111 protein-coding genes and 2 tRNA genes (2 of these 113 only partly in view) are annotated in these 113825 nt (G+C 62.2%); 50 read left to right on the forward strand and 63 right to left on the reverse strand.

The window, feature by feature from the left end:
• Positions 1-90 carry the 5' portion of a GyrI-like domain-containing protein gene (locus AB8A38_RS18720; protein WP_439087019.1) on the reverse strand. The gene continues 657 nt to the left of window position 1, outside the view, so the window shows 90 of its 747 coding nt (coding positions 1-90); its start codon is at positions 88-90; its stop codon lies off the left edge, out of view.
• A 196-nt stretch (positions 91-286) separates the two neighbouring features.
• Here AB8A38_RS18720 and dapF point away from each other — a divergent pair, with 196 nt between their 5' ends.
• Complete coding sequence (gene dapF, locus AB8A38_RS18725; RefSeq protein ID WP_439087020.1) at positions 287-1159, forward strand: diaminopimelate epimerase; 873 nt, start codon at positions 287-289, stop codon at positions 1157-1159.
• 3 nt (positions 1160-1162) lie between these two features.
• Here the strand turns inward: dapF and AB8A38_RS18730 are convergent, their stop codons facing one another.
• Positions 1163-1798 (reverse strand): RluA family pseudouridine synthase, encoded by a 636-nt coding sequence (locus AB8A38_RS18730; RefSeq protein WP_439088557.1) that lies wholly within the window; start codon positions 1796-1798, stop codon positions 1163-1165.
• 163 nt (positions 1799-1961) lie between these two features.
• On the opposite strand from AB8A38_RS18730, the gene ftsY reads away from it, so the two are divergent.
• Positions 1962-2906 carry a signal recognition particle-docking protein FtsY gene (gene ftsY, locus AB8A38_RS18735; protein WP_439087021.1) on the forward strand — a complete coding sequence of 315 codons (945 nt, stop codon included), beginning with the start codon at positions 1962-1964 and terminating at the stop codon, positions 2904-2906.
• Positions 2906-3517 carry a septation protein A gene (locus tag AB8A38_RS18740; protein ID WP_315840032.1) on the forward strand — a complete coding sequence of 204 codons (612 nt, stop codon included), beginning with the start codon at positions 2906-2908 and terminating at the stop codon, positions 3515-3517. Before ftsY ends, AB8A38_RS18740 begins: the two co-directional genes overlap by 1 nt.
• 174 nt (positions 3518-3691) lie before the next feature.
• On the opposite strand, the gene AB8A38_RS18745 is transcribed toward AB8A38_RS18740, so the two are convergent.
• From AB8A38_RS18745 to rimP, 9 genes are all read right to left on the reverse strand, one after another.
• A complete protein-coding gene (locus AB8A38_RS18745; protein WP_315840031.1) occupies positions 3692-4447 on the reverse strand; it encodes a superoxide dismutase in 756 nt (251 codons plus the stop codon).
• Positions 4448-4705: 258 nt separating this feature from the next.
• On the reverse strand, positions 4706-6853 hold the full coding sequence (gene pnp / locus AB8A38_RS18750) for a polyribonucleotide nucleotidyltransferase (protein ID WP_439087022.1): 2148 nt from the start codon (positions 6851-6853) through the stop codon (positions 4706-4708).
• A 323-nt stretch (positions 6854-7176) separates the two neighbouring features.
• Positions 7177-7446 carry a 30S ribosomal protein S15 gene (gene rpsO, locus AB8A38_RS18755; protein ID WP_068734145.1) on the reverse strand — a complete coding sequence of 90 codons (270 nt, stop codon included), beginning with the start codon at positions 7444-7446 and terminating at the stop codon, positions 7177-7179.
• Positions 7447-7448: 2 nt separating this feature from the next.
• Positions 7449-8525 carry a tRNA pseudouridine(55) synthase TruB gene (truB, locus tag AB8A38_RS18760; RefSeq protein WP_439088558.1) on the reverse strand — a complete coding sequence of 359 codons (1077 nt, stop codon included), beginning with the start codon at positions 8523-8525 and terminating at the stop codon, positions 7449-7451.
• Positions 8526-8605: 80 nt separating this feature from the next.
• Complete coding sequence (gene rbfA / locus AB8A38_RS18765) at positions 8606-9022, reverse strand: 30S ribosome-binding factor RbfA (RefSeq protein WP_068734171.1); 417 nt, start codon at positions 9020-9022, stop codon at positions 8606-8608.
• A 168-nt stretch (positions 9023-9190) separates the two neighbouring features.
• Complete coding sequence (gene infB / locus AB8A38_RS18770) at positions 9191-11974, reverse strand: translation initiation factor IF-2 (protein ID WP_315840029.1); 2784 nt, start codon at positions 11972-11974, stop codon at positions 9191-9193.
• 9 nt (positions 11975-11983) lie between these two features.
• Positions 11984-12772, reverse strand: a complete 789-nt coding sequence (locus AB8A38_RS18775) for an RNA-binding protein (protein WP_315840028.1) — start codon at positions 12770-12772, stop codon at positions 11984-11986.
• A gap of 16 nt (positions 12773-12788) precedes the next feature.
• Entirely contained in the window at positions 12789-14393 is a 1605-nt protein-coding gene (nusA, locus tag AB8A38_RS18780; protein WP_315840027.1) for a transcription termination factor NusA, read from the reverse strand.
• Between the two features lie 3 nt (positions 14394-14396).
• The gene (rimP, locus tag AB8A38_RS18785) at positions 14397-15176 is read right to left on the reverse strand and encodes a ribosome maturation factor RimP (RefSeq protein WP_439087023.1); all 780 of its coding nucleotides are present in this window, start codon (positions 15174-15176) and stop codon (positions 14397-14399) included.
• 361 nt (positions 15177-15537) lie between these two features.
• On the opposite strand from rimP, the gene AB8A38_RS18790 reads away from it, so the two are divergent.
• Entirely contained in the window at positions 15538-16641 is a 1104-nt protein-coding gene (locus tag AB8A38_RS18790) for a DUF2336 domain-containing protein (protein ID WP_089266433.1), read from the forward strand.
• Here the strand turns inward: AB8A38_RS18790 and AB8A38_RS18795 are convergent.
• Positions 16618-17571: a LysR family transcriptional regulator gene (locus AB8A38_RS18795; RefSeq protein ID WP_439087024.1), complete on the reverse strand. Its 954-nt coding sequence runs from the start codon at positions 17569-17571 to the stop codon at positions 16618-16620. The genes AB8A38_RS18790 and AB8A38_RS18795 overlap by 24 nt on opposite strands.
• 118 nt (positions 17572-17689) lie before the next feature.
• On the opposite strand from AB8A38_RS18795, the gene AB8A38_RS18800 reads away from it, so the two are divergent.
• Positions 17690-18691: an aldo/keto reductase gene (locus tag AB8A38_RS18800; RefSeq protein WP_439087025.1), complete on the forward strand. Its 1002-nt coding sequence runs from the start codon at positions 17690-17692 to the stop codon at positions 18689-18691.
• Between the two features lie 79 nt (positions 18692-18770).
• Here the strand turns inward: AB8A38_RS18800 and AB8A38_RS18805 are convergent, their stop codons facing one another.
• A complete protein-coding gene (locus AB8A38_RS18805; RefSeq protein WP_439087026.1) occupies positions 18771-19571 on the reverse strand; it encodes a HesA/MoeB/ThiF family protein in 801 nt (266 codons plus the stop codon).
• A gap of 213 nt (positions 19572-19784) precedes the next feature.
• On the opposite strand from AB8A38_RS18805, the gene AB8A38_RS18810 reads away from it, so the two are divergent.
• Positions 19785-21146, forward strand: a complete 1362-nt coding sequence (locus tag AB8A38_RS18810) for a peptidoglycan-binding protein (RefSeq protein WP_439087027.1) — start codon at positions 19785-19787, stop codon at positions 21144-21146.
• 30 nt (positions 21147-21176) lie between these two features.
• Here the strand turns inward: AB8A38_RS18810 and AB8A38_RS18815 are convergent, their stop codons facing one another.
• Positions 21177-21854, reverse strand: a complete 678-nt coding sequence (locus AB8A38_RS18815; protein ID WP_439087028.1) for a PilZ domain-containing protein — start codon at positions 21852-21854, stop codon at positions 21177-21179.
• Between the two features lie 165 nt (positions 21855-22019).
• Positions 22020-22817, reverse strand: coding sequence for a class I SAM-dependent methyltransferase (locus AB8A38_RS18820; RefSeq protein ID WP_439087029.1), 798 nt, complete (start codon positions 22815-22817; stop codon positions 22020-22022).
• Between the two features lie 188 nt (positions 22818-23005).
• Here AB8A38_RS18820 and rutA point away from each other — a divergent pair, with 188 nt between their 5' ends.
• A complete protein-coding gene (gene rutA, locus AB8A38_RS18825) occupies positions 23006-24106 on the forward strand; it encodes a pyrimidine utilization protein A (RefSeq protein ID WP_439087030.1) in 1101 nt (366 codons plus the stop codon).
• A 49-nt stretch (positions 24107-24155) separates the two neighbouring features.
• Here rutA and mutM read toward each other — a convergent pair whose 3' ends face one another.
• Entirely contained in the window at positions 24156-25052 is an 897-nt protein-coding gene (gene mutM, locus AB8A38_RS18830; RefSeq protein WP_439087031.1) for a bifunctional DNA-formamidopyrimidine glycosylase/DNA-(apurinic or apyrimidinic site) lyase, read from the reverse strand.
• A 94-nt stretch (positions 25053-25146) separates the two neighbouring features.
• On the opposite strand from mutM, the gene ubiE reads away from it, so the two are divergent.
• From ubiE to trxA, 11 genes are all read left to right on the forward strand, one after another.
• Positions 25147-25908, forward strand: coding sequence for a bifunctional demethylmenaquinone methyltransferase/2-methoxy-6-polyprenyl-1,4-benzoquinol methylase UbiE (gene ubiE / locus AB8A38_RS18835; RefSeq protein WP_439088559.1), 762 nt, complete (start codon positions 25147-25149; stop codon positions 25906-25908).
• A complete protein-coding gene (gene ubiB, locus AB8A38_RS18840; protein WP_439087032.1) occupies positions 25905-27473 on the forward strand; it encodes a 2-polyprenylphenol 6-hydroxylase in 1569 nt (522 codons plus the stop codon). The genes ubiE and ubiB overlap by 4 nt, the downstream gene beginning before the upstream one ends.
• Positions 27474-27534: 61 nt before the next feature.
• Positions 27535-28980 (forward strand): bifunctional phosphopantothenoylcysteine decarboxylase/phosphopantothenate--cysteine ligase CoaBC, encoded by a 1446-nt coding sequence (gene coaBC, locus AB8A38_RS18845; RefSeq protein WP_439087033.1) that lies wholly within the window; start codon positions 27535-27537, stop codon positions 28978-28980.
• Positions 28977-29441 carry a dUTP diphosphatase gene (gene dut / locus AB8A38_RS18850; protein ID WP_439087034.1) on the forward strand — a complete coding sequence of 155 codons (465 nt, stop codon included), beginning with the start codon at positions 28977-28979 and terminating at the stop codon, positions 29439-29441. The genes coaBC and dut overlap by 4 nt, the downstream gene beginning before the upstream one ends.
• A 173-nt stretch (positions 29442-29614) precedes the next feature.
• On the forward strand, positions 29615-32137 hold the full coding sequence (locus AB8A38_RS18855; protein WP_439087035.1) for an ATP-binding protein: 2523 nt from the start codon (positions 29615-29617) through the stop codon (positions 32135-32137).
• Positions 32138-32148: 11 nt separating this feature from the next.
• The gene (gene tsaE / locus AB8A38_RS18860; RefSeq protein ID WP_439088560.1) at positions 32149-33672 is read left to right on the forward strand and encodes a tRNA (adenosine(37)-N6)-threonylcarbamoyltransferase complex ATPase subunit type 1 TsaE; all 1524 of its coding nucleotides are present in this window, start codon (positions 32149-32151) and stop codon (positions 33670-33672) included.
• A 157-nt stretch (positions 33673-33829) separates the two neighbouring features.
• Positions 33830-34147: a PilZ domain-containing protein gene (locus AB8A38_RS18865; protein ID WP_068734110.1), complete on the forward strand. Its 318-nt coding sequence runs from the start codon at positions 33830-33832 to the stop codon at positions 34145-34147.
• A gap of 177 nt (positions 34148-34324) precedes the next feature.
• A complete protein-coding gene (locus AB8A38_RS18870) occupies positions 34325-35047 on the forward strand; it encodes a nucleotidyltransferase family protein (RefSeq protein WP_439087036.1) in 723 nt (240 codons plus the stop codon).
• A gap of 68 nt (positions 35048-35115) precedes the next feature.
• Complete coding sequence (gene addB / locus AB8A38_RS18875; RefSeq protein WP_439087037.1) at positions 35116-38307, forward strand: double-strand break repair protein AddB; 3192 nt, start codon at positions 35116-35118, stop codon at positions 38305-38307.
• Entirely contained in the window at positions 38304-41798 is a 3495-nt protein-coding gene (gene addA, locus AB8A38_RS18880; RefSeq protein WP_439087038.1) for a double-strand break repair helicase AddA, read from the forward strand. Before addB ends, addA begins: the two co-directional genes overlap by 4 nt.
• Before the next feature lie 101 nt (positions 41799-41899).
• Positions 41900-42220, forward strand: coding sequence for a thioredoxin (gene trxA / locus AB8A38_RS18885; RefSeq protein WP_068734104.1), 321 nt, complete (start codon positions 41900-41902; stop codon positions 42218-42220).
• A gap of 236 nt (positions 42221-42456) precedes the next feature.
• Here trxA and AB8A38_RS18890 read toward each other — a convergent pair whose 3' ends face one another.
• The 12 genes from AB8A38_RS18890 to aroA form a co-directional block, all read right to left on the reverse strand.
• Entirely contained in the window at positions 42457-43197 is a 741-nt protein-coding gene (locus AB8A38_RS18890; protein WP_315840011.1) for a metallophosphoesterase family protein, read from the reverse strand.
• A 57-nt stretch (positions 43198-43254) separates the two neighbouring features.
• Entirely contained in the window at positions 43255-44586 is a 1332-nt protein-coding gene (locus AB8A38_RS18895; RefSeq protein ID WP_439087039.1) for a bifunctional folylpolyglutamate synthase/dihydrofolate synthase, read from the reverse strand.
• A complete protein-coding gene (accD, locus tag AB8A38_RS18900; protein ID WP_315840009.1) occupies positions 44583-45512 on the reverse strand; it encodes an acetyl-CoA carboxylase, carboxyltransferase subunit beta in 930 nt (309 codons plus the stop codon). The genes AB8A38_RS18895 and accD overlap by 4 nt, the downstream gene beginning before the upstream one ends.
• 105 nt (positions 45513-45617) lie before the next feature.
• Positions 45618-46454 (reverse strand): tryptophan synthase subunit alpha, encoded by an 837-nt coding sequence (gene trpA, locus AB8A38_RS18905; RefSeq protein WP_439087040.1) that lies wholly within the window; start codon positions 46452-46454, stop codon positions 45618-45620.
• Entirely contained in the window at positions 46451-47668 is a 1218-nt protein-coding gene (trpB, locus tag AB8A38_RS18910) for a tryptophan synthase subunit beta (protein WP_439087041.1), read from the reverse strand. Before trpB ends, trpA begins: the two co-directional genes overlap by 4 nt.
• Complete coding sequence (locus AB8A38_RS18915; RefSeq protein WP_439087042.1) at positions 47668-48324, reverse strand: phosphoribosylanthranilate isomerase; 657 nt, start codon at positions 48322-48324, stop codon at positions 47668-47670. The genes trpB and AB8A38_RS18915 overlap by 1 nt, the downstream gene beginning before the upstream one ends.
• Positions 48325-48381: 57 nt before the next feature.
• Positions 48382-48771 (reverse strand): LapA family protein, encoded by a 390-nt coding sequence (locus AB8A38_RS18920; protein WP_439087043.1) that lies wholly within the window; start codon positions 48769-48771, stop codon positions 48382-48384.
• Between the two features lie 87 nt (positions 48772-48858).
• On the reverse strand, positions 48859-49170 hold the full coding sequence (locus tag AB8A38_RS18925; RefSeq protein WP_116659536.1) for an integration host factor subunit beta: 312 nt from the start codon (positions 49168-49170) through the stop codon (positions 48859-48861).
• A gap of 161 nt (positions 49171-49331) precedes the next feature.
• A complete protein-coding gene (sppA, locus tag AB8A38_RS18930) occupies positions 49332-50312 on the reverse strand; it encodes a signal peptide peptidase SppA (RefSeq protein ID WP_439087044.1) in 981 nt (326 codons plus the stop codon).
• 202 nt (positions 50313-50514) lie between these two features.
• A complete protein-coding gene (rpsA, locus tag AB8A38_RS18935) occupies positions 50515-52218 on the reverse strand; it encodes a 30S ribosomal protein S1 (protein WP_068730324.1) in 1704 nt (567 codons plus the stop codon).
• Between the two features lie 262 nt (positions 52219-52480).
• Positions 52481-53119: a (d)CMP kinase gene (cmk, locus tag AB8A38_RS18940; protein ID WP_439087045.1), complete on the reverse strand. Its 639-nt coding sequence runs from the start codon at positions 53117-53119 to the stop codon at positions 52481-52483.
• A 111-nt stretch (positions 53120-53230) separates the two neighbouring features.
• Positions 53231-54580 carry a 3-phosphoshikimate 1-carboxyvinyltransferase gene (gene aroA, locus AB8A38_RS18945; protein ID WP_439087046.1) on the reverse strand — a complete coding sequence of 450 codons (1350 nt, stop codon included), beginning with the start codon at positions 54578-54580 and terminating at the stop codon, positions 53231-53233.
• Between the two features lie 146 nt (positions 54581-54726).
• Here aroA and AB8A38_RS18950 point away from each other — a divergent pair, with 146 nt between their 5' ends.
• The 3 genes from AB8A38_RS18950 to AB8A38_RS18960 all read left to right on the forward strand — a co-directional run bounded on the left by AB8A38_RS18950 (position 54727) and on the right by AB8A38_RS18960 (position 56288).
• A complete protein-coding gene (locus AB8A38_RS18950; RefSeq protein WP_439087047.1) occupies positions 54727-55140 on the forward strand; it encodes a TIGR02300 family protein in 414 nt (137 codons plus the stop codon).
• 81 nt (positions 55141-55221) lie between these two features.
• Positions 55222-55297, forward strand: a tRNA-Ala gene (locus AB8A38_RS18955).
• 178 nt (positions 55298-55475) lie between these two features.
• Positions 55476-56288 (forward strand): class I SAM-dependent methyltransferase, encoded by an 813-nt coding sequence (locus AB8A38_RS18960; RefSeq protein WP_439087048.1) that lies wholly within the window; start codon positions 55476-55478, stop codon positions 56286-56288.
• A 33-nt stretch (positions 56289-56321) separates the two neighbouring features.
• Here the strand turns inward: AB8A38_RS18960 and AB8A38_RS18965 are convergent, their stop codons facing one another.
• A complete protein-coding gene (locus AB8A38_RS18965; protein WP_439087049.1) occupies positions 56322-56780 on the reverse strand; it encodes a MarR family winged helix-turn-helix transcriptional regulator in 459 nt (152 codons plus the stop codon).
• Positions 56781-56940: 160 nt separating this feature from the next.
• Between AB8A38_RS18965 and AB8A38_RS18970 the strand changes: the two genes are divergently transcribed.
• The 10 genes from AB8A38_RS18970 (at position 56941) to AB8A38_RS19015 (ending at position 65682) form a co-directional block, all read left to right on the forward strand.
• On the forward strand, positions 56941-57366 hold the full coding sequence (locus tag AB8A38_RS18970) for an organic hydroperoxide resistance protein (protein ID WP_439087050.1): 426 nt from the start codon (positions 56941-56943) through the stop codon (positions 57364-57366).
• Positions 57367-57612: 246 nt separating this feature from the next.
• Entirely contained in the window at positions 57613-58821 is a 1209-nt protein-coding gene (locus AB8A38_RS18975; RefSeq protein WP_184512580.1) for a CaiB/BaiF CoA transferase family protein, read from the forward strand.
• A 167-nt stretch (positions 58822-58988) separates the two neighbouring features.
• Complete coding sequence (ugpB, locus tag AB8A38_RS18980; protein ID WP_439087051.1) at positions 58989-60302, forward strand: sn-glycerol-3-phosphate ABC transporter substrate-binding protein UgpB; 1314 nt, start codon at positions 58989-58991, stop codon at positions 60300-60302.
• Between the two features lie 106 nt (positions 60303-60408).
• On the forward strand, positions 60409-61290 hold the full coding sequence (gene ugpA / locus AB8A38_RS18985) for a sn-glycerol-3-phosphate ABC transporter permease UgpA (protein ID WP_439087052.1): 882 nt from the start codon (positions 60409-60411) through the stop codon (positions 61288-61290).
• Positions 61290-62138, forward strand: a complete 849-nt coding sequence (gene ugpE, locus AB8A38_RS18990; RefSeq protein WP_439087053.1) for a sn-glycerol-3-phosphate ABC transporter permease UgpE — start codon at positions 61290-61292, stop codon at positions 62136-62138. The genes ugpA and ugpE overlap by 1 nt, the downstream gene beginning before the upstream one ends.
• A 6-nt stretch (positions 62139-62144) precedes the next feature.
• Entirely contained in the window at positions 62145-63242 is a 1098-nt protein-coding gene (locus AB8A38_RS18995) for a sn-glycerol-3-phosphate import ATP-binding protein UgpC (protein WP_439087054.1), read from the forward strand.
• A 158-nt stretch (positions 63243-63400) separates the two neighbouring features.
• Entirely contained in the window at positions 63401-63826 is a 426-nt protein-coding gene (locus tag AB8A38_RS19000) for an Hsp20 family protein (RefSeq protein WP_068730313.1), read from the forward strand.
• Between the two features lie 92 nt (positions 63827-63918).
• Positions 63919-64185, forward strand: a complete 267-nt coding sequence (locus AB8A38_RS19005) for a DUF1150 domain-containing protein (protein ID WP_315839995.1) — start codon at positions 63919-63921, stop codon at positions 64183-64185.
• A 544-nt stretch (positions 64186-64729) separates the two neighbouring features.
• Positions 64730-65122, forward strand: coding sequence for a hypothetical protein (locus AB8A38_RS19010; protein WP_439087055.1), 393 nt, complete (start codon positions 64730-64732; stop codon positions 65120-65122).
• Between the two features lie 32 nt (positions 65123-65154).
• Complete coding sequence (locus tag AB8A38_RS19015; RefSeq protein WP_439087056.1) at positions 65155-65682, forward strand: hypothetical protein; 528 nt, start codon at positions 65155-65157, stop codon at positions 65680-65682.
• 110 nt (positions 65683-65792) lie between these two features.
• On the opposite strand, the gene ptsN is transcribed toward AB8A38_RS19015, so the two are convergent.
• The 7 genes from ptsN to AB8A38_RS19050 form a co-directional block, all read right to left on the reverse strand.
• Positions 65793-66254: a PTS IIA-like nitrogen regulatory protein PtsN gene (gene ptsN / locus AB8A38_RS19020; protein WP_089266376.1), complete on the reverse strand. Its 462-nt coding sequence runs from the start codon at positions 66252-66254 to the stop codon at positions 65793-65795.
• Positions 66255-66478: 224 nt separating this feature from the next.
• Complete coding sequence (hpf, locus tag AB8A38_RS19025) at positions 66479-67084, reverse strand: ribosome hibernation-promoting factor, HPF/YfiA family (RefSeq protein ID WP_089266375.1); 606 nt, start codon at positions 67082-67084, stop codon at positions 66479-66481.
• A gap of 59 nt (positions 67085-67143) precedes the next feature.
• The gene (gene rpoN, locus AB8A38_RS19030) at positions 67144-68820 is read right to left on the reverse strand and encodes an RNA polymerase factor sigma-54 (RefSeq protein WP_439087057.1); all 1677 of its coding nucleotides are present in this window, start codon (positions 68818-68820) and stop codon (positions 67144-67146) included.
• Positions 68821-68910: 90 nt separating this feature from the next.
• Positions 68911-69924, reverse strand: a complete 1014-nt coding sequence (gene lptB / locus AB8A38_RS19035; protein ID WP_439087058.1) for an LPS export ABC transporter ATP-binding protein — start codon at positions 69922-69924, stop codon at positions 68911-68913.
• A 197-nt stretch (positions 69925-70121) separates the two neighbouring features.
• A complete protein-coding gene (locus tag AB8A38_RS19040) occupies positions 70122-70796 on the reverse strand; it encodes an LptA/OstA family protein (protein ID WP_439087059.1) in 675 nt (224 codons plus the stop codon).
• Between the two features lie 5 nt (positions 70797-70801).
• On the reverse strand, positions 70802-71551 hold the full coding sequence (gene lptC / locus AB8A38_RS19045) for an LPS export ABC transporter periplasmic protein LptC (protein ID WP_439087060.1): 750 nt from the start codon (positions 71549-71551) through the stop codon (positions 70802-70804).
• A 176-nt stretch (positions 71552-71727) separates the two neighbouring features.
• The gene (locus AB8A38_RS19050; protein WP_315839987.1) at positions 71728-72342 is read right to left on the reverse strand and encodes a ribonuclease D; all 615 of its coding nucleotides are present in this window, start codon (positions 72340-72342) and stop codon (positions 71728-71730) included.
• A gap of 162 nt (positions 72343-72504) precedes the next feature.
• Between AB8A38_RS19050 and AB8A38_RS19055 the strand changes: the two genes are divergently transcribed.
• On the forward strand, positions 72505-73341 hold the full coding sequence (locus AB8A38_RS19055; protein WP_439087061.1) for an NYN domain-containing protein: 837 nt from the start codon (positions 72505-72507) through the stop codon (positions 73339-73341).
• Here the strand turns inward: AB8A38_RS19055 and AB8A38_RS19060 are convergent.
• Genes AB8A38_RS19060 through AB8A38_RS19070 form a run of 3 tightly spaced genes read right to left on the reverse strand, consistent with a single transcriptional unit; the run spans position 73323 to position 75809 of the window.
• Positions 73323-73703: a cupin gene (locus AB8A38_RS19060; RefSeq protein ID WP_439087062.1), complete on the reverse strand. Its 381-nt coding sequence runs from the start codon at positions 73701-73703 to the stop codon at positions 73323-73325. The two genes, AB8A38_RS19055 and AB8A38_RS19060, sit on opposite strands and share 19 nt — an antisense overlap.
• Before the next feature lie 24 nt (positions 73704-73727).
• Positions 73728-75227: a 4-hydroxyphenylacetate 3-hydroxylase family protein gene (locus tag AB8A38_RS19065; protein WP_439087063.1), complete on the reverse strand. Its 1500-nt coding sequence runs from the start codon at positions 75225-75227 to the stop codon at positions 73728-73730.
• A 51-nt stretch (positions 75228-75278) separates the two neighbouring features.
• Positions 75279-75809, reverse strand: coding sequence for a flavin reductase family protein (locus tag AB8A38_RS19070; RefSeq protein WP_231078599.1), 531 nt, complete (start codon positions 75807-75809; stop codon positions 75279-75281).
• 202 nt (positions 75810-76011) lie between these two features.
• On the opposite strand from AB8A38_RS19070, the gene AB8A38_RS19075 reads away from it, so the two are divergent.
• Positions 76012-76551, forward strand: a complete 540-nt coding sequence (locus tag AB8A38_RS19075; RefSeq protein ID WP_158596735.1) for a MarR family winged helix-turn-helix transcriptional regulator — start codon at positions 76012-76014, stop codon at positions 76549-76551.
• Positions 76552-76578: 27 nt separating this feature from the next.
• Here AB8A38_RS19075 and AB8A38_RS19080 read toward each other — a convergent pair whose 3' ends face one another.
• From AB8A38_RS19080 to AB8A38_RS19110, 7 genes are read right to left on the reverse strand one after another with little or no spacing between them, the layout of a single operon-like run.
• Entirely contained in the window at positions 76579-77268 is a 690-nt protein-coding gene (locus AB8A38_RS19080) for a response regulator (RefSeq protein WP_439087064.1), read from the reverse strand.
• Complete coding sequence (locus AB8A38_RS19085; RefSeq protein WP_439087065.1) at positions 77265-79985, reverse strand: DUF4118 domain-containing protein; 2721 nt, start codon at positions 79983-79985, stop codon at positions 77265-77267. Before AB8A38_RS19085 ends, AB8A38_RS19080 begins: the two co-directional genes overlap by 4 nt.
• Before the next feature lie 40 nt (positions 79986-80025).
• A complete protein-coding gene (locus AB8A38_RS19090) occupies positions 80026-80631 on the reverse strand; it encodes a K(+)-transporting ATPase subunit C (RefSeq protein WP_439087066.1) in 606 nt (201 codons plus the stop codon).
• 11 nt (positions 80632-80642) lie between these two features.
• Positions 80643-82766 carry a potassium-transporting ATPase subunit KdpB gene (gene kdpB / locus AB8A38_RS19095; RefSeq protein WP_439087067.1) on the reverse strand — a complete coding sequence of 708 codons (2124 nt, stop codon included), beginning with the start codon at positions 82764-82766 and terminating at the stop codon, positions 80643-80645.
• A gap of 21 nt (positions 82767-82787) precedes the next feature.
• Complete coding sequence (gene kdpA, locus AB8A38_RS19100; protein WP_315839979.1) at positions 82788-84491, reverse strand: potassium-transporting ATPase subunit KdpA; 1704 nt, start codon at positions 84489-84491, stop codon at positions 82788-82790.
• Between the two features lie 28 nt (positions 84492-84519).
• Entirely contained in the window at positions 84520-84609 is a 90-nt protein-coding gene (locus tag AB8A38_RS19105) for a K(+)-transporting ATPase subunit F (RefSeq protein WP_081421711.1), read from the reverse strand.
• Positions 84610-84619: 10 nt separating this feature from the next.
• Positions 84620-84778 (reverse strand): hypothetical protein, encoded by a 159-nt coding sequence (locus AB8A38_RS19110; protein WP_315839978.1) that lies wholly within the window; start codon positions 84776-84778, stop codon positions 84620-84622.
• 211 nt (positions 84779-84989) lie between these two features.
• On the opposite strand from AB8A38_RS19110, the gene AB8A38_RS19115 reads away from it, so the two are divergent.
• The 3 genes from AB8A38_RS19115 (at position 84990) to AB8A38_RS19125 (ending at position 87118) form a co-directional block, all read left to right on the forward strand.
• Entirely contained in the window at positions 84990-85448 is a 459-nt protein-coding gene (locus tag AB8A38_RS19115; RefSeq protein ID WP_410001756.1) for a hypothetical protein, read from the forward strand.
• 114 nt (positions 85449-85562) lie between these two features.
• The gene (locus tag AB8A38_RS19120) at positions 85563-86486 is read left to right on the forward strand and encodes a 2-dehydro-3-deoxygalactonokinase (RefSeq protein ID WP_439087068.1); all 924 of its coding nucleotides are present in this window, start codon (positions 85563-85565) and stop codon (positions 86484-86486) included.
• Entirely contained in the window at positions 86483-87118 is a 636-nt protein-coding gene (locus AB8A38_RS19125; RefSeq protein WP_439087069.1) for a 2-dehydro-3-deoxy-6-phosphogalactonate aldolase, read from the forward strand. Before AB8A38_RS19120 ends, AB8A38_RS19125 begins: the two co-directional genes overlap by 4 nt.
• Before the next feature lie 151 nt (positions 87119-87269).
• Here the strand turns inward: AB8A38_RS19125 and AB8A38_RS19130 are convergent.
• Positions 87270-87356 (reverse strand) — tRNA-Leu (locus tag AB8A38_RS19130).
• Positions 87357-87519: 163 nt separating this feature from the next.
• On the opposite strand from AB8A38_RS19130, the gene AB8A38_RS19135 reads away from it, so the two are divergent.
• Positions 87520-88488: a complex I NDUFA9 subunit family protein gene (locus AB8A38_RS19135; protein WP_439087070.1), complete on the forward strand. Its 969-nt coding sequence runs from the start codon at positions 87520-87522 to the stop codon at positions 88486-88488.
• Positions 88489-88533: 45 nt separating this feature from the next.
• Here AB8A38_RS19135 and AB8A38_RS19140 read toward each other — a convergent pair whose 3' ends face one another.
• A complete protein-coding gene (locus tag AB8A38_RS19140; protein WP_439087071.1) occupies positions 88534-89343 on the reverse strand; it encodes an undecaprenyl-diphosphate phosphatase in 810 nt (269 codons plus the stop codon).
• Between the two features lie 223 nt (positions 89344-89566).
• Between AB8A38_RS19140 and AB8A38_RS19145 the strand changes: the two genes are divergently transcribed.
• Positions 89567-90259, forward strand: coding sequence for a glutathione S-transferase family protein (locus tag AB8A38_RS19145; protein ID WP_068730287.1), 693 nt, complete (start codon positions 89567-89569; stop codon positions 90257-90259).
• Complete coding sequence (gene queG, locus AB8A38_RS19150; protein ID WP_439087072.1) at positions 90208-91443, forward strand: tRNA epoxyqueuosine(34) reductase QueG; 1236 nt, start codon at positions 90208-90210, stop codon at positions 91441-91443. Before AB8A38_RS19145 ends, queG begins: the two co-directional genes overlap by 52 nt.
• Here queG and AB8A38_RS19155 read toward each other — a convergent pair.
• Both AB8A38_RS19155 and AB8A38_RS19160 read right to left on the reverse strand, forming a co-directional pair.
• Positions 91403-91873 carry a nuclear transport factor 2 family protein gene (locus tag AB8A38_RS19155; RefSeq protein ID WP_439087073.1) on the reverse strand — a complete coding sequence of 157 codons (471 nt, stop codon included), beginning with the start codon at positions 91871-91873 and terminating at the stop codon, positions 91403-91405. The genes queG and AB8A38_RS19155 overlap by 41 nt on opposite strands.
• A 66-nt stretch (positions 91874-91939) precedes the next feature.
• A complete protein-coding gene (locus AB8A38_RS19160; RefSeq protein ID WP_439087074.1) occupies positions 91940-92722 on the reverse strand; it encodes an alpha/beta hydrolase in 783 nt (260 codons plus the stop codon).
• Between the two features lie 323 nt (positions 92723-93045).
• Between AB8A38_RS19160 and infC the strand changes: the two genes are divergently transcribed.
• The gene (infC, locus tag AB8A38_RS19165) at positions 93046-93585 is read left to right on the forward strand and encodes a translation initiation factor IF-3 (protein ID WP_086936983.1); all 540 of its coding nucleotides are present in this window, start codon (positions 93046-93048) and stop codon (positions 93583-93585) included.
• Positions 93586-93699: 114 nt separating this feature from the next.
• Here the strand turns inward: infC and AB8A38_RS19170 are convergent, their stop codons facing one another.
• Positions 93700-93846: a hypothetical protein gene (locus tag AB8A38_RS19170; protein WP_439087075.1), complete on the reverse strand. Its 147-nt coding sequence runs from the start codon at positions 93844-93846 to the stop codon at positions 93700-93702.
• Between the two features lie 293 nt (positions 93847-94139).
• Between AB8A38_RS19170 and rpmI the strand changes: the two genes are divergently transcribed.
• From rpmI to AB8A38_RS19200, 6 genes are all read left to right on the forward strand, one after another.
• The gene (rpmI, locus tag AB8A38_RS19175; protein ID WP_068730283.1) at positions 94140-94340 is read left to right on the forward strand and encodes a 50S ribosomal protein L35; all 201 of its coding nucleotides are present in this window, start codon (positions 94140-94142) and stop codon (positions 94338-94340) included.
• A gap of 68 nt (positions 94341-94408) precedes the next feature.
• The gene (gene rplT / locus AB8A38_RS19180; RefSeq protein ID WP_068730282.1) at positions 94409-94768 is read left to right on the forward strand and encodes a 50S ribosomal protein L20; all 360 of its coding nucleotides are present in this window, start codon (positions 94409-94411) and stop codon (positions 94766-94768) included.
• Between the two features lie 209 nt (positions 94769-94977).
• Positions 94978-96060, forward strand: a complete 1083-nt coding sequence (gene pheS, locus AB8A38_RS19185; RefSeq protein ID WP_439087076.1) for a phenylalanine--tRNA ligase subunit alpha — start codon at positions 94978-94980, stop codon at positions 96058-96060.
• On the forward strand, positions 96057-98462 hold the full coding sequence (pheT, locus tag AB8A38_RS19190) for a phenylalanine--tRNA ligase subunit beta (RefSeq protein ID WP_439087077.1): 2406 nt from the start codon (positions 96057-96059) through the stop codon (positions 98460-98462). Before pheS ends, pheT begins: the two co-directional genes overlap by 4 nt.
• Positions 98459-99226, forward strand: coding sequence for a sulfite exporter TauE/SafE family protein (locus AB8A38_RS19195; RefSeq protein ID WP_439087078.1), 768 nt, complete (start codon positions 98459-98461; stop codon positions 99224-99226). The genes pheT and AB8A38_RS19195 overlap by 4 nt, the downstream gene beginning before the upstream one ends.
• Before the next feature lie 73 nt (positions 99227-99299).
• Positions 99300-100247, forward strand: a complete 948-nt coding sequence (locus AB8A38_RS19200; RefSeq protein WP_439087079.1) for an MBL fold metallo-hydrolase — start codon at positions 99300-99302, stop codon at positions 100245-100247.
• A 25-nt stretch (positions 100248-100272) separates the two neighbouring features.
• Here AB8A38_RS19200 and AB8A38_RS19205 read toward each other — a convergent pair whose 3' ends face one another.
• Positions 100273-101673, reverse strand: coding sequence for a flavin monoamine oxidase family protein (locus tag AB8A38_RS19205; RefSeq protein WP_439087080.1), 1401 nt, complete (start codon positions 101671-101673; stop codon positions 100273-100275).
• A 194-nt stretch (positions 101674-101867) separates the two neighbouring features.
• On the opposite strand from AB8A38_RS19205, the gene AB8A38_RS19210 reads away from it, so the two are divergent.
• On the forward strand, positions 101868-102755 hold the full coding sequence (locus tag AB8A38_RS19210) for a YiiX/YebB-like N1pC/P60 family cysteine hydrolase (RefSeq protein ID WP_439087081.1): 888 nt from the start codon (positions 101868-101870) through the stop codon (positions 102753-102755).
• A gap of 9 nt (positions 102756-102764) precedes the next feature.
• Here AB8A38_RS19210 and AB8A38_RS19215 read toward each other — a convergent pair whose 3' ends face one another.
• From AB8A38_RS19215 to AB8A38_RS19225, 3 genes are read right to left on the reverse strand one after another with little or no spacing between them, the layout of a single operon-like run.
• Positions 102765-103616 carry a carbohydrate ABC transporter permease gene (locus AB8A38_RS19215; protein ID WP_068730277.1) on the reverse strand — a complete coding sequence of 284 codons (852 nt, stop codon included), beginning with the start codon at positions 103614-103616 and terminating at the stop codon, positions 102765-102767.
• Between the two features lie 13 nt (positions 103617-103629).
• Complete coding sequence (locus AB8A38_RS19220) at positions 103630-104508, reverse strand: carbohydrate ABC transporter permease (RefSeq protein ID WP_439087082.1); 879 nt, start codon at positions 104506-104508, stop codon at positions 103630-103632.
• Positions 104509-104561: 53 nt separating this feature from the next.
• Positions 104562-105944, reverse strand: coding sequence for an ABC transporter substrate-binding protein (locus AB8A38_RS19225; RefSeq protein WP_439087083.1), 1383 nt, complete (start codon positions 105942-105944; stop codon positions 104562-104564).
• Between the two features lie 140 nt (positions 105945-106084).
• Between AB8A38_RS19225 and AB8A38_RS19230 the strand changes: the two genes are divergently transcribed.
• Entirely contained in the window at positions 106085-106837 is a 753-nt protein-coding gene (locus AB8A38_RS19230) for a sulfate transporter family protein (protein WP_439087084.1), read from the forward strand.
• Here the strand turns inward: AB8A38_RS19230 and nth are convergent.
• Positions 106834-107610, reverse strand: coding sequence for an endonuclease III (gene nth / locus AB8A38_RS19235; RefSeq protein ID WP_439087085.1), 777 nt, complete (start codon positions 107608-107610; stop codon positions 106834-106836). The genes AB8A38_RS19230 and nth overlap by 4 nt on opposite strands.
• Before the next feature lie 22 nt (positions 107611-107632).
• On the opposite strand from nth, the gene AB8A38_RS19240 reads away from it, so the two are divergent.
• The gene (locus tag AB8A38_RS19240) at positions 107633-108151 is read left to right on the forward strand and encodes a DUF2244 domain-containing protein (RefSeq protein ID WP_439087086.1); all 519 of its coding nucleotides are present in this window, start codon (positions 107633-107635) and stop codon (positions 108149-108151) included.
• 81 nt (positions 108152-108232) lie between these two features.
• On the forward strand, positions 108233-109114 hold the full coding sequence (locus AB8A38_RS19245) for a methylated-DNA--[protein]-cysteine S-methyltransferase (RefSeq protein ID WP_439087087.1): 882 nt from the start codon (positions 108233-108235) through the stop codon (positions 109112-109114).
• Positions 109115-109256: 142 nt separating this feature from the next.
• Here the strand turns inward: AB8A38_RS19245 and AB8A38_RS19250 are convergent, their stop codons facing one another.
• From AB8A38_RS19250 to dnaJ, 7 genes are all read right to left on the reverse strand, one after another.
• Positions 109257-109880 carry a 2,3-bisphosphoglycerate-dependent phosphoglycerate mutase gene (locus AB8A38_RS19250; protein ID WP_439087088.1) on the reverse strand — a complete coding sequence of 208 codons (624 nt, stop codon included), beginning with the start codon at positions 109878-109880 and terminating at the stop codon, positions 109257-109259.
• A 22-nt stretch (positions 109881-109902) separates the two neighbouring features.
• Complete coding sequence (gene dapB / locus AB8A38_RS19255) at positions 109903-110718, reverse strand: 4-hydroxy-tetrahydrodipicolinate reductase (RefSeq protein WP_089263057.1); 816 nt, start codon at positions 110716-110718, stop codon at positions 109903-109905.
• A 120-nt stretch (positions 110719-110838) separates the two neighbouring features.
• Positions 110839-111141, reverse strand: a complete 303-nt coding sequence (locus AB8A38_RS19260) for a DUF1330 domain-containing protein (RefSeq protein ID WP_315839962.1) — start codon at positions 111139-111141, stop codon at positions 110839-110841.
• Positions 111142-111163: 22 nt separating this feature from the next.
• Complete coding sequence (pyrF, locus tag AB8A38_RS19265; RefSeq protein ID WP_439087089.1) at positions 111164-111880, reverse strand: orotidine-5'-phosphate decarboxylase; 717 nt, start codon at positions 111878-111880, stop codon at positions 111164-111166.
• Positions 111881-111886: 6 nt separating this feature from the next.
• Positions 111887-112465: an NADPH-dependent FMN reductase gene (locus AB8A38_RS19270; protein WP_315839960.1), complete on the reverse strand. Its 579-nt coding sequence runs from the start codon at positions 112463-112465 to the stop codon at positions 111887-111889.
• Between the two features lie 45 nt (positions 112466-112510).
• Complete coding sequence (locus tag AB8A38_RS19275) at positions 112511-113113, reverse strand: class I SAM-dependent methyltransferase (protein ID WP_315839959.1); 603 nt, start codon at positions 113111-113113, stop codon at positions 112511-112513.
• A gap of 91 nt (positions 113114-113204) precedes the next feature.
• Positions 113205-113825, reverse strand: the 3' portion of a protein-coding gene (dnaJ, locus tag AB8A38_RS19280; protein WP_439087090.1) for a molecular chaperone DnaJ. 522 nt of this gene lie beyond the right edge of the window; the window shows 621 of its 1143 coding nt (coding positions 523-1143); its start codon lies off the right edge, out of view — the gene reads right to left on this strand; the stop codon is at positions 113205-113207.

Below are 113825 nucleotides of genomic sequence, written 5' to 3' on the forward strand. Positions count from 1 at the left end.
AGATTGCGCCCAGGCCGCGGCGTTCAGCGTCAGCGCGGCTGCCGGGATCAGCGCCGCAGTGGCGAGGCGGGACAGGCGAGAACGGGTCATTCGAAGGGTCTCCAGTGACATCCTGCAGCGCAGTGTCCGGCAACATGCGCGATACGGCACCATGGTAACACGCAGCCGCGGCTTTCGTCCCCTCCCCAAAATTGCGCAGGGCCATTCAAAACAGCCGACACAGAATCGCCGTACTGGCCAATCCGCCCGGCCTCGCCATATAAGGCTGAGATCAACGGGACCGAGCATGAGCGCACTGGCCAACCATTCCTTCGCTAAGATGAACGGCATCGGCAACGAGATCGTCGTGATCGACCTGCGCGATACGGCATCCGGTATTACGCCTGCCGACGCCCGCGCCGTGGCCACCCCCGAAGGCGTACCCTATGACCAGTTGATGGTGCTGCAGAAGCCCCGGCTGGCCGGCACCGACGCCTTCGTCTCAATCTACAACAATGACGGCTCCGAAGCCGGCGCCTGCGGCAACGGCATGCGTTGCGTGGCGCGCCAGATTTTTGCCGGCGGCGACAAGACGGCGCTCACATTCGAGACCAGGGCTGGCCTGATCAATTGCTGGCAAGGCCCCGCGCCGGACCTTTACACGGTGGACATGGGCACACCGAAGTTCGGCTGGCAGGACATTCCGCTGGCCGAGGAATTCCGTGACACCCGCGGCATCGAGTTGCAGATCGGCCCGATCGACGCGCCGATCCTGCACACCCCGTCAGTCGTCTCGATGGGCAACCCTCATGCGATCTTCTGGGTGGACAACATCCAGGCCTATGATCTCGAAAAGTTCGGCCCGCTGCTGGAAAACCACCCGATCTTCCCGGACCGCGCCAATATCACGCTGGCCCATATCGTCGATCGCGATCACATCGTGATGCGTACCTGGGAGCGCGGCGCCGGCCTGACCAAGGCTTGTGGCTCCGCGGCTTGCGCAACCGCTGTTGCCGCCGCTCGCCTGCGCCGGACCAATCGAACTGTGCATATGACGCTGCCCGGCGGTGAACTCACCATCGAATGGCGCGAGAGCGACGACCACGTGCTGATGACGGGGCCGGCCGCGTTTGAATATGAAGGCACGTTCGATCCGAAGCTGTTCGCTTCGGTCGCGTAAGCCCTACTCCCCGTTCCAGCCGCACGCTTTGAGCCGCTCATGCAGATGCGGCGGGGCCGGCGCGACGACACGGATCGGGTCCTTGTTACGCGAGATCGGAATCACGATCTCGCGGGCATGCAGATGCAGCGTCGGCTCGCCGAATCTGGGCCCGTTGCCATAGATATTATCGCCGACAATCGGAAATCCCGATGATGCACAATGCACACGGAGCTGATGCGTGCGCCCCGTCACCGGCTCCAGCGCCAGCCAGCTTATGCCGCCGCCGCGGCCGAGCACGGTGAAATTCGAAACGGCCTTGAGTCCCTCGGGATCCGGCTTCATCCACCAGCCCCGATCGGCATTGAGCCGCCCGAGCGGCATGTCGATCACGCCGGAATCTTCGGCAGGCCCGCCCTCGACGACCGCCCAATAGGTCTTTCGGATACGGCCGTGCTTGAACAGCAGACCGAGCGACGCGGTCGCCTTGCGATGCCGCCCCAGCACCAGGCAGCCCGACGTGTCGCGGTCCAGCCGATGCGCCAGAACGGGTGCGCGCGGCAGGCCATAGCGCAAGAATTCGAACGAGGTTTCCAGATTGGCGCCGCCCTTGGGGCCGCGATGCACCGGCAGGCCGGCCGGCTTGTCGATCACCAGCATCAACCCGTCACGGTGCAGCACCCGCGCCAGAATCTCGGCCTCGGTCAGCTCCACTGCATCGGTGCGGGGTTCCAGCCGGGGCTCGGCCTCCAGGCTTACGTCTTCGTCACTTTCACTGGTCATACTTTGAATCATGGCGCGAAACGGCTAACACACCCCCGACATGAGCGACACTCCCGAAACGCCAAAACTGAGCTGGTGGCGACGGCTCTCCGGCGGGCTGAAGCGCACCTCGAGCGCCCTTGGCACCGCGGTCGCCGACCTCGTGACCAAGCGCAAGCTCGACCGCGCCATGCTCGAGGATATCGAGGATGTGCTGCTGCGCGCCGACCTGGGTACCGAAGTGGCAGCGCGGATTTCCGCCGCCGTCGGCCATGGCCGCTACGACAAGGCGATCTCGGCCGACGAGGTCAAAACCGTCGTAGCCACGGAGGTCGAAAAGGTGCTCTCGGCGGTGGCGAAGCCGCTGGTGATCGACACCGCCCACAAGCCGTTCGTGATCCTCGTGGTCGGCGTCAACGGTTCCGGCAAGACCACCACCATCGGCAAGCTGGCGTCCACTTTCTCTGCCGAAGGCCGCAAGGTGATGCTGGCCGCCGGCGATACGTTTCGCGCGGCAGCCATCGAGCAGCTGAAAGTCTGGGGCGAACGCAACAAGGTGCCAGTCATCGCCGGCGCGCAGGGTTCGGATTCCGCGAGCCTCGCCTTCACCGCCGTCACCGCGGCGCGCGACGACAATCGCGACGTGCTGCTGATCGACACCGCCGGCCGGCTGCAGAACAAGACCGAGCTGATGGTCGAACTCGAAAAGGTTGTGCGCGTGATCAAGAAGGTCGATGCCACCGCGCCGCATGCGGTGCTGCTGGTCCTCGATGCCACAGTGGGACAAAACGCGCTGTCGCAAGTCGAAGCGTTTCATCGTACGGCTGGCGTCACCGGCCTTGTGATGACCAAGCTCGATGGCACCGCGCGCGGCGGCATCCTCGTGGCACTGTCGGAAAGGTATAAACTGCCGGTGCATTTCATCGGCGTTGGCGAAGGCATCGACGATCTCGCGCCGTTCACCGCCAAGGACTTCGCGCAAGCGATTGCAGGAATTGAAAGCTGATGACTGACGTACTTGCCAAAAACCAGCCGCATCCGCTGTTCAAGCTCGCCACCGAACTCGGCCCGCTGATCGTATTCTTCGTCGCCAATGCAAAATTCAACCTGTTCGTCGCCACCGGCGCCTTCATGGTGGCGATCGTCGCGGCGATGATCGCGTCTTACGTCGTGGTCAAGCATGTGCCGATCATGGCGCTGGTCACCGCTGTCATCGTGCTGGTGTTCGGTACGCTGACGCTGGTGCTGCATGACGAGACCTTCATCAAGGTCAAGCCGACCATCATCTATGGCCTGTTCGCAGCGATCCTCGGCGGCGGCCTGTTGTTCGGCCGCTCCTTCATCGCCATCATGTTCGACCAGATGTTCAATCTCACGCACGAAGGCTGGCGCGCGCTGACGAAGCGCTGGGCGCTGTTCTTCTTCGCGATGGCGCTTCTGAACGAAGCGATCTGGCGCACCCAGAGCACCGATTTCTGGGTGGCCTTCAAGGCGTTCGGCGTCATCCCGCTGACCATGGTCTTCGCGGTGGCGCAGATGCCGCTGATCAAGCGTTACAGCATCGAGCCGGCGACCCTCGCGGAGAGCGCTGCGGACGAAGGCGATGTGAGGAAGTAACTTCTAACCTCTCCCCGCCTGCGGGGAGAGGTCGACTGGAACGCGCACAGCGCGTGGAAGTCGGGTGAGGGGCACTCTCCATTTATTCCGAACTCGCGGAGACTCCCCCTCATCCGTCTCGAACGCGCTTTGCGCGTTCGAGACACCTTCTCCCCGCAAGCGGGGAGAAGGAAACTACACCGCCAGCGTGCCGGCCTTTGCCGCCGCATAGCGCTCGCCGACCTTGGTCCAATTGACCGTATTCCACCACGCCTTGAGATAATCAGCGCGACGGTTCTGGTAGGTCAGATAATAAGCGTGCTCCCAGACGTCGTTGCCCATCAGCGCGCGCTTGCCGTCCATGATCGGATTGTCCTGATTCGGGCGCGTCTCGATCGACAGCTTGCCGTCCTTGTCGACGATCACGAACACCCAGCCAGAGCCGAACTGACGGCCGCCGGCGGCATTGAAATCGGTCTGGAATTTCTCGAGGCCGCCGAGGTCGCGATCGATCGCCGCGAGCACATCGCCTTCCGGCTTGCCGCCGTTCGGGCCCATGATCTGCCAGAACATGGTGTGGTTGGCATGGCCGCCGAGATTGTTGCGCACGCCGGTGCGGATCGCATCAGGCACGCTGTTGAGATTGCCAAGTACCTCGACCAGCGGCTTCTCGCCGATCACGGGGGTGTCCTTGGCAAAATTGTTCATGTTGGCAACATAGGCGGCGTGATGCTTGTCGTGATGGATCTCCATCGTCTTGGCATCGATATGCGGCTCAAATGCCGTGACCGGATAGGTCAGCGGCGGCAGGATGAAGGGCGCATTGCCGGCAGCGGGGGTGGCCGGCGCAGCCGCTTGGGCGAAAGCAAGACGGGGCGCGACAACCGCGGCAGCGATGCCGGTCGCAGCGAGCATGAGATGGCGTCGAGACATCGATGCGGAGGTCGTCATGGGGCTTCTCCCTGAGGAATTTGCGGGTTCGTTCGGACAGATACGCAACGCATCACTGCCAGTTTCATATGCGGGCATTGTGACGCAGCGGGGCATAGCACATCACGTGTCGGAGAGACGTGTTCCTCTTTCCCCCCAAGCGCAACAAACCCACACGCAGTGGGGAGGGATACGTTGGCGTCCTCGCAAAACATCGCCACAAACAAAAAGGGCGGCCTTTCGGCCGCCCTTTCGCAACTCATTTCGCGTGAGCGAAAATTACTCCGCTGCAGTCGCGCCTTCGGCGGCCTTCTGCTTGGCTTCGAGATCTTCGCCGGTCTCCTGATCGACAGCCTTCATCGACAGACGCGTCTTGCCGCGATCGTCGAAGCCGAGCAGCTTGACCTTGACCTTGTCGCCTTCCTTGACGACATCGGAGGTCTTCTGCACGCGGCCGCCGGCCAGCTGGCTGATGTGAACCAGACCGTCCTTGGCGCCGAAGAAGTTCACGAATGCACCGAACTCCATGACCTTGACCACGGTGCCTTCATAGATCGCGTTGAGCTCCGGATCCGAAGCGATCGACTTGATCCACTTGATCGCAGCCTTGATCGACTCACCATCGCTTGAGGCCACCTTCACGGTGCCGTCGTCTTCGATGTTGACCTTGGCGCCGGTCTTTTCGACGATCTCACGGATCACCTTGCCGCCGGTGCCGATCACTTCACGGATCTTGTCGGTGGCGATCTTGAAGGTCTCGATACGCGGCGCGTATTCGCCGAGCTCGGCACGGGCGTTGTTGAGCGCCTTCGACATCTCACCGAGAATGTGAATGCGGCCTTCCTTGGCCTGGCCCAGAGCGACCTTCATGATCTCTTCGGTGATACCGGCGATCTTGATGTCCATCTGCAGCGAGGTGATGCCGGTATCGGTACCAGCCACCTTGAAGTCCATGTCGCCGAGGTGATCTTCATCACCCAGGATGTCCGACAGAACCGCGTAGCGTGCGCCTTCGAGGATCAGGCCCATGGCGATACCCGCCGTCGGACGCTTCATCGGAACGCCCGCATCCATCAGTGCCAGCGAAGCACCGCAAACCGATGCCATCGACGACGAGCCGTTGGACTCGGTGATTTCCGACACCACGCGGACGGTGTACGGGAATTCGTGGTGACCCGGCAGAACCGGATGGATCGCGCGCCAGGCGAGCTTGCCGTGGCCGATTTCGCGACGCTTGGTGCCGCCCATACGACCGGTCTCGCCGACCGAGTAGGGAGGGAAGTTGTAGTGCAGCAGGAACGTTTCTTTGTACGTTCCCGACAGCGAGTCGATGTACTGCTCGTCTTCGCCGGTGCCGAGCGTGGTCACGACCAGCGCCTGGGTTTCGCCGCGGGTGAACAGCGCCGAACCGTGGGCGCGCGGCAGCACGCCGACTTCGGCGACGATCGGACGAACCGTCGTCAGGTCGCGGCCGTCGATACGCTTCTTGGTGTCGAGGATGTTCCAGCGAACGATCTTCGATTCCAGTTCCTTGAACACGCCGGCGATGCGGAGCTTGTCGTATTTCGGCTCCTGACCTTCCGGGAAGTAATGCGCCATCGCCTTCGCCTTGACGACGCCGACGGCCGCGTAGCGGTCCTGCTTCACAGGGATCGCATAGGCAGCGCGCAGCTCGGTTTCGACGAGACCGAGCATTTCCTTCTCGATTTCGCTGTCATCGATGGTCTTGACCTCGCGCGGCTCCTTGGCGGCCTTCTCGGCGAGTTCGATGATCGCCTTGATGACCGGCTGGAAGTGGCGGTGACCGAACATCACGGCGCCGAGCATCACGTCTTCGTTGAGCTCCTTGGCTTCCGATTCCACCATCAGCACGGCATCGCCGGTGCCGGCGACGACGAGGTCGAGATTGGTGTCGGCCATCTCGTCGAGGGTCGGGTTGAGGACGTATTCATCGTTGATAAAGCCGACGCGGGCTGCACCGATCGGGCCCTGGAACGGGGCGCCGGAAATCGTCAGGGCAGCCGAGGTGGCGACCAGCGCGAGAATGTCCGGATCGTTTTCCATGTCGTGCGACAGCACGGTGACGACGATCTGGGTTTCGTTGCGCCAGCCATCGACGAACAGCGGGCGGATCGGACGATCGATCAGGCGGGAGACCAGCGTCTCCTTCTCGGTCGGACGACCTTCGCGCTTGAAGTAGCCGCCGGGAATGCGGCCGGCTGCGTAGGTCTTCTCGATGTAATCGACGGTCAGCGGCAGGAAGTCGATGCCATCCTTGGCAGTCTTCGCGGCGACGACGGTGGCGATAACGACGGTCTCGCCATAGGTGGCGATGACGGCGCCGTCAGCCTGACGGGCAACCTTGCCGGTTTCCAGCTTGAGCGGACGACCGCCCCAATCGATCTCGACGGAGTGAACATTAAACATCTTAGGTTTCTTTCATGGGTTCACGGAGGACGTGACGGCCAAAAACACTGAAGTCCAAAACACAAAAGCCATGCGCAAGACGGCAAGAGGCTGACCGCGTTACAGCGAAATCAGCGTCCGGCGATCCTGCCATGGCTCTGGTATTCTGAATGGCGTCCATCCTTCCGATGGTCGCGGGGATCTTTGGAGGATCGCGCCGCGCGACGGGCACCTTGCCCGTCATCGTCCAGTTGCCGGATTGCTTCTGAACGTTATCGCGAAAGCCGCACATGGCTTCCGCTACAAAAAACGCGCGCAAAGGGTTTTTGCGCGCGTGATTTCGCTTAGCGGCGAATGTTGTGCTTCTCGAGCAGCGCCTTGTAGCGCGCCTCGTCCTTGCGCTTGATGTAGTCAAGCAGCGAACGACGCGTGGAGACAAGCTTCAAAAGACCACGGCGGGAATGGTTGTCCTTGGTGTGGGTCTTGAAGTGTCCGGTCAGGTTGGCAATGCGCTCGGAGAGGATCGCAACCTGGACTTCCGGCGAACCAGTGTCGCCGGTCTTGTTGGCATTGGTCTTGATGACTTCCGCTTTGCGTTCTGCGGTAATCGACATCGTCAGTTACTTTCTTTGCGGGCCGAACTGGCGGTCAGTCCGGTCAGGTTAAACACGCGCTTGGGGATGAGTTCGCCATTGCCAACTTCAGCGAGGGCCAATAACCGCCCTGCCACCGTGACATAAACTGTGCCGCTACAATCGGGCGCATCCCGTCCGCGCAACAAAACGGCCTGGCCCCGATGGAGCCTTGCCGCATCCGCCCGTGTGACGGCCAGTGCCGGGATGTCGTCCAGCGCGGTCTCAACGGGCAGTAGCGCGTCGGCGAGGCTACCCTCGCCAGACGCGGCTCTATCGCACAAAGCCTCCAACTGTTCCAGCGGAATCATGTCGGCCTCGGCGAAAGGTCCGACCAGGGTACGCCGCAGCGCACTGATATGGCCGTAGCAGCCGAGCAAACGGCCGATATCGCGGGCCAGTGCGCGCACGTACGTGCCCTTGCCGCACTCGGCCTCGAACACGGCGTGGTCGCTATCTGGCTGTTCTGTCAGGACTAATTCGTGAATCACAACCGGTCGGGGAACCAGCGGCACCACCTCGCCGTCGCGGGCGAGATCATAGGCGCGTTCACCCTGGATCTTGATTGCCGAGTATTGCGGCGGGGTCTGTTCGATATTGCCGGTAAATTGCGGCAGCAGCGCCCGGATCTGGTCGGCCGTTGGCCTATTCGGGCTGGTGAAGGTCGCGCGGCCCTCGGTGTCGTCGGTATCGCGTTCCTCGCCCCAGGCGACCGTGAAGCGATAGCGCTTGCGGCCGTCCATCACGAACGGAACCGTCTTGGTGGCTTCGCCGAGCGCGATCGGCAGACCGCCGGACGCCAACGGATCGAGGGTACCAGCATGGCCGGCGCGCTTGGCCTGGAACAGGCGCTTGGCGATCGCGACCGCCTGGGTCGAGGTCATGCCGATCGGCTTGTCGAGGATCACCCAGCCATGAACGTCGCGCTTGTCGCGCCGGACCTGGCCCTGCTGACGCTGCTTGCCGCCCTGATGGCGGGGATCGTTATTGCCGCGATGGCCCTGATGCTGACGCTGGTCATTGCCGCCGCGGTCACCTTGCTGACCGTGGTCGCCGTGCAGCACGGCCGGAGACAGGGTGGACTCGCCATTGCCTGCTTCGTCGAGGCGTGAATCGAGGGCGGCGGCTGGGGTCGTCACAGTCATTCGTTTTCGTCCGAGTCTGGTTTGAGGTCGCGCGCAACGGCAGGCGTGCGCAGGAGTTTGTCGATGCGCTCGGCTTCGTCGAAGCGCTCATCGATGCGGAAGCGAAGATCGGGGGCGTATTTGAGGTTCACGCGATACGCGACCTCGGTTCGCAGGAAGCTCTTGTTCGCCGCGAGCGCCTTCAGCACCGGTTCGGTGTTCTGGCCGCCGAGCGGCATCACATAGACGGTGGCGAGCTTCAGATCGGGCGACATCTTCACCTCGGGCACGGTGATGATGGTGGTCTGCAGAACGGGATCGTGGACCCCACCCTGCGACAGGATATCGGCAATCGCGTGGCGCATCAGCTCGCCAACGCGCAATTGACGCTGCGAACCGCCCGGCGCCGCGGACTTCTGGTGATGCTTGGGCATCGGTTTCCCTACGAAAACAAAATTCGTCATGGCCGGGTTTGTCCCGGCCATCCACGACTGCTCTTTTGAAATTCAAAGACGTGGATGCCCGGCCATCTAGCGAAGCTCGCTTCGCGCAGGCCGGGCATGACGTCTCGTTTAAATCCGGTCTCTCTGTAAGATTTGGACTTACAGCGAGCGCTGGATGGTCTCCACGCGGTAACACTCGATCACGTCGCCGGCGCGCATATCGCCGTAGTTCTCGAACGCCATGCCGCATTCCTGGCCTGACGCCACTTCCTTCACTTCGTCCTTGAAGCGCTTCAGTGTCGACAGCTTGCCTTCGTGCACCACGACGTTGTCGCGGATCAGGCGCACATTCGCGCCGCGTTCCACGGTTCCGTCGGTGACGCGGCAACCCGCAACCTTGCCGACCTTCGAGATGTTGAACACTTCGAGGATCTGCGCATTGCCCAGCATGGTTTCGCGCAGTGTGGGCGCGAGCAGACCGGACATGGCTTTCTTCACGTCATCCACGAGATCGTAGATGATGTTGTAGTAGCGGATTTCGATGCCGTTGCGCTTGGCAGCAGCGGCGGCTTCCTTGTTGGCACGAACCGAGAAGCCGATGATGGCGGCGTTGAAGCCTTCCGCCAGCGTGACGTCCGATTCCGAAATGCCGCCGACACCCGCATGCAGGATGCGCGCTGCGACTTCATCGGTGCCGAGCTTCTCGAGCGAGCCGAGAATGGCTTCGAGCGAACCCTGCACGTCGGCCTTGATGATCAGCGGGAAGTCCTTGCGACCCGAGGTCTTCAGCTGGCTCATCATCTGCTCGAGCGAACCGCGCATGCCGTTGGTGGAGGCAGCGGACTTCTCGCGCTTCTGATGGGCACGGTAGCCGGTGATTTCACGGGCGCGGGCTTCGTTCTCGACCACGGCCATACGATCGCCAGCTTCCGGCGGACCGTTGAAACCGAGCACTTCGACCGGCACCGACGGACCTGCCGCGGTCAACGTCTCACCCTGATCGGAGATCAGCGCGCGGACACGGCCCATTTCGGCACCGGCCACGATGATGTCGCCAACCTTCAGGGTGCCGCGCTGAACCAGCACGGTCGCCACCGGACCACGACCACGATCGAGCTTGGCTTCGATCACGGTACCTTCCGCCGGACGCTCCGAATTGGTCTTCAGGTCGAGAATATCGGCCTGCAGCGCGATCATTTCCAGGAGCTTGTCGAGGTTGGTCTTGTTCTTCGCCGACACTTCGACGTCGACCACGTCGCCGCCAAAGGATTCGACCTGCACGTCATGCTGCAGCAGTTCGGTGCGCACGCGCTCCGCCTTGGCATCGGGCTTGTCGATCTTGTTAATCGCCACGATCATCGGCACGCCGGCTGCCTTGGCGTGGTTGATGGCTTCGATGGTCTGCGGCATGACGCCGTCATCGGCCGCCACCACAAGGATGACGATATCCGTGACCTTGGCGCCGCGGGCACGCATCGCGGTGAACGCAGCGTGGCCTGGCGTATCGATGAAGGTGATCTTCTTGCCGCTCTCGGGCGACGTGACCTGATAAGCGCCGATATGCTGGGTAATGCCACCAGCTTCGCCGGACACCACATTGGCATGGCGCAGCGCGTCGAGCAGCGAGGTCTTGCCGTGGTCGACGTGGCCCATGACGGTCACGACCGGCGAACGCGGCTCGGTATCGGTGGAATCGTCGACCTTGTCGAACAGACCTTCTTCAACGTCCGACTCGGCAACACGCTTGACGGTGTGGCCCATTTCTTCGGCCACCAGCTGCGCGGTGTCGGCGTCGATGACGTCGTTGATCTTGTGGATCGCGCCCTGCTTCATCAGCAGGCGAATCACGTCCACGGCACGCTCAGCCATACGGTTGGCGAGTTCCTGAATCGTGATCGCTTCCGGGATCGTGACTTCACGAACCAGCTTTTCCTTCGGCTCGTTCGACTGATGACCCTTCAGACGCTGGGTGCGGCGACGGAACGAGGCGATCGAACGCTCGCGCACGTCGCCGGCCGACAGCGCGGTGACGACGGTGAGACGGCCGCGCTCCTTCTGCGGACCGGGCTTGGCAGTGGGCTTCGGCGCGATCACGGGGCGCGCGGCGCCGCCGGGACCACGGCGAATGACGCGTGGACCTTCATCCTCGTCGGTGCCGTCGGCGGCGACGCCGGGCGCACGCGCAGGCGTCGTTGATGTGGCGCCGGGACGGGCCGTCGTCGTGGCCGGCTTGGCGGCCTTCGCATCGGCTTCAGCCTGACGGCGCTTGGCCTCGACTTCAGCGCGGCGCTTGGTTTCTTCTTCCTGGCGGTGACGCTCTTCCTCGGCCTTGCGACGGGCTTCGGCAGCTTCACGCTCTTCCTGTTCCTTGAATTCCTTGGTGTTGCGGCGAGCTGCCTCGATCTCGGCGAGGCGACGCTCTTCCTGCTCGCGCACGCGGGCATCGGCCAGCGCGCTGGCGCGGGCATTGCGCTCTTCTTCGGTCAGGGTGCGGAGCACGACGCCCGAACCCGAACGGGCCGGAGGCTGCGGGCGCTGCGGCGCGCGCGACGGCGGCGCTGCGGGAGGCGGAGCAGAGCTGCGTCCTGCCGGAGAAGGCGCCGCAGTGCGGGAAGCCGGTGCGGCCGGTGCAGGCGCAGCAGCGCGCGCAACCGGCGCCGCGGGCGCAGCAGTTGCAGCGGGAGCAGCTGGCGCAGCAGCAACGGGAGCCGGTGCAGCAGTCTCGACAGGTGCGGGAGCAGCAGTTGCCGGCGCGGCGGAGGGCGCAGCAGCCGGCGCATCGCCGGGCATGCGGCGCTTGCCGCGCTTCTCAACGACCACCTGCTTGGTGCGGCCATGGCTGAAGCTCTGGCGCACAGTGCCCTGCTCGACGCGCGGCTTGAGCGTCAAGGTCTTGCTGGGAACGCTCAGAGTCTTGTCACCAGGCGTTTTCGTATCAACCATTCAGCAGTCCTAATCTTGTTGCGTTGTGCGCGGTCGCACAGTCGTCGAAGTTTCGATCAGCGAGATCGTTGGCGTCAGCGGCTCCGTCTCCGGCGCAGCAGTTGTCAGCGAAGCTTTGGCGCTTGCGTTGATGTCGTCGTCAGCCAGCCGGTATTGGACCAGAGTCTGGCTGCGCGACAGGAACGTTTTGCCCGCCGGGCCCGTAAGCACGGCAGCATGTATCACATTTGACCGCCCCAATGCCAAATCCAATTCATCGGAGCTCAAAACCGTAATGATCGGCAATTTCGGCGCGTTGTCGCCGGATTCCGCGTCAAATTCCACGCGTTGCCGGGCAACGCTGTCCAGTTTGCGGATTCCGTCGGGGGCGCCGTTGGAGGCGTGGAGCAGAACACCGACCGTTCCGCGGCGCAGGGCATCCTCAACCTTGGTGAAGCCGGAAACCACCTGACCCGCCTTGGCGGTCATGGCCAGCGCCTCGATGACACCGCGCACCATGAGCTTGTCGGTGTCGTCGGCCAGGGTCGGCGACGCCTTGACCGCTTTCTTGAAGCCCTTGGCAAAAAGATTGCGCTTTGCCGCCTCGGCCACCGCCTTGCGGGAGGCCGTGACCCAGAGGCCGCGGCCTGGAAGCTTGCGCTTCAGGTCCGGAATCGCCTCGCCCGTGGGCGCGACGACGAACCGGATCAGATCATCGATCGGGCGCACGCTCCGCGTGACCACGCACATCCGCTCGGTCCCGGGCTTGGTGCTCCGGGGGCCGTTGTCCAGATCTGCTTGGTCAGCAATGGCGAGCATGCGCGTGGCATTGTCCTTACGCTTCTTCGGTGGCGTCGAGCGGCGCACCCTTGTCGAGATCGGCCTGGGTGATCCAGCCGGCCACGACGCGGGCCTGCATGATCAGATGCTCGGCGTCTTCGCGCGAAACTTCGCTGGCATCGAGAATGCCCGGGTGCTTGGTCGGCTCGGAGCCTTCCTTGCGTTCGGTCCAGCCCACCAGATCGTCAGTGGCGCAGCCGGCAAGATCCTCGACGGTCTTGATGTCGTTTTCGCCGAACTTGACCATCATCTTGAGGGTCACGCCCGGAACGTCCTTCAAAGCGTCTTCCACACCCAGTTCCTTACGTTTGCCTTCGAGTTCAGCTTCGAGCTGCTCGAGGTATTCACGTGCACGGCTCTGCAATTCGGCCGCTGTTTCGTCGTCGAAGCCCTCGATGCCCGACAGTTCCTTGGCATCGACCATCGAAAGTTCTTCTACCGAGGTGAAACCTTCCGACGCGAGCAGCTGACCGACCACTTCGTCGACGTTCAGCGCTTCCATGAAGACGCGTGTGGAATTTTCGAAATCGGCCTGGCGACGTTCGGATTCTTCCTGCTCGGTCAGGATGTCGATATCCCAGCCGGTCAGCTGCGAAGCCAGGCGCACATTCTGGCCGCGACGACCGATCGCAAGGGATAGCTGGTTATTCGTGTCGGGAACGACAACCTCGATGCGCTCACGATCTTCATCGATCACGACTTTCGAGACTTCTGCCGGGGCCAGCGCGTTCACCACGAAAGTGGCGATATCCGGCGACCACGGAATGATGTCGATCTTTTCGCCCTGCAGCTCGTTGACCACGGCCTGCACGCGGGAACCACGCATACCGACGCAGGCGCCGACCGGATCCACCGACGAGTCGCGCGAGATCACGCCGATCTTGGCACGCGAACCAGGATCGCGGGCCACGGCCTTGATCTCGACGATACCGTCATAGATTTCAGGCACTTCTTGCGCGAACAGCTTGGCCATGAACTGCGGATGGGTGCGCGACAGGAAGATCTGCGGACCGCGGGTCTCGCGGCGCACGTCGAACACATAGGCGCGAACGCGGTCGCCGTTGCGGAACACTTCGCGCGGCAGCATCTCGTCGCGGCGCACGATGGCTTCGCTGCGGCCAAGATCGACGATCACCGAACCGTATTCGACGCGCTTGACGATGCCGTTGACGATCTCGCCGATGCGATCCTTGAATTCCTGGTACTGCCGGTCACGCTCGGCTTCGCGCACCTTCTGCACGATGACCTGCTTGGCGGACTGCGCGGCGATACGGCCGTATTCCAGCGGCGGCAGCGTGTCGGCGATGGTGTCGCCGATCTGCGCACCCGGATTGGCGCGCTGCGCGTCAAACAGCGAGGTCTGGAAAGACGAATTCTCGACGTCCTCGACCACCAGCATGTGGCGGGTCAGAGAGAGCTGGCCGGTCTTGGGATGAATCTCGGCATGCACGTCGGTTTCGGAGCCGTAACGGGCACGGGCCGCTTTCGCGATCGCCTCTTCCATCGCCTGGATGACGATGTTGCGGTCGATCGATTTCTCGCGCGCGACGGCGTCGGCGATCTGCAGCAGTTCGAGTTTATTGGCGCTGACAGCGGCCATAGCTCATTCTCCTTCGATGGGATCGATTTCGCCTCGGCGCGCACGGTCGGCGGCCAGACGATGTTCTTTGGTATTCTTCGGCAAAGGCTTCTTGGTAGCTTTCGCGACCTTGAGTTTCGGCTTCGGCGCAAAGCTCTTCTTGGGATCGCTGCGCTTGGCATGCGGTGCCGGCGGCGGCGCGAGACCGAGCTCCCGCTTGAGATCAAGCTCGGCGTGCTTGCCGCGGCGCATGGACTCGGCGATCAGCTCGTCGGTCAGTACCAGACTGGCATTGGAGATGTCTTCCAGCGGCAACCGCGTGATGGGGTCCTCGCCGTCGCGGGCGCCTTCGCGGTCAATGAGTACGACGTCGCCTTCGATGGCGCCGAGCAGACCGCGGAAACGTTTGCGGCCGCCGACGGCGACAGCCGTCTCGATCTTAACCAGATAGCCATGATAGCGCTCGAAATCGGAGCGTCGGACCAGTGGACGATCGATGCCGGGCGAGGAAATTTCGAGGCGATAGGCGCGCTGGATCGGATCGGCGACGTCCATCACCGGCGACAGCGCGTGTGAGATCGCCTCGCAGTCCTCGACCAGCATGGTGCCATCCGGCCGCTCGGCCATGATCTGCACGGTGCAGCCGAGCTCGCCGGAAATTTTGATCCGCACCAGCCGGTAACCGAGGTTTTCAAGCACGGGCGTGGCGACGGCCGATACCCGCGCCGCAGCACCCGGCTCGATCACCAGGCGCGGCTCGGAAAGCAGCTCGGTATCAACGGCTTCTGGGTCTTGGTCGGTCATGTCCAGGATCGAAGTATTCCGGTTGGAGGATGTCTGAATGCGCGTGCAGCCTGCAGAAGTGTATCGCGTCGGGCTTTCGGCCCTTTTGGACCCGGCGAGCCCCGCCGGATTATCGGCCAAGGTCCGTTCAGGTAATAAAAAAGAGCGGGTCCCGAGGGGCCCACTCTCAAACGCGATCGTATGAGAACCTAATAAGTTGTGGGCGATATAGCCCTTTTCCGGCGCCCCGGCAAGGCCACAGTGGCTGCCCCGCAATATTTCTGCAACCCGCGGTAGCCCAATCCTGCGGACTAACCGTTCCTTCATCAACCCCATCTAGGGTGCCCCAGCCTTTCCGTATGGTGGTGTTGAGTATTTTTTGATGGCTGAGGCGAAATCGCTCATTCCCGGGCTGGAGAACATCGTCAGAGATGGCGATCCCAAGCGGCGCGGCGAGGCGGTGCGTAAGATTTCCGAGCTTTTCCTGAGGGGCGCATCCCGTTTTCAACCGGCCCATGTCGATCTGTTCGACGGCGTTCTGACGAGTCTGGTTCCGCAGACCGAGGTCGAAGCACGCACCGAACTGGCCGAACGGCTGTCCGATCTCGTCAACGCACCGCCGCAACTGGTGGCCTTGCTCGTCCGCGATGACGAAATCCTGATCGCCGGACCGCTGTTGCGCCGCTCGCCCTTGATCGACGAACCGACACTGGTCGACATCGCCAAGGCCCAGGGCCAGTCGCATCTGCTGGCGATCTCCGATCGCTCGACGCTGACACCGCGCATTACCGACGTGATCGTGCGCCGTGGCGACCGCGACGTGATCCGCCGCGTGGCCGGCAATGCCGGCGCCGCTTTCTCGCAGCTCGGTTATACCGGCCTCATTCGCCGCGCCAGCGATGATGGCGCCCTCGCCGTCACGGTCGGGCAGCGCGACGATCTCGCGCCGGAACAGCTCAAACACCTGCTGGCGCAGTCGGTCGAGGTGGTTCGCCGTCGGCTGTTCGACGCCGCCGCCCCCCAACTGCGCAACGCGATCAACCGCGCGATGCAGGACATCACCGGTACACCGACGCATCTGGCCGTCACCCGCGACTTCGCCACCGCGCAGCGTGCCATTCGCAAGCTCCACCAGGCCGACGAGCTGGACGAAGGCGCTTTGTTGCGTTTTGCCCGCGCCCATCAATATGAGGAAACCGCCGCCGCCCTCGCCGCTCTGTCGGGCGTGCGGATCGGGACCATCGACCAGCTCCTCAAAGGTGACCGCGACGATCCGATGCTGATCCTCGGCAAATCGATCGGAATTTCCTGGGCCACCGTCCGCGCCCTGATGACGCTGCGTCTCGGCCCCGGCCGTTCGCCTGCCGCCGCCGATGTCGAGGAAGCCCGGCAGAATTTCGAACGCCTGGTGCCCGCCACGGCACAGCGCGTGCTGACCTTCTGGCAGACCCGCGAGACCGCCTCAGCGATCCCCCTGCCGCTCTGATCCGCGGGGGTTCTCCGGGGCCGCAGCCCGCCGCTCCCGTTTGCGCCACTCCGCCACAAAACTTACGAAGGCCGCCAAAGCCGGCGGCGGCTGCCGGCGGCTTGGATAATACAGGAACGGCCCCGGGAATGGAGGCAGCCAGTCCTCCAGCACGCTGACCAACCTCCCGGTCGCGAGGTCGTCCCGCACATAGCCCTCAAACACCGCGTAAAAGCCAAGTCCGTCCCGGGCCGCTTCCAGCCCGAGCCGGGAATAACTCGCCAGCAGCGGCCCCCGCGGCGGGATCCTGACCACCTGGCCGTCCTTTTCGAACTCCCATTCCGGGATAGAACCGTTGTCGAAACGCGTTCTGATGCAGCAATGCTGCAGCAATTGCTGCGGTGCAGTAGGTCGTCCATGCTGCGCAATATATTGCGAAGAAGCCACCATCACGAAGCGTTGCGGCGGCCCCAGTGAGACTGCGATCATGTCCTGCGCCAGATCCTCGCCATAGCGAATTCCGGCGTCGAAGCCCTTGGCGACGATGTCGATCAATGACGTCTCGGCAACGATCTCAAGCTCAACCTGCGGGTATTGCTGCAGAAATGGCGTGACCATCGGCGCCACGACGATATCGATGGCTGGTGCCGGACCGTTGATCCTGAGGCGGCCAGACGGCACATCACCGAAATCGCGAACTTGCTGCAGCGCAGCATGGACATCGCCCATAGCCGGAACGATTTTGCGCTGCAGCAATTCTCCGGCTTCGGTGAGCGCAACACTGCGCGTTGTGCGATGCAGCAAACGAACGCCAAGCCGCTCTTCCATATCGCGCAGCCGCTGGCTCAGGCTGGACACCGAGACATGGGTCTCTACCGCAGCCCGCCGAAAATTCCGGGTCCTGGCCACGGCCAGAAAGGCCGCCAGATCGCGCAGATCGAGATCGCTCATTGTTCGACAGAGTGAACAAGCCTTTCGGGATTGTCCAGCTTATCGGATCAATGGAGCGGGCTCATATCGGGGCGGCAGCGGCAAAGGATCGGTCCGGCCGCCTTCTGGGAGAACCACCATGAACCACCTTCAACTCGGAAAGACTGGCCCCACAGTGGGCGCGCTCGGCCTCGGCTGCATGGGCATGTCGGATGTCTACGGCCCGGCCGACCGAGGCGAAAGCATTGCCACCATCCACGCCGCGCTGGAGGCCGGCGTCACCCTGATCGACACCGGTGACTTCTACGCCATGGGCCACAACGAACTCCTGATCGCCGAAGCCTTGCGCGGCCGCAACCGCGACAACCTGCAGCTTTCGGTCAAATTCGGCGGCATGCGCGATCCCGCCGGTGCCTTCATGGGCTTCGACAACCGCCCGATAGCGATCAAGAATTTCGTGGCCTATTCGCTGGTGCGGCTCGGCGTCGAGGTCATCGACATCTACCGCCCCGCGCGGCTGGACCCCAATGTGCCCATCGAGGACACCGTCGGCGCCATCGCCGACCTGATCAAGGCCGGCTATGTCAAACATATCGGCCTGTCCGAAGTCGGCTCCGAGACCATCCGCCGTGCCAACAAGGTGCATCCCATCACCGACCTGCAGATCGAATATTCACTGATCTCACGCGGTATCGAGGATGACATCCTGCCGACCTGCCGCGAACTTGGCATCGGCATCACGGCTTACGGTGTGCTGTCGCGCGGCCTGATCGGCGGCCATTTCGCCAAAGACAGCATGAACGCGAAGGACTATCGCAGCCACAGCCCACGCTTCAGCGCCGCGAATATCGATCAGAATCTGGCTCTGGTTGAAAAAATCCGCGCTGTCGCCGACGACATCGGTGCCTCGGTCGCACAGGTCGCGATCGCCTGGGTCGCCGCGCAGGGCCAGGATATCCTGCCCGTGGTCGGTGCCCGCCGACGGGATCGGCTCACTGAAGCGCTGGGTGCACTGCATGTGAAACTCACGCCCGCACATCTCAAGGCGCTGGCGGAGGCGATCCCGGCCGATGCGGCAGCCGGCGGCCGTTATCCGGACGAGCATCTGGCGCATATGGACAGTGAAAAGAAGCGGGCGTGAGTGCCGAGGGCATGATGCGCTGAGCAGCCAACGGTTTCCCTCCCCCAAGCGAAGCGCGGTGGGGAGGGAGAAGATCAGCTCACAGATACGCGCTCAAATCCCTGATGCTCGGCGCATCCCCGTTCAGCGGATTCGCCGGATCGCGCCCGTAACGCAGCGTCTCGAAGCGCATGTTGCGGGCGTCGATCATCAGCAGACGCCCGACCAGCCCTTCACCAAAGCCCACGATCTCGCGGATCGCTTCCAGCGCCATCATCGAGCCAACCATACCGGCCAGCGCGCCCATGACGCCGGCTTCCTGACAGCTCGGCACAGTGCCCGGCGGCGGCGCTTCGGGAAACAGGCAGCGATAGGTCGGGTTCAACACACCTGCGGCATTAGTCTCATGCGCGCGGATCGTGGTCAGCGACGCATCGAAAGTGCCGAGCGCCGCGGAGATCAACGGCTTCTTTGCGAGATAGCAGGCATCCGACAGCAGATAGCGCGTGGTGAAATTGTCGGAACCATCGAGCACGATGTCGTAGCCCGACAACAGCGCCATCGCATTCGCTGCATCGAGCCTGACGGCATGGCAGATAAATCTGACATGCGGATTGAGCGCATGGATCTTTGCCGCGGCGCTGTCGGTCTTCAACGCGCCGATATCCGGCGTTGCGTGAATGACCTGCCGCTGCAGGTTCGACAGCGACACCGTGTCGTCATCGACCACACCGAGCGTGCCGATGCCCGCGGCCGCCAGATACATCAGCGCCGGTGCGCCGAGCCCGCCGGCGCCGATCACAAGCACTTTCGCGCCCTGCAGCGCGGTCTGGCCGGGACCGCCGACCTCGCGCAACACGATGTGACGCGCATAGCGCTCGAGCTCGTCGGCATTCAGCATTGTTTCGTTACGTCCCTGTTCATCGACGCCCTCCCCCCGTCATTGCGAGGAGCGAAGCGACGCCGCAATCCAGAAGCCACAAGCGGAGACTGGATTGCTTCGCTCCGCTCGCAATGACGTGGAGGCGCCTGAACCTTGCTCCCGCTGTCACCGACCCACGAGATGTGCTTAATTCCACCGAAATCAATCACCAGCTTCAAGACCGGACATGTCATGAGATCGATGCTTTCAGCAACATTGATGATCGTGACGGCCTCAGCGGCTCACGCACAGGTGCAGGCAACGCCTCCCGCGGTGCAGGGCGTCAAACCCAAACCCGTCACCACGACGCCGATCCGTCCGGCGCTGCAGACCCCCGCCGACACCGCCAATGCCATGGCGCAGGCCGAGCGGCTGGGGATCCAGTCGGATCTGGCATGGACCGGGCAATATAACGGCGCCATCACTGGCGAGGTCTCGGATCGCATGGTCAATGCGATCAAGACGTTCCAGAAGGACAATGGCGCCAAGCAAACCGGCGTGCTGAACCCGCAGGAGCGCGATGTGCTGCGCGCGGCAGCAAAGAAACTTCAGGACAATGTCGGCTGGAAAATGGTCACCGACATGGTGACCGGCGCGCGGCTCGGCATTCCCGGCAAGCTGGTGCCGCAGCAGGTCTCCGACGTGAACGGCAGCAAGTGGTCGTCCTCCACCGGCACGATCCAGATCACGCTGGCGCGCCGCAAGGAAGACGCACCGTCCACTGCAAAGCTCGCCGAAGCCGAACGCAAGGAGCCAGGCCGCAAGATCGACTATCAGGTCGTCAAGCCGGATTTCTTCGTACTGTCCGGCCTGCAGAACCAGAAGAAATTCTACATCCGCGGCCAGTTCAAGGATTCCGAAGTCCGCATTCTCTCGATCTTCTACGATCAGGCCACCGAAGGCACGATGGAGCCGGTGGTGATTGCGATGTCGTCAGCCTTCAATGCATTCCCGGCCGGCGCACAGGCGATGGGCCCGCCGCCGCGCAAGAAGGTTGAATATGCGTCGGGGATCGTGGTGAGCGACGACGGCGCCATCGTCACCGACCGTCAGGCGATCGATGGCTGCATGTCCATTGTCGTCGCCGGTTATGGCAACGCCGACAAAATCGCCGAAGATAAAGTGCGCGATCTCGCTCTGCTGCGCATCTATGGCGCGCGCGAGCTGAAGCCGCTGTCGCTCGGCGCAGGCGCAGCGAAACCCAATCTCGATCTCGTGGGGATTGCCGATCCGCAAAACCAGGGCGGCGGCGCGGCCGTCACCAGCGTGAAGGCAACCACCACAGCGGTCGGCACCGGAAGCGAACTGGCGCTGTCACCCGCACCGGGGCTCGGCTTCTCCGGCGCGGCCGCCATCGACAGCGACGGCAAATTCGCGGGCCTTGCGCAGTTGAAGCCACTGCTCGTAGCCGGCCCGCCGAATGCAGCGCCACAGGCGGCTCTGGTGCCCGCGGAACTCGTACTGAATTTCGTGAAAGCGAATGGGGTGAGCGCGAATAGCAGCTCGACCGATGCCAGGGCGGCGATGGTGCGCGTGATCTGCGTGCGGAAGTAGCTGTCGAGCTCCGAAGCGCGCCGACGTTCGTTAGTCCACTTCCTCGTACATCGAATCCATCTGCGCCGCGAACGGCGTTGCGCGCGGTGGCGGTGCCGCCGGTGCGCGGATAATCCGGCGTTCGAGCTGTTCGCGGTTCTGCTGCTCGACGAATTTCACTGCGAATCCGCCCTGGAGATGGCGCACTACCCGGCCGACGCAGGCGCCGACGGCGAGCGGCGTTCCGACCTCCGGCTGCACGTCGGCGGAGACTGCAGCGCCGGACACCGACATGTCGATGACGAAGCAGCTTTTCATGCTGCCGTCGGCGAAGGTCAGCATGGAATGCGGGCTCGCGGGAATGAGGCGCGCCTGCTTGCGCTCTTCGCGCACCGTGGGGTCTTTCTGGAATTTCTCCAGCCAGGTCAGCTTGTCCGAGAGCTTCTGACGCATCGGCGGCGTCATGTTGAGTTCGAGCAGGAAGCTGCCGGAGATGGTGTCGCTGATGCGGCCTTCGAGATGGCCGAAATCGCCGAAATAGGGCGTGATGCGATCGCCAATACGACCGACCACCGGCACATCGACAATCATCCGGAACGGCGAGACGCGGCTGGTCCGGCAGGCAAAGCTGCGCGGATTGCCTGCGGAATCCAGCCAGTTCGACAGCGTATATTGCCCGCTGACGACAACGTTGACGGCCCGCTGCTTGAGGAATTTTTCGACGGACACAGGTTCATCCTCTACGGTACATTTCCACCACCATAGAAAACCCAACCACGCCAGCATTTGCGCCCGCCTTGGTTATTGCGTTACTTATATACCCTTTCAAGTTGAGGAAATATTACCGGCAAAATCCCAGCGATTGGCGCTATGGAGGCCAGAGGATGCTCTGCCTCAGCCCGGCACCCGCCCCTTGATGGCATTGGCGCGGGCACTGCAGGTGATACGGCCGGTTGCATCCTCCGAAAGTCCCGTCCGGACGCGCGATTTGAGCTGCACAATCTCCTCCGGCGTCATCACCGTCAGAGCTGCCTTCACCGATGGCCCTGCGGACGAGGCCGACCAGAAGTCGTCGAAATCGGTGAATTCCCTGGTGACATCGATCACGCGGGTTTCGACGTCCACCAAACCGGCAGAGGTCCACAGCGACTGCATCACGTCGAGGCGCGATGCGTCCACGCTCGGCGGAAGCGACGGCATCTGGCCCATCTTCAGCAATTCACCAAGGATCGGCTGCAGCGGAAAGCCGCCGCCATCCATATCCCAGGCATAGGCGGCGACCGTGCCGCCGGGTGACACGACACGCACCATCTCCGCCACGCCCTTCGACGGCTCCGGCACGAAGAAGATCACAAGCGCCATGACGGCGACATCGAAGCTTCGATCAGGAAACGGCAGCGCCATCGCATCGCCCAGATGAAACGCCGCCATCGCGGCGCCCGGCCGCGTCCGCGCATAGGCAAGCTGCGGCTCCGAGGGATCGATACCATCGATCACCGACGGCGCATGGCGCTCGGCGATCAGCTGCGTGAAGGCGCCGTTGCCGCAGCCGACATCGACCCAGGCAAGACCCGGCTTTGGCGCCACCCAATCCAGAAAGACCTCGCCGGCGCTGCGGCTCCAGACGCCCATCATCCGCTCATAGGACGCGCCATCATTGAAGCGGATGGAGGGAGACGATGCGTCGGTCATGGGGAGTCCTCAATAGGGTGTTGGCGGCAGACCATGGCCGGAAATGCATCGCCTGCAACCTCTACCCTTCATGGTGAGATCGTGTGGTCGACGCAAGAGCGCGTATCGGCACGGTTGTTGCTTTGTTCAACGCAAGCAGAATGGTTCGCGATACCCCGAGGGGGCACGCGATTGCGGAGGAGAGCGAGATGAAGGTCGGCGTATTCATTCCAATCGGGAACAATGGCTGGTTGCTCTCTGAAAATGCCCCGCAATACATGCCGACTTTCGACCTCAACAAGGAGGTGACGCTAAAGGCCGAACATTACGGCCTCGATTTTGTGCTCTCGATGATCAAATTGCGTGGCTTCGGCGGGAAGACCGAATTCTGGGATCACAATCTGGAATCCTTCACCCTGATGGCCGGATTGGCCGCGGTGACCAAGCGAATAAAATTGTTTGCCACGGCAGCGACGCTTGTGGTGCCTCCCGCGATTGCTGCACGCATGGCGGTGACCATCGATTCGATTTCACACGGCCGCTTCGGCCTCAATCTCATCACCGGGTGGCAACGTCCCGAATATTCGCAGATGGGGCTTTGGCCGGGCGACGAATACTTCGCGCGCCGCTACGAATATCTTTCGGAATATGTCGAGATCCTCCGCGAGCTTTGGCAAACCGGCGCCTCGGATCGCAAAGGCGAATTCTTCCAGATGGAGGACTGCCGCGTCAGCCCGCGGCCGCAGGCGGACATGAAGATCATTTGCGCCGGCCAGAGCGGCGCCGGAATGGCCTTCTCCGCAAAATACGCCGACTACAATTTCTGCTTCGGCAAGGGCGTCAACACCCCGACCGATTTTGCGCCCGCCGCCGAACGGCTGCTCGAGGCTACGCATGACACCGGCCGGCACGTGACGACCTATGTGCTGTTCATGGTGATCGCGGCGGAAACCGACGAAGCCGCGTTCGCAAAGTGGGAGCACTACAAAGCCGGCGTGGATCACGAAGCGGTCGCCTGGCTGGGCGTACAGGGTGCGGCCGACACGAAGTCAGGTAAGGACACCAACATCCGCCAGATGGCGGACCCCACATCAGCGGTCAACATCAATATGGGGACCTTCGTCGGCTCATTCGCCAACGTCGCCCGCATGCTCGACGAGGTTGCCACCGTGCCGGGCACCGAGGGCGTGTTGCTCACCTTCGACGACTTCGTCCAAGGCGTTGAAGACTTCGGCCAGCGCATTCAACCCTTGATGACATCGCGTAAGGGAGCTGCAGAGGCCGCAGCCGCTGCGTTGAAAGACATGTGATGGTTGATATCCAGCGACGATGCGCTGGCAAGGCCAAGCGGACGCGGCGTCACCTCTGACACTTCGGGCACCAAAACGTCGACCGCCCGTTCTGCACGAAGCGCTTCACGATGCCTGAGCAGCCATCGGTCTGGCACGGCTCGCCTTCGCGGTCATAGACCTGAAACGAGTGCTGGAAGTAACCGAGTTCGCCATCGGTCTGGCGGTGATCGCGCAGCGACGAGCCGCCGGCCTTGATGGCCTGGTTCAGCACCTCGTGGATCGCCGAGACCAGTCGTTTCGAATGATCGGTCGGCTCACCCTTCTTGGTCGCCAGCGTCGCCGCCAGCCGCCGCGGCGACAAATGCGAGCGAAACAGCGCCTCGCAGACATAGATGTTGCCGAGGCCTGCGACGACGCGCTGATCGAGCAGCGCGGCCTTGAGGCTGGTCTTCTTGCCTGCGGTGGCGCCGGCCAGCATCGCCGCATCGAATTCGTTGCCCAGCGGCTCGGGGCCGATATCCTTCAGGAACGGCTCGTTCTCGATCTCGCTACGCGCAAAGATCTTCATGAAGCCGAAGCGGCGGGGATCGTTGTAGATCACCGACGGCCCCGATGACATGTGGAAGACCACATGGTCGTGCGCGCGCTCGTCGCTGCGCGGATGATGGAAGGCGCCGGGCATCACGTTATTTTCATCACCAGCGGCAGCATCGGAGACCACCCGGAACGAGCCGGACATGCCCAGATGCATCAGCAACACATCGCCGGAATCCAGATCCGCCAGCAGATATTTGGCGCGGCGGCCAAGGCTGGCGACGGTCCGGCCCTGCAACCTGCCGGCAAAATCCGGCTGAAACGGAAACCGCAGGTCTTTTCGCCGCAGCTCCAGACGGGTGATCTTCGACCCCTCCATGGCGGGCTGCAGGCCGCGGCGGACGGTCTCGACTTCGGGCAATTCAGGCATGATTCACGTCATTCACCTTGAGAGGCTGACGTGATAGCCCCATTGCCGTAGGCGCGCTATGGTCCGCCGCGATGAGGCTTTTGAGATGAAAACGATGGATCAGCCGGGCGAAACCACCCATTTCGGCTTCAGGGACGTCCCCGTGGGCGACAAGCAGACGCTGGTGAACGACGTGTTCCACAGTGTGGCCCGGCGCTACGACCTGATGAATGATCTGATGTCCGGCGGCATGCATCGCGTCTGGAAGGACGTGATGATTAACCAGCTCAACCCGCCACGCTCCGACGCGCCGTTTGCCCTGCTCGACGTCGCCGGCGGCACCGGCGACATTTCCTTCCGCGCCGCCAAGGCGTCCGGCCTCGGCTTCTCGGCGACGGTCTGCGACATCAACACCGGCATGCTCGATGTCGGCCGTGAGCGCGCCATTACCCACCATCTCGAACATCAGGTCTCCTTCGTCGAGGGCAACGCAGAAGAGTTGCCATTCGCCGACAAGAGCTATGACGCCTATACGATCGCCTTCGGCATCCGCAACGTGCCGCGCATCGACCGCGCGCTCGCTGAGGCCTATCGCGTGTTGAAGCCGGGCAGCCGTTTTCTCTGTCTCGAATTCTCGACCGTCGACGTACCGGGCCTCGACAAGATCTATGACATGTTTTCGTTCAAGGTGATCCCGCCGCTCGGCAAGGCGGTCACCGGCGACTCTGAGTCGTATCAGTATCTCGTCGAATCGATCCGCAAATTTCCGAAACCGCCAATCTTTGCCGACATGATCCGCGAGGCCGGCTTCTCCCGCGTGAAGTACGAACTCCTCTCGGGCGGCATCGTCGCGCTGCATTCGGGCTGGCGTTTGTGATCTCGGCACTCAATCATATGGCGCGGCTGGCCCGCGCCGGCTTCGTGTTTGCGCGCGAAGGCGTGTTCGGCGTCGTCGATCCCTCGCTGGTGCCGCCGCCGGGACAGCTCGCGCTGCGCATGGCGCGGCTCATTGAGCGACCCGGTGCGAAATCCGGCGCACGGCTGTCGCGCGCGCTGACCCGGCTGGGACCTGCCTATCTCAAGCTCGGCCAGTTTCTCGCGACACGGCCCGACGTGGTCGGCGTCGCCATGGCGCGCGATCTCGAAAGCCTGCAGGACCGGCTTCCGCCGTTCTCCCTGACCGAAGCCGAAGGCGTCGTCGCCGCTTCGCTGGAACGCCCTGTGGCGCAGCTCTATGCGAGCTTCAGCCCGCCGGTCGCCGCGGCCTCGATCGCGCAAGTGCATCGCGCCGAGATAGACAAGAACGGCGTCCGCAAGACATACGCCGTGAAAGTGCTGCGCCCGAATGTCGCCGCACAATTCCGCCGCGACCTCGGCGATTTCGCTTACGTCGCCCACAAGGCCGAAGAGCATTTTTCCGAGGCGCGGCGCCTTCGCCTGATCGAGATCATCACCACCATGTCGCGCTCGGTGGCGATGGAGATGGATCTTCGGCTCGAAGCCGCAGCACTCTCCGAGATGGCGGAGAACACCCGCAACGATTCGGATTTCCGCGTGCCGGAAGTGGATTGGGATCGTACCTCGCACAATGTCCTGACGATGGAGTGGATCGACGGTATCGCACTGAACGATCACAAGGGTCTGGAAGAATCCAACGTCGATCTGCCGGACCTTGGCCGCAAGGTGATCCAGAGCTTCCTGCGCCACGCGCTGCGTGACGGCTTCTTCCATGCCGATATGCATCCGGGCAATCTGTTCCTCGATCCCGATGGCCGCCTCGTCGCCGTCGACTTCGGCATCATGGGCCGGCTCGGTCTGAAGGAGCGCCGCTTCCTCGCCGAGATTCTGCTGGGCTTCATCACCCGCAACTATCGCCGCGTCGCCGAAGTCCACTTCGAGGCCGGCTATGTGCCAGGCCACCATTCAGTAGAGAATTTCGCGCAGGCGATCCGCGCGATTGGCGAACCGATTCACAATCGCACGGCCGAAGAAATCTCGATGGCCAAGCTGCTGACGCTGCTGCTTGAGGTCACCGGTCTTTTCGACATGCGTACGCGGCCAGAATTGATCCTGCTGCAGAAGACCATGGTTGTGGTCGAAGGTGTCGCACGAAGCTTCGATCCTAAGCTCGACATCTGGAAGGTCGCCGATCCCGTTGTCCGCGAATGGATCGAGCGCAATCTCGGCCCATTGGGCAAGATTCAGGGTGCGCTCGCCGGCGCCGGCGAACTCGGCAAGGTCGCCGGCAGTCTGCCGGCCCTGGCGACGCGCGCGCTGACCGTGCTTGAGCAGTTGGAGACCATGACCCGCGACGGCGTCAGGCTCGACGACGCGACCATTGCCGCCATCGCGCGGGCACGGGCCAAGCAGCTCCGCTGGCGCACGGTTGGCGTCTGGGTGATCGCCCTGTCGTTTCTGGGACTGCTGCTCTCGATTCGCTAGGACTGATTGCAATGCTAGCATTTTGTGCTAGCACTGCAATCAGAATAGCGCGAGACGCCTCATGGCCAGCCTGACGATCCGCAAGCTCGACGACGCCATTCGCGATGAATTGCGACTGCGTGCCGCCCGCAACGGACGGTCGGTTGAGGACGAGGTGCGGGTCATTTTGCGCGAGGCGTCGCAAGACGGCCTCAAGACTGACGCAAGACTTCCGCAAGACGCGCCCAACCCGGAAAACCCGCCCAAGTCATTGAAAAATATCGGCGATCAGCTCCACGTCACGCTGATCATCGGCGGCGGCATCGCCGCCTATAAAGCGCTCGATCTGATCCGCCGCTTGAAGGAACGCGGCATCCACGTCCGCGTGGTGCTGACCCGGGCCGCGCAGCAATTCGTCACCCCGCTGGCCGCCAGCGCCCTGTCCAACGAGCGGGCCTATACCGACCTGTTCGATCCGCAGAGCGAATTCGATGCCGGGCATATCCGTCTTGCGCGCGAATGCGATTTGATCGTGGTCGCACCCGCGACCGCGGACTTGATGGCGAAGATGGCCAATGGTCACGCGGATGATCTGGCCTCCGCGATTCTGCTCGCCGCCGACAAACCGATCCTGATCGCGCCGGCGATGAATCCGCTGATGTGGAATAACGCCGCGACGCGCCGCAATGTCGCGCAATTGCAGCGTGACGGCGTGAGGATGATCGGGCCGAATGCCGGCGAGATGGCCGAACGCAACGAATCCGGTGTCGGTCGCATGGCGGAGCCGACCGAGATCGCGATCGCGGCTCACACCTTCCTGCAGCCACCCACGCCGAAGCCACTGGCCGGCAAGCGCGTACTGATCACCGCGGGCCCGACCCATGAGCCGATCGATCCCGTGCGCTACATCGCCAATCGCTCGTCCGGCAAGCAAGGCTATGCGATTGCTGCCGCCGCGCGGGCCGCCGGCGCAGAGGTCATTCTCGTCTCGGGCCCGGTCGATCTCGACGAGGTGCCGGGCGTGACGATGACGCATGTCGAATCCGCGCGTGACATGCTCGCGGCGGTCCAGTCCGCGTTGCCGGTCGATATCGCGATTTTCGCGGCGGCTGTGGCCGACTGGCGGGTCGTCAATGAAGGCGCGCAGAAACTGAAGAAGACCGCCGGCAACGCGATGCCGCAGCTCGAGCTCACGGAAAATCCCGACATCCTCGCGACGATCTCGAAACTCCCCGAGCATCGGCCACCCCTGGTGATCGGTTTTGCCGCCGAGACCGAACACCTGATCGACAATGCCAAAGCCAAGATCGCGCGCAAGGGCTGCGACTGGATCGTCGCCAATGACGTATCGCCCGCGACCGGCATCATGGGCGGCGACGATAATACCGTGCATCTGCTGACGCGCAGCAAGGACAGCGCGGATATCGCCGTTGATTCGTGGGCACCGATGAGCAAGGAACAGGTCGCGACGACCCTAGTCGCGCGAATCGCCGACACCGTAACGCCATCCACGAAAGACACATCATGAGCGCTGCCATCCCCGTTCAGGTCGACGTCCAGCAGCTCCCGCATGGCGCTGGCCTCGCGCTGCCGGCCTATCAGACCACACATGCCGCCGGCCTCGATCTGCTCGCTGCGGTTCCCGAGGACCAGCCGATGATTCTCGCCAGCGGCAAATATGCGCTGGTGCCGACGGCGCTGACCATCGCGCTACCGCCGGGCTTTGAGGCGCAGGTGCGCCCGCGCTCGGGCCTTGCCGCCAAGCACGGCATCACCGTGCTGAACTCACCGGGCACCATCGACGCCGATTACCGCGGCGAGATCGGCGTGCTGCTGATCAATCACGGCCCGGCGGATTTCACGATCAAACGCGGCGAGCGAATCGCCCAGATGGTGATCGCGCCGGTCACACATGCGGAACTCGTCGTGGTCGCGGCGCTCAGCGAAACCGAACGCGGCAGCGGCGGCTTCGGATCTACCGGCCGCTAGCGCGCATTTCGTCACATCGCGCGGTATTTGAATCAAAGGCGCCTGCATTTTTTAACCGGGGACTCTGCGTTCACGGTCTGGACTCTTACCCGGCGACTCCCGAAGCGGATATTGTCGAACGATTCGCGATCGGTGAGGGGCTGGTCGGGAAGACGTGCGGTTTGGGGCGAATGATGTCAGGCGTGATCGCGGCGATGCGTCGGACCTTGCTGTCGTGCACTTCTATGGTGCGCGACGGGCTTGTCGGCATCAGTGCGTCTGCACTTCTGGCCACCTCCTCTGCGTCGGCCGCCGACGAACCCTTCATTACCCAGACGCTCGCCAATCTGCTCGATCTCGACCGCCAGGAAATCGCCGCGCTGACGACAGCCACAGCGGTGCTCGGCTTCTCCGTCGTTTCCGCCATCCTGTTGATGCACAATCGCATTCGCTCGGCCAAGACCGAGGCGAAGCTGCGCGCCGAGCTGCATACGCTGCAGGTTGAGTCCGACCGCTTCCGTGCCTTGCTGTTCACCGAGCCGCAGGTGCTGATCGCCTGGGCTGCGGGCGAAACCCGTCCCGATATCTCCGGCGACACCGCATTGGTGATGTCGCAGGACCCGCAACAGCATCAGCCGCAGCGCATTCTCGCATTCGGAACTTGGCTGCCGCCGGAACCCGCGCTGCGGATGGATCACGCCGTCGATGCACTGCTCGATGCCGGCGAAGGCTTTGTCCTGAATCTGACGACCTCGAGCGGCCGCGCCATCGAGGCGATGGGCCGCGCCATCGGTGGCCAGGCCATTGTCCGGATTCGCGAATTGAGCGGTTTGCGCCGCGAGCTCGCCGAAGTCTCGCTGCGCCACAAGGAACTTGCGGAAGAAGCCGAAATTCTCCGCGGCTTCGCCAATGCCGCGCCATGGCCGATCTGGGCCAAACAGGCCGATGGCCGATTGAGCTTCGTCAATGCCGCCTATGCCCGTGCGACTGAAGCGACTGATACGGGCGATGCGGTCGGTCGCAATCTGGAACTGCTGGACAGCGACGACCGCAGCAATCTGGCGCGCGCGCTGAACGACAACCTGCCCTTTGCCGCACGCGTGCCGATCGTGATTTCCGGCGAACGCCGCATCTTCGACGTCCATGCCGCGAAGGTCGCCGGCGGGAGCGCCGGCATGGCGATCGACGCCAGCGAGGCCGCCGCGCTCAGCGCTGCCTTGGTGCGGATGGCCGAGGCGCATCGCCGCACGCTCGATCAGCTGTCGTCGGGCGTTGCCGTATTCGACGGCCAGCGCCGCCTCGCCTTCTACAACGACTCTTATCGTCGGCTGTGGGATCTCGACCGCACCTTCCTCGACGGTAATCCCGACGACTCCAGTGTGCTCGACCGTCTCCGTGCCGCGCGCAAACTGCCGGAGCAGCCCGACTTCCGCGCCTGGAAGGCCAAGCTGCACGAAGCCTATCGTGCCGTCGAAGCCCATAAGGATGTCTGGTATCTGCCGGATGGCCGCGCGCTCTCGATCGTCACCACGCCGAATCCCGAAGGCGGCGTCACCTATCTGTTCGACGATGTCACCGAGAGCCTCGAACTGGCACGGCGCTTCGACGGCCTGATCCGCGTTCAGCGCGAAACGCTCGACAATCTCGCCGAAGCCGTCGCCGTGTTTGGCAGCAACGGCCGCGCGCAACTGTTCAATCCGGCTTTCGCCAAGATGTGGAAGCTGTCGGACGAAGCGCTGGAACAACGCCCGCATATCGAAATGGTCGAAACCTGGTGCCGGCCATTGTTCGACGACACTCCGACATGGCAGGCGATCCGCAGCGCCATTACCGGGATCGACAATCGCAAGTCTGTTCCGCTCAAGCTCGAGCGTAAGGACGGCAGCGTGCTGGCCTGTATGACCATGCCGCTGCCCGATGGCGCGACCATGCTGACCTTCCAGGACATTTCGGACGCCGAGAATGTCGAGCGCGCGCTACGGGAGCGCAACGAGGCGCTGGAGACCGCCGACCAGATGAAGGTCGACTTCGTCCACCACGTCTCCTACGAGCTGCGCTCGCCGCTGACCACGATCATCGGTTTCGCGCATCTGCTCAGCGATCCCGTGACCGGCCCATTGATGCCGAAGCAGGCCGAATATCTCGACTACATCACCACCTCGACCGGCGCGCTGCTGGCGATCATCAACAATATCCTGGATCTTGCCACGATCGATGCCGGCGCGATGACGCTGAATCTCGGCCCGATCGATATCCGCAAGACCATCTCGGCGGCGGCCGAAGGCATTCAGGATCGACTGGCGAAGGATCACATCGCGCTGCAGATCGACGTCGATCCGGCCATCGGCAGCTTCACCGGCGACGAAAGCCGCGTGGTGCAGGTACTATATAATCTGCTCGCCAACGCGGTCGGCTTCGCACCGCAGAATTCGGCGATCACGCTGACAGCGCGCCGCTCGGAGCACACGGTCACATTCGCAGTGACCGATCGCGGGCCCGGCATTCCACCCGAGGTAAAGGACAAGGTGTTCGACTGGTTCGAGAGCCACGCCAATGGCTCGCGCCACCGCGGCGCCGGGCTCGGCCTGTCGCTGGTGCGTTCCTTCGTCGAATTGCATGGCGGCAAGGTCCGCGTCGATTCCGCGGTCGGCAAGGGCACCACGGTCAGCTGCGACTTCCCCGTCGACCAGACCGCGCATCGCAACGCTGCCGAATGACCGAACCCATCATAAACGAGCCCTGCACATTTTCGCTGGCGCTCGCAAATGAGACCGCCACTGCGCAATTGATGGCCGACCTCGCGCTGCTGATCGGCCCGGGCGACGTCATCACCCTGTCGGGCGATCTCGGCGCCGGCAAGACGGCCGCCGCGCGCGCGATGATTCGCTATCTCGCCAGCGATTCCGAACTCGAAGTGCCGAGCCCGACCTTCACGCTGGCGCAGAGCTACGACCTGCCGTCGTTTCCCCTCATCCACGCCGATCTCTATCGCATCAACGACGCCAGCGAACTCGAGGAGATCGGCCTGTCGCCGCTGCCGGACGGCGTGATCGCGCTGATCGAGTGGCCGGAGCGCGCCGATGGTACACTGCCGCCGGATCGTATCGATATTGCGCTCAGCCATCGTCCGGCACTGGGCTCCGTGGCGCGTGCGGCGGAGATCACCGGTCACGGCAAGGCCGCATCGATCGTTCTGCGCCTGAAAGCACTGCGCGAATTCCTCGAAGAAGCGCGCTATCTCGATGCTATCAGACAGCGCATGGCCGGCGATGCGTCGACGCGCTCCTATGCGCGGCTGATCCGCGGTGATGACGTCTTCATCCTGATGAATGCGCCGAAGCGGCCGGATGGTGCGCCAGTCTATGACGGCAAGTCCTACAGCGCGGCGGTGCATCTGGCGGAGGACGTCAGACCCTTCGTCGCCATTGCGAACGGTTTGCGCGCGCAGGGGATCTCCGCGCCGGCGATCCATCACGCCGACCTCGATGCGGGCTTCCTCATTACCGAGGATTTCGGCACAGCGCCGGTGACCGAAGGCGAGCCGCCGGCACCGATCGCCGAGCGCTATCAGGTCGCGACCGACATGCTGGCCCTGCTGCACAGCAAGCCGCTGCCGGAAACGCTGCCGCTGTCGCCGCATGTCGACTATACCATTCCTGTCTTCGACACCGACGCATTGCTGGTCGAGATCGGCCTGATGCCGGAATGGTATCTGCCGGACCGCGACGCGCCACTCTCCGATGACGCTCGCACTGAATTTGTCACGATGTGGCGCGAGCTGCTGGCGAAGCCTGCTGCGGCACCGAAGACTTGGGTACTACGCGACTTCCATTCACCGAATATCATCTGGCTCGACACCCGCGAGGGCATCAACAAGGTCGGCGTGATCGACTTTCAGGACACGGTCCTCGGCCCCGCCGCCTATGATCTCGTCTCGCTGCTGCAGGACGCGCGTATCGACGTGCCTGAGCAGTTGGAGCTGACCATGCTGACGCGCTACATCAAGGCGCGGCGCGCAGCCGATCCCGCTTTCGATGCCGCGGCTTTTGCCGAGCTCTATGCGATCATGTCGGCACAGCGAAACACGCGACTACTTGGTACATTCGCGCGGCTCAACCGCCGTGACGGCAAGCCGCATTATCTCAAGCACCAGCCGCGGATCTGGACCTATCTCAACCGTTCGCTAGCGCATCCGACGCTGGCGTCGTTCCAGCAGTGGTATGCGGCGCATGTGCCACCGCCGCGGGCCTAGAGGCTTTTGTATTGACGCGTTTTCTCGACGCGGACCGGTATCCGCTTCGCTCGAAAACGCTCTAACACTTCCTTAACCACTTATTAGTCGCACACACTCTATCCTGCGCTTGAGCCCTGCACGTGCGGGGCTTGGCGTACTGGACAAGGGACGTGTCATGACGGAGCGGCGTGCCGGAGATCGGGTCGTTTTCGAGCGCGGTTTTCCTGCGCACATGATGGGCATCGACGGCACCTGGCGTCGCTCCTGCATCATGGAAGATATTTCCGAGACCGGCGCCAAACTCACCGTCGACGGTTCTGTCGAAGGCCTGAACCTGAAAGAGTTCTTCCTTCTTCTCTCATCCACAGGCCTCGCCTATCGCCGCTGCGAACTCGGCTGGGTCAATGGCGACCAGATTGGTGTGAACTTTCTCAAACCCAACGACAAAAAGAAAAAGACGAAACGTTCCGAGACGCAGGAGGCAGAAACGTGACTGTGCAGGCGGGTGCAATTGTCGCATCCGCGTCATCTCGGCCCATTATGGCTCGATAGGTTCATGCATGCGACACGCCGCTGTGCTACCATTATTTCAGCTCAAAAATTCAAGAACGATTCCATCAAGGCCCATCATTCTACCAAGGCCCGTCCTTCTATTAAGGCCAATGTCGCCATGTCCGTAAAAGCCACCAAAGCAATGGTTCTCGCCGCCGGTCTCGGCCTGCGTATGCGACCGCTCACCGACAATCTGCCGAAGCCACTGGTCCCTGTCGCAGGGCAGCCGCTGCTGGATCACGTGCTCGACAAGCTCGCCGCTGCAGGCGTGACCCAAGCCGTGGTCAATGTACATTACCTGCCCGACCAGATCATCGATCATGTCGCGACGCGCACCGAACCAAAGATCATCATTTCCGACGAGCGCGATCAGGTGCTCGGCACCGGCGGCGCCGTCGTGAAAGCGCTGCCGCTGCTTGGCACCGAGCCGTTCTATCATCTCAATGCCGACACGATGTGGATTGACGGCGTGCAGCCGAATCTCGCGCGTCTTGCGGAGGCCTTCGATCCCGCGCGCATGGACATCCTGCTCTTGATGGCACCGACCGCCAACAGCATCGGCTATGCCGGCTGCGGCGATTACGCGATGCTCACCGACGGCGCGCTGCGTCGCCGCAAGGAGAATCAGGTCGTACCGTTCGTCTATGCCGGCGTCGCGATCCTGTCGCCGGCGCTGTTCAAGGATGCGCCATCCGGCGAATTCTCGCTGACCAAACTATTCGACAAGGCCAACGAGCAAGAGCGCCTGTTCGGGCTGCGCATGGAAGGCGTCTGGATGCATGTCGGCACACCCGACGCCGTGCGCGCCGCGGAAGACGCGTTCCTCGCCAGCGTCGCCTGAATTTTCTGCGACTCCCGTAGCCTTTCCAGCCATGCCATGATGCACCCTGATCGCGAATCAGGGTGTACATGCGCGTCTTCAACATTCCATCCTCGGCGCCGTTCCTGCGCACGCTGATCACCGCGCTCGTCGACGGTGATCTCGTCGAGGGATTCTCTGCGCGCGGCGAACCTTCGAGGCTGGCTGAAGTCACCCTGTATCTGCCGACACGCCGAGCCGGACGCATGGCGCAGGAGATCTTCCTCGACGTGCTCGGAACCGACGCCGTACTGCTGCCCCGTATCGTTCCGCTCGGGGATGTCGATGAGGAGGAACTGGCCTTTGCGCAGGCGGCATCGCCCGACGCACTCGAACGGTTGGATGCACCGCCCGCGCTTGACGGATTGCAACGCCGGCTTCTGCTGGCGCAACTGATTGCCGCATGGGCGAAGCAACTGGCACCCGGCGATCCCGGACAGACGCCTCTCGTGGTGGGTGGTCCGGCCTCGACGCTCGCGCTAGCAGACGATCTGGCGCGACTGATGGACGACATGGCGACGCGCAAGGTCGACTGGAGCGCGCTGGACGGGCTAGTGCCCGATGCGCTCGATCAGTATTGGCAACTCACGCTGCAGTTTCTGAGTATCGCCAGAAATGTGTGGCCGGACATCCTCGCGGCTCACAATGCGATCGAGCCTGCGGTGCGCCGCGATCTCTTGATCGACGCGGAAGCAGCGCGCCTGAAAGCGCACAAAGGAGGCCCCATCATCGCCGCCGGCTCGACCGGCTCGATGCCGACCACGGCGAAGTTCCTGCGCGAAGTCGCAAAGCTGCCTGATGGCGCTGTCGTGCTGCCCGGCCTCGATACCGACCTCGACGACATCGCATGGAATCTCATCGGCGGCACCAAGGATGCATTCGGCCGAACCGAATCCTCGGCATCGAACCATCCGCAATTCGCGCTGCACGCACTGCTGGAACGCTTCGGCATCACGCGCCGCGATGTGATGACGCTCGGCACGCCGTCACCGCAGGGCCGCGAATTGCTGGCCTCGGAGGCGATGCGCCCGTCCAATGCCACGGCGCAATGGCATACGCGACTGGCGCAGCCCGCCGTGGAGCAGAAGATTGCGGCCGGCATGCAGAATCTCGCCGTGATTGCCGCCACCAATCCGGAAATGGAAGCGCTGGCCATCGCGATTGCGATGCGTGAGGCTCATGAGCTGAAGAAATCCGCAGCCCTCGTGACGCCCGACCGCGCACTGGCGCGCCGGGTAATGGCCGCGCTCGGCCGCTGGAATCTGATTTTCGACGACTCCGGCGGCGACGCGCTGACGGAGACATCGGCCGGCATCTTTGCACGCCTCATTGCCGAGGCCGCGGCGGAGCAGCTCGAACCGGCGACATTGCTGGCGCTGTTGAAACATCCGCTGTTTCGCCTTGGCGCCGCACCGAACGCCTGGAAAGACGCGATCGAGACGCTCGAACTTGCACTGCTGCGCGGCACGCGGCCGACGCCGGGCACGGCGGGACTGGCGCAGGATTTCGCGCGGTTCCGCGACGAGCTCCGCAAGCTGCGCCGCCGCGAAGCCTCGATGCTGCATGGCGCGGAGCCCCGCGCAAAACTCGACGACAACCGTCTCGACCGCGCGGAAGAATTGATCGTGGGATTGCGCGCGGCGCTGGCGCCGCTGGAGAGCATCCACCCGATCCGACCGATCGATTTCGCCGAGGTCGCGCTGCGGCATCGCGAAGCGATCAGGCTGCTATCGCGCGACGACAGGAACAACGACGTCGCGCTTGTGGGGCGCGAAGGCACGGCGCTGACCAAGGCATTCGACGATCTCGTCGTCATGGAGACCGTCGCGACCGAGAGCGGCGACGAAGAGCGACTACGCCCCAGCGGGCTGATGATGCAGCTCCGCGATTATCCCGATGTGTTTCACACCGCCTTCGCCGACCGCATCGTGCGCCGGCCGGAAGTCGCCAATGCGACTTTGCGCATCTACGGCCAGCTCGAAGCACGCCTGACGCAATCGGATCGTGTGATTCTCGGCGGTCTCGTCGAAGGCATCTGGCCGCCGTCGCCGCGCATCGATCCCTGGCTCAGCCGCCCGATGCGGCATCAACTTGGTCTCGATCTCCCGGAGCGCCGCATCGGCCTCACCGCGCATGACTTCGTGCAGCTGCTCGGCACGGAAGACGTTATCCTGAGCCACGCGGCAAAAGTCGGCGGCGCACCGGCCGTGGCCTCGCGTTTCCTGCACCGGCTCGAAGCCGTCGCCGGCGAGACCCGCTGGGACGCGGCGCTGGCCGCGGGCGAGCATTATGTTCGCTATGCCGAAGAGCTCGATAAACCCGAGACCGTCACGCCGATTGCCCAGCCGGAGCCGCGGCCGCCACGTGCTGCACGTCCGCTCAGGCTGTCGGTCACCGCGATCGAGGACTGGCTGCGCGATCCCTATACGATCTATGCCAAATATATTCTGGGCCTGGCGCCGCTCGATCCCGTCGACATGCCGCTCTCGGCAGCCGACCGGGGATCGGCGATTCACGCGTCGCTCGGCGACTTCACGATGGAATACAGCAAGGCGCTGCCCGATGACCCCGCGCGCGAGCTGCGCAGGATCGGCGACAGGCATTTTGCGCCGCTGATGGCGCAGCCTGAGGCGCGCGCATTATGGTGGCCGCGTTTCCTGCGCATCGCATCGTGGTTTGGCGCCTGGGAAATCGACCGCCGCATCAATGTCGCCAGCATCGATGCGGAAGTGCGCGGCGAGATCAAGATCCCGCTCGATCACGGCCGCGTCTTCCATCTCTCGGCGCGGGCCGACCGCATCGAACATCGCAGCGACCGCACCTTCGCGCTCTTGGACTACAAGACCGGCCAGCCGCCGACCGGCAAGCAGGTGCGCATGGGCCTGTCGCCGCAGCTGACGCTGGAAGCCGCGATCCTGCGCGAGGGTGGCTTCAAGGGCATTGCCGCGGGCTCATCCGTCAGCGAGCTGGTCTATGTCCGACTCAGCGGCAACAACCCGCCCGGCGAGGAGCGGTCGCTCGAACTGAAGATCGAGCGCAAGGACGAGCCGCAGGATCCCGACGATGCCGCGATCGAAGCGCGCGCCAAACTGGAAGCGCTGATCCGCAGCTTCGAGGACGAAGCCACCGCCTATACGTCGCTCAGCCTGTCCATGTGGTCGAACCGCTATGGCAGCTATGACGATCTGGCGCGGATCAAGGAATGGTCGGCCAATGGTGGCTCTGGGGGAGGCGAGTCATGAGCGGCCCGCGCAATATCCCGCCCGCGGCGAGCGCCAAGCAACAGCTCGCATCGGATCCCGCTTCCTCCGTATTCGTCTCGGCCAATGCCGGCTCCGGCAAGACCTATGTGCTGGTCAACCGCGTCATCCGACTGCTGCTCGACGGCGTGCCGCCCGAGAAGATTCTCTGCGTCACCTTCACCAAAGCCGCAGCGGCCAACATGGCGGAGCGCGTGTTCACGCGGCTCGGTCACTGGGTCACGCTGGATGACACCGCACTTGATGCCGAAATCAGAAATGCCGGCGTTCCCGCATCGAACAGCAGACTGCGCTCGCGCGCGCGAGAATTATTCGCCAGCGCACTGGAGACGCCGGGTGGTCTGAAAGTCCAGACTATCCACGCGCTGTGCACGCGCCTGCTGCAACAATTTCCGTTCGAGGCCAATGTGCCGGCGCGGTTCAGCGTGCTCGACGACCGCGACCAGAACGAGATGATGGAGCGCGCCAGCCTGCAGGTGCTGCTGCACGCGGCGGCGGCGCCTGACAGCGCAGAAGGCCGCGCGTTGACAACGGCCATGACTTCGGCCGCCGACGTGACGTTCCGCGACGTGGTGCGCGAGGCGAGTCTGTCCCGCGATCAGTTCCTGGCCTGGATCGAGCGCGCCGGCTCGACAGATGCCGCGATGGCGCAGCTGTCGGCAACCCTGGGCGTCACGCCCGGCGATACCAAAGAAAGCGTCGAGCTGGAGATCATCGACGGACCGCATCTGCCGCGCGAACGCTGGATACCCGCCGCGGAAATCTTCGAGACCGGCAGCAAGACCGATAACGATCAGGCAGCACGGCTGCGCGAAGCTCTGGCGCTATCGGGCACCGAGCAGGTCGAGAAATATCTCGAACTGTTTCTGACCAAGGACCAGAGCTTACGCAAATCGCTTGCGACCAAGAAGATCGCGGACAGCCGGCCGGATCTGCTGGCGGCTTTGCAACGCGAAGGCGACCGCGTGATCCCGCTGCTGGAGCGTCGACGCGCCGTCGCGATGCGCGAGCGTACCCAGTCACTGCTGGTGATCGCCAGCCAGGTCGCGGAGAACTATCGCCGGGAGAAGAACGAACGCGGCTTGCTGGACTATGACGACCTGATCGCGCGCACGCTGGAGATGCTCGACAGGGTGTCGTCGAGCTGGGTGCATTTCAAGCTCGACCGCGGCGTCGATCACGTGCTGATCGACGAGGCGCAGGATACGAGCCCGCGGCAATGGGACATCATCACCCATCTGATCTCGGAATTCACCTCCGGTGAAGGCGCGCGCGACGGCCTCAAGCGCACGATCTTCGCGGTGGGCGACGAGAAGCAGTCGATCTTTTCGTTCCAGGGTGCCGCACCGCGCGAATTTGACCTGCGGCGCAAGGCGCTGCAGAACCGCTTCAAGGACGCCGGGATGAAATTCGATCCCATCGCGTTCAGTCATTCGTTCCGCTCGGGCTCGGCCATTCTGCAATCGGTCGATCACGTGTTTCGTGAAGAGGCGATCTTTCGCAGCATCCATGCCGTGGAGAACGGCTATCCGATTCATGAAACGCTGGATGATGCCGGCCCAAGCCTGATCGATCTGTGGGAGCTGGAACAGCCCGACGACCGGCCGAGCATCGAAGGCTGGCAGGCACCGTTCGACAAGCGCTCCGAGACAAGCCCCGAAGTGAAGCTCGCGCGCCGTGTCCAGACCGAGATCAAGGACCTGATTGCGGCGAAGACGGAGACCGGCCCGATCGGCAAACGCCGCGCGTTGCGCTATGGCGACATGCTGGTGCTGGTGCGCCGCCGCGGCAAGGCCTTCGATGCCATCATCCAGGCGCTGAAACATGCGGGCATTCCCGTCGCCGGCGCCGACCGGCTCAAGCTCACCGAGCACATCGCCATCATCGACCTGATGAACCTGGCCGACGCGCTGCTGCTTCCGCAGGACGACCTGGCACTGGCGACCGTGTTGAAGAGCCCGCTATTCGGCCTCGATGACGATGACCTGTTCAAGCTGGCCTGGGAGCGCACGGGATCGCTCCGCGACGCGCTCCGCGAACAGGCGGCCGGCGACGACAAGCTTGCCGGCGCGCTGAAGCGGCTCATTGCCTGCGAGAAGCGGTTTGCCAGCGAGACGCCTTTCGCGTTCTACGCCTGGCTGCTCGGCGGTGATCATGGCCGCGCGCGTATCCTGCGCCGGCTCGGCCATGAGGCCAATGACGCGCTCGACGAATTTCTCGAACTGGCACTGGGCTATGAGCGCAAGGCGCCGGCCTCGCTGCAGGGCTTCGTCGCCTGGCTGCGCGCGGCCGACACCGAAGTGAAGCGCGACATGGAGATCACGCGCGACGAAGTCCGCGTGATGACCGTGCACGGCGCCAAAGGTCTGGAAGCGCCTGTCGTGTTCCTGGTCGATACCACATCGTCGCCGGCGGATTCGCAGCGGCTCAATTTGATCCATCTCCCGCAAGGCAACGCCGCACCGAACAGCCCGGGCGTCGTGGTCTGGGCTGGCAAGAAGGCGGACGATCCGCTAGCAGTCGCGGCGGCGCGCGCCGACATGATCCGCGACACCGAAGACGAGTATCGCCGGCTGCTTTACGTCGCGATGACGCGCGCGGCCGATCGCCTGATCGTTGGCGGCTGCATGCCCGGCAATCGCAACGAAGTGCGGCCGCTGTCCTGGTACGACCTGATTCAGAAGGGCCTGGAAAATTCCGGGCTGCAGATGCAGAGCGTTCCGCCGCCGGACGGCGTGGTGAAACGCTATACGCGCGTGGAAGACGTGACACCGGCGCTTGGTGCGACGGCACCTGTCGCAGCGGGTGCGCCGATCGTGCTGCCGGCCTGGATGCGCGGCAAGGTCGGCGACCAGCCGCGCCGCGAAAGCCTGTTGCGCCCATCGGATGCCGACGACGATGACGACGGCCGCGGACAGCGCTCGGGCGAATCCGAACGGCTGCGCCAACTGGCCTTGCAGCGCGGCAACCTCGTGCATCGCCTGTTGCAATCGCTGCCCGACATCGCCGCCGAAAAGCGTCGCGACACCGCGCTGAATTTCCTGTCACGCAATGCGGCTGACTGGACGGGGGTGGAACGCGAGGCCCTGGCCGCACAGGTGCTGTCGTTGATCGGCGATCAACGCCTCGCCGAGCTGTTTGCCCCCGGCAGTCGCGCCGAAGTGGCCGTGGCCGGACGACTGACGCGAAAGGACGGCTCGCCCGTGTTGGTGTCGGGGCAGATCGACCGGCTGGTCCTGACCAAGACCGAGATCCGGATCGTCGATTACAAGACCAACCACAACCCGCCGCGCAAACTGATCGAGGCGCCGAAGGCCTATATCCGGCAGCTGGCGCTGTATCGCGGCGTGCTCGCCAAGTTATACCCAGACCGGCCGATTCGGGCTGCCCTGCTCTGGACGGAAACGCTTGAAATGATGGAGATTTCCGGTGCTGCGCTGGACGCGGAGCTGGCCGCCATCATCTCACTGTGACCAACCTTGACCCGGCAAGGGGGCGTTCATAGGTTGGATGCATCATTCCAGCGCGCGAATCTTCCAGCGCGCCCTTCATTGAACAGGACGAGGATACGACGATGGCCGTTGGCAAGGTGACAGACGCCGATTTCGAAGCGGAAGTGCTCAAGGCGACCGGCCCGGTCGTGATCGATTTCTGGGCCGAATGGTGCGGTCCTTGCCGCATGATCGCGCCGGCGCTCGACGAAATCTCTGCTGCCATGGGCGAAAAGGTCACCATCCTGAAGCTCAATGTCGATGAGAACCCGAAGACCGCGTCGAAGTATGGCGTGATGTCGATCCCGACGCTGATGATCTTCAAGGGCGGCGAAATGGCCTCGCGCCAGGTCGGCGCCGCGCCGAAGGCGAAGCTGCAGCAGTGGATCAGCGCTGCGGTCTGATCGGCGCCGCCGCTATATCTGAGAATTCGAACGGCCGGTGATTTTTTCACCGGCCTTTTTTTTGTGTGATGGAGCGAGATCTTCTCAGATGTCGTCCCCGCGAAGGCGGGGACCCATAACCACGATCAGTGTGTTTGAAACGGCAGAGCCGTGACTACAGCATTTCAACTATACTCTCGGCGTGTATGGATCCCCGCCTTCGCGGGGATGACAGTCGAGAGGGTGTACCGTCTCGTCTACCTGATCCACCCCGTCGCCAGCGCGCTGGCCCATTCGGGTCGCTCGTTCTGCAGCGCCAACTCCGCCATCGCCTGATGATCGTAAGGCACCTGACGAAACGTCACCTGCCAGCGGCCTGAGCTCGAATCCAGAATCGCGTAGCAGGCATCCGGTGTGCCGACTTCCAGCGTGTGCGGATAGGGCGTGACGTCGCGATAGCCGGGACCGCCGACACTGCCGGGATTGACGATCATGCGGCCGTCGCGGAGCCGCACCGACCGCGCGATGTGGGTGTGAGCGCAGAGAATCAGCGATTGGGCGATGCCCTTGGCCTTCTCCTCGATGGTTTCGATCGCGGCCATATGCACGATGCCCTCGGGGGTCACCGCTTCCATCCAGTAGGTGTTGTCGTCATCGGGCGTCGCGTGAACGAGATAGACTTCTTCGCGATAGATCGTGCTGAAGGGCAGCGCGCGCAGCCAGTCCATCTGCTCTGGTTCTAGCTGGCTGTGTGCCAGCCGATCGGACGGCCACATGTCGTCAAGCTTGTAGTCGGTGATGTAACGATCATGATTGCCGCGGACATTGGTGGCATTGAGGCCCATCATGATGTCCACCGCACGGCGCGCATCGAGCGCACCGCTGGCCATATCACCAAGATTGACGATGTCGGTGATGCCTTGAGTACGGATATCGGCGACAACCGCCTCAAGGGCAAAGTGATTGCCGTGAACGTCGGCAATGGCAGCGAAGCGCATCGAACCTCCCTAAAATCAAGCAAAGATCAATCAGAGATCACTTGTATCGATGCGATTCTATGCAGGTAGCGTGCCGTTCTCGGCAAGCACATGGCCGGCCAGATAAAGCGAACCCGTGATCAGGATGCGTGGAGGCACTTCGTAGGCGAGCCGGGTGAGGGATTGCAGCGCATCGGCGACGCTCGGCGCCGTCTCGACGCGCATGCCGAGACTGCGCGCGGCATCGGCCAGCGCATCCGGCGCCATGACGCCGTCGCGGCCAGGGATTTTCACGGCGATGATATGGCGCGTCTGACCGGCAAAATTCGCCAGAAAGCCCGTCGCGTCCTTGTTGGCCATCATGCCGGCGATGACCACCAGCGGCCGCGGCACGCGCTCTTCGAGATCGCCGAGCGCCGCCGCGATCACGCGCCCGCCATCGGCATTGTGACCGCCGTCGAGCCAGATTTCGGATTCGGCCGGCGCCGCCGCGACAAGCTTGCCCGACGTCAGCCGCTGCATCCGCGCCGGCCATTCCGCGCGCGCCACACCCGTCTCATAGGCGGCGGGATCGATCTTGAAGATATCCAGCGCGCGCAATGTCGCAATCGCCAGACCCGCATTGCCGAACTGATGGCGCCCGAACAGCCGCGGCGCGGCAATATCCATCAACCCGCGATCGTCCTGATACACCAGACGGCCACGCTCGATATTGACGTGCCATTCCTGCCCGGCGCTCACAAGCGGCGCATGCATCTTGCGCGCCTGCTGTTCGATCACGTCGATGGCTTCAGGCGATTGCTCGGCCGTAACGACCGGCACGCGGCGCTTGATGATGCCGGCTTTCTCGGCAGCGATTTTCGCGAGCGTATCGCCCAGAAAATCCGTGTGATCGATTGCGATGGGCGTCAGCACGCAGGCGGCGGGCGTTTCGATCACATTGGTCGCATCGAGGCGGCCACCGAGACCGACTTCGAGCAGTACGACATCGGCGGGATGCTTCGCGAACAGATCGAACGCGACGGCGGTCTCGGCCTCGAACAGCGTAATCGGTGCGCCGGCATTGATCGTCTCGACATGCGCGAACGCGTCACGCAATGCGTCGTCACTCACCAGGGTGCCGGCGAGACGGATGCACTCATTCATGCGGACAAGATGCGGCGAGGTGTAGACGTGAACGCGCAGACCTGCGGCCTCGCAGATCGCGCGCAGATAGGCGATGGTCGAGCCCTTGCCGTTGGTGCCGGCAACGTGAAACACCGGGGGCAGCTTGCGCTCGGGATTGCCGAGCTGCGCCATCAGCCGCTGCATGCGGTCCAGCGACAGATCAATGGTTTTCGGATGCAGCTTCGACAGCCGCGCCAGAATCTCGCCGAAGTCGGGTGACGATGGCGGCGCGGAGGTGCTCACGCGTGCGCGGCCGGCACCGCGTCAGGAGCCACGAGGATCTCGGCCGGAATGCTCTCGGCGCGCGGCGGGCTCGCAATGGCCGGAGACTTCGTCAGCAGACGGCACAGCCGCGCCAGCGTCGGCTTCAGATCGTGGCGATGCACCACCATGTCGATCATGCCGTGGTCACGCAGATATTCGGCACGCTGGAAACCTTCCGGCAGTTTCTCGCGGATGGTCTGTTCGATCACGCGCGCACCGGCAAAGCCGATCAGCGCGCCGGGCTCGGCGATCTGCACATCGCCCAGCATCGCATAGGACGCGGTGACGCCGCCGGTGGTCGGATTGGTCAGCACGACGATGTAAGGCAGCTTGGCCTCGCGCAGCATCTGCACGCCGACAGTCGTGCGCGGCAGCTGCATCAGCGAGAGAATGCCTTCCTGCATCCGCGCGCCGCCGGAGGCCGCGAACACGATGAAGGGCGACTTCTTCTCGACCGCGAGTTCGAGCCCGCGCACCAGGGCTTCACCGGCAGCCATGCCGAGCGAACCGCCCATGAAATCGAAATCCTGTACGGCGACAACGACGCCGGAGCCTTCCATCTTGCCGTAACCGACCTTGACCGAGTCGTTCATGCCGGTCTTGGTGCGGGCATCCTTGATGCGGTCGACATATTTGCGCTCGTCGCGAAACTTCAGCGGATCGGCGATGACTTCGGGCAGCGCGACGTCGTACCAGGTCTCATTGTCGAAGATCGACTTCATGCGCGCAGTGGCGCCCATGCGCATGTGATAGTTCGAGCCGGGAATGACGAACTGGTTGCTCTCGACGTCCTTGTAGAACACGAGCTGCCCTGTATCCGGGCACTTGATCCAGAGGTTCTCGGGCGTATCGCGCTTGAGGATGCTGCGGATCTTCGGCCGGACGACGTTGGTGAGCCAGTTCATATGTGTCTCCGCGTCGCTGAGATGATGCGTCGCTCTGATATCTATATGGCGGCCGGGACGGAGCCCGGCAACCGTTGTTCCCGGTTGATGGAGGCCAATTGTGGCTTATTCTGCAGCCTGTTTGGCCCCATGAACGCCCTGGGCGAGGGCTGCGGCCAGATCGGCGACCGCGCTGACGGTCCTGGCCGTGGCCTTGCCATCGGCGTCCAGCGACGCTTTCAGGGCATCGACCAGTGCAGTGCCGACCACGGCGCCATTGGCATGCTGCGCAATATCATGGGCAGCTTCCGGCGTCCGGATGCCGAAGCCGACGCAGACCGGCAGTCTGGTATGACGCTTGATGCGATCGACGGCGGCCCCCACCGCAGAGGTGTCCGCGCTGGCACTGCCGGTGATGCCCGTGACCGAGACGTAATAGACGAAGCCCGAGGTGTTCGCGAGCACCGCCGGGAGGCGCTTGTCATCGGTGGTCGGCGTGGCCAGACGGATGAAGTTCAATCCGGCTTTGATTGCCGGCAGGCAGAGCTCAGCGTCTTCTTCCGGCGGCAAATCGACGATGATCAGACCATCCACGCCGGCCGCCTTGGCATCGGGCAAAAACTTGTCGACGCCGTAAATATAGATCGGATTGTAGTAGCCCATCAGCACGATCGGCGTCTTGTTGTCGGAGCTGCGGAAGTCGCGCACGAGCTGCAACGTCTTCTTCAGCGTCATGCCGGCCTGCAGCGCGCGCAGGCCTGCGGCCTGGATCGACGGGCCGTCGGCCATCGGATCGGTGAAGGGCATACCGATCTCGATAATGTCGGCGCCGGCCTTCGGCAGCGCCTTGACGATTTCGAGCGCGGTGGCGGGATCTGGATCGCCGGCCATCACGAAAGTCACGAAAGCCGCGCGGCCTTCGGCCTTGAGTTCGGCGAAACGGGTATCGATGCGGGTGGTCACAACTGCCTGCCCTTCAGGATATCGCCGACCTGCGGGACATCCTTGTCGCCGCGGCCGGAGAGGTTGACGACCATCAGGTGATCCTTCGGCAGTGTTGGCGCGAGTTCGCTCACCTTGGCGAGGGCATGGGCCGGCTCCAGCGCCGGGATGATGCCTTCGAGTTTCGACAGCAACTGGAATGCAGCCAGCGCTTCCTCGTCCGTCGCAGACAAATACTTCACGCGACCGATCGTATGCAGCCAGGAATGTTCCGGGCCGATGCCAGGATAATCGAGACCGGCAGAGATCGAATGGCCTTCCTGGATCTGGCCGTCTTCATCCATCAGGAGATAGGTGCGGTTGCCATGCAGCACGCCGGGACGGCCGCCAGCGATTGATGCGGCATGCAGGTTAGTGAGCCCGTGGCCCGCCGCCTCGACGCCGTAGATATCGACCGATGGATCGTCGAGGAACGGATGGAAGAGCCCCATAGCATTGGAGCCGCCGCCGATGCAGGCGATCAGCGAATCCGGCAAACGACCTTCGATCTCCTGCATCTGCACACGGGTTTCCTCGCCGATGATCGACTGGAAGTCGCGCACCATCATCGGATACGGATGCGGGCCGGCGACGGTGCCGATGCAATAGAACGTGTTGTGCACATTGGTGACCCAGTCGCGCAGCGCCTCGTTCATAGCATCCTTAAGCGTGCGCGCACCGACCTGCACAGGTACCACCTTGGCGCCGAGCATTTCCATGCGAATCACGTTGGGCTGCTGACGCGCGACGTCCACTGCACCCATATAGACGATGCATTCGAGGCCGAAGCGCGCGCAGAGCGTCGCCGTCGCCACGCCATGCTGGCCGGCGCCAGTCTCGGCGATGATGCGCTTCTTGCCCATGCGGCGCGCGACCATGATCTGGCCGAGCACGTTGTTCACCTTGTGCGAGCCGGTGTGATTCAGCTCCTCGCGCTTCAGATAGATTTTTGCGCCACCGAGATGTTCGGTGAGACGTTCCGCGAAATAGAGCGGCGACGGGCGACCGACATAGGCCTTGAGATAACCGTCCATCTCCTTGCGGAAGTCGGGATCGGCTTTGGCGTCCTCATAGGCCTTCTGCAGGTCCAGGATCAGCGGCATCAGCGTCTCGGCGACGAAGCGGCCGCCGAAAATGCCGAAGTGACCGGTGTCGTCGGGACCGGACCGATAGGAATTGGGAATGGCTTGAGTCATCAGGTCGTCAACTCTTCCGTTGCGCGCGCGGCGCGGATGAAAGCGCGAATCATGTCGGGATCCTTGATGCCCGGCGCGCTTTCCACGCCGGACGAAATATCGACACCGCCGGCCCGCGTGATGCGCAGGGCCTCGGCGACATTGGCGGCAGTGAGGCCGCCCGATACCATGAAGGGCAGCTTCAGATCGAGGCCTTCGAGCAGATGCCAGTCGAAGACCGCGCCGAGACCACCCGGACGTGTCGCATCCTTCGGCGGTTTGGCATCGAACAGGATGCGATCGCAGACCGCGGCATAGCCGGGCAATGCAGCGAGATCGGCCCTGGTCTCGACGGCGAGCGCCTTCATCACCGGAAGGCTGAACTTCTGTTTGATATCGCGCACCCGCGCCACGCTCTCCTTGCCATGGAGCTGCAGGATATCGGGCTTCAAGGCATCGATGCTGTTTTCGAGATCGGCGTCATCGGCATCCACCGACAGCGCGACCTTCGCGGCACGGCCCTTCGCCTGCTTGCCCAAAGCCCGCGCAACGTCGAGCGTGACGTGACGCGGCGATGGCGGAAAGAACACGAAGCCGACCATATCTGCGCCGCCGACCAGAGCCGCATCGAGCGTCTCCGGAGTGGACAGGCCGCAAATTTTGACGATCAGAGACATGCTTCAAATGGCCGCTGGCAATACCGGGAATGGCAGGAAAAGCCTGTGCGCGGGGTTCTACAACGTCGCGCCGAACTTGTCTCGCTCACCGGCCATATAGGAGGAACCCGGCGCCGGGAGCCGCTGCGTACCATTCCGCGAGGCGGTCGCAGTGTGGGCGCGCAGATCGGCCAATTCAGCACGGACCCGCCGCACATCGACCTCGTGCTGACGTGCTGCACGGCGCCAGTGGCCCTGCCTGAACCAGGTGGCCATGCCGCCTGCGATGACACCCAGGATGGCCGACAGGATGATCACCACAAATAGCGGCATCGTGGCACCGACCGCGGGATCGCTGCTGTTGAACGGATCGAAGGAGACCGTGACCATATGACGGTTGGCGACGGCGAACACGATGAAGACGATCGCGAGGGGGATGATCACCAGGGCTGAGAAGAATTTGCGCATCAACGTCTCTCGCGAAGGCGATGCGGGCGCGCATTCCGCTAATTGGCTCAGACCTGTCGGCCCGAATGCGCGCTACCTCAAAGTTCTTTATGGCGCTGCGCTTGCTTCCGGCGCAGCATTGTCGCGATTCAGGCGCTCGCGCATTTCCTTGCCGGTCTTGAAGAACGGAACGCTCTTCTGGTCCACCGGCACATGCTCGCCAGTCCGCGGGTTACGGCCCGCACGGGCCGGGCGATGCTTCACCGAGAATGCACCGAAGCCGCGGAGTTCGACACGGTCACCGCGTGCCAGCGCAGCCACGATCTCATCGAGAATCGCATTCACGATGTTCTCAACATCCCGCTGGTAGAGATGCGGGTTATGCTCAGCGATGCGTTGAACGAGTTCGGATTTGATCATCGAGACGTTGGACTCTGAACAGGAGGATGCATTTCCGTGAAAATGCCTTGAACTGTCAAGACGCTAAATGAATTCGGGCACCTTCGAAAATGCGTGACAAATGCCCGAAACCGTTGTTGCAGCCTTCCTTGCAGTGCGGAAAGAACAGGACGAGCAGTTCCCTAGTTGGTGGTGGCCGGCCGCCACAGCGCCAGCATGCCATCGAGACCGAAGCCATCCATGGCCTGCGCTAGGCCCGCCTGCTCGACCTGCCGCGCGATCGCACCAAGACCTACAGCGTCGAGCGTGATCGTCGCAGCAGCGCGCAGGAAGGTGAAATCGCTGAATTTAGGCGTCAGCTTGAAGTCGCGAACCGGCAGGTCGCTCTTGATCTTCTTCTCGGATACCAGCCACGCCACCGCGGCTTTCTCGTCGCCAAGCTGATCGATCAGCTTGAGGTCCACGGCCTGGCGCCCCGTGAAAACACGGCCATCGGCGACTTTCTGTAGTTGCACGTCATCCATGGCGCGGCGGCTCTGCACGAGCCCGCGGAACCAGCCGTAGGAGTCCTTCACCAGCGATTCCAGCGCTGCCCGCGCCTCCGGGCTGGTCGGCTCGAAACCATTAGGCGCCGCCTTCAGCGGCGAGGATTTGACCTGCTCAACCTCGACACCGACGGTCTTCATCAACCCCGTGAAATTGGGAAACTGGAACAGAACACCGATGGAGCCGACCAGCGAGCTCTGCTGCGCAACGATATGGTCGGATGCGAGTGCCGCGATATAGCCGCCCGATGCGGCCAGGCCCTCGACGACAACGACCATCGGCTTCTTGGCCTTGAGGCGCATCAGCGCGTCATAGAGCTGCTCGGAGCCAGCCGTAGTGCCGCCCGGCGAATTGATGTGTACCACCACCGCCGCCGCCGATGACTTCTCCAGCCGCTCCAGCGCCTCGACGCGATCATTGTTGCTCTGGATCAGGCCCTCGATCTTGATGCGCGCGATCGCCCCCGACGACGACAGCGCCTCGGACCCCGACCGTGTCACGACGACGCCGACGACGACCACCGCAGCGACCGCGACCAGCACCGCCGCCACGCGCCAGAACGTCAGCTTGCGACGTATCCTGCGGCGATCGACGATCACATCGGAATCAAGCGACATCGGAAATCTCCTGGAAGCCCTCGGGAGAGCTTGCGTCTGGCGGATGCTGCATCTGTCGTCCGGGCAGCGTTTACTTGAGGTATCTCAAATACATCAATTGCGAGGCAATATGAAGAAAACATGGTCGAAACAGCAAAAAGGGCCCCGGTGAAACCGGGGCCCCAATTGGTAGCAACAAGTGAGTCGAAACTTACCTGCGCGCTTACTTGTCGGTGCTCTGCTTGAGCGCCTTGCCGAGAATGTCGCCGAGGGTCGCGCCCGAATCCGAAGATCCGTACTGCGCGATGGCTTCCTTCTCTTCTGCCACTTCGAGAGCCTTGATCGACACCTGGACCTTGCGGGCCTTCTTGTCGAACTGGATCACGCGGGCATCGACCTTCTCGCCGACGGCGAAACGCTCAGCGCGCTGATCCGAGCGCTCACGCGCCAGTTCCGAACGCTTGATGAAGGTCGTGAAGTCGGTGCCGGCGATCTGAACGTCGATGCCGGATTCCTTCACTTCGATCACTTCGCAAGTCACGACAGCGCCCTTCTTGACGTCGCCCGGCTCTGCGAAGGGGTCGCCTTCGAGCTGCTTGACGCCGAGCGAGATGCGCTCCTTCTCGACATCCACATCGAGGACGATGGCCTTGACCATGTCGCCCTTCTTGAAGTTGTCGATGACCTGCTCGCCCGGCTGCTTCCAGTCGAGGTCGGAGAGATGGACCATGCCGTCCACATCGCCTTCGAGACCCAGGAACAGACCGAACTCGGTCTTGTTCTTGACTTCGCCTTCGACGGTCGAACCGACCGGGAACTTCTCGACGAACACTTCCCACGGATTGCGCATGGTCTGCTTGAGACCGAGCGAAATGCGGCGCTTGACGCTGTCGACTTCGAGAACCTGCACTTCGACTTCCTGCGAGGTCGAAACGATCTTGCCGGGGTGCATGTTCTTCTTGGTCCACGACATCTCCGACACGTGGATCAGGCCTTCGATGCCCGGCTCCAGTTCGACGAATGCGCCGTAGTCGGTGATGTTGGTGACGCGACCCGAGAAGCGTGCATTCAGCGGGTACTTCGCCTCGATGCCCTGCCACGGATCGTCGAGCAGCTGCTTCATGCCGAGCGAGATACGGTGGGTCTCGTGGTTGATCTTGATGATCTTGACCTTGACCGTCTGACCGATGGTGAGCACTTCGGTCGGGTGGTTGACGCGGCGCCACGCGATATCGGTGACGTGCAGCAGGCCGTCGATACCGCCGAGGTCAACGAACGCACCGTAATCGGTGATGTTCTTGACGACACCGTCGATGACCTGACCTTCTTCAAGGTTCTGGACCAGTTCCTGACGCTGTTCAGCGCGGGTCTCTTCGAGAACCGTACGACGCGACACGACGATATTGCCGCGGCGGCGATCCATCTTGAGGATCTGGAACGGCTGCGAGTTGTTCATCAGCGGAGCGACGTCGCGGATCGGACGAATGTCCACCTGCGAACGCGGCAGGAAGGCCACTGCGCCGTCGAGATCGACGGTGAAGCCACCCTTGACCTGGTTGAAGATGACGCCGTGAACCTTCTCATTGTTGTTGAAGGCCTTCTCGAGCTTGCCCCAGCTCTCTTCGCGGCGGGCCTTGTCGCGCGACAGAACGGCTTCGCCGAGTGCGTTTTCGATCCGGTCGAGGAACACTTCGACTTCGTCGCCGACCTTGAGTTCGCTGTCACGGCCGGGACCGGCGAATTCGCGCAGTGCCACACGGCCTTCAGTCTTCAGGCCGACGTCGATGACGGCCATGTCCTTTTCAATCGCAACCACGATGCCCTTGATGACAGAGCTTTCCTGAAGGTTGCCGCCCGCGAAGGACTCGTCGAGCATTGCCGCGAAATCATCGCGGGAAGGATTATACGAAGAAGCAGTCGAAGCCATTTGTTCTCCAGATGCGGGTATCGCCGGCCGTTCGGGTTAATGGGCGTCTCAAATGTGAAGTGTCAGGGGTCCGCAACCTCTAACGACCGCCTTGCAGGAGGATGCAAGAACGGGCCGGCAGCATGCCTTCACGATCGAAACGTGGGTAGGGTCTTGATGGTGTCCGGAGCCTTAAGCGCGTATCGCAGCTCGAGATCGGGAGCGGGCTTTCCTCCAATGACGGCAACGGTTTTGTCTGAGGTCTTTCGGAAAGAAAGAAAAATCAGACCCGCTGCCGGCCCGCTCGGACGGCCTCGACAATGTCGATGGCGGCCCGGACGCCGCCTTCTATATCCAAATTGGAGTTATCCAGCAAGTATGCATCCGTAGCCGGCTTCAGAGGCGCAGTCGGGCGGTTCTGGTCGCGTTCGTCGCGCCTGATGATATCCGCCAGCACGGCGGCCTCATCGGCCACCTCGCCCCGTCCAAGAGCCTCCAGGGTGCGCCGGCGGGCGCGGACCCTGGCATCGGCCACGACGAAGATCTTCACGTCCGCATGGGGGCAGATCACGGTTCCAATGTCGCGGCCGTCGAGCACCGCTCCCGGCGGATCCTCGGCAAAACGCCGTTGGAAGTTCAAAAGGACCTCCCGCACCCGCGGGATGGCCGAGACTACAGAGGCCGCATCACCGACTTCCTGGGTCTTCAGCGCCGGATTGCCGAATTTCTCGGGATCGAGCTCACTGGCGACAGCCACGGCCTGCGCCTCATCGGTCAGGTCCGCGCCGAGATCGAGCATCGCCTTGGCGACCGCGCGATAGATCACACCGGTATCGAGGTGCCGGTAACCGTAATGGTGCGCAAGCCGTTTGCCCAGCGTGCCTTTTCCGGATGCGGCGGGTCCGTCGATAGCAATGATCATGCGTTGTGCGTGCCCGTCTTGTCACGATGAATGGCGGTGGATCGGGAGCCAGGCTCGCGCGACCTGCGCGGGCTTAACATCCGTCTCCAGAAATATCCACGCCGACTAGACTCAGGAAAAATCAGCACCCAGCCGACGCATCATCGGGATGAAATCGGGGAAACTGGTCGCGATAAATGTCGTGTCGTCGATGGTCACCGGCTTGTCGGAAGCGAGGCCCATGGCCAGCGCCGACATGGCGATACGGTGATCCATATGGGTAGCAACGAGACCGCCGCCGGCAACACGGCCGTTGCCATGCACGATGAGGTCGTCGCCAACGATCTCGACATTGACGCCGTTGACCCGCAGCATCGCCGCAGTGGCTTCCAGACGGTCGGATTCCTTCACGCGCAGCTCCTGCAGCCCGCGCATGATAGTCGTGCCCTCGGCAAACGCCGCAGCCACCGCCAGCACCAGATATTCATCGATCATCGACGGCGCGCGCTCCGGCGGCACTTCGACGCCGTGCAGCTTCGAGGCTGTGATGCGGAACTGTGCCATCGGCTCGCCGGCATCGCCGCGGATATCGCTTTCCTCGATAGAAGCGCCCATCTCGCGCAACGTCGTGAACAGACCTGTACGCAGCGGGTTGGTCATCACATCGGTGAGCACGAGCTCGGAGCCCGGAACTATCAATGCCGCGACCATCGGGAATGCTGCGGAGGACGGATCTGCCGGTACCACGACATCGGCGCCCTTCAATTCGGGCTGGCCGGTGAGGGTGATCTTGCGACCGTGCGCGCCTTCCTTTTCGGAGACGATCTCGGCGCCGAAATGCTTGAGCATCAGCTCGGTGTGGTCCCGGCTGGCCTCGGTCTCGATCACCGTGGTGGTGCCAGGGGCCGACAGGCCGGCCAGCAGTACGGCTGACTTGATCTGGGCGGAGGCGACCGGGGTGCGATAGACGATCGGCAGCGGATCACGCGCGCCTTTGAGCGTCAGCGGCAGACGCCCGCCGTCCTGGCTCGCGGTGACCTTGGCGCCCATCAATTCCAAGGGATCAACGATCCGGCGCATCGGCCGGCTGCGCAGCGAGGCATCGCCATCGAACGTCACCTCAATCGGGCAGCCCGCGACGGCGCCCATCACCAGCCGGCATCCGGTACCGGAATTACCGAAATCCAGCGGCGCCTTGGGTGCGGCGAAGCCGGCAACACCGACGCCGTTGACCTTCCACGCGAAATCGCCGGTGCGTTCGACCCTGGCGCCCAGCGCCTGCATCGATTTGGCGGTATTCAGGACGTCCTCGCCCTCCAGCAGCCCCGTGATCCGGGTCTCGCCGACCGCCAGCGCGCCCAGAATGAGGGCCCGGTGCGAGATCGACTTGTCGCCGGGCACGCGCGCGCTGCCGCGCAGGGCGCCGGATTTTCGCGCTGTCAGCGGTGTCGGCTGGGCGGCGGCTGTGTCTGATTGGGTCAAGATTGTGTTCCTTCGCGCAGGCGGCTCGTAGCATATGAGCCACGCTGCGTCACGCGGCGGTCATTCTCACGCAAACCGCTATTGACAGGGGCGCGTCAACTAGCCAAGTGAAGCACCGTTTTTCAAAAATCCCCAGGACCCTTCACGTGGCCAAATCCGATCTCGGAACCAAACGCATTTGCCCCACGACGGGCAAGAAGTTCTACGACCTCAACAAGAGCCCGGTGATTTCGCCGTATACCGGCGAGGTCGTGCCGATTGCGCCGATTGCGCCGCCGCGGACCCGCGCGGATGCAGCCGCACGCGCAGCTGCAGCATCTGCCGCCGCGGAGGCTCCGGAAGCCGCCGAGAGCGAAGAATTGGTCTCGCTGGAGGAAGCTGACGCCGAGGAGAATACCGGCAAGAAGGCTGCGGTGCTGGAATCCGAGGACGATATCGAAGTCGATGACACCATCGATGACGATGAAGACGACGATTCGACCTTTATTGCCGACGAAGAAGAAGGCGATGAGGACGTGACCGACATCATCGGCGACGTCTCGGGCGACGAAGAAAGTTAAGCTCAGAAGAGACTTGAGATCACTCCTGATATGTGATCTTGGTTTGCCGCGCGACGCCCCACCCAGTGCGTCGCGGGTATTGGGGCCATAGCTCAGCTGGGAGAGCGCTTGCATGGCATGCAAGAGGTCGGCGGTTCGATCCCGCCTGGCTCCACCATCCTTCGCTGCCGATGACTTGAGGCAGGACGATATTGCGGTAGCGCGTTTACCCGTTCTCTGAACCACTCGTTGACGTGACGAAAAGCCTTCCGGCCCGTACAATCCCTTGGCCGCTTCGGATATCTATCCTGGACGTGTGACGCTTCTCCTTCTGTAGACAATGCGGGGGTTGAACAATGACGTCAGCTTTCAAGGCCTTCGAACACGATGCCTGGCAGAACGCCGTTGACGAATATGACGCTGCATTCGCCCGCCTCACTGAACAGGCCATCCCTTCGATCCTGATCGTTCTGGGGGTCAAGTCCGGAACCGCCTTGCTCGATATCGCATGCGGGCCGGGTTATCTCGCCGCCGCCGGGCAGCAATCTGGCGCCAGAGCCGTGGGAACCGACTTTTCCGCACGCATGGTCGCACGAGCACGAAAGCTCTATCCCTCAATTCAGTTCGATGAGGGCGATGCAGAAACGCTCGAAAACTATCCCGACAACAGCTTCGATGTCGCGGCCATGAATTTCGGCATGCTTCATTTCGATCAGCCTGAAAAGGCACTGCGGGCCGCTCATCGAGTCCTGAAACCGGCCGGCCGGATGGCGTTCACAGTCTGGAGCACGCCCGCCAGGGTGGCCGGATTTTCGATTGCTCTCAAAGCCATCGAGGCTTTTGGAGATCCTTCCGTGCGGTTGCCTGCCGGGCCACCGTTCTTTCATTTCAGCGAACCAGACAATTGCATCGACGCTTTCCGACGATGTGGCTTTACCGATGTCGCGACGAAGACGGTCGACCAGACATGGGAGCTCAACTCACCGGAGGACTATTTCGAGGCGCTCTTGAAGGGAACGGCGCGGACTGGTGGAACGCTGAAAAGACAGCCGCCTGCAAATCTGGCAGCTATTCGCGACAATATCGTCCGGGCCGCGAACGACTATCTCGATGCGGGAAAAATCAGGCTGCCGATGCCTGCTCATCTGGCCTGGGCCACCAAGCCATGACTGCATTGTACCTGAGGAGATCGAGGGGCGGCGCTAGTCTCCGATCGCAGCATTGAGCCTGTCGCGGAGTGCCACGAGATCATTTTTCATCGCGGCCATTTCGCCGACCGTGCAGGCTGACGCCGCGAGGATTCCCTGCGGCACGGCCTTGGCTTTCTCGCGCAGCGCCTGACCTTGCGCCGTCAATGCGATCAGCATCTGCCGCTCGTCCTCAACGCTACGAGTGCGTTTGATCAGGCCAGCGGCTTCCAGACGCTTCAGCAGCGGCGTCAGCGTGCCGGAATCGAGAAACAGCCGCTCGCCGATGTCCTTCACAGGCACATTGTCCTGCTCCCACAGCACCAGCATCGCCAGATATTGCGGATAGGTTAGCTTCAATCGGTCCAGCAACGGCTTGTAGACGCGGTTGAACGCATGGCCGGTCGAATAGACGGCAAAGCAGAGCTGGTTATCGAGCTGCAACAGCGGAACGGGTGCGGGTTTCTTGGCCATGATGATCTCCGGAGCTTATTTGGCCACAGGTAATCCCAGACCCAAACCCCTTCACAATGAGTTGAGCACAATTCGATTGCGCCGTCCATTTTATGTATTGTGCACAATCTAATTGTTCGCAATTATAATCGGGCAAGACGCAAACAACGAGGAGACGACAATGTCTGTGAATGTGCTCTACAAGACCAGCGCCAAGGCAACCGGCGGCCGCGATGGCCACGCCGCAACCCTCGATGGCGCGCTCGACGTCAAGCTCACCACGCCGAAGGAACTCGGCGGCGCAGGCGGCGCCGGCAACAATCCCGAGCAGCTGTTCGCGGCCGGCTATGCTGCCTGTTTCATCGGCGCGATGAAATTCGTGGGCTCGCAGGGTGGCCCGAAGGTACCGGCCGACGTGTCGGTCACCTCCACCGTCGGTATCGGCCCGCGCTCGGCCGGCGGTTTCGGCCTTGATGTCGAACTCGCAGTCTCGCTGCCGGGCCTGCCGCGTGCGGAAGCTGAAGCGCTGGTCGAGAAGGCGCACCAGATCTGCCCGTATTCCAACGCCACCCGCGGCAATATCGACGTCCGCACCATCGTGGTGTGATCGATCGCGCTGATTGATCTCGTGGTCCCGCGGATATTCCGCCGGGCGACGCAAATCCAAAAGGGCTCGGCCATTGGCCGGGCCCTTTTCGGTTCGCCTGACGGCACCCTCACACCTGCCCATAGCGGCCATCCCGCGGTTGGGCATTGCCGCTACGGCGGAAGCCAGCTAGCTCTGACAGCCTCCGACATGCCCTTCGCGATGCATTGGGCATATCCGCAATACACGTGAGAGAAGGCTGACTTGATGAGCTTGCCGATAGCTCCCGGCGCAATTGCCGGTCTGCGCGTGATCGATCTGTCACGCGTGCTTGGTGGACCCTACTGCACCCAGATCCTGGCCGACCACGGCGCCGATGTCGTCAAGGTCGAACCGCCCGCCGGCGACGAGACTCGCGACTGGGGCCCCCCCTTCCACGACGACGACGCGGCTTATTTCATCGGTACCAACCGTAACAAGCGTTCGATCGGTCTCGACCTCGCCTCCGAGGGCGGCCGCACGGTGCTGATGCGGATGCTCGAAAATGCCGACGTGATGATCGAGAACTTCAAGCCCGGCACGCTCGACAAATGGGGCATCGGCAACGATTTCCTGCGCGAGAAATTCCCACAGCTGATCCATTGCCGCATCTCCGGCTTCGGCGGCGATGGCCCGCATGGCGGCCACCCCGGCTATGACGCGATCATCCAGTCGATGGTCGGCCTGATGGCATCGACCGGCTCACAGGAAAGCGGCCCGACCCGCATCGGCGTCGCGCTCGTCGACATGGCGACCGGTCTCTATGCCTGCGTCGGCATCCTGATGGCGCTCGCCGAGCGTGCCAAATCGGGGCTCGGTCAATTCGTCGAGGCGACGCTGTACGAAACCGGTCTCGCGATCATGCATCCGCATACCGCGAACTATTTCTACAATGGCGGTAAGCCGCCGGCGCTGACCGGCAACGAGCATCCGAACCTGGTGCCCTATGCCGTGTTCGCTGCCCGCGACGGCAACATCTTCATGGGCGTCGGCAATGACGGCACCTTCCGCAAGCTGTGCCGCGAACTCGGCAAGCCGGAACTCGGCACGGACGTGCGCTTCGCACGCAACCGTGACCGCGTGCAGAATCGCGATGCGTTGCGGGCCGAACTGGAAGCGATCCTGAAGGATCACGACAGCGCGCCGCTGTGCGAGCGCCTGCTTGGCGCCGGCCTCCCCGCCGGCCCGGTGCAGTCGATCGACAAGGCGCTCGCCAATGCGCACACGAAGCATCGCGGCGATATCATCGAGAAGGACTGGTACAAGGGCGTTGCCTCGCCGGTCCGCTTCGATCGCACCAAAGCGAGCCTGCGCCACGTGCCGCCGAAGTTCAACGAGCACTTCAACGAGATCCTCACCGAGTTCGGCTACTCCGGCGATGAGATCAAGGAGCTGGTCGCCAAAGGAACCGTGAGCGGCTCCGAGCGCAAGCGATAAGAACAACAAGGGGCTGCGCGATCCGCAGCCCCGCTCGTCTTCGACTTTTTGCCGCTTCCCAACGCCGCCATTTCCCGCCTAGCATCCGCGCTGTCAAAATGTCGCATGCACGTCATCCGGCGCAGCTTTGTTGCAACGAGACGATGACGGCTAACGGGAGAAACTGGATGATCCGCCGCAAATTCGCACTTGCCACTTTGTTCGCATCCACGCTGGCACTCGCTTCGCCCGCGCATGCGGTGACCGAGATCCAGTGGTGGCACGCGATGACCGGCGGTAACAACGACATCGTCAACAAGCTCGCGGCTGACTTCAATGCCAGCCAGTCGGACTACAAGGTGGTCCCGACCTTCAAGGGCAGCTATCCCGACACCATGAATGCCGGCATCGCAGCATTCCGCGCCGGCACCGCACCGCACATCCTGCAGGTCTTCGAGGTCGGTACCGCGACCATGATGAGCGCCAAGGGCGCCGTCAAACCTGTCTACCAGTTGATGAAGGATGCGGGCGAGCCGTTCGATCCGAACAACTACCTGCCCGCGATCACCGGCTACTACTCGACATCGAAGGGCGAGATGCTGTCGTTTCCCTTCAACTCGTCGTCGATGGTGATGTGGGTCAATCTGGATGCGCTGAAAAAGGCTAACATTGCCGAGATTCCCAAGACCTGGCCCGAAGTGTTCGAGGGCGCCAAGAAGCTCAAGGCGGCCGGCTATGCGACCTGCGGCTTCTCCAATGCCTGGGCGACCTGGGCGAATATCGAGCAGTTCTCGGCATGGCACAACGTGCCGATCGGTACCAAGGCGAATGGACTCGACGGCTTCGACACTGAGCTGAAATTCAATTCGCCGCTGCATGTCAAACATCTGCAGACGCTGATCGAATTGCAGAAGGACAAGACCTACGATTATTCCGGTCGCGCCAATGCCAGCGAGAGCCGCTTCGGCTCCGGCGAATGCCCGCTGTTCATGACCTCCTCGGGCTATTACGCGACGGCGAAGGGCACCGCTAAATTCGCCTTCACCTCGGCGCCGATGCCTTACTACCCCGAAGCTACCGGCGCGCCGCAGAATTCGATCATCGGCGGCGCTTCGCTATGGGTGATGGGCGGCAAGAAGCCCGACGAATACAAGGGCATCGCGAAATTCTTCAGCTTCCTGTCTGACACAGATCGTCAGGCCAAGCTGCATCAGGAGTCAGGCTATCTGCCGATCACCAAGGCCGCCTATGAAAAGACCAAGGCCGACGGTTTCTATGACAAGAACCCGATCCTGCAGACCCCACTGAAGGAGCTGACCAACAAGGAGCCTACCGAAAATTCGCGCGGCCTGCGATTCGGCAACATGGTGCAACTGCGAGATATCTGGTCCGAAGAGATCGAGGCTGCGCTGGGCGGCCAGAAAACGGCACAACAGGCACTCGACACCGCCGTGAGCCGCGGCAACGCCATGTTGCGGACCTTCGAAAAGACTGCGAAGTAGTCTTCAAGCGGACGCTGTCGTTGCCCGGCCTCGCGCGCAACTGCGTGCTTGGACCGGGCGATGACATGAGCAGAATGAGGCTGCTTTCTGGGGCACGACGAACTGCATGGAAAAGTCCGCGGTCTTCAAGGGTAAGCTGCTGCCATATTTGTTGCTCGTGCCGCAGCTGATCATCACCCTGGTGTTTTTCTACTGGCCGGCCAGCCAGGCCGTCTGGCAATCGTTCCTGCGCGAGGACGCGTTCGGCCTGAACTCGGAGTTCATCGGGCTGGAGAACTATCAGACGCCGCTGGCCCAGCCGGAATACTACAAGGCAATGGCAACGACCGTGGTGTTCTCGTCGCTCGTCGCCGCGCTGTCGCTGTCGATCGCGCTGCTGTTCGCCACCCAGGCCGACAAGAATCTGAAAGCCGCACCGACCTTCAAGGTCATGATGATCTGGCCCTATGCGGTGGCTCCCGCGGTCGCCGGCGTGCTGTGGCTGTTCATCTTCCACCCGACGCTCGGCACTATGGCACGGCCGCTGCGCCTGATGGGCTTCAACTGGAATCCAATGTTGAACGGCAACCACGCTATGGCGCTCGTCGTCATGGCCGCGGTGTGGAAGCAGATCGCCTATAATTTCCTGTTCTTTCTGGCCGGTCTGCAGGCGATCCCGCGCAGCGTACTGGAGGCCGGGGCGATTGACGGTGCCGGACCATATCGACGGTTCTGGACGATCACCTTCCCGCTGCTGTCGCCGACCACGTTCTTCCTGCTGGTCGTCAATGTCGTCTATGTGTTTTTCGACACCTTCGGCATCATCGACGCCGTCACGGGTGGTGGGCCGGCCGGGGCGACGACCACCATGGTCTACAAGGTCTATGCCGACGGCAGGCTCGGCGGCGACCTCGGTGGATCGGCAGCGCAATCGGTGATCCTGATGGTGATCGTGATCGCGCTCACGGCCATCCAGTTTCGTTATGTCGAGCGCAAGGTGCAGTACTGATGGTCGAGCACCGCCGCTGGAACGACATCCTCGCTTACGCGATCCTGACGCTCGGCGTATTCATCGTCGTGTTCCCGGTCTATGTCGCGCTGATCGCCTCGACCCATGACGCAGCAACGGTGGTCAACGGCAACATGCCGATGCTGCCGGGCAGTCATACGCTGGAAAACTACTACCGCGCGATTTTCGTCGGCGGATCGCGCGCCAGCCGCGAGCCGGTCGGCCACATGCTGATGAATTCGTTCGTCATGGCAATGGGTATCGCGCTCGGCAAGATCGTGATCTCGATCCTCTCCGCCTATGCGGTGGTGTATTTCCGTTTTCCGTTCCGCCAGACGGCGTTCTGGATCATCTTCGTGACGCTGATGCTGCCGGTCGAGGTCCGTATCTATCCGACCTACAAGGTGATCGCCGATCTGAAGATGCTCGACACCTATGCCGGGCTGATCCTGCCGCTGATCGCATCAGCCACCGGCACGTTACTATTCCGGCAGTTCTTCATGACCGTCCCCGATGAATTGCTGGAAGCCTCGCGCATCGATGGCGCCGGTCCCTTTCGCTTTTTCAAGGATACGTTGCTGCCGCTGTCGGTCACCACCATGGCAGCGCTGTTCGTGATCCAGTTCATCTATGGCTGGAACCAGTATCTGTGGCCGCTTCTGATCACGACGCAGGAATCGATGCAGACCATCGTCACCGGCATCAAGAAGATGCTGACGACGACAGACGAACTCGCCGAGTGGCAACTCGCGATGGCGACAGCGATTCTTGCGATGGTGCCGCCTGTCGCCGTGGTGGTGTTCATGCAGCAACTGTTCGTACGCGGCCTGGTCGAGACGGAGAAGTAAATTCAGATGGCCAATGTTTCGCTGCGCAACGTCCGCAAGACCTATCCCGGCGGCTTCGAGGCCATCAAGGGTATCGATTTCGAAATCGGCGACGGTCAGTTCTGCGTGCTGGTAGGACCAAGCGGCTGCGGTAAGTCGACCTTGCTGCGCATGGTCGCCGGCCTCGAGACCGTCACCTCCGGCGAGGTCGATATTGGCGGCCGTGTCGTCAACGAGATCGAGCCGGCAGATCGCGACATCGCCATGGTGTTCCAGAATTACGCGCTCTATCCGCACATGAGCGTCTACAACAACATGGCTTACGGCCTGCGCAACAGGGGCATGCCAAAGCCGGAGATCGATACGCGCGTGCGCGAAGCCGCGCAGACGCTCGAACTCGCCGGCATGCTCGATCGCAAGCCCAGACAATTGTCCGGCGGCCAGCGCCAGCGCGTTGCCATGGGGCGCGCCATCGTCCGCCAGCCGAAAGTGTTCCTGTTCGACGAGCCATTGTCCAATCTCGACGCCAAGCTGCGCGTTGCCATGCGGGTCGAAATCCGCAAGCTGCAACGCCGCCTGAAGACGACATCGATCTACGTCACCCACGATCAATTGGAGGCGATGACGCTGGCGGATATTCTGGTGGTGATGAATGGCGGCCAGGTCGAGCAGATCGGCAGTCCGCTCGATATCTACCGCAAGCCGGCGACCACTTTCGTCGCCTCCTTCATCGGCGCGCCACCGATGAACCTGATCAAGCTGAGCGGCGATGAGATCCGTGCACAGTTCGCCGGCGACAGCCGCAGCGCTGCCGAGGCCGGTATACTGGGCGTCCGGCCGGAAGACCTTGCAATCTCCGGCGAGGCGGCAGCTGACTGGGGCATCACGCTGAACCTGACGGTCGAGGCCATCGAGCGGGTGGGCGCGGAAACCTTCGTCTATGGCACCCGTGCGCGGGCCGAGAAGGCCGTCAGCGCCACTCCGGGCGAGCTGCCCGAGGGCGAGGTCATCGTGCGTATCCCCGGCCAGGATGCCCCGGCCATCGGTGCTTCGATCCGCGCCACGGCTTCCCGCGACAAACTGCACCTGTTCAGCGCTAACGGCCGCAACCGGATCGATATCTGATCGGTTTCAAGGCCTTAGTAACGGTTTCCCTGCAATTTAGAGGTGCTTGAACCGGGCTTTGGCATGCCCATATTGTTGATTGACCGGTTGGCAGAGTGCCGATTGGCCAGGGGTGCCGTAAGGGCCCCTCAAAGTCGCTTCGAGAGGGCTTTGTAGGTATGTCTCGTGTTCCTTCGTTATCTAGTCCGTTCCTTTTGGGATTCGACGAGATTGAGCGTGCGCTTGATCGCGTCGTCAAAGGCGCAGACGGTTATCCTCCTTACAACATCGAGCGGTGCGACCGTAACAACGGTCAACCAGAACGCCTGCGGATCACGCTGGCGGTCGCAGGTTTCACCCGCGATCAGCTCGATGTGACCACCGAGGAAAACCAGCTCGTGATCCGGGGCCGCCAGCAAGACGACAAGACTCGGCAATACATCCATCGCGGCATCGCCGCGCGCCACTTCCAGCGCACTTTCGTGCTGGCAGAGGGGATGCTGGTGCTGGGTGCGGATCTAAAGAACGGGTTGTTGTCGATTGATCTGGCCAGGCCTGAGCCTGAAAGGGTCATTAAGACAATCGCTATCAATGAACACGAATAATGCATGGCGCGACAAACTGATCAGGTCATGCATCCTGAGTATGGAACGAGTAGCGGACTCGACCGCTTGATCTCATAGAAGGAGTCGAGACGATGACTGAAGTTGTTACGATCAATGAAAACGCCGCCGTCACCACCGAAGCATTGGCGCATCTGGGCGAAGGTATGATCGCCTATGTGAAGCCGGTTCGCTCGGAAGATGTGCCGGGACTGTTTCCGCAAGCGCCGTTGATTGCGCCGGGCCTGCAGCTGTTTGCGCTGCATGCCGCCGACGGTACACCGATCATGCTCACCGACAGCCGCGAAGCGGCGATCGCGAATGCATGGAGCCAAGAATTGCAGGCAGTCAGCGTTCACTGACGCGAACTTGCCAGGATGCAGACGTCAGGATACGCGGCGACAGCCGCGTATCCCAATGTCAAGTATCCCAGCGTCCAAACGACGATCCTCACGCGCAAGCGCTCGGCTTGCATGACGCGGTAACCCGTCGTCAATATCGTGAGCACACCATCAGACGCAATCGATTCGCACGCGACCACTCATCCGCTGCGCCATCTGAAAAACTGATCCCCCCATCAATAGCAATCCGGATATCCGACGCGATAGCATCATCGCGCCTGATATTTGCTGCCGTTTCACAGAAGGAAATGGTGACCACGCATTCACCATGACTTGCGAAAATCTGGTCATGTTGAGATTCGAGGTCGCCATGAATGGATCGACACAAGCCCAGATCGTTCAAATCGAAGACCTGCTGCGGAGCGTCAGTGCAACAGTCACCGCCCCAGAGGTAAAGGTGGTTGCGCCAAGCCGCTCGTGGAGTTTCGATAGTCGGCCGGTGATTGCAGCCTGTTTCGGGCTCTTCGTTTTTGCCCCTGGTTGCGCTGCGGCCGCCGTGTTCCTGATGCGCGCCGATGGCACCGTCCCTCCCGTCATCGCGCCCGACCGCAACCTGCCTTTGGTGACCAAGTCAGACCGCTTGCCGCTTGGGCAATGGAGCATCGAGGCAGTTCAGAGCCTTGGCACTCTAAATAACACACACCTTGCGACGGCCGCTGCACTCGCAGATCCCGTATTTCTCTCACCAATCCTGATCCGCGGCAGCCTCGAGGACGGCACGCTCACGACCTTCGCGGAGCCTGCGGTCATGCCGGAGCCAATCATGCTGCCGTCAAAGCCGCGGGTGAAGCGTGACGTCCGGCGCTCCAAGTCGCTCAAACTCGTCGCCGAAATCGCTCAACCCGAGCCGCAACAACCAACCTTCTTCGAAAAGCTGTTCGGACGACGTTTCAACTAGCCCAATCACTCTTCTCACAAGCGAGGAACACAATGCAGAACAGTGCCGCGATGAACTCGGACGTCAAAGCCCTCCTCACTTTGCTGCTGCTGAAGACCGGAACCAGTTCGTCGGAGATTCACAACGCTCTGCAGCTTGCTGCCGCATCGCGGGTGATGATGGCGGAAGAGCATGCCAATCCGGTGCGCATGCAGGGCACAGAAGCCTCGGGCAGCAACGTTGCCAAGCTTCGTCCCGTAGCCGCCCTCAACGTTCCTGAAACGTCAGCGGCGGTGCGACGCACGAAGCAGAGCGCAGAGGCCATGAATTCCGACGTCAAGGCGCTGCTGACTCTGCTGCTGCTCAAGAGCGGCGCGGATTCCAATCAGATCCAGACAGCACTGCGGATGGCAGCCTCATCGCGCGCAGCTGCCGCAGCAGAAGAAGCAGAATCGGTCCGTGCCGAAACGCAGGCCGAAGCTGACTCTGCAGCCATGAACGAGATCGTATCGATCACCGCGCGGCAGGCGGTACGCAACGATTCGCTCGCCCCAATCCCGGCCAAGGAATTCGCGGCGTAAGTTGGCGAGGCCAACCAGCCTTCCATCCCCACGCAAGCAGGGATCTGGTTCGGAGTAGGAGAATCGCCCGGTCCAACCGGGCGCTTCCAGCGTAAGCTGCGGGTGAGATGTTAGGCGGCTGTCGCTGGCGGCAAAGCGAGCACCGAATAGATCGCCTGCGCGTCACGAGAGGCACGCAGTTTCTTGGCGACGTCCTGATCGCGCAGCAGACGTGCGATCCGCGCCAGCGCCTTCAGATGATCGGCGCCCGCACCTTCCGGCGCCAGCAGCAGAAACACCAGATCGACCGGCTGGCCGTCCATGGCCTCGAAATCGATCGGACGATCGAGGCGCGCAAACAGGCCGAATAGCTTGTCGAGCTTCGGCAACTTGCCATGCGGAATGGCAACGCCATAGCCCACGGCCGTCGTGCCGAGCTTCTCACGCTGCAACAGCACCTCGAAAATGGCGCGGTCGTTCTGACCGGTGAGCGCGGAAGCGCGCGCAGCGAGCTCCTGCAGCGCCTGCTTCTTGCTGTTGACCTTCAACGCCGGGATTATCGCCTCGGGCGCGACCAGATCGGTAATCGTCATTGACCGTTCCGAGGATGTTTGACCGTCAGCGGGTAGTTAGAACCAAAACCGGCAGCGTCAAGAAAGACTGGAAAGGGACATCGTTCCCTGTGATGGAAAACGCGCCGGGCGCGAACGCCCGTACGTACTCTAGCACCGGAACCCCCCATGCGAAATCCATTGACCGGTATAACCCTGTCAAAGGCGGCGGACCATAGGGAGGGGCCGTTTGGGCGTCAATGCCGTCAGGACGGTTTAACCACCGGTGGATCGACCCAACCCACGTTACCGTCGCCCCGGCGGTACACGATATTCACCCGACCGGTACTGCCATGCAGGAATAGCACGACAGCCGCGCCGGTGAAATCAAGTTCCATGACAGCTTCGCTCACCGAGAACCGCTTCAGCGACCTGGTCGATTCGGCAATGATGACCGGATCGTAGCCACTGTCGGCATCGCCCTCATGATCGGGCGCCTCAAGGATGTAGCTCGGCGCATCCAAAGTCGGGGCCGTGAGTTCGGCCATCGCCTGATTCTCAGCATGCGTCTTGCGCGCAGAGCGATCCTTCAGCCGGCTCTTGTAGCGACGTAAACGTTTCTCGATCTGGAGCAGCGCCTGATCGGCGCTGGCGTAAGCATCCGCTGCATTGGAGTCCGCTTCGAGCGTAATTCCGGAATCAAGATGCAACGCACAATCGGTGCGGAAGCCGAAGCCGTCTTTGCTTAGCGTGATGTGACCGGAATAGTTGCCATCGAAATATTTGCGAAGGACCTCATCGGTCCGCTCGCTCACGCGGCCTCGCAAAGCGTCTCCGACATTGATGCTTTTTCCCGAGATACGAAGGGTCATGCTGATGCCTCGATTCTTCTGCCTTGAACCGACAGTATCCCGTTTCCACGGGAGTGCAATCAAGCTGGTGCAGTGTCGCGGGATCGGTCGGGTGTCCTATCGGACGGAGTGGTGGGTGCCGTGAGTGCATTGCCGAGCATACTCTGCTTGTCGCGGCGGCGCTGGACCGAAGACGGGATACGCATGGCTTCACGGTATTTGGCAACGGTACGGCGCGCGATATCAATTCCGGCTTCGCGCAAGCGTTCCACGATCGTGTCGTCCGAAAGAATAAGAGAAGGACTTTCTCCATCAATCAATTGCTTGATGTGATGTCGCACCGCTTCAGCCGAATGCGCTTCGCCACCATCAGCCGACGCTATCGACGCCGTAAAGAAGTATTTCAATTCAAAGCTGCCGCGATTTGTCGCCATGTATTTATTGGCGGTAACGCGCGACACCGTCGATTCATGCATTTGAATGGCATCAGCAACCGCCTTGAGATTCAGCGGCCGCAGATGCGCAACACCCTGCGTGAAGAAGCCATCCTGTTGCCGGACGATCTCGGTCGCAACCTTCAGGATAGTACGCGCGCGCTGATCAAGCGCACGCACCAGCCAGGTCGCGTTCTGTAGACAATCAGTGAAGTAAGACTTGTCGCCATCCTTACGGATCGTTTTCGACAATTCGGAATAATAAACCTGGTTCACGAGAACACGCGGCAGCGTGTCGCTGTTCAACTCGACATGCCAGCCGCCATCGGGACCCGGCCGCACATAAACATCAGGCACCACGGTCTGTGTCCGCGCCGAACCAAACTTCAGACCGGGCTTCGGATCGAGCCTTCGAATCTCGCCGATCATGTCGGTCAGATCTTCGTCGTCGACGCCGCAGATTTTTCTGAGATTGCCGATGTCGCGCTTGGCAAGGAGATCGAGATGCTCGACCAGTGCCTGCATCGCGGGGTCGTAACGGTTCTGTTCACGCAACTGGATTGCGAGACATTCGCTGAGGCTGCGCGCGCAGACCCCCGGCGGGTCGAATTTCTGCAGCGCGCCGAGAACGCTTTCGACATCGTCAACAGAGGCGCCCAGCCGCTCATGCACATCGCCGAGATCTTGCGGCAGGTAGCCGGCCTCATCGACGAGATCGATCAAATACTGACCGATCATGCGCTGCGCGGGCGACGAGAACGCCACCGCTAGCTGTTCGGCGAGATGGCTGCCGAGCGTCACCTCGGCGGCAACGAAGGCCTCGAGATTGTAACTATCGTCGTTGGAAGCGCCGCCCCCCCATTCGGTATAGGCGGTCGGAGCAGCGTCTTGTGCGTTGCGTGCGGCGGCTTCGGCCGGCTCTTCGGAGAAGACGTTGTCCAGCCCGGTATCCAGGGTCTGTTCGATCTCGGCGCGGGTGCCGAGCTCCCGGTTCATCCACTCGTCGGGCGCCGGCGCATCGAAGCTGTCGCCGCCTGAACGATCGGAAAAATCGGTATGGTCGCTGCCATCGTCGTGGCCGGAGGCATAGCCCGCCTCGTCCTGGCTCGAAAACTCGCTGCGCTCGGGGCTGGCCTCGCCGGCCACCGGCGGCTCAGGACCGTCGCTGGCGCGTTCCAGCAGCGGATTGCGCTCCAGTTCATCTTCGACAAAGGTTGCGAGATCGAGATTCGAAAGCTGCAGCAGCTTGATGGCCTGCATCAGCTGCGGCGTCATCACCAGCGACTGGGATTGCCGGAACTCTAGTCTCTGCGTCAGCGCCATGGAGGCAAAAACCGATCCAAAAGTTGGTCCGTTTCTTGCTTATCTCTTTCCCGGCCTGATGTACACGGCTTGACGAATTGTAAATTTGGTCTAGAGGCGGAATTCCTCGCCAAGGTAAAGGCGACGCACGTCCGGGTCAGCCACGATCTCCTCTGGAGATCCTTCCGTCAGGATTTCACCAGCATAGACGATGTAAGCGCGGTCTGTCAGCCCCAGCGTTTCACGCACGTTGTGGTCGGTGATCAGCACGCCGATGCCGCGATTGGTGAGGTGGCGGACCAGGTCCTGAATGTCGCCCACCGCGATCGGGTCGATGCCGGCAAAGGGCTCGTCGAGCAACATGTAATTCGGCCGCGTCGCCAGCGCGCGCGCAATTTCAACGCGGCGGCGCTCGCCGCCGGACAGCGCGATCGACGGCGACTTGCGCAGTCTCTGGATGTTGAACTCTTCGAGCAGCCCGTCGAGCTCGCGCTCGCGCTTCTTGCGGCTGGGCTCGACGACTTCCAGCACCGCACGGATGTTCTGCTCGACCGTGAGGCCGCGGAAAATCGAGGCTTCCTGCGGCAGATAGCCAATGCCGAGGCGCGCACGCTGATACATCGGCAGCTGGGTGACGTCGTGGCCGTCAAGCTCAATGGCGCCGCTGTCGGGCTTGATCAGGCCGGTGATCATGTAGAACACCGTGGTCTTGCCGGCGCCGTTCGGTCCGAGCAGGCCGACGGCCTCGCCACGACGAACATAGATGCTGACGCCGCGGGTGACCTGGCGTGAACCGAAGCTCTTTTTCACATTATGGACGGCCAGATAGCCCGCACGCGGGGTCGCTTTCGGTGCGGCGGCACCATTAGTTCGGGGCCGCGGCGACGCCTTGTCCGGACGGCGGGCGGGCGCAGGCTGCGGTGCACGCGGCGCCTCCCCCCGAGCCTGCGGAACCTGGGGGATATCGGCCGGAGCGGTACGCGCCAGCGGCGGTGCCTCCCGGCTCGGATTCAACATGTCGCCCATGCTGTCGCTGAGCGCGGTAATATCAACCGGCGAGCGCGCAAAACCCTGCGGACCGCGTTTCGGAGCGCGCCGACGGAACATGCCGAGGAAATCAACCATTCGCGCTTCGATTAGCCTCTAAACGTCATCCGCGCCAGTTCGCGGCATGTTCGATCACTGGGAACAGCATGGCGGACTAGATGTCCCTTGCCCAGCCGAACGCCAAGCCTTCCATGTCGATTAAAACAATGGCGATAGCGGGTTACGGGGCCAGTTTCAATCGGATCCGGCTCGCTCACATTGGTAAACCCTTATATTTACTTGGGTTTTCCGCCTCCAGGCCCAGGTATGATGGAGGTCGGGCCACTACCACCCTTCTGCTGGCCGGATGACTCGAACATGCCCTGAACCCTGCCGCTGTTAGATTCGACGCGTGAGGTGCCCGTAGTCATATCCACGGTCAGACGATCGCCGCGCAGCACATTCTTGCCCTGGGTGAGCACAACATTGCCCTGCATCGTGACGAGATTGGTCCGGGTGTCGAACACGGCCGTCTCGCCGGTGACGACCTGGTCTTTCTGGGTGACGATGACGCCGCCGCGCGCTTCGAGCCGCTTGATCGCCGACGAGCCGCCCGGCCCCGGCTGCGCCGCCTTGATCGGCGTCTTGGGCGCAGCCTTGGCAGCCGGCTCATTCGCCGCGCCGCCGCCATCATAAAAGACCACGAGCGTCTTCGACTTCATCGTGGTGTCGCCCTGCACGACCTTCACATCGCCCGCGAAGGTCGCTTCCTTTTTCTTGTCGCGCATTTCCAGCGATGCGGCTTCGATCTGAATGGGCTGATCGCGATTCTGCGAGAAGCCCTGCATCGCATTCGGCACACCCTGCACCGCGCTCTGCGCATGTGCGTCGCCTGCTAGAGCCAGCACGAGTACGGCGATCGCAGCGCCGGTCACCCCGCGGAATCGGACATTGCTTACGGGAAAAATCATCACATTCATTTCGCGTTGGCGCGCTTGCCGTTGGCGGCCCGCGGTTTCACGGGCTCCGGCACGACTTCAGGCTCTGCCACGGTCTCAGGCTGTGCCGTAGCATCCGGCGAAGGCGGGTCCATCTTCAGGTTCATCGACACACCGCCTTCGAACCGAACCAGCTCACCGTGTTCCGTGATGCGCATCCGTTGCCCGAGCAAAGTGCCGTTGAGAAGTTTGACGTCGACCGGCTCGTCCGACGTGACTGTGCCATTGGCAATATCAATGTTCGCCTGTGTCAGCTTGGCTTCGTAGCCGGTCGTCGTTTGCAGGAAAATGTCCTGATACAGATAGAGCATCTGCGATTTCGAATTGAACTTCCCGGTGCGGGCATCCATCGTCATCGTCGACTTGTCTTCCATCATCACCTTGGCGCGCAAGGTTGTCAGTTCGACATTGTCGGGATCCGTCAGATCCTGCGTCGCGGCCTTGGCCCATAGCTCATATGGCCGCCCGTCCGGCGAAAAACCGGCCAGATGCGGCGTCTCCATAGTGATTTTGGTCCCCGAAACGACCAGATTGCCCATGTCGAGCGGCAATTTGGCGAGGATCCGGAACGGATTGAAGATCGACACACCGACAATTGCCGCCATCGACAGGATCACGACGGCAGGGACAGCAATCCGCAGCAGACGCACCAGACGGCTATGGCGTGCCGCGGCCCTGAACCGCGCATCCATGCCCGCCTGATAGCTGGGAATCTGAACTGAACTCACCGTCGCTCCAACGGGCCATGCCGAAAAGGGCCACACCGAAAGGCCTGCCAAACCGGCGCCAGTCTACGCTGAAATGCACCAGTTTGCAGCCCCGCCCCACCAGAACGAGGAGTATGACCGAAACGCGGCGGGAGGGACCCTGAACTGTTTCAGAAAGTCACTTCGCCGCAGGCCGGTCACGAATGAGCGAAAATGTCCTCGTTTTCCCAACCCGAAAGGTCGAGTTTGGCCCGGGTCGGAAGGAAGTCGAAACAAGCCTGCGCCAGTTCGGTGCGGGCTTCGCGCGCCAGCATGACGTTCAGCCGCTCGCGCAGCCCATGCAGATGCAGCACGTCCGACGCCGCATAGGATAGCTGGGCCTCGCTGAGGGTCTGACTGCCCCAGTCGCTCGACTGCTGCTGCTTCGACAGATCGACGCCCAGGACTTCACGGACCAGATCCTTGAGACCATGCCTGTCGGTATAGGTGCGGCACAGGCGGGAAGCGATCTTGGTGCAATAGACCGGCTCGGGCATGACGCCGAGCGCGTTGTAGAGAGCGGCGAGATCGAACCGCGCAAAGTGAAAGATCTTGGTCACCTTGGGATCGCCGAGCAGCTTCTTCAGGTTCGGCGCGTCCGTGTGGCCCATCGGGATCTGCACGACATCGGCACTTCCATCGCCGGGCGAGAGCTGCACCACGCATAGCCGGTCGCGATGCGGATTGAGACCCATGGTCTCGGTGTCGATCGCAACTGAATCGGTGTAGCGGCTCAGATCTGGCAGATCGCCACGATGCAGGCGGATGGTCATGGTCTCAATTGCCTCTTTCAGCGCCCGCGATTCGCGGGATTTGGGTGACTTTACCGCGCAATGGCCGGGCTGACGAGAGATACGCTCCCTCAGGTATGTTTCGCTTGCAGCAAAAAGCTGACAGACTGAGCGGGCCATTCATCCAGCGGGCAGGGGTTGCAGATGAACGTCGCACAGCAGCGTTTGCCCCGTTTCGCAGTCCTGATCGATGCCGACAACACGTCCCCACAGATCGCCGGAGGCTTGTTCGAGGAAATCTCCAAATTTGGCGAAGCCAGCGTTCGCCGGATCTACGGCGACTTCTCAAGTCCGCAGCTCAGATCCTGGGCCGACATCCTGCAAAAGCACGCCATCGATCCTTACCAGCAGTTCGCCTACACAAAGGGCAAGAACTCATCCGACATCGCGCTGGTGATCGACGCGATGGACCTGCTGCATAGCGGGCGGTTCGACGGCTTTTGCTTGGTGTCCTCCGACAGTGACTTTACACGTCTCGCCTCACGGCTGCGCGAGCAGGGCGCTGACGTCTACGGCTTCGGCACGCGGAAAACACCCGAGAGTTTTCGGCAGGCATGCCGGCGCTTCATCTATACGGAGAACCTGAGATCCGAACGCGCGACGGCAAGCACGGAGCAACCATCAAAGCCGGCAGCCTTGCAAAGCCCCGCTGCCGCAGTTCCCATTCTGGAAAAAGTGGTATCCCAACTGAGCAACGAAGACGGCTGGGTCAATCTGGACCGGGTTGGAGAACAACTTCCGAACACCGTGTCCGACTTTGACGTCCGCACCTACGGCTTCAAGAAGCTGAGCGACCTGGTGCGCAAAATGGAGACATTCGAGGTCGGAGAGGGCTCGACCGGACGTTTGCGACTTCGGATCAAACCGAAGACGGCCACGCCCGCCGAGGAGAAACCTTCCGAAGAAGCAGCGGTCGCGCCACGAAGAAAGCGCGCCGCCATCAGGAGAAGGCGCGAAACGGCTCAGGCCGGGTCGAAATAGTGGATTTCCATCAACACGCAGCCGCCAACCGACTTGAACGGGCCGTGATAGGCGCCGGGCGGACGGCAGGCATAGGTGTTCGGCTTGAAGGACTCGCCGCCATTGCCCTGCTTGTCATTGCCGACGATCAGGTCGCCGGTGAACAGGAACACTTCTTCCCAATATTCGTGCACGAACGGCTCGGTAGTGTAGACGCCCGGCTCGAAGCGCAGCAGGCGGGTGCGGCTGCCACGCCTGTTCACTTCGTCGAGCGCCCCCGACAGGATCTTCTGCTGGATGCCTGCCGGATAGCCCGCGGGCGTCTCCCATCCCGAAGACATATCGACGGCACGGAATTCATCGTGAAGTTTATTGATGGCCATGGTCAGTGTTCCTGAGGGGACAGATCAAGCGACAGCGCGCGGCGAGGCAGCCGGCGCCGTTGAGGTGGAGACTTCATCGGCAAGGTCATAGCTGGACAGCATCTTGTCGAGCAACGCCGCCGATTTCATCCAATCATAAGTCCGGAATGCATGGCCCTTGGTGACGAAGGTCGCGCCCGCAAAAAACATCTCGTATTGCGAGTGACGCGAGGCGAATTCGGAGCCGACCGCATCCCAGGCCAGCTTGTAAAACTTGACCTTCTCGGTCGCGCTGGCGGCAGGGGACTGCTGGGTCTTGCCGATCAGACGCGCCAATTCAGGATTGGCGAAGTCCTTCACCGAGGACGGCAGCATGATCATGCCGCCGCCAGCGAGTTCGCGCAGGGTGTTGATGACCTTGGAATAGAGCTGCTGGGTGAGGACCTGTGCCGAATACAGCATCGCCCGGTCCGGCACGTAATAGGCGCCGCGCTGGGTGCCCTTGGTCTCCATCGCGACGACGAAGGCTTCGACCATCGACACTTCGGCTGCGAGCTGGCCGAGCATTTCCTTGACCTGCGGGAAGCCACTGATGCCGTTGGTCTCGGCGGTCCGATGCGCGATCCCGATCAGGAAGCGCAGCTTCACCGAGAGCCGGATCATGGCCTGATAGTTCTGATACACATGCGCCGGGGTCGCATGGAACTGCTTCTGGCACATCGCGATGTCATCGACGATGAACACGCGATCCCACGGCACCTTCACATCGTCGAAGTACAGCACGGCATCGTTTTCATCGAAGCGACTCGACAGCGGATTGTCGAACACCGACGGCGATGCGGCTTCATAGGACTTACGTGACAGAACCTTCAGACCCTTGGTGTTCATCGGAACCGCGAAAGACACCGCGTATTTCTCGTCGCCGGGCTGCAGCGGCTGGATACAGGTGACGAACACCTCGTTGGCCATGATGCCGCCGGTGGCCAGCATCTTGGCACCACGGATCGTCAGGCCCTCGGCATCGCGCGACACCACGCCTGCTGACAGGAACGGATCGGCCTGCTCGGCCGCGCTCTTGGAGCGGTCGGCCTGCGGGTTGATGATTACATAAGTGAGGTAGAGGTCGTTGTCGCGAGCGTAGCGATAGTAATCCGCCAGCGCCTTGGCGCGATCCTTGTTGTAGGCCTCGAAGACTTCGACGCCCATATACATACCAGCGATGCAGGAGGCGACGTGATCCGGCGCGCGGCCCATGAAACCGGCATGCAGCTCGGTCCAGGCTTCCAGCCCGCGGCGGCGATTGACCAGCGCATCATAGCTGCCGGGCAATTCCCAGATCCGGTTGGCGCGGGTGCCGGTTTCGGTCTCGAAAGTCATCAGCTCGCGATTTTCCGGCGCGCTCTGGAAATCGAACATCCGTCCGATCGAAGCCACCGCCCCCCGGAACGCCGGATGGGTGGTCACGTCATCCACCAACTCGCCATCGAGATAGATTTCACGGCCGTCGCGCAGGCTCGCGATGTGCTGTTCGCCGGTCTTGATCATGGGTTGCCTCGATCACTTTCAGTCATGGGTAGCATTTTCAGGTGCGTTATTTCAGTAGTGCATCGGCAGCGGCCATTCTGGGCTGCGCTCGGTACTTGCAAGGCTGCGATAGGCCCCACGGAAGAAGACCAACGGCTCGTTGGCCGGATAGGCGCTGAACTTCACCACCTGGCCGACGAAGATCACATGGTCCCCGCCGTCATATTGCGCGTATGGCGCACATTCGAAGTGTGCGAGCGCGCCGGCGATCAGGGGCGCCGCCTCATGGCCCAGCGTATGTTCGACCGCCGCCCACTTGTCGCCGAGCGCCCTGGCGAACTTGTTCGACAGATGCTCCTGATCGCGGCCGAGGATATTCACGGCATAGCCCTTGGCCTCGGTCATCGCCTTGAGGCTGAAGGCCTTGCGGTCGATCGAGAACAGGATCAGCGGTGGGTCCACCGAGACCGAGTTGAACGAACTCATGGTCAAGCCGATCGCCTGGCCATCAGCCGCTTCGGCCGTGATTACGGCGACGCCGGTGGCAAACTGTCCGAGCGCCTGTCGGAAGGCGCGGGGATCCACGTCCGCAGTGGCGCCCATGGTCATCTCCTGATCGCGAAACCTGAACGACGCGCATTAGCTTTATAACAAAGCTATATTATCGAACGAAAGCTCGCGCTGTCAAGCATGGCTGGCCCGCTATCAAAACGCACTGGTTCCAACTTGTTTGTGCGTAACGCCGCCGCTATACGACTCATAGGTGTGCGGGGACCTGATGGCGATTAAGAGCAAATCACGTAAAATGAAGGTAGAACCGACGATTTCGCGGCCACAATTGATGGTCGACGGATCGGATCGGGCTTTCCGTCAATTTGTCCATGACACATTGGCGTTTTCGGCGCGGCTTCAGGCTGTGCGCGGGCAACTCGGCGCAGTGATCGGCCTGTCCGGCACGCAATACACCGTGCTGATCGCCATTGCTCATTTGAGCGGCACGGATGAGAAGATCGGCGTCAATCAGGTTGCCGAGCACCTGCACTTCAGCGGCGCGTTCATTACGATCGAGATCAACAAGCTGGTATCAAACGGCCTTGTTGAAAAAGAGACCGATGAGGAAGACCGCCGCCGCGTCATTCTGACCATCACGCCGAAAGCGCGCGCGCTGCTCAATGAATTGGCACCCGTTCAGCGTCCGGTAAACGATATGCTGTTTCGCAGCATGTCGGCTGCGGATTTCGAGCGAACGCGCAAGTTGATGTCGGAGATGGTGGACGCCGCCGACGAGGCGATCCGGCTGCTGGATTACAACGCACCGGCATCGGTCGCCCGGCAGACCAAATAACCCACCGTTTGACGGGTTTGCCGCTGGCTATTCGCCGGCGCGCAGCCGATAGCCGATACCCGTTTCGGTCAGGACGAATTGCGGGCGCTCCGGATCAAGCTCGATCTTTTGACGCAACTGGCGGACATAAACGCGCAGATATTGCGCGTCGGTGAGCTCGTCCCACAATTCCTTCAGCAGAAACCGGTGAGTCAGCACCTTGCCGGCATGCTGCACCAAGACTCGCAGTAACTCATATTCCTTCGGGGACAGCTTCACATCGCGGTCACCGACCTTGACGATGCGGCGCACCAGATCGACCGACAATTCGCCGGATCGGAATACCGGCCGCTCGCCATGAACCTGCAGCTGATGCCTGAGAGCGGCCCGCATGCGCGCCAGCAGCTCATCCATGCCAAACGGCTTGGTGAGATAGTCGTCGGCACCGAGATCGAGCGCCTGCACCTTGCCGGCCTCGTCCCCGCGGCTCGACAGCACCACGATCGGCACGCTGTCATCGCGCGCACGAATCATCTGCAGCAGATCGTGGCCCTGGATGTCGGGCAGGCCGAGATCAAGGATGATCACGGCTGGTTTCTCCGCCAGTTTCTCCAGCGCGATCTTGCCGTTGCTGGCCTCCAGGATGTCATAGCCCTGGGTGCTGAGGCCCATGCGCAGCAATTTGCGGATCGGCGGCTCATCATCGATGATCAGGACCTTGATGGCAGCGGTGTTCATGCGGCGGTGTCCAGAGCTTCGGAGGCCGGCGGGATGGCAAGGCGGATGGTCAGCACGGCGCCTGATCGGTCGGCGCGGTTGGTGGCCGAGATCGTGCCATGCATTGCCTCAACAAAGCCCCGCGAGATCGCAAGGCCGAGGCCGGTACCCGCCCGAACGTGATCGCCCTTGTTGGCGCGATAGAATTTATCGAACACCTGCTCGAGATCGGCGGGTGGAATGCCTGCCCCCTCGTCCGTCACCTGCAGCGAGACCGAGTCCGCATCGCGCATGGCCCTAATCGTGATGGTGGTGTCATCCGGGGCATATTTCGCGGCATTATCAAGCAAATTGAACAGCACCTGCTCGAACAGTACCGCATCAAGCTCCAGCATCGGCAGGTTTGGCGCCAGATCGAGCGCGACGCGATGCCTGCTGAGGATCTTGCCGGCCCGACGCAGCGCGCTGCCAACTATCTCGGTGAGATCCTGAAGCGTTGCATTGGGCACCACGGCACCGGACTCCAGCTTGGTCATATCCAGCAGATTGGCGATGAAGCGGTTCAGCCGCTCGGATTCGTCGATCACTGTGCTGAGCAGATCGGCCTTCTCGGCCTCGCTGAGCTTCGGCGACAGATCGCGCAGTGTGGAGGCCGCGCCAAGCACGGAGGCCAGCGGTGTCTTCAGATCATGCGAGATCGAGGTCAGCAGCGCCTGACGCAACCGATCGGATTCGACGTTGCGCTCGGCGCGATCCATGTCTTCGACGAGTTGTACGCGCTCGATAGCGAGTGCGCTCTGATCCACAAGCGCATCCAGCAACCGGCGTTGGTCCGGCGTCAGCAGCGGACCTGTCCGGTCATCGTCGATGCCGATCACACCGATCGGTCCACGGCCGGTGCGCATCGGCAGAAACAGCCGCTTCGCGCCGGGCAATGTCTCGGAGCCACGACCGGCCGGGCGATCATTGCTCCAGGCCCAGTTGGCAGCGGCCAGATCCGCCTTGTCCAATTCGTCCTCAGGGGGATAGCCGGCCTTGACGGTGATAACGCCCTGTTCCGGCAGCAGAAGAACGACGCGCACCTTGAGCATCAATGCGATCTGATAGGCGCTCGCCCATAGCACGTCGTCGAGTGCCGCCGTGCCAGCGAGCTTGCGGCTGAACGCGTAGAGCGACTCGGTCGTCCGCACGCGGCCGAAGGCCGAGACGGCCTGCGTGCGTACCCGCGCCGCGACATTGGACACCAGAATGGCGATCAGCATGAAGAAGAAGAACGCCGCGACATTGGTCGGATCGGTGATGGTGAGCGTGTAGACCGGCGGCAAGAAGAAGAAATTATAGCTCAGCGATGCCACGACGCTCGCCAGCAGCGATGGCCAAAGGCCGAAGCGCACGGCGACGCCGACCACGGCAGTGAGAAACATCAGATCGACATTCTCGATGCCGAAGACCGGACGCAACAGCGTTGCAGCCCCAAGAGCCACCGCCACGACCGCAACTGCTGCGATATAGGGCTTTGCGTCGAACGGCTCGACACGATCGGTCATCTGCGCACGCTTCGCGGCGGGTTCGACCGGCAGTGCATCGCCAGCGATGACATGCACGCTGATATTGCCTGCGCGCCGGACGAGATCATGGACCACCGAACCGCGCACCAGCTCGAACCACCATGACCGCGATGCCTTGCCAATCACGATCTGGGTGACGTTATTTGCATGGGCATAGCCGAGCAAATCGTCGGCAATCCGCCGTCCAGCCCCCGGAATCATCAGGGCTTCGGCGCCAAGCACTTCGGCGAGCCGCAGCGTATCGGCCAGCCTGTCGCGATGCTCCTCCGTGAGCTGAAGGCTGCGCCGCGTTTCGATGCTGACTGCCGTCCATGGCGCATGCAGGCGATCGGCAAGACGCTTGGTGTAGCGCACCAGCCCGGCTGATCGTGGGTCCTCACTGATACAGACCAGAATGCGTTCACCGGCAGCCCACGGGCCGGCAATGGCATTGGCCTGCATATGCGTGAGCAATTGCTCATCGACCCGGTCGGCAGTCCGTCGCAACGCCAGCTCGCGCAACGCCGTGAGATTGCCAGGCGAGAAATAATGTTCCAGCGCGCGCTCGGCCTGTTTGGGAACGTAGACTTTGCCTTCCTTCAGACGCTGAATCAGATCGTCCGGGGTGAGGTCGATCAGCTCGATGGCGTCCGCCCGATCGAACACCGAATCCGGCACGGTTTCGCGCACCCGCACATGGGTGATCTGTGCGACCACATCATTCAGACTTTCGATGTGCTGGATATTGACCGCCGTATAGACGTCGATCCCTGCGGCCAATAATTCCGCGACGTCGAGATAACGCTTGGGATGGCGGCTGCCCGGCGCGTTGGTATGAGCGAGTTCGTCCACCAATGCGATCTGCGGCCGCCGTGCGATCAAGGCATCGAGGTCCATTTCCTCGAGGACTTGACCCTTGTGATCGATACGGCGCCGAGGAATAACTTCAAGACCCGTGAGCAGCGCCTCGGTCTCGGCGCGCCCGTGGGTCTCGACCACGCCAACCACCACGTCGACGCCCGCCTTGCGCCTGGCATGGGCGCTTTGCAGCATCTCATAGGTCTTGCCGACGCCGGGGGCGGCGCCGACAAAAATCTTCAACCGCCCGGCCGCACCTTCCTCGCGCCTTGCTGTTTCCAGCAAGGCTTCAGGCGAAGGTCGTTGGTCGGGATCGCGGCGCTGATTTGCCATAAGGCAATATAGTCTCCGCTACGGCTGCGGCCTAGACGACCTACTTGGGTGCGGCGGCGTCCAGCGCGAGATTCAAGGCGAGAACGTTAACGCGCGGTTCGCCCAACAGGCCGCCGAGGCGGCCCTCGACCTTTTCGGTCACCAGCTGGCGGACGCGGTCCTCCGGCAGCTTACGCGCCTTGGCGACGCGAGGCACCTGAAACAGCGCCCCCTCCGGCGAGATGTTGGGGTCGAGGCCGCTGCCCGAGGTGGTGACGAGATCGATCGGCACCGGCATCGATGGATTCTCCGCCTTCAGCTTCTCGACGTCGTCCTTGACGCGGTCGATCAGCGCCTTGCTGGTCGGACCGAGATTAGAGCCCATCGAGTTCACCGCGTTATAGGGCTGCGGCACGGTTTTGGTAGAATCCTGCGGATCGGGACCCAGGGTCGCGGATGGGCGACCGTGGAAGTATTCGTCGCCCTTGAACTCCTGACCGATCAGGGACGAGCCGACAACCTTGCCGTCCCGTTCGATGAGGCTGCCTTGCGCCTGGTTCGGCATGATCGCTTCGGCGACGCCCGTCATCGCGAGCGGATAGCCGAGGCCAGCGATGGCGGTGAGGCCGAGCAGCAGAACGATGGCCGGGCGAATTTCTCTCAACATAACGTAACTCCTCAAACCAGGTGCAAGGCGGTGACGACGAGGTCGATCGCCTTGATACCGATGAACGGAACGATGATGCCGCCGAGGCCATAAATCAGCAGATTGCGGCCGAGCAATGCGCCGGCGCCGATCGAACGATAGGCGACGCCTTTCAGGGCGAGCGGGATCAGCGCAATGATGATGATCGCGTTGAAGATGATAGCCGACAGGATGGCGCTCTGCGGGCTCGCCAGCTTCATGACATTGAGCGCTTCAAGCTGCGGATAGAAGGCGAGGAAGATCGCCGGGATGATGGCGAAGTACTTCGCCACGTCATTGGCGATCGAGAACGTGGTCAGCGCCCCCCGCGTCATCAGGAGCTGCTTGCCGATTTCGACGACCTCGATGAGCTTGGTCGGATTGGAGTCGAGATCGACCATATTGCCGGCTTCACGCGCTGCCTGCGTACCGGTGTTCATCGCAACGCCCACATCGGCCTGCGCCAGTGCCGGCGCGTCGTTGGTGCCGTCGCCGCACATCGCCACCAGCTTGCCCTTGGCCTGCTCGTCGCGGATGAGCTGCAGCTTGTCCTCGGGTGTCGCCTGCGCCAGGAAATCATCGACACCGGCTTCGGCTGCGATGGCTGCAGCGGTCATCGGATTGTCGCCGGTGATCATGATGGTGCGGATGCCCATACGGCGCAGCTCCGCGAAACGCTCACGGATGCCGCCCTTGACGATGTCCTTCAGATGGATGACGCCGAGCAGCTTGCCATCGCGCGCGACCGCCAACGGGGTGCCGCCGGCCTTTGCAATCTCGTCGGAGATCGCCTGGATCTCGCGTGCCGTATCCGACATCGCGGCCGGCTGCATCGCACGCACAGTGTTGCCGGACGCCACGGCGAACGACGAGCCACCGTTAACGTAAGCGAGTATCGAATCCACCGCGCCCTTGCGGACCGACGAGCCACCGGCATCGACACCGCTCATCCGGGTCTGTGCGGTGAACGGCACGAAAGTCGCTGACAGTTCGGCCATGTCGCGGCCGCGGATGCCGTATTTCTCCTTGGCCAGCACGACGATGGAGCGGCCTTCCGGGGTTTCGTCCGCGAGCGATGCAAGCTGCGCCGCATCGGCCAGTTCCTGTTCGGTCACGCCGCGCACCGGACGGAAGGCTGTCGCCTGACGGTTGCCGAGCGTGATGGTGCCGGTCTTGTCCAGTAAGAGCGTATCGACATCGCCGGCCGCCTCCACCGCGCGGCCAGACATCGCCAGCACGTTGAAGCGCACCAAGCGGTCCATACCGGCAATGCCGATAGCCGAAAGTAGCGCGCCGATGGTGGTCGGGATCAAGGTCACGAACAGCGCCACCAGCACCACCACCGAGATCGAACCACCGGCATAGGCCGCATAGCTCGGGATCGTCACCGTCGCGAACACGAAGATGATGGTGAGGCCGACCAAGAGAATGTTCAGCGCGATCTCGTTCGGTGTCTTCTGCCGCTCGGCGCCTTCGACCAGCTTGATCATGCGGTCGATAAAGGTCGAGCCTTGCGCCGCAGTGATGCGGACGCGAATCCAGTCGGACAGCACCTGCGTGCCGCCGGTGACCGCCGAGCGATCGCCGCCAGATTCACGAATGACAGGTGCGGACTCGCCGGTGATCGCCGCCTCATTGACTGAAGCCACGCCTTCGATCACTTCACCGTCGGACGGAATGTTGTCGCCGGCTTCCACCAGAACGACATCGCCGACCTTCAGGCTGGTGCCCGAGACCATGCGATAGCTCTTGTCACCGCTGTCGCTGCCGGTGAGCAGCTTGGCCTGGCTTTCGGTGCGGGTCTTCTTCAGCGATTCCGCCTGCGCCTTGCCGCGCCCTTCGGCGACGGCTTCGGCAAAGTTGGCGAACAGCACCGTGAACCAGAGCCAGAGGATGATCTGGAATGCAAATCCCAGATCGCTTCCGCCGGTGATGACGTTCTTGATGAAGATCACCGTGGTGAGTGCGGCGACGACCTCGACCACGAACATCACAGGGTTCTTGATCATCAGTCGCGGATCGAGTTTCGTAAAAGCCGAGCCGATGGCTGGGATGACAATTTTCGAATCGAGCATGGCCGAGACCGGCACCCGCTTCTGCAGTTTCAACGTTTCCATGATGAATACTCCGAAATCCGATCAGAACAGGGTGCTGGCGGTCATCGCGAGGTGCTCGACGATCGGCCCAAGCGCGAGCGCCGGGAAGAAAGTGAGACCGCCGATGATCAGAATCACGCCGATGACGAGGCCGACGAACAATCCGCCGGTCGTCGGCAAGGTGCCGGCCGAAGCCGGGATCGACTTCTTCGCGGCCAATGATCCGGCTAGCGCCATGGCTGGCACGATCATGAAGAAGCGGCCGACGAACATCGAACTCGCCAGTGTGAGGTTGTAAAAGAAGGTGTTGCCAGTGAGCCCGCCGAAGGCCGAGCCGTTATTGCCGGTGGCCGAGGTGAAGGCGTAGAGCACTTCAGTGAAGCCATGCGGCCCAGCATTGGCCATGGAGGCCACGGCCGAGGGCAGCACCACCGACACCGCGGTCCAACCGAGATACATCAGCGGCAACACGAGAATGGCAAGCATCGCCATCTTTACTTCGCGCGCCTCGATCTTCTTGCCGACATATTCCGGTGTGCGACCGACCATCAGACCGGCGACGAAGATCGCCAGCACGACGAACAGCAGCATGCCATAGAGACCGGCACCGACGCCGCCGACGATGATCTCGCCGAGCTGCATATTGATCAGCGGGATCATGCCGCCAATCGCTGTGAACGAGTCATGCATCGCATTGACCGCACCGCAGGATGCTGCCGTGGTGATGACGGCGAACAGGCTGGAGGCAACGATGCCGAAGCGCATCTCCTTGCCCTCCATATTGCCGCCAGTGAGACCGAGTGCATTCAGGCCTGTGGTGCCCGAGGCTTCAGCGCCATAGGTGATCGCGACGCCGGTAATGAACAGCACGCCCATCACGGCCAGGATCGCCCAGCCCTGCCTGGGATTACCGACCATACGGCCGAACACATTGGTCATCGCCGCACCCAGCGCGAAGATCGAGATCATCTGGATGAAATTCGACAGCGCGGTTGGATTCTCGAACGGATGCGCCGCATTGGCGTTGAAGAAGCCGCCGCCATTGGTGCCGAGCATCTTGATGGCGACCTGCGAGGCGACGGGACCGACCGCGATGGTCTGCTTCGCACCTTCCAGCGTCGTCGCATCGACATAGGCGCCGAGCGTCTGCGGAATGCCCTGCCAGACCAGGAACAGCGTGTAGACGATGCAGATCGGCAGCAGCACATAGAGCGTGCAACGGGTGATATCGACCCAGAAATTACCGATGGTGCGCATCGACGACCGTGCAAAGCCGCGAATCAGTGCCACGGCCAATGCGATGCCGGCCGCTGCCGACAGAAAGTTATGTACCGTCAGACCCAGCATCTGGGTCAGATACGACATGGTACTTTCGCCGCCGTAGTTCTGCCAGTTGGTGTTGGTGACGAAGGAGATCGCGGTGTTGAAGGAGAGATCTTCGGCGACCGCGGACTGCCCGGCAGGATTGAACGGCAGCACGGCCTGCAGCCGCATGATCGCGTAGAGACCGAGGAAGCCGACCACGTGGAATAGCAGCATGGCAACCGTATAGGTCAGCCAGTGCTGCTCACGTTTCTCGTCGACGCCACCGATCCAGTACAGCCCGGCTTCGACCGGTCGCAGAATAGGAGAGAGGAAAGTACGCTCTCCATTGAAAACGGATGTCATGTAGCCGCCGAGCGGCTTCACCAGCGCGAGAACCACCGCGCAGTACAGAGCAATTTGAATCCAGCCAATCATTGTCATGTCAGTTGACCTTTTGAGGTGCGCGCGCTCAGAACCGCTCGGGCCGCAGCAGCGCGTAAGTGAGGTAGATCAGCAATGCCGCGGACACGAAGCCGGCGAGCGTGTAATCGAAAATCATGATGCGCTCCTCACAGCCGCTCGCAGGCATAGGCGTAGCCCAGGGTGAGAATGAAAAAGCCGAGCCCGAGGGCCAGCATGACGATGTCCAGCATGGAATGCTCCTGATGCAATGACTGCGGCGGCACGGAGCAGACGGCTCGCGGGCCCGATGCACGATCAGGTGCCATTCAGGACGTAGGTTTTCGAGATGAGGCCAGCAGCGAACTTATAGGAATCTCATAAAGACGCGGCGGGGCGCATGCGCGTGCGCCGCTAGTCCTCGAGCGCTTATGCAGCCTTTATATCTTCGTGCCCGAAGCTGCCTCGTATTCAAATGACGGACTACGGATATTGCATGATGCGGTCTTCCGAAGATCGCGCTGTTCATGGAGACCCGTCATGTCGTTCATCTCGATTCAGCGAACGCCCCTTTGCGATGCGCCATCCGAAACGGCCCCGCTTGACGCTACGAGTTTCACCGCGATCTGCCTCACCACCTGCAAGCGTCTGCCCGCGATGCGTCGCACGGCGGAGGCCCAGCGCCTCGATCGTCTGGTCGCGGCCGGCGCCTGGACCGATGCCGCGCTTGCCTTGATCGCGATCGAACTGCCGCGGTGGCAAGTGCGTCGGCTCGCTTATGACGAAGGTGAATGGCATTGCGCTCTCTCGAACCAGCGTGACCTTCCAGACTGGCTGGACAGCGCCGTCGAGACGCATCACCCAGACATGGCGACGGCGATCCTGGATGCATTTCGCGCTGTTGTTAGCCGCGGAGGCACGCCGCATCTGACGCAAGCGCCCGTGCGCGCGATCCAACCCACCGATTCCGAGCCGATGCTGTGTGAGAATTACTGTTGAGCGAAGAGGGTCGGTGCGCAATGCTGTAGCTCGACCGCCGCGAACGGCCTTCCAACAGCGACGCTTTCGGCTATGCTCGGCACGAATTCGTGCCATGAGAAGCCGGAGCGACGCGTGACATCAGGCAAACCGGCTTTCGTTGCAGTCGATTGGGGCACCAGCAGCTTTCGAGGCTGGTTGATGGCCGCCGACGGCAGCGTGCTTGCGGAGACCCGCGGGCCTGAAGGCATGCTGCATTGCGCGACTGCCGGCTTCGCTCCGGTGCTCGCTAATCACCTTGCCAGACTCGGTGCGACGCAGGACCTGCCCGTGTTGATCTGCGGCATGGCCGGCGCACGACAGGGCTGGATCGAGGCGCCCTATCTGCACACACCGACACGCCTCGACGCCTTGCACGACGGTGCGCAGCGTGTCGACACGCAAGGCGACGTGCGTATCCTGCCCGGCATTGCCCAGGCCGACGCCGCGGCGCCCGACGTCATGCGCGGCGAAGAGACGCAACTGCTCGGCGTGACCGAGCCCGGCTTCACCGGTCTCGTCTGCATTCCCGGCACCCACAGCAAATGGGTCTGGATCGAGTCCGGCAGCGTGGTGTCATTCACGACCTATATGACCGGCGAGCTCTTTTCGGTCATCACTCAACACAGCATCCTGAAACACGCTGTGGATCACGACGCGCCGCCGCCTGTAGCGAATGATGCGTTCCGCGACGGCCTGCAACGCGCGCTCCATGCGCCGGCTGGCTTGACTGCTTCGCTCTTCAGCTTGCGCGCGGCGCAACTGCTCGGCTTCCAACAACAAGCCGACGGCGCGGCACGCCTGTCGGGCCTCCTCATCGGCACAGAAATCGCCGATGCCGGATCGCACTATGGCACGCGGCATCCGGTGCGCCTGATCGGCGCCGGCGCGCTCAAGGATCTCTATGCGTCCGCGCTTGCCGCTGCCGGCTTCGAGGTCGCCATCGTCGATGCCGAACGCGCGTCGCAACACGGCCTGACCAAGGCCGCAATCCATCTTTGGGGAGCTCAGTTCACATGAACCAGCCAATCCGTTGGCCCACCGTGAAGCGTCCGCTCGTCGCCATCCTGCGCGGCGTGCAGCCCGACGAGGTGGAGGGCATCGTCGAGACGTTGATCGACACCGGCTTCGAGATGATCGAGGTACCACTGAACTCGCCCGATCCGTTCGATTCCATCGCACGGATCTGCAAACGATTTGGCGACGACACCCTGATCGGCGCCGGCACTGTCCTCACCGCGGATGACTGCGCCCGCGTCGCTGATGTCGGCGGGCGTCTGATGGTGAGCCCGAATGTCGATGTCGATGTGCTGGCAATGGCAGTGAACCGCGGCATGGTCACGATGCCCGGCGTGTTCTCGCCGACCGAAGCTTTCCTCGCGTTGCGCGCGGGCGCTTCCGCATTGAAATTCTTTCCGGCGTCGATCCTCGGGCCGTCCGGCATCGCCGCCATTTGCGCGGTTCTGCCCAAGGATGCCGTGATTGGGGCTGTTGGTGGTGTTTCCGATCGGAATTTCGCGGGCTATATCGCCGCCGGCATACAGGTCTTCGGCCTTGGCAGCAGCCTGTACCGGCCTGGAATGAGCGCTATCGAGGTGAAGGCGACCGCGCAGGCATCTGTCGTGGCTTATGATCAGGCGATGGCCCGCTAGAAGCAGAGTGCAGTGTCTGTTTGCGGATGTCGCGCGCACTTCGCGGGGGACGGCAGGGCAAGACATCTCCGCGCCCGCAGGCATCGACCGCGCGGCCCCAAACTGTCAAATTCATTGAATTGCTCTGAATATCAGAGACTTAGGAGCACCGTGGTGCCCAGGAAAGGACTCGAACCTTCACGGCCGTTAAGCCACTGGCACCTGAAGCCAGCGCGTCTACCAATTCCGCCACCTGGGCACGTGCGAGGCACGTGGCGCGGTTAGTAGGGGGCCGTTACGCGCTTGTCAAATTGCTTCGTTCAATTCCAAATCCGCTGTACAGGCCCCGCGCGTTGGCGTATCGCGAATTGGTCTAAATTCCCCCGTTTTGCCCTTGCATGACTGACTCAAGGAACTGATCCATGGCTGCCCCCATCGACACCCTCGTTACGGTTTTCGGCGGATCCGGCTTCGTGGGACGCCATGTGGTCCGCGCGCTGGCCAAGCGCGAATACCGGATCAGGGTCGCCGTGCGTCGGCCGGAACTGGCCGGCCATCTGCAGCCGCTTGGCCGTGTCGGACAGATCAATATCGTTCAGGCCAATCTGCGCCACCAGGCCTCGGTCAAGGCCGCAATGCGCGACGCCAGCATCGTCGTCAATCTGGTGGGTATCCTGACCGAAAGCGGCGCGCAGACCTTTGATGCCGTGCAGGCGCGAGGTGCCGGCGCGGTGGCGCAGGCCGCTGCCGAGATCGGCGCACGGATGGTGCAGTTTTCAGCCATCGGCGCCGATGCCGATTCCGAATCGGCCTATGCCCGTGCCAAGGCGGCCGGCGAGCAGGCCGTGCTGGCAGCCGTGCCGTCGGCGACTATCCTCCGGCCATCGATCGTTTTCGGCCCCGAAGATCAGTTCACGAATCGGTTCGCCAATCTCGCCCGGATGGCCCCGGTGATGCCGGTGTTCGGCGCCACGACCAAAATGCAGCCGGTCTATGTGGGCGATGTGGCCCAGGCAGCGGCCGATGCTGTCGACGGCAAGACCAGGCCGGGCGCCACTTATGAACTCGGCGGTCCGGAAGTGCTGACGATGAGTGAAATCATCGACATCATCCTAGCGACCATCGAACGCAAGCGCATGACGCTGCCGGTGCCGACGGCCATCGCCAAGCTTCAGTCCTATTTCCTGCAATTCGCCCCGGGCGACTTCAAGCTGACGCCGGATCAGGTCACAATGCTGCGCGTCGACAATGTGGTGTCGGAAGCCGCCAAGGCGGCCGGCCTGACGCTGGATGGCCTCGGCATCCCGGCCGATTCGCTGGAAGCCATTGCGCCACAATATCTCTGGCGTTTCCGCGCCACCGGCCAATTCGCGCATAACGGCGTGAATTAAATTCCGCCGTCGTCCCCGGCTTTCACGGGGACGACCGCAAAGCTCTTAGTAGCCCAACGCCAGCGCGATCAGGCCGAGCGTGCCGACGATCACGCGCCACCATGCGAACAGCGTGAAGCCGTGGCGCGTGACGTAGCCCAGAAAGCTCTTCACCACGACGATCGCGGTGATGAATGACACCACGAAGCCGATGGCGATGATCATGCCGTGATCGACCGAAAGATCGGCGCGGCTCTTGTAGAGATCGTAGACGAAAGCGCCGACCATGGTCGGGATCGCCAGGAAGAACGAGAACTCCGCCGCTGCGCGCTTCTCGGCACCGAGCAGCATGGCACCGACGATGGTGGCGCCGGAGCGCGACACGCCCGGAATCATCGCTACGCACTGCGCCAGGCCGATCTTCAAATACATCGGCAACGGGAACGTGGTGGCATCGTGATGTACCGGCTCAAGATCGAGCTGATCGACCCAGAGCAGGATCGCGCCGCCGACGATCAGCGAAAAGCATACAACCCACGGATTGAACAAATAGCTTTTGACGTAGCCGCCGGCGGCGGCGCCGATGATCGCGGCGGGCAGGAAAGCAACCAGCACGCCGATCACGAAACGGCGCGCCGCAGCGTCGCCTTTGAACAGGTCCAGCGCGATATGCCACAACTTGCCGAAGTAAAGTGCAAGGATCGCCAGAATGGCGCCGAGCTGGATCAGCACGGCGAAGCTCTTCCAGAAATTGTCCTCGCCCAGATCGAAGAAGCGTTCCGCGAGCAGCAGATGCCCCGTTGAGGAAACCGGCAGGAACTCGGTGACACCCTCGACAATGCCGAGAATCACCGCCCTTATCGCATCAGACATCATCTGCTTATCTGTCCTTCGTCAGTGTTGGCCTGGAAAAGCCTGTGGGCCTGAAAAAGCCGGGTTCTTCTCGCCTATTCCCTCCATTGCTGCAATCGCAAATACCATCACATTCACGGGTTGCCTCGGAGCCAAGCTTCGCTAGTTTGGCGCGCGCCGCGTGACACTTTTACCACCGACGCAACCGAGACGCTTTCTTAACGACCGCATAACTATCAAGGCCCGCATGTACACGCTTTACCATCACTCGTTCTGTCCGCATTCCCGCTTCATTCGTCTCGTACTCGGCGAATACGGACTCGACCTCACACTGGTGGACGAGCGCCCGTGGGATCGGCGCGAGGCATTTCTGGCGCTCAATCCTGCGGGAACTACGCCTGTGCTGCTCACCGATGGTTTCCCGCCCATTCCTGGCGCCGGGATCATTGCCGAATATATCGACGAGACCCATGGACCGGAGATGGGCGATCGCCGCCTGCTGCCTGTCGCGATGGCGGAACGCATCGAAGTGCGCCGGCTGATGGCGTGGTTCAACGAGAAATTCTTCGAGGAAGCCTCCGGTCCCCTGGTCACCGAGCGCATCTACAAGCGCTTCATGAGCGAAGAGGTCGGCGGCGGCGCCCCGGCGATGGATGTGATTCGCGCAGCCACCGCAAATGTGCGCTATCATCTGGCCTATATCGGCTGGCTGGCGCGGACACGCAATTTTCTGGCCGGTGACCGACTGACTTATGCAGATCTGGTCGCGGCAGCTCATCTGTCGGCGATCGACTATCTGGGCGATGTTCCATGGAGCGAGGACGACGCGGCGAAGGCGTGGTACGCGCGGGTGAAATCCCGTCCGTCGTTCCGACCGCTGCTGAGCGAATGGCTGGCGGGCGTACCGGCATCGCGGACCTATGTGGATCTCGATTTCTGAGCCCATCCGCTGACGACGACCGCGCCGCGCTTCCCGCCGATCTCAGGGATATGCTGACGCGGGAGGCACTGGCGCTCGGCTTCGATTCGATCGGGATCACTGATCCCGATGCCATCGCCGGCGTGCGCGAGCGGCTGCAGGAATTTCTCAACGCCGGCGCCCATGGCGACATGGAGTGGCTTGCCAACAATCCCGACCGCCGCGCCAATCCCAAAGTGATGTGGCAGGACGTTCGTTCCGTCATTATGCTCGGCGTCAATTACGGGCCCGACGAGAATCCGCTCGAAATCCTCAAGCAACGCTCGCACGCCGCGATCTCGGTCTATGCTCGCGGCGACGACTATCATGATCTCATCAAGAAGCGCCTGAAGCTGCTGGCGCGTTGGCTGATCGCGCAAGCGGGCGGCGATGTGAAGGTATTCGTCGATACGGCTGCCGTGATGGAGAAGCCGCTCGCCGGCGCGGCAGGATTGGGCTGGCAGGGCAAACACACCAATCTCGTCTCGCGCGAATTCGGCTCGTGGCTGTTTCTCGGCGCGATTTTCACCACGCTCGAGCTCCCGCGCGACGCCCGCACGGTCGATCATTGCGGTTCGTGCCAGGCCTGTCTCGACAGCTGTCCGACCGCGGCCTTTCCCGCGCCCTACAAGCTCGACGCGCGGCGCTGCATTTCCTATCTCACGATCGAGAACAAGGGGCCGATCCCGCACGAATTCCGCAAACCCATGGGCAATCGCATCTATGGCTGCGACGATTGCCTCGCCGCCTGCCCATGGAACAAATTCGCCCAGGAAGGCCGCGAGATCAAACTCGCCGCACGCGATGAGTTGCGCGCGCCGTCGCTGGCCGAACTTGCGAAGCTCGACGATGCGGCTTTCCGCGCGTTCTTTACGAAGTCACCCGTGAAGCGTATCGGCCGCAACCGCTTCATCCGCAATGTGTTGATCGCCATCGGCAATTCGAACGACCTATCACTGGTAAACGACGCGCAGCGACTGCTCGGCGATGAAAGCCCTGTGGTGCGCGGGGCTGCGGTGTGGGCGCTGTCACAACTAATGCCCGCAGACGAATTTGCTGCGCTGGCCACGCAACTCGGCGACGCTGAAAAGGATGAGAGCGTGAACGACGAATGGCAGCTTGCGCTCAGTTCGTCAGATGTCGCGCCATCTCCGGCCGCGCTTTGAGCGCAGCGCTCTGCTTGCCGACGATCTTGGCGATGCGCTCCGGCGCGAAATGCAGATCGACGAAGGCCGGCGCCGTATTGGCCACTTCATGATAGCTCACGATCTTGCCGTCACGCAGCGTCATGATCGCAACGCCTTCGAACATCGCGCGGCCGCCGTGGGCTTCCGGAAGTTTCGAGCGATAGCTGAATGTGTAGCGCGCATAGAGCGTGGCGCCGTCGCTGACGGGCGTGTGCATGTCCCAACGAAAATCTTCCGCGGTCCGGTAGAACCAGTCATCGACCATGTCGGCGATTTTCGCGCGGCCTTCGAAGGCGCCGTAGAAGACGTCGTGATAGACGCCGCCCTCGGTGAATAGCGCAGCGAAGCTATGGCCGTCACGCTGTTCAACGGCATCGCAAAATGCACGTAAGAGTGCCGTAGCATCCATCCGAATTCCTCCCGCTGATTGATCGCTCTTTTCAGGCGAGCCTATTCAACGGTGCGGGTGATGCAATCAAAACTCCGCCACAGCCGACAATAGTCGCGCAATGTCCTGCGGGCGCGACAGCCGATGGTCGCCGTCCTGGATCATGGTCAGCACGACGTCGTCGCTCGGTAGCCGTTCGGCAAGGCGGAAAGCGTGCTGCCAGGGCACGTCGGGGTCCTGCCTGCCTTGCAAAATCCGCACGGGGCAACCGACATCGATCGCGCTGCCAAGCAGCAGATGATTGCGCCCCTCCTCGATCAACTGCCGCGTGATCGGATAGGGCTCGCCATATTCCGACGGGCGCAGCCATTGACCGGCGGTCTCGATCTCCGCGCGGATTTCCGGCGAGAAGCCTTTCCACATCAGCTCTTCGGTGAAATCCGGCGCCGGCGCGATCAGCACCAGACCCTTCAGCGTCGCACGCCCCACTTTGCCGCGTCGGGCCAGCGCGCGCGCCAGCAGGAGTGCCATCCAGCCGCCCATCGACGAGCCAATCACCACCTGCGGCCCCTGACAGGCCGCATCAAACACCGCGAGACTGTCTTCCAGCCATTGGCCGATGGTGCCGTCGGCGAAATCGCCACCGGATTCACCGTGGCCGGAATAGTCGAAACGCACGCAAGCGCGGCCGTGCTCGGCGGCCCAGGCATCGAGCGCCACCGCCTTGCCGCCCTGCATGTCGGATTTGAAGCCACTCATCCAGAACAGGCCGGGTGCAGCGCCGTCGCGGACCCGCATGGCGATCTGGCGACTGTTGCCGCCAGTGCCGACAGTGATGAAACTAGGGTCGGTCGATACCGTTATGCTCATCAAACTATCCTTGTTCGACCTCAGAATGCCGATTGCTGTTTGATTGAGCAGGTCGGGATCGTCAACGTCGATCCCTCAACGTCCATATATCCCAGGGAACGTCCACCTCGATGCCGCGTTACGGTCCTGTCAACCACGGCTTGCAGAACGTGCCGGGGAACTCTATTTGAGCACGGTCAGCGGTGTACGACGCCTATGGCCTTTCGCGTGACGAAATTGCCTCGTATTTGAGTGATTTGACGCTGCGTTGCGTGAGTTTGCTTGCTCGAAACGCCTTATTCCTTCACACTGCGGCCTTCCTTCACAACATTGGAGAGTTACCCATTCGCCGTCCCAACAGAGCCCCGCCCGCCGCAACAAAAGACGGGCCGCGCACCAACGATGAAATTCGCAATCTGCAGATCCAGCTGATTGATCAGACCGGCCTGAACCACGGCACCGTGGAAACCATTGCTGCGATCAAGATGGCGATGGAAGCCGGTATGGATCTGGTCGAGATTTCGCCGAACGTGAGCCCCCCCGTCTGCAAGATCATGGACTACGGGAAGTTCAAGTATTCGGCGCAGAAGAAGGCCGCCGAGGCCCGCAAGAAGCAGAAGATCGTCGAAATCAAGGAGATCAAGCTCCGCCCGATGATCGATGATCATGACTACGACGTGAAAATGCGCGCGATGCAGCGCTTCTTCGAGGAAGGCGACAAGGTCAAAATCACCTTGCGCTACCGTGGCCGCGAAATGGCGCACCAAGAAATCGGAACCAAGCTGCTCGACAAGGTCAAAGCAGACGTCGCCGAATACGCCAAGGTGGAGCAGGACGCGCGCTTCGAAGGTCGTCAGGTGGTGATGGTGCTGGCACCACGCTGATCACAGCGGCGACTGACCTTAACAAGGTTGGCAATCAGGAATTTCGGCCCGTCAGGTTTCTGGCGGGCCTTTTTCTTTGGGGGAGTATTCGGAGATCGGCCGAAACCGGACGGCTCAGCCCGAGATAAGGGTGAGTGCACCGGCCAGCGCAAGCGCGGCGGCGAGGCCAGCGGCCGCGAACATCCAGCGGGTGGCGGTCTGAGCAGCAGCATCTTGCTGGATGGCAACCGCCCTTGCGGCGGCACGTGCATTCCGGGCCATTGTCGTCGTCCCTCTGTTTCTCTGGTCCGGATCACATAGGCATCCGGAGCGCGTCGGACCAGTCTGCAGCCATGCGCTAAACAGAGTGTTGAGCCGCGTTAATCGTTGCCATTAGGGCGTTCCTCTGCCATAAGCCCAACCTTCGTCGCCCGGCTGATCAAGGGCTGCCGTGTCGACGACTGTGCTGACTTCCCGCAAACGGCGGTTAGTTGAGCATTTTCAACGCTCTAACGAGCATTTTAGCCGACGCAACGCCTTTCGGGGCGCTTTCTGCGTGGCAACAGGAGAGCCAAATGCCCAAGCTGAAGACCAAGTCGGGCGCCAAAAAGCGCTTTAAAGTCACCGGAACGGGTAAGGTTATGGCCGCCCATGCCGGTAAACGCCACGGTATGATCAAGCGGACGAAGAAGCAGATTCGTCAGCTCCGCGGCACCCGCGTGCTGTTCAAGACCGATGGCGACAACATCAAGCAGTACTTTCTGCCAAACGCCTGATCGCCCTTACGCCGCTTCATTGCGGCGGATATCACCCCTTTTGTTATTTCAGATGAAGGAGATCAGTCATGGCTCGCGTAAAACGCGGTGTGACGGCTCACGCCAAGCATAAGAAAGTCTACAAGGCCGCCAAGGGTTTCCGTGGTCGCCGTAAGAATACCATCCGCGCCGCAAAGGCCGCCGTCGACAAGGCCGGCCAATATGCGTTCCGCGATCGCAAGCGCAAGAAGCGCACGTTCCGCGCGCTCTGGATCCAGCGTCTCAACGCTGCCGTCCGTCCGCTCGGCATGACCTACAGCGTGTTTATCAACGGTCTCGCCAAGTCCGGCGTGACGGTCGACCGCAAGGTGCTCTCGGATCTCGCGATCAACGAGCCGGCGGCGTTCAACGCGATTGCCGAGAAGGCCAAAGCTGCACTCGCAGCCTAAGCCAGCAAAGGCCGCACTGGCGGCCTGAGCTCTCCAGGCTCCGCGTATTCATCGACATTGTCATGGCCGGGCAGAAGCGTTCACGCGCTCCTGTCCCGGCCATTGACGTCTTAATCCCTGTGATACCCGTGCTGTAGAAGCTGGTGCCCGGCCTTCCGTCGGACGCGCAGACAGCAAGAGGCCGCCCGCCTCTCTCATCGAGGTTGCTGATGTCCGATCTGACGACGCTCCAACAGAATATCCTGGCTGATATTGCCAATGCCTCCGACGAAACCGCGCTCGAAGCGGTGCGCGTCGGCGCGCTCGGCAAGAAAGGTTCGATCTCCGCGCTGCTCGCCACGCTCGGCAAGATGTCGCCGGAAGAGCGCAAGACCGAAGGCGCGGCCATCAACCTGGCCAAGGACACCGTCACGCAAGCGCTGACCGCGCGCCGCGATGTGTTGAAATCCGCAGCCCTCGATGCACGTCTCGCGTCCGAGATCATCGACGTGACGCTGCCGCTGCGCGAGGGCCCCGCCGAGCTCGGGCGCATCCATCCGCTGAGCCAGACCTGGGACGAACTGACGACGATCTTTGCCGATATGGGCTTCGCCGTCGCCGAAGGTCCGGATATCGAAACCGACGACTACAATTTCACCAAGCTCAACTTCCCCGAGGGCCACCCGGCCCGCGAGATGCACGACACCTTCTACTTCAATCCGAAGGAAGACGGCTCGCGTCTGCTGCTGCGCACGCACACATCACCGGTGCAGGTTCGTACCATGCTGAGCCAGCAACCGCCGATCCGCGTGATCTGTCCGGGCCGCACCTATCGCAGCGATAGCGATCAGACCCACACGCCGATGTTCCATCAGGTCGAAGGCCTGGTCATCGACAAGGGTTCGCATCTCGGCCACCTCAAATGGATCCTGCACGAATTCTGCAAGGCTTTCTTCGAGGTCGATAACGTCAATATGCGCTTCCGTCCGTCGTTCTTCCCGTTCACGGAGCCGTCGCTGGAAGTCGATATCCAGTGCCGCCGCGACAAGAACGAGATCCGCTTCGGCGAAGGCGAAGACTGGCTCGAGATTCTCGGCTGCGGCATGGTGCATCCGAATGTGCTACGCGCCTGCGGCATCGATCCCGACGTGTATCAGGGCTTCGCCTGGGGCATGGGCATCGACCGTATCGCAATGCTGAAATACGGCATGGCCGACCTGCGTCAGCTCTTCGAAGGCGATGTGCGCTGGCTCAATCACTATGGCTTCAAGCCGCTTGAAGTACCGACGCTGGCCGGAGGACTGAGCACGTGAAATTCTCCCTCTCCTGGCTGAAAGATCATCTCGAGACTGACGAGTCGCTCGAGACGCTGACCGACAAGCTCACCATGATCGGGCTTGAGGTCGAGCATATCGACGACAAGGCGAAGCTCCTGAAGCCGTTCACGATCGCCGAGATCGTCACGGCCGAGCAGCATCCCAATGCCGACCGCCTGCGCGTCTGCACCGTCAATGCCGGCGATGACAAACCGTTGCAGATCGTCTGCGGCGCGCCGAACGCACTCGCGGGACTGAAGACCGTTCTCGCCAGGCCCGGCACGTTCATCCCGGGCAAGGATTTCACCATCGGTCTTGGCAATATCCGCGGTGTCGAAAGCCAGGGCATGCTGTGCTCGGCAGGTGAACTCGGCCTGCCGGAAAATATCGACGGCATCATCGAACTGCCCGCCGATGCACCCGTCGGCGCGATCTATCCCGATTGGGCCAAGCTCGGCGATCCCGTCATCGAGATCAATCTGACGCCTAATCGTCAGGACTGCACTGGTGTGTCCGGCATCGCGCGCGATCTCGCCGCGGCCGACATGGGCGTGTTCAAGAATCCCGGCATCAAGCCGATCAAGGGCGAATTCCCCTGCCCGGTGAAAGTCACCGTCGAAGACGCCAAGCTGTGCCCCGGCTTCGCGCTGCGTCTCGTGCGCGGCGTCAAGAACGGCCCGTCGCCCGAGTGGCTGCAGAAGAAGCTTACCTCGATAGGTCTGCGTCCGATCAATGCGCTGGTCGACATCACCAACTTCCTGACATTCGACCGCGCGCGCCCGCTGCATGTGTTCGATGCGTCCAAGGTAAAGGGTGACATCGTTGTCCGCCGCGCACGTGACGGCGAGACGCTGCTCGCGCTCGACGGCAAGACCTACACGCTCGACAGCAAAGCCTGCGTCATCGCCGATGACAACGGTGTGGAATCGCTCGCCGGCATCATGGGCGGCGAAGCGTCGGGCTGTTCGGAAGAGACCACCGATGTGCTGATCGAATCCGCGCTGTGGAACGAGATCAACATCGCGCAGACCGGTCGCAGGCTCGGCATCAATTCCGACGCGCGCTATCGGTTCGAGCGCGGCGTCGATCCGGTCTTCATGGTGCCCGGTCTCGAACTGGCAACCAAGCTGGTGATGGAACTATGCGGCGGCACACCGTCGGAAAGCATCGTGGTCGGAAAGCCTTACGGCGACGACCGCATCATCGACTTCCCGATTGCCGAGGTGAAGCGCCTCGCCGCCATCGACGTGCCTTTCCCGGAGATGCGACGCATCCTGACGCATCTCGGCTTCATGGTGGCCGGCAGTGGTCCTATGGTGAAGGTCGCGGTGCCGTCCTGGCGTAGCGATGTGACCGGCAAGGCTGACATCGTCGAAGAAGTCATGCGCATCTTCGGCGTCGACAAGGTGCCGATGACGCCGTTCCCGCGCGGCGATGCCCCGCGCAAGCCGGTGCTCACCCAGATCCAGCAGCGTACCCGCCGCGCCAAGCGTGGATTGGCAGCACGTGGGCTCGTCGAAGCGGTGACGTGGTCGTTCATCTCGAAGCCACATGCCGAAGTGTTCGGCGGCGGCGCGCCGGAACTGGCGCTGGCCAATCCGATCGCCTCCGACCTCTCCGACATGCGGCCCAGCCTGTTGCCCGGACTGATCGCGGCCGCTCAGGCCAATGCGCATCGCGGCTCGTCTGACCTCGCGCTGTTCGAAGTCGGCCAGATCTTCCGCGGCGATCGCCCGCAGGATCAGTTCATGGCTGCATCCGGCGTCCGGCGTGGTCTCGCCTCGTCGGCGGGCAACGGCCGTCACTGGTCAGGCGCCAGCGCTGCGAACGCGCTCGACGCCAAGGCCGATGCCTTTGCAGTTCTCGCAGCCGCGGGCGCACCGATGCAGGCGCTGCAGATCGTCGCCGGTGGCGCGAATTGGCTGCATCCCGGCCGGTCCGGCACGATCCAGATCGGTCCGCAGAACGTCCTCGGTCATTTCGGCGAGCTGCACCCGCGCACGCTCGAAGCACTCGGTGCCGACGGCCCGTTGATGGCGTTCGAAGTGATCCTTGATCGTATTCCCGACGCCAAGCAGAAGGCGACCCGCGCCAAACCGACTTTGGAGCTCTCGGCGTTCCAGCCTGTGTCACGCGACTTCGCCTTCATCGTCGATCGCAAGGTCAGGTCCGGTGACATTCTCCGTGCGGCAGCCGGCGTGGACAAGAAGCTGGTCACCGATGTGACGGTGTTCGACGTCTACGAAGGCAAGGGCATCGACGACGACAAGAAGTCCGTCGCCATCGCCGTGACCATGCAGCCGCGCGAGAAGACCCTGACCGATCAGGAAATTGATGCGGTGGCAGCGAAGATCGTGGCGGAAGTAGTGAAAAAGACGGGCGGCACGTTGCGCGCATGATGGAATCACTCGGCCTGGTCCAGTATTCGACCACGTCGCTCGTTTTTATCACCGTCACCGCCTTCATCGCCGGACTGGCCCGCGGATTTTCGGGCTTCGGTTCGGCGCTGATCTTCATGCCGCTCGCCTCAAGCGTGGCCGGCGCGCAGGTCGCGTCGCCGTTGCTGCTGCTGATCGACTTCTCGACCACGCTGACGCTGATCCCGAACGCCGCAAGACGAGCCGACAGGCGCGACGTCAGCATCATTTCGCTGGGCGCACTTATTGGCGTGCCACTTGGCACGATGGCCTTGGCCTGGGCCGATCCGCTGACTGTTCGCTGGGGCATCGTCGCACTGATCGTCACGATGCTGACGCTACTGATCTCCGGCTGGCGCTATCCTGGTAAGCCGACCGTACCGGTGACTGTCAGCGTCGGCGGTCTCGCCGGGTTCTTCGGCGGCTTGGCACAACTCGGCGGCCCGCCAGTGGTGATGTATTGGCTGCGCGACGCGGCCGTGGCTGCCGTCACCCGCGCAAATATCATCCTGTATTTCGCGGTCGCAGACGTCTTGATCATCATCAGCTATACGATCGGCGGATTGTGGAGCACGGCCATCCTTGGGCTCGCGGTAGTGACCGGCCCCCTGTTCGGCCTCGGCCTGTGGATTGGCTCGAAACTGTTCGGCAAGGCCAGCGACGAGCTGTTCCGCAAGATCTGTTACGCGCTGATCGCCGTCTCGGCGCTGATCAGCCTGCCGCTGTTCGACGGGATATTTCACTGACGCTTGCGTGACTTGCGGCGCCAGCCGGCGCGGCGCTAGGGTCTCTCCAATTCAAGAACAACGGGAGAAGACCATGATCGATCGCCGCGACATGCTGAAGTTTGCCGCTGCCGGCGCAGCGATCTTCGCAGCGCGGCCCGCGCTGGCGCAGACGCCGGCAAAACCGCGTACCAGGATCATATTTCTCGGCACCAAGGGCGGCCCGCGCGTCGGCGTCGGCGCATCCAATCCCGCCAATCTCGTTGTGGTCAACGACACGCCATTCGTGATCGATTGCGGCATGGGCGTCAGCCGGCAACTGGTCAATGCCGGCGTGCCGCTTCCCTCGGTGAAGTACATCTTCATCAGCCACCACCATTCCGATCACAATCTGGAATACGGCAACTTGTTCTACAATGCCTGGGCCGCAGGCCTCTCGACGCCGATCCACTCGTTTGGTCCCAAGGGCATCGAGGCAATGACCCGGACTTACTGGGAGTTGAACAAATTCGACGTCGATACCCGCATCGAAGATGAAGGCCGCCCCGATCCGCGGCCGTTGCTCGTTGCCAAGGATATCATGGAGGATGGCGTGGTGTTGCGGACCGCCGACGTCAAGGTGACGGCGTTCCGCACTCCGCATCCGCCGATCGTCGACAGCTTCGCCTACAAATTCGAAACGCCCGACGGCGTCATCGTGTTCTCCAGCGACACCGCTTACAACCCGAAGCTCGCAGAGTTCGCCAAGGGGGCGGACGTGCTGGTGCATGAGGCACTTTACGTGCCCGCTGTTGACCGGCTGGTGATCAAGACGAAGAACGGCGCGACGCTGAAAAAGCATTTGATGGAAAGCCACACCACCACCGAGGATGTCGGCCGCATCGCCGCCGCGGCTGGCGTGAAGGTGCTGGTGCTCAGCCACTTTGTGCCGGGCGACGACCCCGAAGTCACCGACGAAGACTGGATCGAGGGCGCACGAAAGAATTTTTCCGGTAAGATCATCGTGGCCAAAGATCTGATGCAGCTGGCGCTACCGGTGTAGCGCCAATAGCGGCCTCGCATCGCGGCTATTCCAGCCCCGCTCCGCTCGACCGCTGCCGACGCTTCGTGCGCACCGGCTTGTCTGGTTCCGGCTCTTTCATTGCGCCGATCTTCTTGAGCGCCGCCTCTGCTGCGCGCTCGCCGCTTTCCCATGCGCCATCGACCGTGCCCCACAATGTTTCATGCGTGGCTTCGCCGGCGAGGAACAGATTGCCCATGGGCTCAGCCAACACGCGGCGCGAGGCTTGACCACCCGGTGCGGCCCCCGACATGGCTCCGAGCACGAATGGCATTGTATCCCAGCGCGTCGTTGCAGAGCGCTTGATCGCAGGTTTGATATCGGAGCCGAACAGCTTCGTCAGCCATTCAACGGCGAAAGCCACCATCGCGGCCTCGCCCTGAGTTGCAAGGTCGCGGCCGAATGCGCCGGCGACATCGACGGTACACAGCGATGACCCGCCAATATTCGCAAACAGCGCACCGGTACGTGTGCTCGTGCTTTGCTCGACCATCAGCTCATCGCGACCCAGCCCGAGCGGATTGCCGCTAAACTGTAGCGCGATACGGTCATAGCTGCCGAGGCTGAGCTTTGCCGCCGCGTCGAGCTGCCGCTTTGGCAATTCCGGCGTGAACTTGATTGTCCCCGACGACAACGCATTGCTTGATGCGGTGATGATCACCGCTCGCGCCGCAATGCGCCCCGACGCCGTCTCAACGCCGATGTCGCGTCCGCTCCAGGTCACGCGCGTTGCAGGGGTCGACAGTGCCACCGGAACGGCCTCGCCGAGCTTACCCATCAACGCGCCGAGCCCCTGGCGCGTGGCAACATCGATGGCGCGATCCTGCGCGCGCGAAAGATCCAGCGTCGAGAGATCCTTGAGGTCCTTGCCGGTCGCATAGGCCCCGAGCACGAAATCGATCGTGCCTGCCCAGTCCCCAAGGTCCTTCGGCAGCGCCGCGGCGCAGGAGATGTCGGCACGGCGCGCTGCCTCGTCGATGGCGCGATTGGCGCGCACGACTGCGGCGAGCAACTCCTCGGTCTCGCCGGCGCGGGCATTACGACGGCCGATGCGCAGCTTCTGGCTCGGCGGCGACGGCGCGACATCAATTCCCACCGGCCGGGCAAGCTTCACCACTGCGTTGGTTTCTGGCGTGTGCAGCCAGCGCGCGCCACGATCGAACGGGACGTCGAAACTTGTCGCGTCCGTCATGCACCGTCCGCCAATCCGGCTGGAGGCCTCGACCACGATCACCTTGCGATTGGCCGCCTGGATGCGACGCGCCGCAGCAATGCCCGCCGCGCCCGCGCCGATCACGACAATGTCAGCATCCCGCGGCAGCGGCGCGGCCAATACCCTTGCGCCGAACAGCGGCGCAAGCGTCAATGCTGCGGACGCCGACAGGAAATCCCGGCGTGAAATTGTCATGACATGGTTTCCGAAATTTTATGATGCATGAGAACGTCCCGCGAACCTTGCCGTATTCGAGGATGTGCAGCAACCGTCGTGGTGAATCAATCGTCACCAGCGCCGCGTGGGCATGAACCAAATTGCAATGGCTCTCGACCATGATGGAGCCAGGGAAAGCGGTCGATATGAACCGCGCTGGGGGAGTCACGATCATGGGCCTCATGCTCGATACGGTCGGGAAACTGATCGCTAAATATCTGCAGAAGGAGCTGCCCGGCTACGAGCCTTTCACGCCGAGCGATCCCGAGCGCCTGCGCGGTATCATCCAGGAAGGTGATGTGTTGCTAGTCGAAGGCAACAACCGCGTCTCCGGCATCATCAAATATCTCACGCAATCGACCTGGTCGCATGCCGCGCTCTATGTCGGGCCGATCGAAGGCGCTGCAGAGCCGAATGGCGAGCCGCATGTGCTGATCGAGGCCAATATCGGCGAAGGTGTCACCTCAGCACCGCTCTCGAAATATTATCCGTTCCACACCCGGCTGTGCCGCCCGGTCGGGCTGTCCTACGAGGACCGCACCACTGTGTGTCGTTACGCCATCAACCGCATCGGCTTTGGTTACGACACCAAGAACATTCTTGACCTGATGCGCTTCCTGATCCCGCTGCCGGTGCCGCAACGCTGGCGGCGGCGTATGATCGCTTTCGGCTCCGGCGACCCCACCAAAATCATCTGCTCGGCACTGATCGCGCAGGCTTTCGATGCCGTGCGCTATCCGATTCTGCCGAAAATCACCCGCGCCGGCAGCCGCCAAGCCCGTCGCGAAATTCTGCACATCCGCGATTCATCGCTGTATATGCCCAGGGATTTCGATATCTCGCCGTATTTCGAAGTGGTGAAGCCGACCATCGAACTCGGATTCGACTACACGGCGCTACACTGGGCCGACAAGCAGAAGCCGCTCCGGGAGGTGGCGGGCACTTTCGATCCATTTCCGGACGTCTTCGGCACGACGCCGCTCATTCCTGAGACGACTGACACGGAAGCGGAAGTGGCTGACGAAGACGTGAGCAGGCCTCGGATCAGGCTGATCGCCTGATCCGCCACTTCAGGACTTGACCGCGCCCGCTGTGAGTCCGCCGACCATGTAGCGCCGGAAGGCGTAATACACTGCCGCTGGTGGTAGCGCGTAAATAAAGCCCGTGGTCATCAGCAATTCCCAGGGCGAGTCATCCGCGGCCAGGAAGTTGCCGAGCGCGACGGGTAGCGTGATCTCGGTATCCTTGGACAGCAGCAGGAAGGCGTAGAGATATTCGTTCCAGGCGAGCAGCAGCGCATAGGTCCCGATTGCGACCAGCGATGGCAACATCAGCGGCACATAGACCATACGGAACAGTTGCAACGGCGTTGCGCCGTCCATGATGGCGGCTTCGTCGAGCTCGAGCGGCAGCTTGTCCGACGCCTGCTTGAGCACCCAGATCGCATAGGGCGAAGCAATGGTCACCATCGCCAGGATCAGCGACCAGTGATTATTGAGCAGGCCGTAATTGCCCATGGTGCGATACATCGGCACAGCGAGGAACGCCGCGGGAATGAAATAGGTGAACAGCGCCATGTTCATCACCGTTCGACCGCCGCGGACGCGCAGGCGACTGATCGCAAAGGCCGCCGATGTCGCAATCACCAGCGTCAGCGCACCGACCGCCACCGCAATGACGACCGAGTTCAGGAACTGCGCCCAGAAATCGCGCAGGAAATAGTGCTGTTGATTGAACACGATTCTGAAATTGTTCAGCGTCGGATGGTCGGGCCACAACTTGCCCGCAAATGCATCCTGCTTCGGCGAGATCGCGAACAGGAACATGTGATAGATCGGAATCAACGTCCAGATCAGCACGGGAATGCCGATCAGCAGCAGTCGCGCTTCGGTACCGACTTCTCGTAGCGTTGGCACTCTCATCGGGTGAACCTCTTCATCGAGAGAGTCGTTTCATCATGAAATAGACCAGCGGCAGCACAAGCGGCATCGCGCAAACGATGGATGCCATCGACATGTCGAGCTGATCGAGGCGGAGATAGCGAATCCCCAATGTAGACAGAACATGAGTGAGATCCGCTGGCCCGCCTCCCGTCAACAGATAGACGCTGTTGAAGTCGCCGAGCGTCCAGATCATCGAAAGCAGTGTGCATGTGAGATACAGCGTCTGCATCGATGGCCAGGTGATGAAGCGGAATTTCTGCCACCAGCTGGCGCCGTCCACATCGGCCGCTTCGAACATGTCCGTCGAGATCGCCAGACGCCCTGTCATCAGGATCAGCGTCCAGAATGGCAGCGACTTCCAGATGTGCACCAGAATCGCCAGCGTCAGGCCCATGGCAGGATCATTCAGCCAGTTGGGCCCGTCCTCGCCGGTGAACTTGAAGATCAGGTTATTGATCACGCCCCATTCGGGATTGAACATGAAGCGGACCGACAGGATAGTCGGGATCGACGGCACGGCCCAAGGCAGGATGAACAGCACCGACAGCCAACGAATCCAGGTGCGCGACTGCACGAAGAAGCCGGACAGGAACAACGCTACCAGCATCTTGAGATTGATGCCGATAATCAGAAAGATCAGCGTGTTGACGACGGCACGCGCAAACACCGGATCGTTATAGAGCGCGACGTAACTCGCAGGGTGCCGCGCCAGCCACAAGCCATAACCGATCGGATAGACCACGAAAGCGGCGAATACGAGCAGATAGGGCGCGAGCATGACAATGCCCCAGACCTGCGGCGTCGTCAGGCGGGCCGACCATGGCCGGCGTGGCAACGTATCGGCGGGAGCGGGATAAGTAATCGTGGCCATGCTGTACACCATTGCAAAAGCCGGCCGCGAAGAGCGGCCGGCTTTGTCTCGGACTAACCCGCGATTTCCTTGATGCGGGCGATCAACTCATCGACGGCCTTCTCGACCGGCACCTTCTCGCTGACCACGCGGTTCATCGCCTTGGCCCACACGTTCTCGTTATTGAGGATCGTGAACTTGTAGTTCTTCACGAAATCGAACGACGAGGTACCGCCCGTGAACTGGGTGTAGACTGCCTTGCGATGCTTGTCGGCCTGCCAGAACGGGCTTGCCTGTCCGGCCTTGGTCACCGGGAACCAACGACCGAGCGCACCTTCGACATAAGGGCCGAGGTTTTCCTCTTCCATCAGGAACTTGACGAACTCCTTGGCGCCCACCTTGTTCTTCGACTGCGAGAAGATCATGCCCGTCTTCACGTCGGACCGATACTTGATCGGCGTGCCGTCCGGCTTCAGCGGGAACGATGCCGTGACGATCGTTTCCTCATAGGCCTTCTTGCCGGCCGCGCGCTGCTCCGGTGTCAGTGACTGGTTCTGCGAATCCTCGAACCACTTCGCCGCGATCGAAATCGTGAAGTTGTGGGTCATGACGATGCTCTTGTTGTGGAAGGCGACATTGTTGTCGGGGTCCTTCCACGTCGTCGAGGACGGTGGCGTACAGCCCTTGATATAGGTGTCTGTATAGTCCCTGAGGGCGCCGATCAGGCCCTCCTTGACCTTGGGGTCATCCACCAGAAGCTTGCCATCATCGTCCACCAGCTTGACGTTATAGGCATCCATGAAGGTGTAGAACGACTGCAACGAGTCCGTGGACTCCACGCCCATCGGCTGGCCGACGCCATAGGCACGGCTGCCTGACGCCTTGCGATAGGCCGGCTGGACCTTGTCGCACCAGAACGACCAATAACCCTTCCAGTCCTTGGGAATATCGCTGATCTTGTAGCCGGCCTGCTCGAGCAGATCGCTCCAGATCTCCACATGCATCGACTGCTGCTTCAGCGGAAAGCCGTAATAGGCCTTCTTCTTGGTCTGACCGTTCATCAGATAGGCCGTCTCGACCGTGTTCGGCGCGAATTTATCCATCATCGGCTTTAGGATGTCGGTGATATCTTCCAGCTTGCCTTCGAAGGCCCATTTGCCGGATGCCTGCACATCGTAGGTGTCGGCATAGGCGACATCTGGCGGCGTGCCGGAATCCAGCGCGGCCACGGTCTTCGGGATCATGTCCTGAATGGCATATTGCGAGAGTTCGACCTTGATCTTGGTTTTGTCTTCGAACTTCTTGATCGCCGCCAGCAGCGATTCATCTTCGGATTTATAAAACCCCTTGCTGAACCAGACGGTGATGCTTTGCTGCGCGAAGGCGGGCGCTGCGGTCAGAAACAAGCCGGAAGCGGCAGTGGCGAAAACAAGCGCACGGGTACCCTTGGTGATCAAGACGTCGTCCTCCCTGATGATTGTTTTTCTTGAGACTACCTCTTTCTATTTATCCGTCCAGTGAAGAAGTCGATGCTGCGCTGCACTTGTCTGACAACTTCGCAAGGGTTACGTCTTCGTGATTGCAAGGAGAAAATCGGATGCTTGTCGCTGCCGCCAAGGCGCTATCGCAAATTCTTTCACCACCGATGCGCAGCATCCTGTGGAAGTCGATCGGACTTGCCCTGGTTTTAATCACCGTCCTGGCGGTCGGCATGCAGCAGCTATTGAACTGGGCTGCCACTTCGGGCGGCGTCTGGGCCGAAAGTGCTATCGGGTCGGACTACCACACGATGATCAACGTGCTGTCCTGGATCTTGTCGATTGCCGCCGGTCTCGGCGTCGTCGTCGGCGCAATCTTTCTCATGCCGGCGATCACGTCACTGGTTGCCAGCGTGTTCGTCGATGATGTCGCCGATATCGTCGAGCGCGAGCACTATCCCGCGGAGCGGGTCGGCGTCGCATTGCCGTTCGGGCTCGCCATTACCGAAGGCGGCAAGACCGCGCTGCTGACCATCGCGGTCTATCTGATCGCACTACCCTTCGTATTCTTCGCCGGCATTGGGTTCGTTGTCTTTTTCATCGCCACAGCCTGGTTGCTCGGCCGCGAATATTTCGAGCTGGCCGCCATGCGGTTCCGCTCGCCGGCGGACGCCAAGGCGATGCGCAAGCAGCATGCGGCGACGGTGTTCACCGCCGGGCTGTTCATCGCAGCCTTCGTCTCGATCCCGATCGTCAACCTGGCCACGCCGCTGTTCGGCATGACCTTCATGGTCCATATGCACAAGCGGTTGAGCGGACCACGATCGGAGCTGATCGAGCCAGGTCGCGTGACGAAGATGCCGGTCGCCTAGACCACGGTCTTCTCCGGCCACTGGCACAGATCGTTGATCAGACACACCTCGCAGCGCGGCTTGCGCGCGAGGCACGCATAGCGGCCGTGCAGGATTAGCCAATGATGGGCATGCAGCATGAACTCGTGCGGGATCACGCGCTCCAATTCGAGTTCGACGTCCAGCACGTTTTTGCCCGGCGCCATGTTGGTGCGATTGCCGACGCGGAAGACATGGGTGTCCACAGCCATCGTGTGCTCGCCAAACGCCATGTTGAGCACGACATTGGCGGTCTTGCGCCCGGCGCCCGGCAGTGACTCGATTTCGGCGCGGGTGCGCGGCACGACGCCGCCGAATTCGCGGATCAGTTTTTCCGACAGCGCGATGACGTTCTTCGCCTTGGTGCGGTAGAGTCCGATTGTCTTGATGTAGTCCCGCACCGCCTCTTCGCCGAGATCAATCATTTTCTGCGGCGTATCGGCGATGGGAAACAGCGCGCGCGTCGCCTTGTTGACTCCGGCGTCAGTCGCCTGCGCGGACAATACCACTGCAACCAGCAATGTGTAGGGATTGAGATGTTCGAGCTCGCCCTTGGGCTCGGGATTGGCCTTGCGGAAGCGCGAGAAGGCTTCATGGACCTGGGCCTTGGTCCAAGGCTTCAACTTGATGGGTTTTAGCTTGGTGGGCTTCGGTTGGGCTGTCTTCTTCGCAGGCGCCTTGACCGTTTTCGCTACAACCTTCTTTGCAGGACTGGGCTTCGCGCTGGCGGGGAGCTTGCGGGTGATTTTCGGCATCAAAGGGATATACTGAGGGACCATGACATCAGGCAACGACTTTGACGTCCTGCAGGAACCGATGCTGTTCAGCGCGCTGCTGCGTCCGCATCACACGCTGGGTCGCAAGGGCTTCCTCATGCTCATGGGTTTCATCAGCATGGTCTCGTTCGGCGCGGGGATGGCCTTCCTGCTGATGGGCGCCTGGCCGGTGCTCGGCTTTTTCGGCCTCGACCTGCTGGCGATCTATATCGCCTTCAAGATTTACGACAGACGCGCCAGGGCCACCGAAGAGATCACGGTCACGCCGTCGGAAATTCGTGTGCGCCGGGTCAGCCCATCAGGCGACGTCGTGGAATGGGCATTCAATCCGCTTTGGGTGCAGATCGATCAGGTGTGCCACGCCGAATTCGGCATCGAGCAGCTTTTTCTGGTGTCGCGCGGCCGTCGGGTGTCGATCGCCCGGTTCCTCGGCGCGGAGGAAAAAGCAAGCTTCATCAAAGCCTTGATGGAAGCGCTCCAGGCCGCCAAACGCGGCCCGACCTATAATCCGGTGAACTGATGACCCATCGGGAAACGGGTGGTTTGCGCGCCGGGGCAGGCCTACATCGATATCATGATGAATCTTGCCAGAGACCTAGCGATGACTGAGCATCGCCCGATCAAGCCGGGCCAGCGCGACGCGGCCCTGCGCGATTACGATTCCGTGCGCCGTGCCATCGGTTTCATGCACTCACAGTGGCGGGGCCAGCCGAACATCGAGGCCGTGGCGGACGCCGCGAGCGTGACGCCGGACGAGTTGCACCACCTGTTCCGCCGCTGGGCCGGACTGACGCCGAAAGCGTTCATGCAGGCGCTAACGCTCGACCACGCCAAGGGCCTGCTGCGCGATTCCGCCAGCGTGCTCGACGCCGCGCTCGATTCCGGTCTGTCAGGCCCAAGCCGTCTGCACGATCTGTTCGTGACGCATGAGGCAATGTCGCCCGGCGAATGGAAGACCGGCGGCGCCGGCATGGAGCTGCGTTATGGCTTTCATTCCTCGCCGTTCGGAACTGCCATCGTGATCGCCAGCGACCGCGGCCTTGCGGGTCTCGCTTTCTCTGATCCCGGCGACGAACAGCGCGCTTTCGCCGACATGAGCCGGCGCTGGCCCGCGGCTACATTGATTGAGGACACTCCCGGCACGGCCGGACTGGCGCAGCGCATCTTCGACAGCAAGCTGTGGCGCCCGGACCAGCCGTTGCGGGTGGTGCTGATCGGCACCGACTTCGAAGTCCGTGTCTGGGAAACGCTGCTGAAAATCCCGATGGGCCGCGCCGTCAGCTATTCGGATATCGCCTGCAAGATCGACAACCCGAAGGCCTCACGCGCCGTCGGCGCGGCCGTGGGCAAGAACCCGATTTCCTTCGTGGTGCCGTGCCACCGCGCGCTCGGCAAATCCGGCGCACTGACCGGCTATCATTGGGGCATTACACGGAAGCAGGCCATGATCGGCTGGGAAGCGGGACAGGTGGGGGCGATTTGAAGCTTCCACACACTCTGCCCTCATCCTGAGGAGCGGTCGCTTTCGACCGCGTCTCGAAGGATGCGTGCCACACTCCTCATGGTTCGAGACGGCGCAAGAGCGCCTCCTCACCATGAGGGTTGTGTGTGACGCTAAATGACGCTTACCCCGCCAGATCGACCTTCGACGCTACCGTCGCATCGGCATTGAGCCGGTAGATCACCGGTACGCCGGTCGCGAGTTCGCGAGCGAGAATGCCTTCCGGCGTTAGCTTCTCCAGCACCATGATCAGGGCACGCAGCGAATTGCCGTGGGCCGCTACCAGCGTGCGTTCGCCGCGCAGCACGCAGGGCAGGATTTCCTGCACGAAATACGGCAGCGTGCGCGCCAGCGTATCCTTCAGGCTCTCGCCACCGGGCGGCGGCACGTCATAGGAACGACGCCACACATGGACCTGCTCCTCACCCCATTTGGCGCGGGCGTCGTCCTTGTTGAGACCGGAGAGATCGCCGTAATCGCGCTCGTTCAGCGCCAGGTTCTTCGTAACCGGAATGCCGGTCTGGCCCATCTCGGTCAGCGCGAGCTTCAGTGTGTGCTGCGCACGGGTCAGCGCCGAGGTGAACGCGACATCGAAGGTCAGACCCTGCGCCTTCAGCTTGCGGCCGGCTTCCTTGGCCTCTGCGACGCCCTTCTCGGTAAGATCAGGATCTTTCCAGCCGGTGAAAAGGTTCTTCAGATTCCATTCGCTCTGTCCGTGACGGACGAGGACGAGAAGACGTTCGTTCATCGAGAATTCCGTTTCGTTCTTCTTACATTTCACCAAGGCCGAGCACGTCAGCCATCGAGTACAAACCGGGCTTTTTTCCATGCGCCCACATCGCCGCCTTCAGCGCACCATGAGCGAAGATCATGCGATCCTCAGCCTTGTGCGACAGCTCGATGCGTTCATGGGGACCGGCGAAAATCACCGTATGATCGCCAGCGACAGTGCCGCCGCGCAGCGAGGCAAAGCCGATATCGCCGGTCTTGCGGGCACCCGTGAGACCATCGCGGCCACGGGCCGAATGTTGCTCGAGCGGAATCTTGCGACCCTCGGCAGCAGCCTGACCCAGCATGAAAGCCGTACCCGACGGCGCGTCGATCTTGGCCTTGTGGTGCATCTCCAGCACTTCGATGTCGAAGCCGTCATCGAGCGACTGCGCGACTCGCTTCACCAGCGCGGCAAGCAGATTGACGCCGAGGCTCATATTGCCCGACTGCACGACGATGGCCTGACCTGTCACGCTCTTGATCACCGCGTTGTCCGACGACGACAGGCCGGTGGTACCGATCACATGGACGAGGCCGCGCTGGGCTGCGATCGCAACATTGGCGATGGTCGCTGCAGGAACCGTGAAATCGAGAATGCCATCGGCATCCTTCGACAGCGTCCAGAGGTCGGCCGAGAGTTTGACGCCGTTCTCAGGGAGGCCGGCGAGCACGCCGGCATCCTGTCCAAGCAGCTCCGAGCCGGGCGCTTCCAGCGCACCGGAAACGACAGCGCCGGGGGTTTCGGAAATGGTGCGGATCAGCGCGCGGCCCATTCGGCCGCCGGCGCCAGCAACGATCAGTCTCATATCGGACATTGAACGATCCTCAGTATCTCAAGGCGGTATAGCGGCGCGCTGCCACGGCGGCAACACGCCCACGGTACCTAAAGTCCTTAGATACCAATCAGATCAGACACATGCTTAAGGCCCTGCGGCTCAGGGCTGCGGACCGTCATACCCCTCGATGATCACGAGGTCGCTCTCGCCGTGCGGGCTGCGCATCGCCACCAGTCGCTGGTATTCCGGCGAATTGTAACAGGCCAGAGCGGTCGCGTAGTCGCTGAATTCGAGCACGACATTGCGCGAACGCGAGGTGCCTTCCTTGGCCTCGAACTGGCCGCCGCGTACCAGGAATTTGGCGCCGAATTTATTGAAGACCGGGCCGTTCTCGGCCACGTATTGTTTGTAACCGTCCATATTGTGCACGTCGACGCGTGCAATCCAGTAAGCCTTGGCCATCTGTCACTCTCCTGTCCCGTTCTTACTTGTTCGCCAGAGCCTGCGCGATTTCGGCGACGATCGCCTCGGCCGCAGCCTTCGGATCAGCAGCTTCCATTACCGGACGGCCGACCACCAGATAGTCCGAACCTTCGGCAATCGCGCGTGCCGGGGTCATGATCCGCTTTTGATCGCCCACGTCACTGCCCGCAGGGCGCACACCGGGCGTGACCAGACACATCTCGGGCTTGATATGCTTGCGCAGGTTCGCCGCCTCTTCCGGCGAGCAGACGAGACCATCGATACCGAGCGCCTGCGCCTGCTGCGCGCGCGCGGCGACGAGATCGCTGACACCGAGCTGATAGCCCGCGGCTTTCAGATCCTCGTTGTCGTACGAGGTCAGCACGGTCACGGCGAGGATCTTCAGGCCGGAACCCTTGCTGGCATTGGCCGCCGCCTGCATGGTCTGCGGATAGGCATGCACGGTCAGGAAGGTCGCGCCGAGCTTCGCCACGCTTTCCACACCGCATGCGACAGTGTTGCCGATGTCGTGCATCTTCAGATCGGCGAACACCTTCTTGCCGGCATCGGCGAGCTTGCGCACCAGTGGCAGGCCGCCGGCATAGCCGAGCTGATAGCCAATCTTGTAGAAAGTCACGCTGTCGCCGAGCCGCGCGATCATTGCTTCGGCGGCGTCAACATCCGGCAAATCGAGCGCGACGATCAAGCGGTCGCGGGGATCAATGGTCTGCAACGTCATGTCATCTCACTTCATCTGCTGCGCGACATCGATGAGCTGGCGCACCATCGCCATCATTGCATCCTTGTCAGCTGCGTGTTTTAGCCGGTCCATATCGTCATAGGCCTCACCGGCGAACGCCAGCGTCAGCTGGTTCGGGATCACCATCGCGCGACACGCCGACAGCACCAGCCGCAAGGCCTGCAAACAGCGCGCACCGCCAAGCCGCCCATTCGAAGCCGCCGCAATCGCAAACGGCCGCTCGCGAAACACCTGGCCCTTGCTCTCATGCGTGTCTTCCACGCGCGAGACCCAGTCGATCGTATTCTTCACCAGCGGCGGCAGCGACGCGTTGTATTCGGGCGTCACAATCAGCACACCATGATGCGCCGATATCATACGCTTCAGATCGAGCGCAGGTTTCGGCACGCCGGAATTGCTCTCGAGGTCGCCGTCATAGATCGGCAGCGGAAAGTCGCCGAGCGAAATCCTGGTGGCATCGACATCGGCGCGAACCAGCGCGTCAATGGCGACAGCCGCGAGTTTCGCATTCAGCGACCCTGTGCGCAGCGAGCCTGGAATAACGAGGATCTTGATCGCAGCCATGATTCCGATCGTCGGGGCGAAGCCACCGCGCGATCGCGGCCGGCACTAGCGTTTGCGATACACCCAGACGCGCGCCGGCGGAAGGTTCATCCAGATCCGCTCGGAGGCCTCTGTGGACACGCCGGGCAGCGATTTGGGGATCGGCGGCGCCACCGAATAGGTGAACTGCACGAAGGGCGCGTTCGGCGACATTGCCGCGAACGCATCGCGGATCAGCTTGAGGCGCGTCAGCATCGGCTTGGTGACAAGTGGCAGGCCGGAGACGACGGCGGAGGCGGGCTCTTTCAGCACATCCCACAGCGTATCGCGCAATGTGTAGGCGTCGCCCTGAACGATCGTCGCCTGCGGGTAGCGCTCGCGCAACAGCGCGCAAAAGGTGGGATTGAATTCGACGAGCAGCAGACGTTTCTGGTCCACCCCGTGCGCAACCAGCGCAGACGTGATCGCGCCGGTGCCGGGCCCAAGTTCGATGACCGGACCGGTCGCGTCATTGTCGACATATTGCGCCATGGTGCGGGCAAGAGCTTTGCCCGATGGCATTACCGCACCCATATGCAGCGGCTTATCGATCCACGAACGGAGGAAGCGGACCTCGTCGTCGAGACGGAGCGGCTTCTTCAACGTACGCGCGGACGAGTGCAGAGGCATGTCGCTTCCAGGCAGACCGCGGAACGGCGGAACGTCAGAATTTCGTCATAAAGAGGTATAGGCAACAATAGAAACGGTCAAGCTTCCAACGTCAGGAGCCCGCCCGCGTTCCGAAGAAGTCCTTGACCTTAGTGAAGAAACCCGCGGCTTCAGGTTGCGTTGCACCCGAAGATAATTTCTCGAATTCGGCCAGCAGCTCCTGCTGCTTTTTCGTCAGGTTCTGCGGCGTTTCCACGACGACCTGGACATACATGTCGCCGGTCTGGCGCGAGCGCAGCACCGGCATGCCCTTCGACGAAACGCGGAAGCGGCGCCCGGACTGGGTGCCCGAGGGAACCTTGACCTTGTTGCGCCCGCCTTCGATGGTCGGCACTTCGAATTCGCCGCCCAGCGCCGCGGTCACCATCGAGATCGGCACCCGGCAATGCAGGTCCGCGCCATCGCGCTGGAAGAAGTCGTGCGAGGCCAGCGATAGGAAAATATAGAGATCGCCCGAGGGGCCACCACGCGCGCCGGCTTCGCCTTCATTGGCGAGACGAATGCGGGTGCCGTCCTCGACGCCCGCCGGAATGTTGACCGAGAGCGTGCGTTCGCGCTCGACGCGGCCGGCACCGGAACAGCTCGGGCACGGATCCTCTATCATCTGACCGCGGCCCTGACAGCTCGGGCAGGTCCTTTCCAGCGTGAAGAAGCCCTGGGCCTGGCGGACGCG

Origin of the sequence: Tardiphaga sp. 839_C3_N1_4 (assembly GCF_051811045.1) — a bacterium.
GTDB lineage: Bacteria > Pseudomonadota > Alphaproteobacteria > Rhizobiales > Xanthobacteraceae > Tardiphaga.

Coding starts and splice junctions, on each gene's coding strand:
- dapF (WP_439087020.1), top strand. CDS start 287: ATGAGCGCACTGGCCAACCATTCCTTCGCTAAGATGAACGGCATCGGC.
- AB8A38_RS18730 (WP_439088557.1), bottom strand. CDS start 1,798: ATGCTGGTGATCGACAAGCCGGCCGGCCTGCCGGTGCATCGCGGCCCC.
- ftsY (WP_439087021.1), top strand. CDS start 1,962: ATGAGCGACACTCCCGAAACGCCAAAACTGAGCTGGTGGCGACGGCTC.
- AB8A38_RS18740 (WP_315840032.1), top strand. CDS start 2,906: ATGACTGACGTACTTGCCAAAAACCAGCCGCATCCGCTGTTCAAGCTC.
- AB8A38_RS18745 (WP_315840031.1), bottom strand. CDS start 4,447: ATGACGACCTCCGCATCGATGTCTCGACGCCATCTCATGCTCGCTGCG.
- pnp (WP_439087022.1), bottom strand. CDS start 6,853: ATGTTTAATGTTCACTCCGTCGAGATCGATTGGGGCGGTCGTCCGCTC.
- rpsO (WP_068734145.1), bottom strand. CDS start 7,446: ATGTCGATTACCGCAGAACGCAAAGCGGAAGTCATCAAGACCAATGCC.
- rbfA (WP_068734171.1), bottom strand. CDS start 9,022: ATGCCCAAGCATCACCAGAAGTCCGCGGCGCCGGGCGGTTCGCAGCGT.
- infB (WP_315840029.1), bottom strand. CDS start 11,974: ATGGTTGATACGAAAACGCCTGGTGACAAGACTCTGAGCGTTCCCAGC.
- AB8A38_RS18775 (WP_315840028.1), bottom strand. CDS start 12,772: ATGCTCGCCATTGCTGACCAAGCAGATCTGGACAACGGCCCCCGGAGC.
- nusA (WP_315840027.1), bottom strand. CDS start 14,393: ATGGCCGCTGTCAGCGCCAATAAACTCGAACTGCTGCAGATCGCCGAC.
- rimP (WP_439087023.1), bottom strand. CDS start 15,176: ATGACCGACCAAGACCCAGAAGCCGTTGATACCGAGCTGCTTTCCGAG.
- AB8A38_RS18790 (WP_089266433.1), top strand. CDS start 15,538: ATGGCTGAGGCGAAATCGCTCATTCCCGGGCTGGAGAACATCGTCAGA.
- AB8A38_RS18795 (WP_439087024.1), bottom strand. CDS start 17,571: ATGAGCGATCTCGATCTGCGCGATCTGGCGGCCTTTCTGGCCGTGGCC.
- AB8A38_RS18800 (WP_439087025.1), top strand. CDS start 17,690: ATGAACCACCTTCAACTCGGAAAGACTGGCCCCACAGTGGGCGCGCTC.
- AB8A38_RS18805 (WP_439087026.1), bottom strand. CDS start 19,571: ATGCTGAATGCCGACGAGCTCGAGCGCTATGCGCGTCACATCGTGTTG.
- AB8A38_RS18810 (WP_439087027.1), top strand. CDS start 19,785: ATGAGATCGATGCTTTCAGCAACATTGATGATCGTGACGGCCTCAGCG.
- AB8A38_RS18820 (WP_439087029.1), bottom strand. CDS start 22,817: ATGACCGACGCATCGTCTCCCTCCATCCGCTTCAATGATGGCGCGTCC.
- rutA (WP_439087030.1), top strand. CDS start 23,006: ATGAAGGTCGGCGTATTCATTCCAATCGGGAACAATGGCTGGTTGCTC.
- mutM (WP_439087031.1), bottom strand. CDS start 25,052: ATGCCTGAATTGCCCGAAGTCGAGACCGTCCGCCGCGGCCTGCAGCCC.
- ubiE (WP_439088559.1), top strand. CDS start 25,147: ATGGATCAGCCGGGCGAAACCACCCATTTCGGCTTCAGGGACGTCCCC.
- coaBC (WP_439087033.1), top strand. CDS start 27,535: ATGGCCAGCCTGACGATCCGCAAGCTCGACGACGCCATTCGCGATGAA.
- dut (WP_439087034.1), top strand. CDS start 28,977: ATGAGCGCTGCCATCCCCGTTCAGGTCGACGTCCAGCAGCTCCCGCAT.
- AB8A38_RS18855 (WP_439087035.1), top strand. CDS start 29,615: ATGTCAGGCGTGATCGCGGCGATGCGTCGGACCTTGCTGTCGTGCACT.
- AB8A38_RS18865 (WP_068734110.1), top strand. CDS start 33,830: ATGACGGAGCGGCGTGCCGGAGATCGGGTCGTTTTCGAGCGCGGTTTT.
- AB8A38_RS18870 (WP_439087036.1), top strand. CDS start 34,325: ATGTCCGTAAAAGCCACCAAAGCAATGGTTCTCGCCGCCGGTCTCGGC.
- addB (WP_439087037.1), top strand. CDS start 35,116: ATGCGCGTCTTCAACATTCCATCCTCGGCGCCGTTCCTGCGCACGCTG.
- addA (WP_439087038.1), top strand. CDS start 38,304: ATGAGCGGCCCGCGCAATATCCCGCCCGCGGCGAGCGCCAAGCAACAG.
- trxA (WP_068734104.1), top strand. CDS start 41,900: ATGGCCGTTGGCAAGGTGACAGACGCCGATTTCGAAGCGGAAGTGCTC.
- AB8A38_RS18890 (WP_315840011.1), bottom strand. CDS start 43,197: ATGCGCTTCGCTGCCATTGCCGACGTTCACGGCAATCACTTTGCCCTT.
- accD (WP_315840009.1), bottom strand. CDS start 45,512: ATGAACTGGCTCACCAACGTCGTCCGGCCGAAGATCCGCAGCATCCTC.
- trpB (WP_439087041.1), bottom strand. CDS start 47,668: ATGACTCAAGCCATTCCCAATTCCTATCGGTCCGGTCCCGACGACACC.
- AB8A38_RS18915 (WP_439087042.1), bottom strand. CDS start 48,324: ATGTCTCTGATCGTCAAAATTTGCGGCCTGTCCACTCCGGAGACGCTC.
- AB8A38_RS18920 (WP_439087043.1), bottom strand. CDS start 48,771: ATGCGCAAATTCTTCTCAGCCCTGGTGATCATCCCCCTCGCGATCGTC.
- AB8A38_RS18925 (WP_116659536.1), bottom strand. CDS start 49,170: ATGATCAAATCCGAACTCGTTCAACGCATCGCTGAGCATAACCCGCAT.
- sppA (WP_439087044.1), bottom strand. CDS start 50,312: ATGTCGCTTGATTCCGATGTGATCGTCGATCGCCGCAGGATACGTCGC.
- rpsA (WP_068730324.1), bottom strand. CDS start 52,218: ATGGCTTCGACTGCTTCTTCGTATAATCCTTCCCGCGATGATTTCGCG.
- cmk (WP_439087045.1), bottom strand. CDS start 53,119: ATGATCATTGCTATCGACGGACCCGCCGCATCCGGAAAAGGCACGCTG.
- AB8A38_RS18960 (WP_439087048.1), top strand. CDS start 55,476: ATGACGTCAGCTTTCAAGGCCTTCGAACACGATGCCTGGCAGAACGCC.
- AB8A38_RS18965 (WP_439087049.1), bottom strand. CDS start 56,780: ATGGCCAAGAAACCCGCACCCGTTCCGCTGTTGCAGCTCGATAACCAG.
- AB8A38_RS18970 (WP_439087050.1), top strand. CDS start 56,941: ATGTCTGTGAATGTGCTCTACAAGACCAGCGCCAAGGCAACCGGCGGC.
- AB8A38_RS18975 (WP_184512580.1), top strand. CDS start 57,613: ATGAGCTTGCCGATAGCTCCCGGCGCAATTGCCGGTCTGCGCGTGATC.
- ugpB (WP_439087051.1), top strand. CDS start 58,989: ATGATCCGCCGCAAATTCGCACTTGCCACTTTGTTCGCATCCACGCTG.
- ugpA (WP_439087052.1), top strand. CDS start 60,409: ATGGAAAAGTCCGCGGTCTTCAAGGGTAAGCTGCTGCCATATTTGTTG.
- ugpE (WP_439087053.1), top strand. CDS start 61,290: ATGGTCGAGCACCGCCGCTGGAACGACATCCTCGCTTACGCGATCCTG.
- AB8A38_RS18995 (WP_439087054.1), top strand. CDS start 62,145: ATGGCCAATGTTTCGCTGCGCAACGTCCGCAAGACCTATCCCGGCGGC.
- AB8A38_RS19000 (WP_068730313.1), top strand. CDS start 63,401: ATGTCTCGTGTTCCTTCGTTATCTAGTCCGTTCCTTTTGGGATTCGAC.
- AB8A38_RS19005 (WP_315839995.1), top strand. CDS start 63,919: ATGACTGAAGTTGTTACGATCAATGAAAACGCCGCCGTCACCACCGAA.
- AB8A38_RS19010 (WP_439087055.1), top strand. CDS start 64,730: ATGCGCGCCGATGGCACCGTCCCTCCCGTCATCGCGCCCGACCGCAAC.
- AB8A38_RS19015 (WP_439087056.1), top strand. CDS start 65,155: ATGCAGAACAGTGCCGCGATGAACTCGGACGTCAAAGCCCTCCTCACT.
- ptsN (WP_089266376.1), bottom strand. CDS start 66,254: ATGACGATTACCGATCTGGTCGCGCCCGAGGCGATAATCCCGGCGTTG.
- hpf (WP_089266375.1), bottom strand. CDS start 67,084: ATGACCCTTCGTATCTCGGGAAAAAGCATCAATGTCGGAGACGCTTTG.
- rpoN (WP_439087057.1), bottom strand. CDS start 68,820: ATGGCGCTGACGCAGAGACTAGAGTTCCGGCAATCCCAGTCGCTGGTG.
- lptB (WP_439087058.1), bottom strand. CDS start 69,924: ATGGTTGATTTCCTCGGCATGTTCCGTCGGCGCGCTCCGAAACGCGGT.
- AB8A38_RS19040 (WP_439087059.1), bottom strand. CDS start 70,796: ATGATTTTTCCCGTAAGCAATGTCCGATTCCGCGGGGTGACCGGCGCT.
- AB8A38_RS19050 (WP_315839987.1), bottom strand. CDS start 72,342: ATGACCATCCGCCTGCATCGTGGCGATCTGCCAGATCTGAGCCGCTAC.
- AB8A38_RS19055 (WP_439087061.1), top strand. CDS start 72,505: ATGAACGTCGCACAGCAGCGTTTGCCCCGTTTCGCAGTCCTGATCGAT.
- AB8A38_RS19060 (WP_439087062.1), bottom strand. CDS start 73,703: ATGGCCATCAATAAACTTCACGATGAATTCCGTGCCGTCGATATGTCT.
- AB8A38_RS19065 (WP_439087063.1), bottom strand. CDS start 75,227: ATGATCAAGACCGGCGAACAGCACATCGCGAGCCTGCGCGACGGCCGT.
- AB8A38_RS19070 (WP_231078599.1), bottom strand. CDS start 75,809: ATGGGCGCCACTGCGGACGTGGATCCCCGCGCCTTCCGACAGGCGCTC.
- AB8A38_RS19075 (WP_158596735.1), top strand. CDS start 76,012: ATGAAGGTAGAACCGACGATTTCGCGGCCACAATTGATGGTCGACGGA.
- AB8A38_RS19080 (WP_439087064.1), bottom strand. CDS start 77,268: ATGAACACCGCTGCCATCAAGGTCCTGATCATCGATGATGAGCCGCCG.
- AB8A38_RS19085 (WP_439087065.1), bottom strand. CDS start 79,985: ATGGCAAATCAGCGCCGCGATCCCGACCAACGACCTTCGCCTGAAGCC.
- AB8A38_RS19090 (WP_439087066.1), bottom strand. CDS start 80,631: ATGTTGAGAGAAATTCGCCCGGCCATCGTTCTGCTGCTCGGCCTCACC.
- kdpB (WP_439087067.1), bottom strand. CDS start 82,766: ATGGAAACGTTGAAACTGCAGAAGCGGGTGCCGGTCTCGGCCATGCTC.
- kdpA (WP_315839979.1), bottom strand. CDS start 84,491: ATGACAATGATTGGCTGGATTCAAATTGCTCTGTACTGCGCGGTGGTT.
- AB8A38_RS19105 (WP_081421711.1), bottom strand. CDS start 84,609: ATGATTTTCGATTACACGCTCGCCGGCTTCGTGTCCGCGGCATTGCTG.
- AB8A38_RS19110 (WP_315839978.1), bottom strand. CDS start 84,778: ATGGCACCTGATCGTGCATCGGGCCCGCGAGCCGTCTGCTCCGTGCCG.
- AB8A38_RS19115 (WP_410001756.1), top strand. CDS start 84,990: ATGTCGTTCATCTCGATTCAGCGAACGCCCCTTTGCGATGCGCCATCC.
- AB8A38_RS19125 (WP_439087069.1), top strand. CDS start 86,483: ATGAACCAGCCAATCCGTTGGCCCACCGTGAAGCGTCCGCTCGTCGCC.
- AB8A38_RS19135 (WP_439087070.1), top strand. CDS start 87,520: ATGGCTGCCCCCATCGACACCCTCGTTACGGTTTTCGGCGGATCCGGC.
- AB8A38_RS19140 (WP_439087071.1), bottom strand. CDS start 89,343: ATGATGTCTGATGCGATAAGGGCGGTGATTCTCGGCATTGTCGAGGGT.
- AB8A38_RS19145 (WP_068730287.1), top strand. CDS start 89,567: ATGTACACGCTTTACCATCACTCGTTCTGTCCGCATTCCCGCTTCATT.
- queG (WP_439087072.1), top strand. CDS start 90,208: ATGGCTGGCGGGCGTACCGGCATCGCGGACCTATGTGGATCTCGATTT.
- AB8A38_RS19155 (WP_439087073.1), bottom strand. CDS start 91,873: ATGGATGCTACGGCACTCTTACGTGCATTTTGCGATGCCGTTGAACAG.
- AB8A38_RS19160 (WP_439087074.1), bottom strand. CDS start 92,722: ATGAGCATAACGGTATCGACCGACCCTAGTTTCATCACTGTCGGCACT.
- AB8A38_RS19170 (WP_439087075.1), bottom strand. CDS start 93,846: ATGGCCCGGAATGCACGTGCCGCCGCAAGGGCGGTTGCCATCCAGCAA.
- rpmI (WP_068730283.1), top strand. CDS start 94,140: ATGCCCAAGCTGAAGACCAAGTCGGGCGCCAAAAAGCGCTTTAAAGTC.
- rplT (WP_068730282.1), top strand. CDS start 94,409: ATGGCTCGCGTAAAACGCGGTGTGACGGCTCACGCCAAGCATAAGAAA.
- pheS (WP_439087076.1), top strand. CDS start 94,978: ATGTCCGATCTGACGACGCTCCAACAGAATATCCTGGCTGATATTGCC.
- AB8A38_RS19195 (WP_439087078.1), top strand. CDS start 98,459: ATGATGGAATCACTCGGCCTGGTCCAGTATTCGACCACGTCGCTCGTT.
- AB8A38_RS19200 (WP_439087079.1), top strand. CDS start 99,300: ATGATCGATCGCCGCGACATGCTGAAGTTTGCCGCTGCCGGCGCAGCG.
- AB8A38_RS19205 (WP_439087080.1), bottom strand. CDS start 101,673: ATGACAATTTCACGCCGGGATTTCCTGTCGGCGTCCGCAGCATTGACG.
- AB8A38_RS19210 (WP_439087081.1), top strand. CDS start 101,868: ATGGGCCTCATGCTCGATACGGTCGGGAAACTGATCGCTAAATATCTG.
- AB8A38_RS19215 (WP_068730277.1), bottom strand. CDS start 103,616: ATGAGAGTGCCAACGCTACGAGAAGTCGGTACCGAAGCGCGACTGCTG.
- AB8A38_RS19220 (WP_439087082.1), bottom strand. CDS start 104,508: ATGGCCACGATTACTTATCCCGCTCCCGCCGATACGTTGCCACGCCGG.
- AB8A38_RS19230 (WP_439087084.1), top strand. CDS start 106,085: ATGCTTGTCGCTGCCGCCAAGGCGCTATCGCAAATTCTTTCACCACCG.
- nth (WP_439087085.1), bottom strand. CDS start 107,610: ATGCCGAAAATCACCCGCAAGCTCCCCGCCAGCGCGAAGCCCAGTCCT.
- AB8A38_RS19240 (WP_439087086.1), top strand. CDS start 107,633: ATGACATCAGGCAACGACTTTGACGTCCTGCAGGAACCGATGCTGTTC.
- AB8A38_RS19245 (WP_439087087.1), top strand. CDS start 108,233: ATGACTGAGCATCGCCCGATCAAGCCGGGCCAGCGCGACGCGGCCCTG.
- AB8A38_RS19250 (WP_439087088.1), bottom strand. CDS start 109,880: ATGAACGAACGTCTTCTCGTCCTCGTCCGTCACGGACAGAGCGAATGG.
- dapB (WP_089263057.1), bottom strand. CDS start 110,718: ATGTCCGATATGAGACTGATCGTTGCTGGCGCCGGCGGCCGAATGGGC.
- AB8A38_RS19260 (WP_315839962.1), bottom strand. CDS start 111,141: ATGGCCAAGGCTTACTGGATTGCACGCGTCGACGTGCACAATATGGAC.
- pyrF (WP_439087089.1), bottom strand. CDS start 111,880: ATGACGTTGCAGACCATTGATCCCCGCGACCGCTTGATCGTCGCGCTC.
- AB8A38_RS19270 (WP_315839960.1), bottom strand. CDS start 112,465: ATGGCTGCGATCAAGATCCTCGTTATTCCAGGCTCGCTGCGCACAGGG.
- AB8A38_RS19275 (WP_315839959.1), bottom strand. CDS start 113,113: ATGCCTCTGCACTCGTCCGCGCGTACGTTGAAGAAGCCGCTCCGTCTC.